Source organism: Pseudomonas neustonica, from assembly GCF_003797945.1.
Lineage (GTDB): Bacteria > Pseudomonadota > Gammaproteobacteria > Pseudomonadales > Pseudomonadaceae > Halopseudomonas > Halopseudomonas neustonica.
Window position 1 is genome coordinate 57,672 of record NZ_RKKU01000001.1, and the last position, 115,343, is coordinate 173,014.

General features: G+C 55.4%; 101 protein-coding genes, 1 tRNA gene, 1 pseudogene and 1 riboswitch (2 of these 104 cut by a window edge). Of the genes and pseudogenes, 69 read left to right on the top strand and 34 right to left on the bottom strand.

Annotation, left to right across the window (positions count from 1 at the left end; all coding sequences use genetic code 11):
- From EF096_RS00205 to pseI, 19 genes are all read left to right on the top strand, one after another.
- Positions 1 to 261: the end of a lipopolysaccharide kinase InaA family protein gene (locus tag EF096_RS00205; protein ID WP_123887590.1), read on the top strand. The gene continues 516 nt to the left of window position 1, outside the view; the window shows 261 of its 777 coding nt (coding positions 517-777); its start codon lies beyond the left edge, outside the window; its stop codon occupies positions 259 to 261.
- Entirely contained in the window at positions 258 to 1,691 is a 1,434-nt protein-coding gene (locus EF096_RS00210; protein ID WP_123887591.1) for a lipopolysaccharide kinase InaA family protein, read from the top strand. Before EF096_RS00205 ends, EF096_RS00210 begins: the two co-directional genes overlap by 4 nt.
- 38 nt (positions 1,692 to 1,729) lie before the next feature.
- Positions 1,730 to 2,485: a class I SAM-dependent methyltransferase gene (locus EF096_RS00215; RefSeq protein WP_123887592.1), complete on the top strand. Its 756-nt coding sequence runs from the start codon at positions 1,730 to 1,732 to the stop codon at positions 2,483 to 2,485.
- The gene (locus EF096_RS00220) at positions 2,478 to 3,650 is read left to right on the top strand and encodes a hypothetical protein (protein WP_123887593.1); all 1,173 of its coding nucleotides are present in this window, start codon (positions 2,478 to 2,480) and stop codon (positions 3,648 to 3,650) included. The genes EF096_RS00215 and EF096_RS00220 overlap by 8 nt, the downstream gene beginning before the upstream one ends.
- Entirely contained in the window at positions 3,643 to 4,599 is a 957-nt protein-coding gene (locus EF096_RS00225) for a glycosyltransferase family 2 protein (RefSeq protein WP_123887594.1), read from the top strand. Before EF096_RS00220 ends, EF096_RS00225 begins: the two co-directional genes overlap by 8 nt.
- Positions 4,600 to 5,766, top strand: coding sequence for a hypothetical protein (locus EF096_RS00230; protein ID WP_123887595.1), 1,167 nt, complete (start codon positions 4,600 to 4,602; stop codon positions 5,764 to 5,766).
- A 27-nt stretch (positions 5,767 to 5,793) separates the two neighbouring features.
- Positions 5,794 to 6,699 (top strand): polysaccharide pyruvyl transferase family protein, encoded by a 906-nt coding sequence (locus EF096_RS00235; protein ID WP_235869604.1) that lies wholly within the window; start codon positions 5,794 to 5,796, stop codon positions 6,697 to 6,699.
- On the top strand, positions 6,686 to 7,996 hold the full coding sequence (locus tag EF096_RS00240; protein WP_158611211.1) for a Mur ligase family protein: 1,311 nt from the start codon (positions 6,686 to 6,688) through the stop codon (positions 7,994 to 7,996). The genes EF096_RS00235 and EF096_RS00240 overlap by 14 nt, the downstream gene beginning before the upstream one ends.
- A 92-nt stretch (positions 7,997 to 8,088) precedes the next feature.
- Positions 8,089 to 9,843: a carbamoyltransferase family protein gene (locus EF096_RS00245; RefSeq protein WP_123887598.1), complete on the top strand. Its 1,755-nt coding sequence runs from the start codon at positions 8,089 to 8,091 to the stop codon at positions 9,841 to 9,843.
- 25 nt (positions 9,844 to 9,868) lie between these two features.
- Positions 9,869 to 10,936 carry a hypothetical protein gene (locus EF096_RS00250; RefSeq protein WP_235869584.1) on the top strand — a complete coding sequence of 356 codons (1,068 nt, stop codon included), beginning with the start codon at positions 9,869 to 9,871 and terminating at the stop codon, positions 10,934 to 10,936.
- Positions 10,937 to 10,952: 16 nt separating this feature from the next.
- On the top strand, positions 10,953 to 11,951 hold the full coding sequence (gene pseB / locus EF096_RS00255; RefSeq protein ID WP_123887600.1) for a UDP-N-acetylglucosamine 4,6-dehydratase (inverting): 999 nt from the start codon (positions 10,953 to 10,955) through the stop codon (positions 11,949 to 11,951).
- Between the two features lie 2 nt (positions 11,952 to 11,953).
- Entirely contained in the window at positions 11,954 to 13,114 is a 1,161-nt protein-coding gene (pseC, locus tag EF096_RS00260; RefSeq protein ID WP_123887601.1) for a UDP-4-amino-4,6-dideoxy-N-acetyl-beta-L-altrosamine transaminase, read from the top strand.
- A gap of 3 nt (positions 13,115 to 13,117) precedes the next feature.
- A complete protein-coding gene (locus EF096_RS00265; protein ID WP_123887602.1) occupies positions 13,118 to 13,750 on the top strand; it encodes an LbetaH domain-containing protein in 633 nt (210 codons plus the stop codon).
- 6 nt (positions 13,751 to 13,756) lie between these two features.
- The gene (pseF, locus tag EF096_RS00270) at positions 13,757 to 14,458 is read left to right on the top strand and encodes a pseudaminic acid cytidylyltransferase (protein ID WP_123887603.1); all 702 of its coding nucleotides are present in this window, start codon (positions 13,757 to 13,759) and stop codon (positions 14,456 to 14,458) included.
- Positions 14,455 to 15,570, top strand: a complete 1,116-nt coding sequence (pseG, locus tag EF096_RS00275) for a UDP-2,4-diacetamido-2,4,6-trideoxy-beta-L-altropyranose hydrolase (protein WP_123887604.1) — start codon at positions 14,455 to 14,457, stop codon at positions 15,568 to 15,570. The genes pseF and pseG overlap by 4 nt, the downstream gene beginning before the upstream one ends.
- Complete coding sequence (locus tag EF096_RS00280) at positions 15,567 to 16,244, top strand: SDR family NAD(P)-dependent oxidoreductase (protein WP_123887605.1); 678 nt, start codon at positions 15,567 to 15,569, stop codon at positions 16,242 to 16,244. Before pseG ends, EF096_RS00280 begins: the two co-directional genes overlap by 4 nt.
- The gene (locus tag EF096_RS00285) at positions 16,241 to 16,936 is read left to right on the top strand and encodes a metallophosphoesterase family protein (protein ID WP_123887606.1); all 696 of its coding nucleotides are present in this window, start codon (positions 16,241 to 16,243) and stop codon (positions 16,934 to 16,936) included. The genes EF096_RS00280 and EF096_RS00285 overlap by 4 nt, the downstream gene beginning before the upstream one ends.
- A gap of 8 nt (positions 16,937 to 16,944) precedes the next feature.
- The gene (locus tag EF096_RS00290) at positions 16,945 to 17,871 is read left to right on the top strand and encodes an ATP-grasp domain-containing protein (RefSeq protein WP_123887607.1); all 927 of its coding nucleotides are present in this window, start codon (positions 16,945 to 16,947) and stop codon (positions 17,869 to 17,871) included.
- A 15-nt stretch (positions 17,872 to 17,886) separates the two neighbouring features.
- The gene (gene pseI, locus EF096_RS00295) at positions 17,887 to 18,939 is read left to right on the top strand and encodes a pseudaminic acid synthase (RefSeq protein ID WP_123887608.1); all 1,053 of its coding nucleotides are present in this window, start codon (positions 17,887 to 17,889) and stop codon (positions 18,937 to 18,939) included.
- 13 nt (positions 18,940 to 18,952) lie between these two features.
- Here the strand turns inward: pseI and EF096_RS00300 are convergent, their stop codons facing one another.
- A complete protein-coding gene (locus tag EF096_RS00300) occupies positions 18,953 to 19,495 on the bottom strand; it encodes a serine acetyltransferase (RefSeq protein ID WP_123887609.1) in 543 nt (180 codons plus the stop codon).
- Between the two features lie 712 nt (positions 19,496 to 20,207).
- On the opposite strand from EF096_RS00300, the gene EF096_RS00305 reads away from it, so the two are divergent.
- From EF096_RS00305 to EF096_RS00325, 5 genes are all read left to right on the top strand, one after another.
- Complete coding sequence (locus EF096_RS00305) at positions 20,208 to 21,332, top strand: glycosyltransferase (protein ID WP_123887610.1); 1,125 nt, start codon at positions 20,208 to 20,210, stop codon at positions 21,330 to 21,332.
- 215 nt (positions 21,333 to 21,547) lie between these two features.
- Positions 21,548 to 21,913, top strand: a complete 366-nt coding sequence (gene tnpA / locus EF096_RS00310; RefSeq protein ID WP_123887611.1) for an IS66-like element accessory protein TnpA — start codon at positions 21,548 to 21,550, stop codon at positions 21,911 to 21,913.
- Positions 21,880 to 22,245, top strand: coding sequence for an IS66 family insertion sequence element accessory protein TnpB (gene tnpB / locus EF096_RS00315; RefSeq protein WP_123887612.1), 366 nt, complete (start codon positions 21,880 to 21,882; stop codon positions 22,243 to 22,245). The genes tnpA and tnpB overlap by 34 nt, the downstream gene beginning before the upstream one ends.
- Positions 22,246 to 22,319: 74 nt before the next feature.
- The gene (tnpC, locus tag EF096_RS00320) at positions 22,320 to 23,858 is read left to right on the top strand and encodes an IS66 family transposase (RefSeq protein WP_123887613.1); all 1,539 of its coding nucleotides are present in this window, start codon (positions 22,320 to 22,322) and stop codon (positions 23,856 to 23,858) included.
- 272 nt (positions 23,859 to 24,130) lie between these two features.
- Positions 24,131 to 25,054, top strand: a complete 924-nt coding sequence (locus tag EF096_RS00325) for a glycosyltransferase family 2 protein (protein WP_123887614.1) — start codon at positions 24,131 to 24,133, stop codon at positions 25,052 to 25,054.
- Between the two features lie 411 nt (positions 25,055 to 25,465).
- Here EF096_RS00325 and EF096_RS00330 read toward each other — a convergent pair whose 3' ends face one another.
- The gene (locus tag EF096_RS00330; RefSeq protein ID WP_123887615.1) at positions 25,466 to 26,056 is read right to left on the bottom strand and encodes a lipopolysaccharide kinase InaA family protein; all 591 of its coding nucleotides are present in this window, start codon (positions 26,054 to 26,056) and stop codon (positions 25,466 to 25,468) included.
- A gap of 108 nt (positions 26,057 to 26,164) precedes the next feature.
- Here EF096_RS00330 and msbA point away from each other — a divergent pair, with 108 nt between their 5' ends.
- A complete protein-coding gene (gene msbA / locus EF096_RS00335) occupies positions 26,165 to 27,946 on the top strand; it encodes a lipid A export permease/ATP-binding protein MsbA (RefSeq protein ID WP_123887616.1) in 1,782 nt (593 codons plus the stop codon).
- Between the two features lie 49 nt (positions 27,947 to 27,995).
- Complete coding sequence (gene hldE / locus EF096_RS00340; protein WP_123887617.1) at positions 27,996 to 29,426, top strand: bifunctional D-glycero-beta-D-manno-heptose-7-phosphate kinase/D-glycero-beta-D-manno-heptose 1-phosphate adenylyltransferase HldE; 1,431 nt, start codon at positions 27,996 to 27,998, stop codon at positions 29,424 to 29,426.
- A 19-nt stretch (positions 29,427 to 29,445) separates the two neighbouring features.
- On the opposite strand, the gene EF096_RS00345 is transcribed toward hldE, so the two are convergent.
- Genes EF096_RS00345 through EF096_RS00355 form a run of 3 tightly spaced genes read right to left on the bottom strand, consistent with a single transcriptional unit; the run spans position 29,446 to position 32,300 of the window.
- Entirely contained in the window at positions 29,446 to 30,321 is an 876-nt protein-coding gene (locus tag EF096_RS00345) for a metal ABC transporter ATPase (protein WP_123887618.1), read from the bottom strand.
- A 3-nt stretch (positions 30,322 to 30,324) separates the two neighbouring features.
- Positions 30,325 to 31,125 (bottom strand): aldo/keto reductase, encoded by an 801-nt coding sequence (locus tag EF096_RS00350; protein ID WP_123887619.1) that lies wholly within the window; start codon positions 31,123 to 31,125, stop codon positions 30,325 to 30,327.
- Positions 31,122 to 32,300 carry an NAD(P)/FAD-dependent oxidoreductase gene (locus EF096_RS00355; protein WP_123887620.1) on the bottom strand — a complete coding sequence of 393 codons (1,179 nt, stop codon included), beginning with the start codon at positions 32,298 to 32,300 and terminating at the stop codon, positions 31,122 to 31,124. The genes EF096_RS00350 and EF096_RS00355 overlap by 4 nt, the downstream gene beginning before the upstream one ends.
- Before the next feature lie 164 nt (positions 32,301 to 32,464).
- Here EF096_RS00355 and waaA point away from each other — a divergent pair, with 164 nt between their 5' ends.
- Complete coding sequence (gene waaA / locus EF096_RS00360) at positions 32,465 to 33,721, top strand: lipid IV(A) 3-deoxy-D-manno-octulosonic acid transferase (protein ID WP_123887621.1); 1,257 nt, start codon at positions 32,465 to 32,467, stop codon at positions 33,719 to 33,721.
- A gap of 80 nt (positions 33,722 to 33,801) precedes the next feature.
- On the opposite strand, the gene EF096_RS00365 is transcribed toward waaA, so the two are convergent.
- On the bottom strand, positions 33,802 to 35,238 hold the full coding sequence (locus EF096_RS00365; RefSeq protein WP_123887622.1) for a TolC family outer membrane protein: 1,437 nt from the start codon (positions 35,236 to 35,238) through the stop codon (positions 33,802 to 33,804).
- 218 nt (positions 35,239 to 35,456) lie between these two features.
- A riboswitch (TPP riboswitch) is annotated at positions 35,457 to 35,556 on the top strand.
- A gap of 75 nt (positions 35,557 to 35,631) precedes the next feature.
- On the opposite strand from EF096_RS00365, the gene thiC reads away from it, so the two are divergent.
- The 8 genes from thiC to parC all read left to right on the top strand — a co-directional run bounded on the left by thiC (position 35,632) and on the right by parC (position 45,650).
- Positions 35,632 to 37,515, top strand: coding sequence for a phosphomethylpyrimidine synthase ThiC (gene thiC, locus EF096_RS00370; protein WP_123887623.1), 1,884 nt, complete (start codon positions 35,632 to 35,634; stop codon positions 37,513 to 37,515).
- Positions 37,516 to 37,695: 180 nt separating this feature from the next.
- Complete coding sequence (locus EF096_RS00375) at positions 37,696 to 38,313, top strand: NUDIX domain-containing protein (protein WP_372237833.1); 618 nt, start codon at positions 37,696 to 37,698, stop codon at positions 38,311 to 38,313.
- The gene (locus tag EF096_RS00380; protein ID WP_123887625.1) at positions 38,310 to 38,765 is read left to right on the top strand and encodes a DUF1249 domain-containing protein; all 456 of its coding nucleotides are present in this window, start codon (positions 38,310 to 38,312) and stop codon (positions 38,763 to 38,765) included. Before EF096_RS00375 ends, EF096_RS00380 begins: the two co-directional genes overlap by 4 nt.
- A 78-nt stretch (positions 38,766 to 38,843) precedes the next feature.
- Positions 38,844 to 39,656, top strand: coding sequence for a 3',5'-cyclic-AMP phosphodiesterase (gene cpdA / locus EF096_RS00385; protein WP_123887626.1), 813 nt, complete (start codon positions 38,844 to 38,846; stop codon positions 39,654 to 39,656).
- 214 nt (positions 39,657 to 39,870) lie between these two features.
- Complete coding sequence (gene parE, locus EF096_RS00390; protein ID WP_123887627.1) at positions 39,871 to 41,766, top strand: DNA topoisomerase IV subunit B; 1,896 nt, start codon at positions 39,871 to 39,873, stop codon at positions 41,764 to 41,766.
- Entirely contained in the window at positions 41,763 to 42,791 is a 1,029-nt protein-coding gene (locus tag EF096_RS00395; protein WP_123887628.1) for an esterase-like activity of phytase family protein, read from the top strand. Before parE ends, EF096_RS00395 begins: the two co-directional genes overlap by 4 nt.
- 37 nt (positions 42,792 to 42,828) lie before the next feature.
- A complete protein-coding gene (locus EF096_RS00400) occupies positions 42,829 to 43,308 on the top strand; it encodes a retropepsin-like aspartic protease family protein (protein ID WP_123887975.1) in 480 nt (159 codons plus the stop codon).
- 53 nt (positions 43,309 to 43,361) lie between these two features.
- A complete protein-coding gene (parC, locus tag EF096_RS00405) occupies positions 43,362 to 45,650 on the top strand; it encodes a DNA topoisomerase IV subunit A (RefSeq protein WP_123887629.1) in 2,289 nt (762 codons plus the stop codon).
- A gap of 59 nt (positions 45,651 to 45,709) precedes the next feature.
- Here the strand turns inward: parC and EF096_RS00410 are convergent, their stop codons facing one another.
- Positions 45,710 to 47,254, bottom strand: coding sequence for a hypothetical protein (locus EF096_RS00410; RefSeq protein ID WP_123887630.1), 1,545 nt, complete (start codon positions 47,252 to 47,254; stop codon positions 45,710 to 45,712).
- 158 nt (positions 47,255 to 47,412) lie between these two features.
- Between EF096_RS00410 and serB the strand changes: the two genes are divergently transcribed.
- On the top strand, positions 47,413 to 48,624 hold the full coding sequence (gene serB / locus EF096_RS00415; protein ID WP_123887631.1) for a phosphoserine phosphatase SerB: 1,212 nt from the start codon (positions 47,413 to 47,415) through the stop codon (positions 48,622 to 48,624).
- A 77-nt stretch (positions 48,625 to 48,701) separates the two neighbouring features.
- On the opposite strand, the gene EF096_RS00420 is transcribed toward serB, so the two are convergent.
- The 3 genes from EF096_RS00420 to epmB form a co-directional block, all read right to left on the bottom strand.
- A complete protein-coding gene (locus EF096_RS00420; protein ID WP_123887632.1) occupies positions 48,702 to 50,771 on the bottom strand; it encodes an EAL domain-containing protein in 2,070 nt (689 codons plus the stop codon).
- 60 nt (positions 50,772 to 50,831) lie between these two features.
- A complete protein-coding gene (locus tag EF096_RS00425; RefSeq protein WP_123887633.1) occupies positions 50,832 to 52,628 on the bottom strand; it encodes a molecular chaperone in 1,797 nt (598 codons plus the stop codon).
- A 188-nt stretch (positions 52,629 to 52,816) separates the two neighbouring features.
- Complete coding sequence (gene epmB, locus EF096_RS00430) at positions 52,817 to 53,842, bottom strand: EF-P beta-lysylation protein EpmB (RefSeq protein ID WP_123887634.1); 1,026 nt, start codon at positions 53,840 to 53,842, stop codon at positions 52,817 to 52,819.
- 108 nt (positions 53,843 to 53,950) lie between these two features.
- Here epmB and efp point away from each other — a divergent pair, with 108 nt between their 5' ends.
- Together efp and epmA are read left to right on the top strand one after the other, a co-directional pair.
- A complete protein-coding gene (efp, locus tag EF096_RS00435; RefSeq protein ID WP_123887635.1) occupies positions 53,951 to 54,517 on the top strand; it encodes an elongation factor P in 567 nt (188 codons plus the stop codon).
- A 65-nt stretch (positions 54,518 to 54,582) separates the two neighbouring features.
- The gene (gene epmA / locus EF096_RS00440) at positions 54,583 to 55,545 is read left to right on the top strand and encodes an elongation factor P--(R)-beta-lysine ligase (RefSeq protein ID WP_123887636.1); all 963 of its coding nucleotides are present in this window, start codon (positions 54,583 to 54,585) and stop codon (positions 55,543 to 55,545) included.
- On the opposite strand, the gene asd is transcribed toward epmA, so the two are convergent.
- The 3 genes from asd to EF096_RS00455 all read right to left on the bottom strand — a co-directional run bounded on the left by asd (position 55,546) and on the right by EF096_RS00455 (position 58,907).
- The gene (gene asd / locus EF096_RS00445; protein ID WP_123887637.1) at positions 55,546 to 56,397 is read right to left on the bottom strand and encodes an archaetidylserine decarboxylase; all 852 of its coding nucleotides are present in this window, start codon (positions 56,395 to 56,397) and stop codon (positions 55,546 to 55,548) included.
- A gap of 9 nt (positions 56,398 to 56,406) precedes the next feature.
- Positions 56,407 to 57,216, bottom strand: coding sequence for a rhodanese-like domain-containing protein (locus tag EF096_RS00450; RefSeq protein WP_123887638.1), 810 nt, complete (start codon positions 57,214 to 57,216; stop codon positions 56,407 to 56,409).
- 77 nt (positions 57,217 to 57,293) lie between these two features.
- Positions 57,294 to 58,907 (bottom strand): hypothetical protein, encoded by a 1,614-nt coding sequence (locus tag EF096_RS00455; RefSeq protein ID WP_123887639.1) that lies wholly within the window; start codon positions 58,905 to 58,907, stop codon positions 57,294 to 57,296.
- Positions 58,908 to 59,018: 111 nt separating this feature from the next.
- Here EF096_RS00455 and motA point away from each other — a divergent pair, with 111 nt between their 5' ends.
- The gene (motA, locus tag EF096_RS00460; protein ID WP_123887640.1) at positions 59,019 to 59,873 is read left to right on the top strand and encodes a flagellar motor stator protein MotA; all 855 of its coding nucleotides are present in this window, start codon (positions 59,019 to 59,021) and stop codon (positions 59,871 to 59,873) included.
- A 3-nt stretch (positions 59,874 to 59,876) separates the two neighbouring features.
- Positions 59,877 to 60,974, top strand: a complete 1,098-nt coding sequence (gene motB, locus EF096_RS00465; protein ID WP_123887641.1) for a flagellar motor protein MotB — start codon at positions 59,877 to 59,879, stop codon at positions 60,972 to 60,974.
- Here the strand turns inward: motB and rsgA are convergent.
- Positions 60,966 to 61,991 (bottom strand): small ribosomal subunit biogenesis GTPase RsgA, encoded by a 1,026-nt coding sequence (gene rsgA / locus EF096_RS00470; RefSeq protein WP_123887642.1) that lies wholly within the window; start codon positions 61,989 to 61,991, stop codon positions 60,966 to 60,968. The two genes, motB and rsgA, sit on opposite strands and share 9 nt — an antisense overlap.
- Before the next feature lie 129 nt (positions 61,992 to 62,120).
- Between rsgA and orn the strand changes: the two genes are divergently transcribed.
- Entirely contained in the window at positions 62,121 to 62,663 is a 543-nt protein-coding gene (gene orn / locus EF096_RS00475; protein WP_123887643.1) for an oligoribonuclease, read from the top strand.
- Positions 62,664 to 62,714: 51 nt separating this feature from the next.
- Here the strand turns inward: orn and queG are convergent, their stop codons facing one another.
- Positions 62,715 to 63,773: a tRNA epoxyqueuosine(34) reductase QueG gene (gene queG, locus EF096_RS00480; protein WP_123887644.1), complete on the bottom strand. Its 1,059-nt coding sequence runs from the start codon at positions 63,771 to 63,773 to the stop codon at positions 62,715 to 62,717.
- 78 nt (positions 63,774 to 63,851) lie between these two features.
- Between queG and EF096_RS00485 the strand changes: the two genes are divergently transcribed.
- From EF096_RS00485 to EF096_RS00535, 11 genes are all read left to right on the top strand, one after another.
- The gene (locus tag EF096_RS00485) at positions 63,852 to 65,342 is read left to right on the top strand and encodes an NAD(P)H-hydrate dehydratase (protein ID WP_123887645.1); all 1,491 of its coding nucleotides are present in this window, start codon (positions 63,852 to 63,854) and stop codon (positions 65,340 to 65,342) included.
- Positions 65,342 to 65,824, top strand: coding sequence for a tRNA (adenosine(37)-N6)-threonylcarbamoyltransferase complex ATPase subunit type 1 TsaE (gene tsaE / locus EF096_RS00490; protein WP_123887646.1), 483 nt, complete (start codon positions 65,342 to 65,344; stop codon positions 65,822 to 65,824). The genes EF096_RS00485 and tsaE overlap by 1 nt, the downstream gene beginning before the upstream one ends.
- Position 65,825: 1 nt before the next feature.
- Positions 65,826 to 67,238: an N-acetylmuramoyl-L-alanine amidase gene (locus EF096_RS00495; protein WP_218565688.1), complete on the top strand. Its 1,413-nt coding sequence runs from the start codon at positions 65,826 to 65,828 to the stop codon at positions 67,236 to 67,238.
- A gap of 1 nt (position 67,239) precedes the next feature.
- Positions 67,240 to 69,111, top strand: a complete 1,872-nt coding sequence (gene mutL / locus EF096_RS00500) for a DNA mismatch repair endonuclease MutL (RefSeq protein WP_123887648.1) — start codon at positions 67,240 to 67,242, stop codon at positions 69,109 to 69,111.
- 61 nt (positions 69,112 to 69,172) lie between these two features.
- A complete protein-coding gene (gene miaA, locus EF096_RS00505) occupies positions 69,173 to 70,111 on the top strand; it encodes a tRNA (adenosine(37)-N6)-dimethylallyltransferase MiaA (protein WP_218565687.1) in 939 nt (312 codons plus the stop codon).
- A gap of 131 nt (positions 70,112 to 70,242) precedes the next feature.
- A complete protein-coding gene (gene hfq / locus EF096_RS00510) occupies positions 70,243 to 70,500 on the top strand; it encodes an RNA chaperone Hfq (protein ID WP_123887649.1) in 258 nt (85 codons plus the stop codon).
- A gap of 17 nt (positions 70,501 to 70,517) precedes the next feature.
- Complete coding sequence (gene hflX / locus EF096_RS00515; protein WP_123887650.1) at positions 70,518 to 71,819, top strand: ribosome rescue GTPase HflX; 1,302 nt, start codon at positions 70,518 to 70,520, stop codon at positions 71,817 to 71,819.
- 114 nt (positions 71,820 to 71,933) lie between these two features.
- The gene (gene hflK, locus EF096_RS00520; protein WP_123887651.1) at positions 71,934 to 73,118 is read left to right on the top strand and encodes an FtsH protease activity modulator HflK; all 1,185 of its coding nucleotides are present in this window, start codon (positions 71,934 to 71,936) and stop codon (positions 73,116 to 73,118) included.
- Entirely contained in the window at positions 73,118 to 73,993 is an 876-nt protein-coding gene (gene hflC / locus EF096_RS00525; RefSeq protein ID WP_123887652.1) for a protease modulator HflC, read from the top strand. The genes hflK and hflC overlap by 1 nt, the downstream gene beginning before the upstream one ends.
- A gap of 279 nt (positions 73,994 to 74,272) precedes the next feature.
- A complete protein-coding gene (locus EF096_RS00530; protein WP_123887653.1) occupies positions 74,273 to 75,463 on the top strand; it encodes an ATP phosphoribosyltransferase regulatory subunit in 1,191 nt (396 codons plus the stop codon).
- Positions 75,464 to 75,511: 48 nt separating this feature from the next.
- Positions 75,512 to 76,807, top strand: coding sequence for an adenylosuccinate synthase (locus tag EF096_RS00535; protein WP_123887654.1), 1,296 nt, complete (start codon positions 75,512 to 75,514; stop codon positions 76,805 to 76,807).
- Between the two features lie 135 nt (positions 76,808 to 76,942).
- Here EF096_RS00535 and EF096_RS00540 read toward each other — a convergent pair.
- Positions 76,943 to 77,029, bottom strand: a tRNA-Leu gene (locus tag EF096_RS00540).
- A gap of 259 nt (positions 77,030 to 77,288) precedes the next feature.
- Here EF096_RS00540 and rnr point away from each other — a divergent pair.
- The 8 genes and pseudogenes from rnr to EF096_RS00580 all read left to right on the top strand — a co-directional run.
- Positions 77,289 to 79,793 carry a ribonuclease R gene (rnr, locus tag EF096_RS00545; RefSeq protein ID WP_123887655.1) on the top strand — a complete coding sequence of 835 codons (2,505 nt, stop codon included), beginning with the start codon at positions 77,289 to 77,291 and terminating at the stop codon, positions 79,791 to 79,793.
- A 13-nt stretch (positions 79,794 to 79,806) separates the two neighbouring features.
- Complete coding sequence (rlmB, locus tag EF096_RS00550) at positions 79,807 to 80,550, top strand: 23S rRNA (guanosine(2251)-2'-O)-methyltransferase RlmB (protein ID WP_123887656.1); 744 nt, start codon at positions 79,807 to 79,809, stop codon at positions 80,548 to 80,550.
- A 161-nt stretch (positions 80,551 to 80,711) separates the two neighbouring features.
- Positions 80,712 to 81,149 (top strand): 30S ribosomal protein S6, encoded by a 438-nt coding sequence (rpsF, locus tag EF096_RS00555; protein ID WP_123887657.1) that lies wholly within the window; start codon positions 80,712 to 80,714, stop codon positions 81,147 to 81,149.
- Between the two features lie 40 nt (positions 81,150 to 81,189).
- The gene (gene rpsR, locus EF096_RS00560) at positions 81,190 to 81,420 is read left to right on the top strand and encodes a 30S ribosomal protein S18 (RefSeq protein WP_083723771.1); all 231 of its coding nucleotides are present in this window, start codon (positions 81,190 to 81,192) and stop codon (positions 81,418 to 81,420) included.
- Positions 81,421 to 81,483: 63 nt separating this feature from the next.
- Entirely contained in the window at positions 81,484 to 82,359 is an 876-nt protein-coding gene (locus tag EF096_RS00565) for a YybS family protein (RefSeq protein ID WP_123887658.1), read from the top strand.
- An 18-nt stretch (positions 82,360 to 82,377) separates the two neighbouring features.
- Positions 82,378 to 82,824 (top strand): 50S ribosomal protein L9, encoded by a 447-nt coding sequence (gene rplI, locus EF096_RS00570; RefSeq protein ID WP_123887659.1) that lies wholly within the window; start codon positions 82,378 to 82,380, stop codon positions 82,822 to 82,824.
- 140 nt (positions 82,825 to 82,964) lie between these two features.
- Positions 82,965 to 84,371: a replicative DNA helicase gene (gene dnaB, locus EF096_RS00575; protein ID WP_123887660.1), complete on the top strand. Its 1,407-nt coding sequence runs from the start codon at positions 82,965 to 82,967 to the stop codon at positions 84,369 to 84,371.
- Positions 84,372 to 84,373: 2 nt separating this feature from the next.
- A pseudogene (locus EF096_RS00580) lies at positions 84,374 to 86,554 on the top strand (YgiQ family radical SAM protein); the annotation flags it as partial.
- Positions 86,555 to 86,806: 252 nt separating this feature from the next.
- On the opposite strand, the gene EF096_RS00585 reads toward EF096_RS00580, so the two are convergent.
- The 12 genes from EF096_RS00585 to EF096_RS20240 form a co-directional block, all read right to left on the bottom strand.
- Positions 86,807 to 89,566, bottom strand: coding sequence for a response regulator (locus EF096_RS00585; RefSeq protein WP_123887662.1), 2,760 nt, complete (start codon positions 89,564 to 89,566; stop codon positions 86,807 to 86,809).
- Positions 89,567 to 89,709: 143 nt separating this feature from the next.
- Positions 89,710 to 90,987, bottom strand: coding sequence for a phosphoribosylamine--glycine ligase (gene purD, locus EF096_RS00590; RefSeq protein WP_123887663.1), 1,278 nt, complete (start codon positions 90,985 to 90,987; stop codon positions 89,710 to 89,712).
- A gap of 105 nt (positions 90,988 to 91,092) precedes the next feature.
- Positions 91,093 to 92,700: a bifunctional phosphoribosylaminoimidazolecarboxamide formyltransferase/IMP cyclohydrolase gene (gene purH, locus EF096_RS00595; protein ID WP_123887664.1), complete on the bottom strand. Its 1,608-nt coding sequence runs from the start codon at positions 92,698 to 92,700 to the stop codon at positions 91,093 to 91,095.
- A gap of 82 nt (positions 92,701 to 92,782) precedes the next feature.
- Entirely contained in the window at positions 92,783 to 93,109 is a 327-nt protein-coding gene (fis, locus tag EF096_RS00600) for a DNA-binding transcriptional regulator Fis (protein ID WP_123887665.1), read from the bottom strand.
- Positions 93,106 to 94,041, bottom strand: a complete 936-nt coding sequence (gene dusB, locus EF096_RS00605; protein ID WP_235869606.1) for a tRNA dihydrouridine synthase DusB — start codon at positions 94,039 to 94,041, stop codon at positions 93,106 to 93,108. The genes fis and dusB overlap by 4 nt, the downstream gene beginning before the upstream one ends.
- A 268-nt stretch (positions 94,042 to 94,309) precedes the next feature.
- Positions 94,310 to 95,644, bottom strand: a complete 1,335-nt coding sequence (locus tag EF096_RS00610) for a zinc-ribbon and DUF3426 domain-containing protein (protein ID WP_123887666.1) — start codon at positions 95,642 to 95,644, stop codon at positions 94,310 to 94,312.
- A 68-nt stretch (positions 95,645 to 95,712) separates the two neighbouring features.
- Positions 95,713 to 96,594 (bottom strand): 50S ribosomal protein L11 methyltransferase, encoded by an 882-nt coding sequence (gene prmA / locus EF096_RS00615; protein WP_123887667.1) that lies wholly within the window; start codon positions 96,592 to 96,594, stop codon positions 95,713 to 95,715.
- 105 nt (positions 96,595 to 96,699) lie between these two features.
- Complete coding sequence (gene accC / locus EF096_RS00620; RefSeq protein WP_123887668.1) at positions 96,700 to 98,043, bottom strand: acetyl-CoA carboxylase biotin carboxylase subunit; 1,344 nt, start codon at positions 98,041 to 98,043, stop codon at positions 96,700 to 96,702.
- 19 nt (positions 98,044 to 98,062) lie between these two features.
- Positions 98,063 to 98,521, bottom strand: coding sequence for an acetyl-CoA carboxylase biotin carboxyl carrier protein (gene accB / locus EF096_RS00625; RefSeq protein ID WP_123887669.1), 459 nt, complete (start codon positions 98,519 to 98,521; stop codon positions 98,063 to 98,065).
- Positions 98,522 to 98,555: 34 nt separating this feature from the next.
- Positions 98,556 to 98,999 (bottom strand): type II 3-dehydroquinate dehydratase, encoded by a 444-nt coding sequence (gene aroQ, locus EF096_RS00630; protein WP_123887670.1) that lies wholly within the window; start codon positions 98,997 to 98,999, stop codon positions 98,556 to 98,558.
- 126 nt (positions 99,000 to 99,125) lie between these two features.
- A complete protein-coding gene (gene dsbD / locus EF096_RS00635; protein WP_372237832.1) occupies positions 99,126 to 100,922 on the bottom strand; it encodes a protein-disulfide reductase DsbD in 1,797 nt (598 codons plus the stop codon).
- 113 nt (positions 100,923 to 101,035) lie between these two features.
- Entirely contained in the window at positions 101,036 to 103,003 is a 1,968-nt protein-coding gene (locus EF096_RS20240; protein ID WP_123887672.1) for a methyl-accepting chemotaxis protein, read from the bottom strand.
- Between the two features lie 171 nt (positions 103,004 to 103,174).
- Here EF096_RS20240 and EF096_RS00645 point away from each other — a divergent pair, with 171 nt between their 5' ends.
- The 5 genes from EF096_RS00645 to EF096_RS00665 are packed head-to-tail and all read left to right on the top strand — an operon-like array spanning position 103,175 to position 107,491.
- Positions 103,175 to 104,140 carry a DUF2333 family protein gene (locus tag EF096_RS00645; protein ID WP_123887673.1) on the top strand — a complete coding sequence of 322 codons (966 nt, stop codon included), beginning with the start codon at positions 103,175 to 103,177 and terminating at the stop codon, positions 104,138 to 104,140.
- 3 nt (positions 104,141 to 104,143) lie between these two features.
- Entirely contained in the window at positions 104,144 to 104,680 is a 537-nt protein-coding gene (locus EF096_RS00650) for an NUDIX hydrolase (RefSeq protein ID WP_123887674.1), read from the top strand.
- Between the two features lies 1 nt (position 104,681).
- Complete coding sequence (locus tag EF096_RS00655) at positions 104,682 to 105,050, top strand: translation initiation factor Sui1 (RefSeq protein WP_123887675.1); 369 nt, start codon at positions 104,682 to 104,684, stop codon at positions 105,048 to 105,050.
- Between the two features lie 42 nt (positions 105,051 to 105,092).
- Positions 105,093 to 106,400, top strand: a complete 1,308-nt coding sequence (locus tag EF096_RS00660) for an MATE family efflux transporter (protein ID WP_123887676.1) — start codon at positions 105,093 to 105,095, stop codon at positions 106,398 to 106,400.
- Between the two features lie 32 nt (positions 106,401 to 106,432).
- Complete coding sequence (locus EF096_RS00665) at positions 106,433 to 107,491, top strand: GGDEF domain-containing protein (protein WP_123887677.1); 1,059 nt, start codon at positions 106,433 to 106,435, stop codon at positions 107,489 to 107,491.
- Here the strand turns inward: EF096_RS00665 and EF096_RS00670 are convergent.
- The 4 genes from EF096_RS00670 to EF096_RS00685 all read right to left on the bottom strand — a co-directional run bounded on the left by EF096_RS00670 (position 107,488) and on the right by EF096_RS00685 (position 110,896).
- On the bottom strand, positions 107,488 to 108,267 hold the full coding sequence (locus tag EF096_RS00670; protein ID WP_123887678.1) for a methyltransferase domain-containing protein: 780 nt from the start codon (positions 108,265 to 108,267) through the stop codon (positions 107,488 to 107,490). The genes EF096_RS00665 and EF096_RS00670 overlap by 4 nt on opposite strands.
- 89 nt (positions 108,268 to 108,356) lie before the next feature.
- Positions 108,357 to 108,884: an inorganic diphosphatase gene (gene ppa, locus EF096_RS00675; RefSeq protein ID WP_123887679.1), complete on the bottom strand. Its 528-nt coding sequence runs from the start codon at positions 108,882 to 108,884 to the stop codon at positions 108,357 to 108,359.
- 152 nt (positions 108,885 to 109,036) lie between these two features.
- The gene (locus tag EF096_RS00680) at positions 109,037 to 109,486 is read right to left on the bottom strand and encodes a GNAT family N-acetyltransferase (RefSeq protein WP_123887680.1); all 450 of its coding nucleotides are present in this window, start codon (positions 109,484 to 109,486) and stop codon (positions 109,037 to 109,039) included.
- Between the two features lie 150 nt (positions 109,487 to 109,636).
- A complete protein-coding gene (locus EF096_RS00685; protein WP_123887681.1) occupies positions 109,637 to 110,896 on the bottom strand; it encodes a 6-phosphofructokinase in 1,260 nt (419 codons plus the stop codon).
- A gap of 287 nt (positions 110,897 to 111,183) precedes the next feature.
- Between EF096_RS00685 and mpl the strand changes: the two genes are divergently transcribed.
- From mpl to EF096_RS00700, 3 genes are read left to right on the top strand one after another with little or no spacing between them, the layout of a single operon-like run.
- Positions 111,184 to 112,545, top strand: a complete 1,362-nt coding sequence (mpl, locus tag EF096_RS00690; protein WP_123887682.1) for a UDP-N-acetylmuramate:L-alanyl-gamma-D-glutamyl-meso-diaminopimelate ligase — start codon at positions 111,184 to 111,186, stop codon at positions 112,543 to 112,545.
- Positions 112,538 to 113,140, top strand: a complete 603-nt coding sequence (locus EF096_RS00695; protein ID WP_123887683.1) for a flavin prenyltransferase UbiX — start codon at positions 112,538 to 112,540, stop codon at positions 113,138 to 113,140. Before mpl ends, EF096_RS00695 begins: the two co-directional genes overlap by 8 nt.
- Before the next feature lie 13 nt (positions 113,141 to 113,153).
- Complete coding sequence (locus EF096_RS00700; RefSeq protein WP_123887684.1) at positions 113,154 to 113,645, top strand: sn-glycerol-3-phosphate transporter; 492 nt, start codon at positions 113,154 to 113,156, stop codon at positions 113,643 to 113,645.
- Between the two features lie 54 nt (positions 113,646 to 113,699).
- Here EF096_RS00700 and EF096_RS00705 read toward each other — a convergent pair whose 3' ends face one another.
- A complete protein-coding gene (locus EF096_RS00705) occupies positions 113,700 to 114,155 on the bottom strand; it encodes a MaoC family dehydratase (RefSeq protein WP_123887685.1) in 456 nt (151 codons plus the stop codon).
- Between the two features lie 209 nt (positions 114,156 to 114,364).
- Here EF096_RS00705 and EF096_RS00710 point away from each other — a divergent pair, with 209 nt between their 5' ends.
- Positions 114,365 to 114,949, top strand: a complete 585-nt coding sequence (locus tag EF096_RS00710; protein ID WP_123887686.1) for an LON peptidase substrate-binding domain-containing protein — start codon at positions 114,365 to 114,367, stop codon at positions 114,947 to 114,949.
- A gap of 19 nt (positions 114,950 to 114,968) precedes the next feature.
- On the opposite strand, the gene EF096_RS00715 is transcribed toward EF096_RS00710, so the two are convergent.
- Positions 114,969 to 115,343, bottom strand: the 3' end of a protein-coding gene (locus tag EF096_RS00715) for a DedA family protein (protein ID WP_158611214.1). The gene runs 828 nt beyond the window's last position; 375 of the gene's 1,203 nt are visible here — the last part of the coding sequence; its start codon lies beyond the right edge, outside the window; the stop codon is at positions 114,969 to 114,971.

Genomic DNA, 115,343 nt, shown 5'->3' on the forward strand with positions numbered 1-115,343 from the left:
AAGCATATTTTCTTGAAGTTGCATGGCGATGGCGCGGGGGCTCGATTGATCGACCTGGAGAAAACCCGTGGTGCCTGGTTTGGCCAGCGTGACTTTGTGCGTGATCTTGAAACCTTGAATCGCCGCAGCACAACGCCCAGTCGAACCCAGCGCATGCGCTTTATGCTCGCTTACTTCGGTTTGCGCCGACTGGACGCTGATAGCAAGGCGCTGGTCCGTCGCTTGTTGGCTAGACAGGCCGGCAAGGTAGCGAAGCGATGACATTGACCGCTGAGTTGCAACAATCCGGGCGTGAGCCAGCACTTCCTCTGCGGCTACCGCTAGGCGAGGGCACAGAGCTCTGTGTTGAACAATGGCTACGGGTATTGCCGGGCAAGCGTTTAGTCGCCCGTGCCCGTCAGGGTGAGCGCACCGTTTTGCTCAAGTTGTTTGTCGCGGCGGGCGCGGCGCGACACAGCCAGCGCGAACTTGCTGGTGTCGAAGTCTTGCGTGAGCAAGGCGTACGAACTCCGGTGTTGTTGGCAGAGGGTGAGATTGAGGGCGGTGGTCGCTATTTGATTAGCGAGTTTTTAGTGGACGCCAACTCATTGCAGCAGCGCTGGGATGCTCTGGCCAGTCGGCAGCCCGGTGACCCGCAAGCTATGGCGCTGCTTGGCCAAGCGCTCGCGTTGATCGGTGATATGCATAGCAAAGGTTTGGTGCAGACGGACCTTCACCTGGGTAATTTTCTGCTCCAGGCTGATCAGTTGTACGTTATTGATGGCGATGCGGTTGAAGCGCAAACCCCGGGTCAGCCGCTAACGGCGGAAGCTGCTCAGCAAAATCTCGCTATTTTCTTTGCGCAGCTGCCAAGCGAGTGGGATGAGCTGACCGAGCTGCTGTTAATCGACTATCTTCAGCACAACCCGATTGCGCTTAACCCCGATACCTTGGCGGCAAGCATTGAAAAAGTGCGCCATAGACGTCAGGAGGACTATCTCGGCAAGAGCCTGCGTGATTGCACGCTGTTCTCGGTCAAGCGCACCTGGTGGCGTTTTGCCGCGTCAGTACGCACCCAAACTCAGCGTCTGAGCGCACTGCTCTCCGATCCCAATCAGTGCTTTATTGGCCAGTCGTTGCTCAAGGACGGTGGGAGCAGCACGGTAGTAAAGGTTGAATCTGAGCAAGGCGATCTCGTCGTCAAACGCTACAATATCAAGAGTCTTGGTCACTGGTTGAGCCGTTTCTGGCGTCCCAGCAGGGCCTGGCATTCCTGGTTGGCTGCCCACCGCTTGCAATTCCTCGGCATCTCCACACCAGCCCCACTGGCTATGATTGAACGCCGTTTTGGCCCTTTGCGTAGGCAGGCCTGGTTGATCACCGAGTTTTGCGCAGGTGAGAACCTGCTTGAGTACTTTGGCGAAGAGGGCGGGCGTGAGCCAAACGAAGAAGAGGCGGCTGCGCTACTTGGCTTATTTGAACGGCTAAGGCGCTCGCGTATCAGTCACGGCGATTGCAAGGCGACCAATCTGTTGTGGCACGCGGGTAATGTGGTGTTGATCGATCTGGATGCCATGCAGCAGCATGATAGCAACGGCTCAACATGGATCAAAGCGTGGGAAACTGACCGGGCTCGCTTTATTCGTAATTGGCCAACAGACAGTCTTTTGGCACAGTGGCTTGAAGATAGATTGCCGGGATCCGCTGTATAGTGACGAGTTACGGTTAAAAATCAGGATGTGAGTCGGAAATGGATTATTCCGCTGTATTTGGAAATCGCGCTACAAGCTATCTTGGCGCCTCCGAGCGTTACCCTGCTATTCGGGAGCAGGAAATCGCGCGTTTTGTTGACCTTCTTTGTCTTAAACCGGGTGAGACATTCCTTGATATTCCTTGTGGGAATGGCCTTGTGTCAGAAAGAATAGCGCCTACAGTGCGCTATCTCGGCCTGGATCCTGCCGCGACTTTTGTAGATCATTGCCGAAACCGCAATAAACCCGTAGTTCAAGCTTCTATGCGGTGTACAGGGCTGCCCTCAGGTAGCGTTGATGTTATTGGCAGCCTCACTGGTATTCACCATGAGGCCGATCGATTAACACTCTATGCCGAGTGGTTTCGTTTGCTTAGACCTGGCGGCCGCCTTGTTATCGCTGATGTTGCATGCGGCGGCGAAGTGGATCGATTTCTTAACGAGTTTGTAAATGAGTGGAACAGTGAAGGTCATGACGGCAACTTTCTCTGCGAGCAAGATGTGCAGCTGGTCAAACAGAGCGGCTTTGCAAACGTACTCTTCAGCCAGCTGAATCATGACTGGCAAGCCCCAACTGAGATTGAGATGTACGATTTCATGCTTGCATTGTTTGGTTTGGACAAACAGCCTTCGCTCGCTGCTACTCAAGAGGCATGGCGACATTTGGGATGGTCGAAGGATCGGGAAGTTTGTCGCCTGCCATGGTCACTGAGCGTTATCAGCGCTCAAAAACCAGAGGTGGCCACGTTTGAATGAGATCGTATTGCGTAAAGTCGGTTGGCAGCCCGCTGGGCAGGACAGTTTTGCCCGAGTTGACTTTGAGATCGACACCCCCTCGCGGCGCTACCATACCTACATAGCGGGTGCAGGTATACAGCAGCAGCCCGGTATTGAGGCCGGCGTGGCGTTGGCAATACTGGCTGCAATGCGCACAGGCAGAGATCTCAGGGTTGAAGGAGCTTTGTCCAATACCTTTTTGCAGGGATTAGGGCTCTATATAGAGCGTTTTGTAAAAAGCTTTCCCGATTTCAAGCCGATCAAGGTTATTCCTGCCAGCGTTTATGATGCGTCCTCACCTGAACTGCCATCCACTCGTTGTGGCAGTTTTTTTTCCGGTGGCGTTGACTCCTTTTTTACGCTGATTAAAGGCGCTGCGGATATAACAGATATTATTTATATCCACGGTTTTGATGTCCGCCTGGATGACTTTTCTCGACGCGAAGCAGTTGACTCGATGGGCGCGGCAGTCGCTGCTGAGTTTGGGGTGAGATATTGCTCAGTAGAGAGCAATATGGGCAAAGTTCTGCAAGCCTTTGGTAGCTGGCCGCAGCACGCCCATGGTTTGGCTATGATTGCGGTTGCTCGTATGTTCGCCGGAGCTATCGCGCAAATTCGCATCCCAGGGACTTTCTCTATCGGTGAGCAAAAGCCGTGGGGATCCTGGTTGTTGACCGACCCTTTGTTTTCCGATGAGCGCTTGCGCATTGTGCATGATGCTTGCGATGCGAGGCGCATGGACAAGATTAGGCGGTTGGCACAGTCCCCGCTTGCCTTGCGTCATCTGCGGGTGTGCTGGGAGAGCGTGGATGGCATGTATAACTGCTGTCGATGTGAAAAGTGTTTGCGCACAATGACCTCGTTAGACATTCTCGGCGTATTGGACCAGTCAACTGCATTCGCATTACCCCTTGAATACGAGCAAGTCGCTGCCGTGTGTTTACCTCGTAACGGTTTGCGAATATTTCCTCGGGAAAATCTATCCATGTTGAAAGAGACTGGAAAATGTATGCCAGAGCTTGAGGCTGCACTCTATAGGCAACTGCACAGGCCGATCTGGTTTTCGCGCTTACGTTTAAAGTGGCGCAAAAGGTTGGTGCGTTGGGGCCGTCTGGTCCATTTGCAGGATAAGCGGGATGCGTGAGCATCGCAGCGTCTTATCTTCACCCCCGTTAACCGATTGTATTCTTTCGGTTGTGATACCTGCACACAACTATGCGGCTTTTCTGGTCGCGACGCTGGATTCTGTTGTGTCGCAGTTGACTGGCGAAATGGAGCTGATTGTGGTCGATGATGGCTCGACCGATACAACAGCACTGATCTTGGCAGATTACGTTGTTCCCAATGAAATCTGTGCCGCATATGTTCATCAGGAAAATAGCGGCGCAGGCGCGGCGCGCAACCGAGCGGTGGCCTTGGCCAGGGGACGCTGGATTTTGCCATTGGATGCTGATGATGCTCTATATCCTGGGGCTTTGGCATCGATTTTGTTGGCTTTGAAGCAGTCTCCCGAGACAGAGCTCTTAGTCGGTGGCTATGTAGTCTCTGATCTGAAGGGTAACAAAAAAATGCGCAAAGCCTCCCGCCTTCCAGAGCTACCTCACACGAGGGTGAAGGGGTTTTTGCTAGGTAAGCGTATCTCTGTAGTGCATGGAGCTGTCGTTTTTGCTCGGACGTTATTACTGAACTGCCCTTACCCTGAAATGTTGCGGCAAGGGGAGGATATATCTGTTTTTGCTCATGCCTTGGCCCGCCCCCATGTTTATCGTCTGGCTCGGCCTTTAGCTATCATTAGTAAACACCCTGATAGTTTGCGCCATGATTTCAACTTGCCTCTGTCACACGGTAATCAGTTAATTGAACAGGTTTTTTCCTCGCTACCGACCGAATACGCTATTTATCGCACCCGCTTTGAAGGCCAGCGGACGTTGTCTGTTTTCAGGCGTTGTTATCGTGCCGGCGAACTTAATAACGCAGATCTTCTGTTCAGAAAGGCATGGCGTTTATCTTGGCAGCAAGCATGTCGCTGGAGCTACCTTTCCAAGTGGCTCCGGTTGCGCCTCTCCTTGGCATATACAGGCGAGCGGAGTTGAATGATGCAGCAAAACATTGCAACTGAGCCGTTTGTTAAATGCACGGTAGCAACAGAGGCGGGTATTGGCAGAGTTGAGTACCAAATTGAAATTGCCGATAAAGTTTATCGAGTCTTTTTTGATTCACCTCGCGCACCATTGAGTGGGAGTGTTGAGGCGGCGGTCTGTATGTCTGTTTTGGGCGCTATGCGTCAAGGCTTGCAGATCGTGATTGACGATCCTGTTTCACGTACATTTCTGATTAATCAGCAGCAACTGGTTAGTATTTTTACTGGTTGGTTTACGCAGTACAAGCGGCCGGAATGGAACGCAAAATTAATCCGCAAAGCTCACGCAAGCGGAGCTACTCGTGTAGGTAGCTTTTTCACTGGAGGCGTAGATTCCTTCTACACCTTTTTGAAAAACAAGTCTGACATTACCGATCTGATCTATGTTCACGGCTACGATGTGCGTCTAGAAGATACGCAGAAGCGACTTGCCATATCGGCCATGGGTGCAGCGGTAGAGCGCGAAACAGGTGTGCGCTTCATTGAAATTGAAACCAATGCAGTAAGGTTGTTTAAAGATTACGGCAAGTGGGGTTTGCACGGGCACGGATACGGGCTCGGCACTATTGTGCGGTTACTTGAAGGCTATCTTGAACGAATCTATATCCCGTCCTCGTTTGCCGAAGCAGAATTGATGCCTTGGGCGTCCCACCCCGCCACTGACGTTCTTTTTTCGGATGAGGCAATCACGGTTATTCATGATGGGTGCGAAGCTGCGCGCACGCAGAAACTTCAGTCAATTGCCAATAGTGCGATGGCACTGCAGCATCTAAGGGTCTGTTGGGAAAAGCTTGAAGGGGCATATAACTGCGGTCGATGTGAGAAATGCTTACGAACTATGACGACGCTTTACGGGCTGGGGCTTTTATCCAAGGCTACTACCTTCCCGGAAGTCCTTTCTGTCTCTGCCATTCGTGGCTTACTTTTAGATAGTGAATCTGCTCGCACCTTTGCTGCTGAGAATATTCGTTTTTTGGATGATATGGGGTTTCGCGAAGATCCAGTTCGTGCAGCCTGGATACATGCTGCCAATCGACCCGCCTGGAAGCTCGCACTTATCCGTCGCTCACGCCGTACTTGGAAAAAGTTCTTGAGGCAGTGGAAAAAAATAACAACCTAATTTGATCTTGAGAGGTTTTTTGTGGATATGCGAGTTCTGGAGTTTACCAGTCCGGTATTTCAGCGTTTTTTCAACCTAGGGGATGATATTCAAACGCTCGCCATGAGCCGCTTGCTCCCGCATGTTGATGGTCACGTTTGTCGCGAAGCCTTGAGTTTAGTGGATTCTGAATGCGTGGTTCCGATCAACGGGTTTTTCATGAATACTGAAAACTGGCCGCCTTCGCCCAAAGTGAAACCGGTTTTTTTTGCTTTTCATGTGCGTCCTGAGTCTGTTGGTATAATTTTCTCGACTGAAGGCGTTGCTTATCTTAAACGCTGGCAGCCTATTGGTTGCAGGGATTTGGGTACGCTTGAACTGATGCGTAATCATGGTATAGAGGCATACTATAGTCGGTGCGTTACCTTGACTCTGCCGCGTCGTCAGAGTGCTCCTGCAAAGGGAGAGGTTTTTCTGGTAGGAATTAGTGCTACTGCTCGGCAAGCGATTCCTGCCGACCTCAGGAAGCAGGCCGTTACTGTCGATCAAGCTAAAGTCAGGCTGCCTATCAATAATACCGCTATTAAGCTTGCGCTCGCAGAAGAGTTGCTGGTGCAGTATCGAGACCGTGCCCGCCTGGTCATTACCTCAAAAATACACTGCGCCTTACCCTGCATCGCGATGGGTATACCTGTTGTTTTTCTATATGACAACGCAAAGCAGCAGGACTACCGCGTTAGTCTTATTAAGGATCTGGTTGGCATCAACTATATTTATGAGCGGGGTTTATTTGCTCGCTTTTTGAATCGCTGGCGCTCACGCAGTATTGACTGGTCGCCCGCCAGTCTAGACATTGAGCAGATGAAAATCAGCATACGCGAGCAGTTCTCTAGTGCGCTGCAGCGCGTGGTGTCACTCAGCAAAAATGCAGTTAATGCCAATGAAATTCATTAAAGAGCGCGTGATTGGCAAGCTGGGGTTTATGCTTTGTCAGAGACGAAAACCCTCCCGCGAAGAGCTGGATTTCTGGCTTGGTTCGCGTGCTCGTCGACGCCTTGGCAACAGTCGCTTTATAGGTGTGACTGGTAGCGCGGGCAAGTCGACCTGCAGTTCATTACTGCACCACCTGCTCAGTGAGCGTTATATCGTTGCCGCTTCCTTGATCGAGAATACGCCACGAGTGCTCGCGAGGCGACTGTGCCAAGTTGAGCGTAAAGATGCATTTGTGGTCATGGAAATGAGTGGTCATGAGGCGGGGGTGCTGGATCGCTCATGTGCTCTGGTGCAGCCGGAAATGGGTATTGTCATCTCTGTGAGCAATGACCATTACGCTAACTTTAGGGGCATAGATAACGTAATTAAAGAAAAAAGCACCCTGGTTAGCACAGTGGCGGCGAGCGGCCGCGTATTTATCAATTCTGATGACCCTGCGGTGCTTGGTATGGCGCCATTGGCGCAGGCGAAAGTAATTACATTTGGCTGCAGTCAGGGCAGTGATTATCAGGCGCAGCGGGTACGCCTTGATGATGACGGAAATCTCTGCTTCGATTGTTGTTACAAGTCAGAATTGGTTAGTTTCAAGCTGGCTTTGTTTGGTCTACATTTTTTGCCAAGTGCGCTGGCGGCGATAGCTTGCGCAAATCAATGCGGTATCCCTCTTGAGGTTTTGAAGTCCCAAGCAGAAAGTTATACGTCGTTGCCCGGTCGGTGTGATTTATATCAGCTAATGGATGGTCGCACGGTCATCTGTGACACGGTAAAGGCGCCTTATAGCACTCTTGGTCTTGCTATAGGTGCTTTGGACGCATTTCCTCGCAGTCGTCCGCGTCGCATAGTGTTAGGTAACATATCTGATTACCCAGGCGCGTTCGGGCCCAAGTTGCGGCGTATAGCCGTCCAGGCTTTGGCTGTTGCTGATCAGCTGATTTTGCATCGACCACCGGGGGATGTAGACCGGCTTATCGCAAAGCACGGAAGCGACAAAGTCAAAGTGTTTGATCGAGTCAGCGACATTCAAGAATTTCTTGGAGAAAACGGTACCCCTAATGACGTGCTGTTATTGAAAGGCTCATCAGTTAACCACCTCGAAAGCCTACTTCTGCCCTGGCTGGGCAGAGCGCCTTGTGATCGCGAGCCCTGTGGTTTCAAGCACAGCTGCTTCAGTTGCCAATATGGATTCCTGATGCCCGGGGGCAGAGATTTTCTGAAATACCACGAGTATAAAAACGGCTTAGTCAGAAAGGTTATTTAGCTCAAGGCAAATTGAGGGGCATGATCTGCTTCATTTGAGTGCGGCAGAGTGTAAAATCAATCCTTTCGCATACTGACTCAAGAGGCAACCCTGTGGCATTGACGATCCTTGGACTTTCCGGCGCGCTGAGTCATGACCCCTCCGCTGCGCTATACATAGACGGCAAACTGATCGCAGCGGTTGAGGAGGAGCGCTTTGTTCGCGATAAGCACGCGAAAAATCGCATGCCTTACGAGTCGGCAAAATTTTGTCTGGAGCAGGCGGGTATCAAGCCGGCTGATGTTGATATTGTCACCATTCCGTTTGCCCCCATCAGTTTATTTGGCAGCAAGGCGCGCTGGCATTACGCCAAGCGTTACTGGTACGCGCCGGACCGCTCTCTGGATGCGTTACTGACGGGTAACCGCCGCTTCAAACGTTATCGCAACAAGATTCTGTGGTGCCTGGAGCAGCTGGGGTTTGATGCCAAGAAAGTACGTTTGGAGCCGGTTGAGCACCATCTGGCTCACGCCTCCAGCGCCTACCACTGCTCGGGCTTTACCGAGAAGACCGCGATCATGGGCATCGACGGCAAGGGTGAGTACGCGACTACCTTTTTTGGTTATGGGGAGAACGGCAAGATCCACAAGATCAAAGAGTTTTATGATCCGGATTCCTTGGGCGGTCTCTACGGTGCGTTAACCGAGTTTCTTGGTTTTGAAATGCTCGATGGTGAGTTCAAGGTCATGGGCATGGCGCCCTATGGCGATGCCAGCAAATACGACTTTTCACGCCTAGCCAAGTTTGAAAATGGTGAGCTGATCATCAACACCGACTACGCCAACGTGATTGGCTTTCGTCGCTACAAGGACAAAGGTAAGGGATACTACTTCTCGCCCAAGTTGATCGAGTGGTTGGGGCCCAAGCGTGAGGGTGATATCGCCGATGATCCTTACGTTCACTATGCCGCCAGCATGCAAGCTCTGTTCGAGAAGCTGGCGCTGGAAATGATGGACTACTATCTCGGCGACATTCTGCGTGAAACCGGGCGCCTGGCGTTCGCGGGCGGCTGCGCACTAAACGTTAAACTGAATCAGCGGATTATTGCTCGCCCCGAGGTCAAGGAGCTGTTTGTGCAGCCTGCCTCTGGTGATGCGGGCACCGCGGTTGGTGCTGCTTCCTATATCTCGGTGAAGAATGGCGTGCCGGTGGAAAAGATGGAGCACGTCTATCTCGGCCCTGCATACAGCAACGAAGACATCATCGCTGCCTGCGCGCGGCATCCCAACTCGCCGCAGTGGGAAAAAATCGATGACGTTCCGCAGGAAATCGCCAAAGTGCTGGTGGAGGGTAATCCCGTCGCTTGGTTCCAGGGGCGTATGGAGTTTGGTCCGCGTGCACTGGGTGGCCGCTCAATCATCGGTTGCCCAAGCGTTAAAGGCGTTGCCGACCGCATCAATGAGCAGATCAAGTTCCGTGAGCGCTGGCGCCCATTTTGCCCGTCTATGCTCGATACCGTCGCTGACAAGATGCTCGGGGTGGATCACCCGTCACCTTTCATGACTTTCACCTTTGACGTTAACGATGAGTGGAAGAACAGAGTTCATGAAGTGGTACACGAGGACGGAACGGCACGAGCACAGGTACTCAAGCGCGAATACAATCCGCGCTACTACGACCTAATGAAAGAACTGGAAGTCATGACCGGTAACGGTGTGGTGCTGAATACGTCGCTTAATCGTCGCGGGGAGCCTATGGTGTGCTCGCCGACTGATGCACTGGATATGTTCTACGGATCGGATCTGCAGTTCTTGATCATGGAAGATATTCTGGTGGTCAAGAAAGAGCCCAAACAAAACGATGTCTGATCCAAGTATTGTCTATTTTTCCAAGATGTTTCAGGCGGTGCCGCCGCTTGCGCAAGTAGCTCGGCAGCTGCCGGGTGCGTTTGTCAGCAGCCGGCGCAGTACTCTGCGGGCGGCACGTGCTCACTACCCTGAGCTATTAACCGCGCGTTACTCTCGCTACTTTGGTGCTCTTTCCAAGGGGAATCGACTGCTGGACGGTGCCGATGTCATAGTTACAGGTTCGCCCTACAAAAACTTTTTGCAGCCTTATAGCGCAAAAAAATGCACAGTTTTTCACGGCACTTACATGATGCTCAGCCAGCACGCGCTAGAACAAAATGCGCATTTCGACTTGCTTTGCGTTACAGGGCCGCGGATGAAAACTATGATCGAGCGCTTTTCGCTCGGCATGAACCTGCGCACTGTTGATACCGGTTTTCTGCCTTTTTGTGAATACCCCGAACGGAGCGCTATTCAGCGCGGACAGGTGTTGAGAGGACTGGGCCTAGGTGTCGACAAGCAGACTGTGCTTTACACATCCAGCCGTCGCGGATTTGGTTCGTGGCAGCGTGCAGCGGAGCAGTTATTGAAATCGGCTCCGGCTCACTTCAATGTCATTTTGCGCCCACATCCAAGCCAAGCGCTTACCTCCAGGCGGCGTGATCGCGAGAGTTTTCGGCATATCCAGCAACTGATGACGCGGCGTGGCAATGCTTTCCTTGACCTCAGCTCGAGGGCCTTGTCTGAGGTTCTGTCGGTGGCGGACCTGGTGGTTTCAGACGCCAACTCTCCCAGTGAGGAGGCGCTTTTTTATGATATTCCGCAGCTATTTATTGAAACGCCAGAGTGCTCCAGAAACATTATCCAGGAAATCGGGACTAAGGAAGCTATGCATCCGGACGATCTGGGGCAGCTACTGACTCTATATGACTGTGGGCTGAACCTGACGATCAAAGATGCACCAGTAGCTTTTTCATCCATATTGGATAAGGCGATAGCGGACGCCCCTGTCTATGCACAACAGCGGCAGGCCTATTTTTCCTGGGTATTTGGCAGTCGTGACCGTACGGCTCACCAGCGTGTTGCCGAAGCCATAAAAACGTATCTGCTTTGAAATAGAGGGCTGTCCTATGCTCAGTAATAAAACGATTCTAATCACCGGTGGTACTGGTTCCTTCGGTAATACCTTCGTCCCGATGACGTTGGCCAAATATAACCCAAAGAAAATCATCATCTTCTCGCGCGATGAGATGAAGCAGTGGGATATGGCGAAAAAGTTTGAAAGTGATCCTCGGATCCGCTTCTTTATTGGTGATGTGCGTGATAAGGAACGTCTGTACCGAGCCTTGGATGGTGTCGATTACGTTGTGCATGCCGCCGCGACCAAGATTGTACCAACTGCTGAGTACAACCCTTTCGAATGCATCAAGACCAATGTGCTGGGCGCGATGAACCTGATCGATGCTTGTATCGATAAAGGAGTGAAAGGTGTGGTGGCACTGTCTACCGATAAGGCTAGCAGCCCGATCAATCTGTACGGTGCCACTAAGCTGACCTCCGACAAGCTGTTTGTCTCTGGTAATGCCTACTCCGGCGAACACGGTACGTGCTTTTCAGTGGTTCGCTACGGCAATGTGATGGGCTCGCGCGGCTCGGTAATTCCTTTCTTCATGTCGATAAAGGACAAGGGCGTGCTGCCGATCACTGATGAGCGGATGACTCGCTTTATGATCTCCTTGGAGGAGGGCGTGGATCTGGTTTGGCACGCGTTTGAAGATATGGTTGGCGGCGAGATCTATGTGAAGAAGATTCCTTCCATGAAGGTGACCGATCTTGCGACTGTTGTCGCGCCTGAAGCCAAGCAAGAAATTATTGGTATTCGTCCTGGCGAGAAGTTACATGAGCAGATGATCAGCGCCGAAGACGCCTATTACACTTACGAGTACCCAGAGCATTTCAAGATTCTGCCGGTCATCAATGATTGGAGCAATTCGCCAGAACGCATCAAGAACGGCAAGAGGGTTGCTGAAGGCTTTGTCTATTCAAGCGACAATAACAGCGAATGGATGAGCGGTGAGCAGCTGCAAAGCTGGATTGATGCCAATCGGGAAAAGATAGGGAGTATTTGAGCATGATTCCCTACGGCAGACAGGATATTACTGAGGCGGATATCGAGGCGGTTGTGGCGGTACTGAAGTCTGACTTTCTGACTCAGGGGCCTGTGGTACCGCGTTTTGAGCAGAGTGTAGCAATGCATGTCGGTGCTCGGCATGCATTGGCCGTGAATAGTGCAACCTCCGCATTGCATATAGCTTGTTTGGCGTTGGGTCTTGGAGCAGGTGATTGGTTGTGGACTACACCAGTTACTTTCGTTGCCTCGGCTAACTGCGGTTTGTATTGCGGCGCTCAAGTTGATTTCGTCGATATTGATCCTGAGACATACAACCTCTGTCCCAAAGCGCTGCAGGCCAGACTTGAACTGGCTGAACAGCAGGGGTGTTTGCCCAAGGTGCTGGTAGCTGTTCACCTGTGTGGCCAGCCTTGTGATATGGCTTCTATTCATACGCTTGCTCAGCGCTATGGTTTTAAAATCATAGAAGATGCTTCCCATGCGATTGGTGGTAAATACCGGGGCGAATTCATTGGTAGTGGACGTTATAGTGATATCACGGTGTTCAGCTTTCACCCGGTCAAGATCATTACCACTGGCGAAGGTGGCATGGCACTAACCAATGATGGCGAGCTAGCCAACCGTATGGCCTTGCTGCGAAGTCATGGTATTACCCGCGATCAAGACTTGATGACTCATGAACCGGACGGCCCGTGGTACTACCAGCAGGTTGATCTGGGTTTTAACTATCGGATGACCGAGCTACAGGCGGCCTTGGGCGTTAGCCAGATGGAACGATTGGATCAGTTCGTTTCAAGGCGCCACCAGTTGGCCCGCCGCTATGACGAGCTACTGACTGAGTTGCCAGTTGTTACGCCTTCGCAGCACGCAGACAGCTACTCTGGTCTGCACCTGTATGTGATTCGTCTGCAATTGGATAAAATTGGCAAGAGCCACGGGGAGGTCTTTGAAGCACTGCGCGAGTTAGGCATCGGTGTGAACTTGCACTACATCCCGGTGCATACTCAGCCTTACTATCAAAAAATGGGCTTCAAGGTCGGCGACTACCCGCAGGCAGAGCAGTACTATGCTGAAGCCATCAGTCTGCCGATCTTCCAAACCATGACGGATATGCAGCAAGATGCTGTGTTTCAAGCTCTAAAAGTAGCGATAGGAGTATGATAGATGCTAGTTTCGCCTTCAGTTGAGATGTTGGGAAAGCTGGTTAAACATCAAATACATAATCTTTTTTTTATTGATGAATATGAAGCTGATGCGGTTTTAGCTTCGCTTAGTGCTGCGTTGGAAAATACTGAGTACTGTTTTTCGTTTTCAAAAAACAAATATTATAAAAAAAATGGATGTGTGTTTTTTTCTATATATCACTCTGGGCAGTACTGTATATTTTTGTATTTCCTTGCGCGACAAGTGATTTCAGACTTTCCGGCGCTGCGTGATCTCGCAGACAAGATCTATTTTTTGAATAAGGCGCTTAATGGTCTGGATCTTTACTATGAAGTGGTGATGCCGAAAGTATTTAATTTAGACCATCCTGTAGGAAGTGTTATGGGGCGTGCCGACTATGGTGAGAATTTTACCTTTTCGCAGCTATGTACTGTTGGGAATAATAAAGGGGTGTTTCCTGAGATTGGGGAAAACGTACAGATGTTCTCGGGAGCAAAAATTCTAGGCCGATGCAAGATTGGTGATGACGTGATAATATCCGCTAATAGTTATATTAAAGATGAGAATGTTCCGAGTAACTCTCTTGTTTTTGGTAGCTCGCCATCACTTGTCATTAAGCCTAGAAAGGGTTAGGCAAAGATGAAAATTGCGATAATCCCCGCTCGCGGCGGTAGCAAGCGTATTCCACGTAAAAATATCAAGACGTTCTGTGGTAGGCCGATGATCGCTTGGTCCATCGAGGCTGCGTTGGAAAGCGGCTGTTTTGACCGGATTATAGTTTCTACCGACGATGCGGAAATTGCTGAAGTCGCGCTTCAAAACGGTGCTGAAGTTCCGTTCATGCGTCCCGCGGAGTTATCCGACGATCATACTGGAACCATCCCTGTTATCCGACATGCCATTGACTGGATGGAGGCGCACATAAGGGCGCCCGTGCAAGAGGTGTGTTGCTTGTACGCGACTGCACCTTTTGTCATGCCGGAAGATTTGCGCAAAGGCCTATCAATTTTGGCTGAAACCGGTTGTGACTATGCCTTTTCCGTCACCAGCTATGCCTTTCCAGTCCAACGCGCTATCCGCCTTACACCGCAGGGGCGGGTGGAAATGTGCAACCCTGAACACTTCAATACCCGCTCTCAGGATCTGGATGAGGCATATCACGATGCCGGACAGTTCTATTGGGGGCGTGCCGAAGCTTGGAAGGAAGGTCGCATCATCTTTGCGTCAGGATCTCTCCCTGTACTTTTGCCTCGCCACCGGGTTCAGGATATCGATACCGCGGAGGACTGGGAGCGTGCGCAATTTATGTTCCAGGCATTGCAAGCGGAATCAGTGCAATGACCTCCAAGCAGGTGGTGTTTCGGGCCGATGCTTCGCTGGATATGGGCACTGGGCATGTCATGCGGTGTTTGACGCTGGCCAATGCGCTGCGTGAGAAGGGATACGAGTGCCACTTCATCTGCCGCGAGCACAAAGGTAACCTAATTGATTTTATTTTAGGGCAGGGGTTTCACGCCCACCCTTTGGTCTGCTCGCCAACAACTGCTAGCAACGGTTGGGAGCATGAGGGCGAGGAGCTTGCGCATGCAGCCTGGCTGGGCGCCTCCCAGCGTGACGATGCGGGAGCCTGCCAAAAGGTACTCGAAAAGATAAAGCCGCAGTGGCTGGTGGTTGATCACTATGCCTTGGACTGCCAATGGGAGCAGGCGCTGAAACCTTATTATGAGCGGCTGATGGTTATTGATGATCTGGCCGACCGCTCACATCAATGTGAGCTTCTGCTGGATCAAAACCTCGGTCGAATGGAAAAAGACTACAATGGACTGGTATCAGAAAAATGCAATCGTCTTATTGGCCCTAACTATGCACTGCTCAGGCCGGAATTTGTAGAACTCAGGGAGCGAAGCCTCGAACGCCGGCATAACTCTAAAATCAGCCGTATTTTGATAACATTGGGTGGTGTAGACCTCAACAATGTAACCGCCCAAGTATTGGAAGCGCTTGGTCACAGCCAGTTGCCGCTAGAAACGGAGTTGGATATTGTGATGGGGGCATCGGCTCCTAGCCTGTTAGCGGTTCGTCGACAAGCCAAAGAACTGCCTTTTAAAGCCACTGTAAGTGTGAATGTTAGAGACATGGCGGAGCGCATGTGTCTGGCAGATCTTTGCATAGGGGCTGCGGGAAGCACTTCTTGGGAGCGTTGTTGTTTGGGGTTGCCAGCAATACAGTTCGTTCTAGCCGATAACCAAAAAATGGTAAATCAGTCGTTGATCGAAAAAGGTGCAGCTATTGCACTGGATACGAGGAACGTACAAGCGTCTGACGATAAAGTGCTTGAGGATGTTTTAACGCAAATTTGGTCCAATATTTCGAGAATGATAAATAGTTCGGCTGCGATAGTCGATGGCCTTGGGTCCAAAAGAGTGGTAGACCATCTCATGAGTATGAAATGAATTCGATTATTTTGACTGGAGCTAACAGGGGGCTTGGACGAGAAATTCACGACATTTTAACTGCGAGAAAGTCTGTGTTGGCGAAATATACGTTTATTTCCCGCAAATTATTTTGCGAGCCTGCGTTGGGGTGTGAATACATCCAGTCAGACTTCGGTACTGAGGAAGGGCTTAACCTACAAATAAATGTTGAGCCAGGAACCGAAAATGTTGTCTTGATCAGTAATGCTGGCACCATCGACCCCATAGGCAGAGCAGAGAAAATTACTACGGTTGAGATGGAACTTTCCCTGCGTATCAATTGCATAGCGCCTTTAGCTCTTGTTCAACAATTGACACTTAAAACTAAGCAGGTGGGCGCTCGATTGTATGTTGTCAATGTCAGTTCTGGTGCCGCGCAAGCGCCCATTAAGGGCTGGATGCCATATTGTACTAGCAAAGCGGCAGCAGTTATGGCTCTCAATGTGCTGGCTTTTGAAAACGATAATGTCTTGGTACACCATTTTGACCCGGGCGTTATGGATACCGATATGCAAAGCCATATCCGTTGCCAGTTGGCAGAAATAATGCCAGATGTTGGTCTATTCCAGGATTTTAAAAATGAGCATGCGTTGAAAAGCCCGGATGAGGTGGCTGAAGTTGTTATCAAGATGGTAGGAGATTTGCTCCAATGAAGGTCGCTGTTATTTCAGACTTGCACGCGAATATTCATGCCCTTCGAGTGGTGCTAGAAGATCTCGATAAAGAAAATGTTAGCGCTATCCTTGTTGCAGGCGATTTGATCGGTTACTACTATTGGCCTGCTGAAGTTGTCAATTTGTTGATGGCGGATGAACGCTTTATTTGCATTCGGGGCAACCACGAGAACATACTCCACCAGGTTCTTGGCAGTGAAGAAGCAGCCCATAGATATTATGCAAAATACGGCTCTGGGTACGAAGTATGTCGTCGTCAGCTTTCTGAAACGCAGTTACAGTGGCTTTTTTCCCTGCCAGAAAAGATAAACGTGACGCTTGACGGTATTACGTTTCATGTAGGCCACGGAGCTTTAGGCAGTACCGATGAGTACCTCTATCCGAATGCGCCAATTGAAAGATTGCTGGGCAATTACTCAGAAGCCACGTACACCATATTTGGTCATACCCATTATCCTTTTTTTCATGAGCATGGGGGACGTTATCTTTTGAACCCAGGATCTGTCGGGCAGCCCCGAGATACTGGTGGTTTGGCCAGTTACCTTGTTGTCAATACCACTAACAAGGTTGTGCGGTTCAAGAGAAGAGCTTTTGATAAGGATGCAATCATCGCCGCTGCTCTTGAAAAAGATCCCTCGCTAGGTTATCTAGCCGACATCATGAATAGGTGAGTAAATATATGAAGGTTTTAGTGAGCGGCGTGGCAGGTGATATTGGCTTCGGTATTGCGAGGGTTTTACGGGACTGGGGTTACTTTTCCGGCCTGTATGGAATCGATATTCACTCGGATCACCCCGGGTGCTTCGTTTTTGATGAGTGTGCCGTTGCACCCCGAGCCACTGAGGCGCACTATATTTCTTGGCTATCTGATTACATTCGCAAGAATAAAATCGAAGTCTTTATTCCGACCAGCGAAGCAGAGATTGGAGTGTTGGCTGCCGCGAAAATACATGAAATTTGTGGTGCCATAGTCATACGAAACAACGACTTTACTATTGATAAATCACTCGATAAATACGAGTGCCTTTCTTACCTCGCCTCTCGTGGTATTCCAGTTCCGGAACACGGGTTAGTGGGTAATGACCTACCTTCTGGCTACCCCGTAATTGTGAAACCAAGATCCGGACAGGGAAGCAAGGGAGTCGTTTTGATATATACAGCTGAGGAATTGGCAAGCTGTCCGACTGGTCTCGTTTGGCAGAGTTACTTGCTCCCGGATGACGAAGAATATACCTGTCCGGTGTACAGTTCTTCAAAGACCGGTCCTTATGTTCTATTGATGAAGCGTAAATTGGTAGGCGGTTTAACTGGAAGTGGTGCTGTGGTTGAGTGTCCAGAAATCGATAAGTATGTTCGTAAAATATTAGAGTGTATGCGTCTTGATGGGGGGATCAATATTCAACTTCGCCTCACGGAGATGGGCCCACTATTATTCGAAATTAATCCCCGTCTATCGAGCACTGTGGTATTCCGTAACAAAATGGGGTTCACAGATGTTCGGTGGTGGCTTGCAGATAAACTCGGTCTTGAAAATCCGCCTTACAGCGCGCCGAAAGCGGGAACGCGATTTTATCGTGGTTCTCACGAATACATTCATACTCCCTAGACCTTGAGGTTATAAATGGCGAACCCATATATCGAGATTGCCGGGCGCAAAATTTCCGGAGATTATAAGCCTTATGTCATTGCTGAGATATCAGCCAATCATAATGGCAGCCTGGACACTGCGCAGAAAATTATTGAAGAAGCTAATAAAGCTGGCGCCGATGCGGTGAAACTGCAAACTTATACGGCAGACACTATTACTCTGGATTGCGACGCTGAAGAGTTTCAAATTCACGGTGGGTTGTGGGACGGTAAAACGTTGTATCAGCTGTATCAGGAAGCTCACATGCCATGGGTTTGGCATAAGCCTCTTTTTGAGTACGCCCGTAATTTAGGTATCACCATCTTCAGCTCACCGTTCGATAATACAGCCGTGGATCTGCTAGAAGATCTCAACGCACCAGCTTACAAGATAGCTTCATTTGAAGCTGTCGATCTGCCGTTGATTAAGTATGTGGCCAGTACCGGCAAGCCGATGATTATCTCTACAGGTATGGCCGATGCTGACGAAATCTCAGAGGCGATTGAGGCGGCGCGATCGGGTGGCTGCAAGGAGTTGGCGATACTCCATTGCGTGAGTGGTTATCCTGCTCCGGCGGAAGACTACAATCTTCGTACCATCCAGGACATGATGCAGCGCTATGGGCTTGTCACTGGTCTGTCGGACCACACGCTGGACAACACAACGGCGATTGCCAGTGTTGTTCTGGGGGCGTCCATCATAGAGAAACACTTCACTCTGGATCGCAGTGGCGGCGGGCCGGATGACAGCTTCTCTCTTGAACCCCCTGAGCTAATGGCGTTGTGCAGAGATAGCAAGACAGCCTGGAGGGCGCAGGGCAAAGTTGATTATGGACGCAAATCCAGTGAGCAGGGTAATGCACGGTTTCGCCGCTCTCTCTACATCACTAGCGCGCTGCGCAAAGGCGATGTGCTGACCCGTGACAACGTCCGCAGTGTGCGCCCGGGATTTGGGCTGCCGCCAAAAAAACTGGAAGAGATTCTAGGGCGGCGGGTCAATCGCGATGTCGAGTTCGGTACTGCGTTAACGCAGGATCTCATTGAATAGGAGTGACCCTGGGTCACTCCTTGGGGCTGATCTGGTTCTGCTTGCGTGTAATGTAGGTAACGTTTCCCGGTACATCCTTGTTGATGAAGCTCATGGCGCCAATGGTGACGTTGTCACCAATGCTTAGACCGCTACCAATGATGCAGCTGTGAGCGCCTATATCCACATTGTTACCCAGCGTGATCGACTTGTTGTTGGCTTCGACTGAACCGATCGTTGTGCACTGTCGTATATTACAGTTCTTGCCGATGATGACGCCTGAGTAAATCACGATTGCGATGGGGTGGCCCAACCATAGACCTTTGTCGATGCGCGCGCCCAACATGATTTCAACGCCAAATTTGCGCGCAAGCGATTTATTGATTTGCTTGGCAATGGATTGTGTCCCGCGTCGGGGCGACGTGTGCAGGTATTGCGAAAGGCGCAACCAGAAAAGGCAATGGTAGGAGTTGTTACGGCGCATCCGGCGCAACAGCTTTAGCCGGGAGAAAGGCTTGTCCTCGCCAAGGATTTCGTAATGCCAGAAGCTTTTCAGTTCTTTATAAGTGGTCAGCATAGGCTGCTTCGTCGAGGCGTCCCATGCTCTAGGGAAGAAGGATCGTACTTCGAGGTAATCATAGTTCAGTTACTCCCGTGGCGCAGCAAGTGCTGTTAAGTTTGCTTGCGCATGCCTTCAAACCGGGTGTTTAAGGCCGTGTATTTTAGTTGTGCCGATCAGACCCTATTCTCTGGCAAATATCAAGGCTATATCATAGTGGTGGGCCGTACTATTATGCTTGAGCTCAGGCTAATGCTGCTGACGTTTCAGTTCAAATGACGGCTGATGGAGCGCAGGCTCAATCCTTGACCTTGCATCAGCATCAATGCGACCCGTTCGTTGGTGGTTAAATGCGTATAGGTATTCATGGCAACACTCTATCTCAAGTGTTGCACTTGAGCCTTGAGAACGCCGGGTAACGTCGCATTTTTCTGGCAGCTTAGCTGAGGTTCTTTAGAACACGAGAATGTTGCCGGCTAGGTCGATTAGTCTCAGGTTCCGATAGTGTGTTGTGCAGCGCTTTGCTAGGGCGGGTGCTTCAGGGCGAGTGCGGCCCGTGGATATGATCTGATTGATAGGCTGGAAGTCATGACGGGCATCGGTCTAGTGTTGAGCAGGGCGTTTAATCGTCTTTGCGAGCCTATGGCGTGCTCGCCGACTGACGCGCTGGATAGGTTTCACGAATCGGGTCCGCAGTTTTTATTATGGAAGATATTTTGGTGCTTAAAAAATGAGTGTGGTTGGCAAGGCCCGGCACGTGCTCCAGGTCTGTCATGGGTATGACGGACCTTTTCTCGATTGCGCCCGCCAATATGCTGCGCTTTTTGACGGAACCGACTATCAGGTTACCACGGTCTTTCTGACCGGCAAGGCAGATCCGCAGGTGGCAGAGCAATGCCACAGCGCTGAAGTGATATTCATGGGGTATGGGTCTGCAGACATTCGTCGCTTGAAACTGAAGGCCATTCGCGAGCTTCGTCAGATCGCCCTTAATCACAATTTTAGTTTCTGCATTGCCCACCGCTCCAAGCCTACCTACATCGCGCGCTTGGCAACTGACTTGGCGGTTATCGGTGTGTACCATGCCTTTGGTGACTTTCAGCGCCCTAGTCGACGACTTTTTGCGCGCGCGTTCCATAAGCGTCTGCATTTATTGGCTGTTTCTGATGCGGTGCGTGAAGATATCCGCCGTTGCCTGCCTGGTTGGCCTGTCGAGCGTATTCAGACGCTGCATAACCGGATCAATGTTGCTGCTGTCTGCAGCGATCAAATCGAGCGCAGCGAGGCGCGCGCAGCTTTGAATCTGGCAGAAGATGCCTGGGTCGTCGGCAATGTTGGAAGGCTGCATCCCGACAAGGATCAGGCTACGCTACTCAAAGGCTTCGCAAGAGCGCTGCCAGACCTGCCTGCTGAGGCGCTGCTAGTGATCCTGGGTACCGGTCGGCTGGAAGCAAAGCTTAAGAGCTTGTCAGAGACATTGGGCATCGCTGATCGAGTGCTGTTTAAAGGCCAAGTGCCGCATGCTCGTCGTTACTTCAAGGCATTCGATGTGTTTGCGCTAACCTCTGACCATGAGCCCTTTGGCATGGTTTTGCTGGAAGCGATGGCGGCAGGTAACAAGCTGATTTGCAGTGATTGTGGGGGCGGCCCTGAGGTGGTTGGTAGTACTGGTCATTTTTTTCCTCTGGGTGACGAGGCTGCGCTTTCACAGGTTTTGCTGCAGTGCTACAGCGCCAGTGATGATCAGGCCAGTCGCTTGGTTGAGCAAACCCGCGAGCGTCTTGCCGCGCTGTTTTCTGATGTGTCTGCGCAACAGCAGTTCTGGGCGCTGCCCATGATGGCCGCCTATAAATAGAGTGTTTAAGCATATGGCGACTACCAAAAGCGCTGGAGCAACCAGTATTCGCTTCGTCATACCTAACGTTGGCTACGGGCCGTTCTGGATGGTTTTATCCTGCAAAACCTGCCATACAACGTAACCTTTATTAGTAAGCGTCCGGCCATCCCGTCTTGAGCTCGTCGCCGCTGACGTCAGGATAGTGTCCACTTATTTTCTAGTGGACACTTATCATGAATACCCTAAGCGTACCCAAGCCCTATCAGAAACGCCGTCGCCACTCCCCAGAATTCAAAGCCCGCATTATCGCCACCTGCCACGAACCAGGTGCCTCCGTCTCACGCATTGCGCTGGATAACGGCCTAAACGCCAATCTGGTGCGGCGCTGGATCAATGAATCGCGACGAACAGATACTGCGCTCACTACAGTGCCAGCCTTCGTTCCGATTGAACTGCCAGCCCGGCCGACTACTGCAAGCAGTGACCTGCCCAGAAGTATCCGTATCGAGATACCCCACGCCGGTGGCGCTGTCGTCGTGGAGTGGCCTGCCGACCAGGCTAATCAATGCGCCGCCTTGTTGCGCGACCTGCTGCGATGATCCGAATCGACCAGATCTGGCTGGCGACCGAGCCGCTGGATATGCGCGCTGGCGCTGATAAGGCACTAGCTCGTGTCATTCAGGTCTTCGGTTCTGCCAGACCCCACTGTGCGTATTTGTTTGCCAACAAACGGGGCAACCGGATGAAGGTCCTGGTGCACGACGGCCTAGGCATCTGGTTATGCTCCAGGCGGCTCAATCGAGGCAAGTTCCACTGGGCTGAAGTCTGGCGAGGGGACAGCGTTAATCTCTCGGACGAGCAATTGATCGCACTCGCGCAGGGGCTGCCCTGGCAGCGTCTGGGCGAGGCCGGAGTCATCTCGGTGCTGTAATCATATTCTGCGGCTGCGGGCCATAACCCGAAGGGCGGATCCACAACTGGGCACGGCGTTGGCATACTAACGCTATGACTCAGCAGCCCGACATCAACCAGCTCTCCGCCACCCAGCTCCGCGTCCTGGCCGCTGAGCTGATGGCCTCGCTGGAAGTTAAAGACCGGGCGCTGGTGCACAGCAATGCCCTGAACGACAAGCTGACCCAAGAACTGGCCATCCTCAAGCGTCACAAGTTTGCCCGGCGTAGCGAACAGCTCAATACGGCGCAGGGCTTGCTGCTTGACGAGCTGGTCGATAGTGATCTGGCCGCCATTGAGGCTGAGTTGGAGCAGGCCATGTCTGCTACCGAGCAAACAGCCAAGCCCAAGCAAAAACCCAAAAGAAGCCCGTTGCCGCGTGAGTTGCCACGCACCCTGATCCACCATGAGCCGGATAATACGCAGTGCCGCTGTGGCTGCCAGCTCAAGCGCATCGACGAAGACGTCAGTGAAAAACTGGATTACGTACCCGGCGAGTTCACCGTAGAGCGCCATATCCGTGGCAAGTGGGCCTGCGATCACTGCGAGACCTTGATCCAGGCGCCTGTTCCGGCGCAGATCATCGACAAGGGCATCCCCACGACAGGCCTGCTGGCTCAGGTACTGGTCGCCAAGTACGCCGATCATCTGCCGCTTTACCGCCAGGAACGTATCTTCGGTCGTGCCGGTCTCGAAATCCCGCGTTCCACCCTGGCTGAATGGGTAGGTGCCTGCGGCGTCCAGCTGCAACCGCTAGTGGATGCGCTACGCCGTGAGTTGCTGACACATCCGGTGCTGCATGCCGATGAAACCCCGGTCAGCATGTTGGCCCCAGGCAAGAAGAAGACGCATAAGGCCTACGTCTGGGCCTACTGCTCCACACCGTTCTCGGAATTGAAAGCCACCGTTTATGACTTCGCTCCGAGCCGCGCCGGCGAACACGCTCGGGCCTTCCTGGCTGACTGGCAAGGCAAGCTGGTCTGTGATGATTACTCTGGCTACAAAGCCGGGTTCGGCAAGGGTATCGTAGAAATCGGCTGCATGGCGCATGCCCGCCGTAAGTTCTATGACCTGCACAAGGCCAACCAGAGCACCCTGGCTGCTCAGGCTCTAGAGTACATCGGCAAACTCTACGAGGTAGAGCGACAAGCCAAGGATTTACCACCAGACAAACGTCAGGCCATCCGGGAGGCCAAAAGCCGCCCCCTATCTGATGCCTTGCATCACTGGATGATCGCACATCGAACCAAAGTGCCGGATGGCTCCGGCACCGCCAGAGCATTGGATTACAGCCTGGAACGTTGGGAAGCGCTGACGCGCTACCTCGATGACGGCAGCGTTCCAATCGACAACAACCGGGTGGAAAACCAGATCCGTCCCTGGGCGTTAGGTCGCGCCAACTGGCTGTTCGCTGGATCGCTGCGCAGTGGTCAACGTGCTGCTGCCATCATGAGCTTGATCCAGTCAGCCAAGCTCAATGACCATGATCCCTATGCCTACCTGAAAGATGTGCTGACCCGACTGCCAACGCAGAAGAACAACGCCATCGACGAGCTACTGCCGCACAATTGGAAGCCTGCTATCAAGGTGTGATCGCCGGACGCTTACCTTTATTAAGATTTCCTATTTAGAGTATTGCGTCCTGGTGTTAGAGCGCTTGGGTGTCGATTTTTCGCTGGTCAACTCATATAAGCTTTGTGACATAAAGCCAGCCTCTGGATATATCCATGCTGATAACCTAGGCGGTCATGAAGTCCCGGCGTCTAGCCAGCAGTCAGTTGGGCGATATCGAGCTACCCTATCTGTATTTTCCGGTTTGGAAAATTAACACTGGCAAGGCGTCCCTGCTGGAGTAAGCACACCGAATGATAACCAAGTCTTTAAGCGAATATCCGTTAGTCTCTGTCATTGTGCCTTGCTACAACTATGCGGGGTATGTTGATGAAACATTGCGCAGCGTGCTGTCGCAGGACTACCCGAATTTTGAATTGATCGTGGTGGATGACGGCTCTACCGATAACAGCGTTCAGGTTATCGAGCGCACACTGGCCGCTAACCAAGATGGGCTTGCACAGCGTGTGGAGTTTATACGCCAGGAAAATGCAGGTGTTAGTGCGGCCCTGAATACGGGGCTGGCCCAGGCGAGAGGAGATTTCATAGCGACATTCGATGCAGACGACATCATGCCGCCACATCGCCTCTCAGTGCAGATGGCCTATCTACGTGAGCACCCGGAAGTCGGGTGCCTGGGTGGTGTCGCGGTGCGTATCGATGAGCAGGGTGAGCTACTCCCTAAAAAGGACAAGAAGCGATCTGTGCGTCGCTATGACTTTTCACAGGCTCTTTCGGCTGCCTTAGTGGTAGGCGGCAACATCGCAGTCTACCGGCGAGATGCAGTTGACATGGCAGGACGTTATGATGCAGCAATCAAGATTCAAGACTTTCAAATGACCCTGAAAGTCGCCAAGGCCGGATTCTTTGTCGATATTTTGCCGGACACTGTGACGCTGTACCGCAAGCACGAAGGCAGTTTGTCAAAAAATTATAAAGCGGAGTACCGTTACGGCTTGGACGTAATAGCGCCTTACGCCGAGCACCCCCAGTACGAATCTGCTAAAGCGCGACTTGTCACCAAGGCGTTGCGCATGGCTGTTATCTACGATAAATCATATGGCTGGAAGCTGCTCAGGCAGGTGCCGCTGCGACAGTGGGATAAGCAGCTTCTCAAGCGGCTTAGGCATTTGATTTTAAAAAAAGAAATATCCGCACCGCCAGAGACACTTAAGTAGCATGTTGTTTTAAAGTCGAACTATTAAAAACAGGTCGTTCAGCTTGGAAAACGGTTCTTCCTAGCCACGGTTGGCGTGAGGGCGAGGTTTACTGTGAGCGCTGGCTGATCAATATGGTGGGTCGACCTGTGACAAACCAGGTGCTGCCTGTCTCTGGATACTGGTAAGCGAGTTTCGTGACAAGCACGATCGTTTTCGCTGGGGCCTATTCCACTCGGGAGCACATACCGGCAGTTGGTATTGCTTTGCTCAGCGATATTGTCGCGCTCGCCCTGCGCCCCGGCCTGCACTCTTGACGCTGGACTGCGAAAAACGTCAGGCGCTACTGTGCAATTGAGCAGCCTGATTGGAGTAAGTATTTGCTGGCTATTTTGCAACCTGGCTTCGCTTTAGAGCTCAACTTGACGTGCGTTAATGCGCAGAAAATAGCTGCTTCATCTCAAAACTGACGTTTTTCCAATCTTGCTCATAACGCAGCAGGTGATGATAGTTTCTTGCGCGGAGCCTTTTTGATAATGGGCGGTTGAGGCAGCGCATGTCGGAGATATCAATCAGGCCAAGTTCGCCTTGCGGCGTCAAGATGATGTTGCCCAGGTGCAAAGAGCGGAAATACACTCCCTTGTCGTGCAGCGTATTGATGAAGGTGGCAAGCTCTCTAAGCAGCTCGATCGCACGCGCCTCCTCGCTGTTGCCTAACAGGTGTCGCAGGGTGTCACCTGGTAAAGGGGCGTAGTGGACAACCGAGCGATACGGGCTGCGCATCTGAAACAAGTCGATGACTTGCGGGCAGGGTATGTTTCGTTCACTGAGTGCGGTGGCATTTTGCGCAAACCGCTGAGCGGGCGTAAAGAACACCGTTTTGGAAAACCAGCTTTTCCGTCTGAATAGCTTCAGAAAGCTACCATCGGCCAGCCGCAGAACCTTGACACCATGGGCATCTTGTTCCAGTACGGTGGCACCCAGCCGCATCGCTTCAAATTGGTCCCTGCTGAGTGGCCGCATACTTTTTCCTGATTAAAAACGCCAGTTTATCGCAGATTGCCTTCGGGTGCTGTGTCGCCTTTGAGCTGTGATAGACTCGCCGCTTGATCCTTCACCCGTGAAAATTTCATGTCGAACGCTCAGAAAGAATCATTCATGCGCTCCAGCATACGCATTTACCTGCGGCTGCTCGGTTACGTGAAACCCTATTGGGTACCTTTTGCCATCAGCATCTTTGGTTTTGTGATTTTTGCCTCCAGTCAGCCTGCGATGGCCTGGGTGCTTAAGTATTTTGTTGACGGCCTCAATAGTGGTGGTGACGCCCTGTTTTTCGGTGTGCCAATGATTTGGGGGTTTCCGCTATTTATTATTGCGGTGGCTACCTACCAAGGTATTGGCTCCTTTTTAGGTAATTACTATATCGCCAAGGTATCGCTCGGTGTGGTGCATGATCTGCGTACTGCGCTGTTCAATAACTTTCTGACATTGCCCAACCGGTACTTTGATAACCACAGCTCAGGGCACTTGGTCTCTCGTGTCACCTTTAATGTGACCATGGTGACCGGCGCCGCGACTGACGCGATCAAAGTGATTTTTCGCGAAGGTATGACCGTCATTTTCCTGTTCGGCTACCTGCTCTGGATGAACTGGCGGTTGACGCTGGTGCTGATTGCCATCCTGCCGGTGATTGCCGTTATGGTGAACAGTACCAGCAAGAAATTCCGTAGCCAAAGCAGAAAAATTCAGACGGCGATGGGTGATGTAACCCATGTGACATCAGAGACTATTCAGGGCTACCGCGTCGTGCGCAGCTTTGGTGGCGAACAGTATGAAACCGAGCGTTTTAACAAGGCCAGCGAGAACAATCGTCAGCGCGGGCTGAAGATGACCCGCACGGGCGCTGTTTATACACCCACCCTGCAGTTGGTAACCTATTCAGCCATGGCTGTGGTGATGTTTCTGGTGCTGTTTTTGCGCGGCGATGCCTCGGTGGGCGACCTCGTTTCCTATATCACCGCAGCGGGCCTGCTACCCAAGCCGATTCGGCAGCTGTCCGAGGTGAGCGCCAATATTCAAAAGGGTATTGCTGCAGCTGAGAGTGTTTTTGAGCAGCTTGATGAAGAACCAGAGCTTGATCAGGGCACGCTGGAGCGCGATCGAGTCAGCGGCCAACTTGATATCAAGGGGTTGAGTTTCAGGTATCCGGATACTGAGAAGCAGGTTCTTGAGGATATTAATTTTTCCATTGCGCCAGGGCAGATGGTGGCGCTGGTTGGTCGGTCCGGCAGTGGTAAGTCGACGCTGGCCAATCTGATTCCGCGTTTCTATCATCACGACCAGGGCGAAATACTGCTCGACGGCGTGCCTATTGAACAGTATCGCCTGCGTAACCTGCGACACCATATGGCATTGGTCAGCCAACATGTGACGTTATTTAACGACACTATCACCAGCAATATTGCCTATGGTGATCTGGCTGGTGCGCCGATGGAGGCCGTCAAAGCGGCGGCCGAAGCAGCTTACGCCAAGGAGTTTATCGATCAGTTACCGCAAGGGTTCGATACCCTGGTAGGTGAGAACGGCGTGTTGTTATCGGGCGGGCAACGCCAGCGTCTGGCCATTGCACGAGCGCTGCTGAAGGATGCGCCGGTATTGATCCTTGATGAGGCTACCTCGGCGCTGGATACCGAGTCAGAGCGGCACATTCAGGCCGCGCTGGATCGTGTGATGCAGGGGCGTACGACGCTGGTGATCGCTCACCGCCTATCGACCATCGAGAAAGCCGATATTATTCTGGTGATGGATCAGGGCAAGATTGTTGAGCGCGGCTCGCATGCCGAGTTGATGGCTCAGAATGGGTACTATGCCCGCTTGCACAGTATGCAGTTTGAAGAAGAAAGCCACGGCTAATATGCAACCTTCCGGCGCGCTGTCGGACCAGAAACAGGTATCAGACAAGATGAAATTGACCATGCCCCGCTTCGACTCCGCCCCGGTACTCGTGGTCGGGGATGTGATGTTGGATCGTTATTGGCATGGGCCTACCCACCGGATCTCACCTGAAGCGCCGGTGCCGGTGGTTAAGGTCGAGCAGATAGAAGATCGCCCCGGTGGCGCGGGCAACGTTGCCTTGAATATCTCAGCGCTTGGCGCTCCTGCCTGGCTAGTCGGTGTAACCGGCAAGGATGAAGCTGCCGAGAGCCTGCAGCAGCGGTTGAACGCCGCAGGCGTTTACTGCGATTTTCAGCAGTGTGAAGGTCAGCCAACCATTACCAAGTTGCGCGTCATGAGTCGCCATCAACAGCTTATTCGGCTGGATTTTGAAGAGCGCTTTGCTACGGACGCAGATGCGTTGCTGGCGTCGGTTTCAGGCTTGCTGGATAAGGCAAAGGTGCTGGTGCTGTCAGACTATGGCAAGGGTGCCCTGGTCAATCATCAGGCGCTGATAAAACTTGCTCGTGAGCGCGGCGTGCCGGTATTAGCTGATCCTAAAGGCAGTGATTTTTCCATCTATCGTGGTGCCAGCCTGATTACGCCCAACCTGGCCGAATTTGAAGCGGTTGTAGGCCGCTGTGGTAGCGAGCAGGAACTGGTCGAGAAGGGTATGGCGCTGATCGCCGAGCTACAGCTGGATGCCTTGCTGGTGACTCGTAGTGAACAGGGGATGACGCTATTACGCAGCGGCGAGCCCGCATTGCACCTCCCGGCGCGTGCGCTTGAAGTGTTTGATGTGACGGGCGCTGGTGATACCGTTATTTCCACCTTGGCTGCGGCACTAGCGGCTGGTGAGAGCTTGCCAAATGCGGTTGGGCTGTCAAACATTGCTGCCGGTATCGTTATAGGCAAGCTGGGTACGGCGGCTATTAGCGCGCCTGAGTTGCGTCGTGCGGTTCAGCGCGAGCAGGGCAGCGAGCGCGGTGTGGTTGGTGTAGAGCAGCTGCTGCAGGCGCTGGAAGATGCTCGTGCCCATGGTGAACGCATCGTGTTTACCAACGGCTGCTTTGATATTATTCACGCCGGTCACGTTGGTTACCTGGAAGAAGCGCGCAGTCAGGGCGATAGACTCATAGTCGCGATCAACGATGATGCCTCCGTTACGCGTTTGAAAGGTCCGGGGCGTCCCATCAATAGCGTCGAGCGACGTATGACGGTGTTGGCTGGCTTGGGCGCTGTCGACTGGGTTATCAGTTTTGCGGAAGATACACCAGAGCGTTTGCTGGAGCAGGTCAAGCCGGATGTGCTGGTGAAGGGCGGCGACTATAGTGTGGGTCAGGTCGTGGGTGCGCCTATTGTTCAGGCATACGGCGGGGAAGTTAAGGTGCTTAACTTTGTCGACAGCTGCTCAACGACAGCAATAGTGGAAAAAATCCGCGAGCGTGATCAGCACTGAATATGCCTGGGGGAGGGGGTCAGCGCTCGCCGAGACCCTCCTGCCAGCTGCAATTCTGGGCGTTCACTATCCATCCGTGCTGAGGTGCAAAGGCCTCACTCAGTAGCATTTCTTGACTGTCCTGCTCGATTAACTTTCCGCGTAACAGAATGAACAGTTTGCCTGTTGCCTTGCCGTCCCGGTGTTCGGCCAGAAACAGCTCTGGGCGTTCGTAGTCCATTTGCGCGACCAGCTCGCCACTGTCTTCATCAAGAAACTCATCGGTATGCAGCAGCGACAGTCGTTTGGCCGACTGCGGCAGTGCCAGGCGCATCTGGTAGACCAGCTGCAGCGAGTTGCTGGGGAGGTGCACGTAGGCTCGCGGACGCTCCAACAGGTTGAGCTCACGGCACAGTACGGGACGACTGGAACCACCGAGTGAACTGAGGCGAAATACCTGCTCCTCGTCCAACGCCAGGCTGTCGGCGTAAGGCGTGGGCAGCCAGGTATCCTGATAGCGGCCTTGTAGCCAACCCGACTCGGTTTCTACCAACAACTCTTCAGCTATTTCGGTCATGGCCGTCAGTAGAGGCACGCGTAACTCATGCGCGGGCACGTAGCCTGACAGTAGTTTGAGTACGTTATCGCCGCGGTCAGGCCGGTCTTGTCGCACTAATAGCTGAAATTGCCGCCCTTGCCATTCCATCTGAATATCGACAGAAACCCCCAGGTTGGCCACTGTCAGCTCAAAGTGCTCTGGGTTCTGCACGGTTATTGGTTGCCTGCGTTCCTGCATCTCAAAAAAGCTCAGGGGATTCCCGGTAGGCGCGTAACGCAGCACTTCTTTGCTGGCCTGTATGTGAATAGCCTGGGTTTTGAATATCACCGGGTTCTTGCGGGCAACGATTAAGGTCATGCGTTACTCCTGTGAGCCAAGTACAGCCAGTGCAGCCTGCACATTCTGTGACAGATGCGCCGGGGTGATGGTGCCGATGATGGCGCTGGTAACTGCATCATGGCCGAGTACTAACTCCAGGCCCTTGCGCACGGGATCTTCACCCGCAACGCAGAGATGGCCGCTAGCTAGCGCCTTTTTGATCAGAATGCCCTTGTTGTGTGACAGGGCAAAGTCCAGTACCGGGCGCTCTGCTTGCTCATTCAGGTTGTAGGTGACCATGGCGCAATCACCCAACTCCAGTGCCCGGATACCGCCCTCAATGGTCTTGCCGGACAGACCAAACGCACGGATGAGACCTTGTTGTTTGAGCTGCTGCAGCGTGGGATAGACTTCACCATCCAGAACTTGCAGGTCATTGCCATCGGAGTGCACCAGAACCAGGTCAAGATAGTCCGTACCTAGCCGCTGCAGAGAGCGCTCAACAGAGCGCTTGGTATGCTGCGCGCTGAAGTCAAAGCTGGACTCGCCGTTGCTGAACTCTTCGCCCACTTTAGTGCAGATCAGCCAGTCCGCTCGCTGACCCGCCAGCAGCGGACCGAGGCGCTCCTCGCTGATGCCGTAGGCTGGCGCGGTATCCAGCAAGTTGATGCCCAAGTCCTGTGCTTGTGCCAGCAGGTTGCGTATTTGCTGATCAGAGGGTAGATCGAAATGACTAGGATATTTCACCCCCTGATTCCGGCCAAACTTGACGGTGCCTAACCCTAGCGGTGAGAGACTCATCCCGGTACTGCCCAGGGTGCGGTAATGCTTGTGCAGACTCATGGGAAGCAGATATCCCACACCGGTGCCGATACTTTTGGTTTGGGTAGCTCGCTAGTGACCGCTGCGGGCTTTTCAGGCTTGATCTGTTGCGCTGCAAGCTGTGCGATGACCTGATCTGCAAGGTTCGGCGCCAAGGCAAGCTTCGTCGGCCAGCTGACCAGTGCATTTGCCACGGGCTGCACGAAGGCCGTGTCCGGGCGCACCAGCCCGCTTTGCGCTGGCTCTGCGCGATTGACCGGCAGTGTGGTCCAGCGAGTGCCTTCCAGCGATACCCAAGGCAATAGCTCACGCAGCTCGCGCTTGGCCTTGTTGATCAGGTCATCTGGCGTCTGGCCAGCGCCTTGTTCGGCCAGCTCGCCACCAAGGTACCAACACCATTGCCCGTCTGCACACGGGTGCGTAGTGACGGTCATGCGTGGCTTTGGGCTGCTGCCCAGGCAGTGCGCATACAGCGGTGGTAGGTCTGGACCTTTTACCAGCACCATTTGCAACGGTCTGCGTTGCATCACAGGTTCTGGGTGTTGCCAGTCGTTTAGCAGGCCTTCAGTCCCTTCTCCGGCACTGAGCACATAGCGTTGAGCTTTGATTGTCTGATGCTGCAGACGCACGCCTTCGATACTGCCGTCGCTGGCACGCTGCAGATGCGGCGCGCTATCGGCTATCAGACTGTCACCCGCTAGATCGGCAAGACGCTGAATGGCGGTCGGCACGTCAATGACCAGCTCAGCCAACTGGTAAACCTTGCCTTTGAAGGCTGCGTTGGAAAATACCTTGGGCAGTTGCTTGCCCTTGACCTGCTCGACGCGGCCACGCAGCGCCTTGCTGGCGAAAAAACCGGCAAGGTTGCTGATGAGGCTGCCCGGCGACCAGAGATAATGGTGCTCGGAGAGCACGCGTACGCCCTGCAGATCCAGCTCGCCGGTTCCCTGCAGGCTCGCTCGCCAGCGCTCAGGCATGCCGGCGATTGCTTCGGCTGCGCTGCTGAGTTTTCCATTCAGAGCGTACTTGGTGCCGCCATGGATGATGCCCTGGGATTTAACGCTCTGGCCACCGCCCAACGCGCCCCGTTCAACCAGCAGTGTGCTGTAGCCTAGTTGGCGTAGACGCGCGTTTAGCCATAGCCCGGCGATACCGCCGCCGAGGATGCAAATATCGGTTTCAAGGGTTGTACTCATGAGCTCCCGGTGCTTTAGTCAAGAAGGCTGGCGGGCCGACAAAAGCGCCTGACAATAAATGTTTGGCGGATTCGGCCCGGCGCGGCAAAGCACTAGTATAGACACTGCCGGGCCCGCGGGTCACATCTGCTACTCTATGTCGCGCTTGATCACAGGAAGAAGCCATGACCCGTACCCTTTACAGTATCTTTTTTACCCTTTGCATCCCGCTGATACTGCTGCGTCTGATTTATCGGGCTTGGCGGGCGCCAGCGTACGCCAGACGCTGGTCCGAGCGGTTTGCTTTAGGCGGTGATGTGCGCCAGGGCGGTATATGGGTGCATGCCGTTTCGGTGGGGGAGAGTATTGCGGCGGCACCTATGGTGCGCGAATTGATGCAGCGTCATCCCGATCTGCCTATCACCATTACGTGTATGACGCCGACCGGTTCAGAGCAGATTCGCAAACTCTTTGGTGGGCAGGTGGGGCATGCTTATCTGCCCTATGACTTGCCCTGGCTGCAGCGTCGGTTGTTGCGCAAACTGAAGCCACGCGTCGGTATTATTATGGAAACTGAGTTGTGGCCTAATCTGGTTGCCGAGTGCGAGCGAGCCCAGGTACCCCTGGTGTTGGCCAACGCGCGACTGTCGGAGCGCTCGGCGAGGGGGTATCAGCGGGTTAGCTGGCTGGTAAAACCGATGTTTGCCGCGCTCGACTGGGTTGCCGTCCAGAGCCAGGCAGAGGCATTGCGTTTCTCATCGCTGGGGGTAGATAAGTCGGCGATGATGGTTACGGGTAGCATCAAGTTCGATTTTCGTCCGTCCGCCGCATTGCTGGCTCAGGCACATGCGCTGCGCAAAAACTGGGGCGAGCGTCCTGTCTGGATTGCCGCCAGTACCCATGCAGGGGAAGACGAACAGGTTCTGCGCGCTCACCAAGTGCTTTTGCAGACGTTGCCAGATGCGCTTTTGATACTGGTGCCGCGCCATCCTGAGCGCTTCGACAGCGTTGCTCGCCAGGTTTCGGACGCAGGCCTGTTGCAGGTTCGGCGTAGTCAGGGCGGTTCGCCGGCGCCAACGGATCAGGTATTGCTCGGCGACACCATGGGGGAGCTGGTCATGCTTTATGCCTGTGCCGATGTCGCCTTTGTTGGCGGTTCTCTAGTGCCCAATGGCGGGCATAATTATCTGGAGCCCGCAGCACTGGGTTTGCCGGTATTGTCTGGCCCGCACCGCTTTAATTTCACCGAAATAAATGACCTGCTACAGGGCGCTGGTGCGCTGCAATTGGTTAATGATTCGCAGGGCATCTCAGAAGCCTTGCTGACGTTGCTGCAGGACTCTAAAGCGCGAAAGCAGGCGGGCGATGCGGGTCTGGCTGTGGTTGCGGCAAACCAGGGTGCGCTTGAGCTGTTGCTGCAGGGGATTGAGCAACGACTCTAAACGGCGGCGTTAGAAGTATCCAACAAAAAAGGCGCCCTCATAACGGCGCCTTTTTTGTTGGATACTGTGTTGCTTTAGGTTCAGAAGGTGGAGCCTGTGCTGCTGTTATCAGTTGACCGACTAGGTGTCTGACGCCCCATGGACATCCGCTCGATTTCTTCTTCGGTTGGTTCGGGGATAAAATCGCGGTCGGGATCGTAGTCCGCAATTAGCCACTTCGACAGCTCTTCAAGATCCTGCGGGCTTAGGGTGCCAGCAGATTGCTTGAGGCTCAAATTGTCGATGATGTAGTTGTAACGCGAGGTATTGTAGTCACGCACGGTACGGAACAGATTACGCTGGGACTCCAGTACGTCGACGACGTTGCGGGTACCGACTTCGTATCCTGTCTGCGTCGCGTCCAGTGCGGCCTTGGCAGAGACAATGGCTTGGCGTCGGGCGTCGATTTCATCAACGCTGGAGGTGACGGTACGGTAAAGGTTGCGGGTGCTTTCTACCACGCGGCGTTTCTGGGCCTCGCTCAATTGTTCAGCCTGAGTCAGGCGGTAGGTCGACTCGCGCACCTGCGAGGTGGTCAGGCCACCGGTAAATAACGGCATCGTCAGTTCTACGCCAAAGCTGGTCAGCGCCGTGTCATTCGCCGACTGGCCCGCACGGGCGATTTCAGCGCCGCCATTGGTGTCGTTGTAACGCACGAAGGCATCGACTACCGGTGCATAACCAGCCTTGCTGCTACGCAGACCATCCTCAGCACTATCAATGGCATAACGTGATGCCAGCAGGTTGAGATTCTGTGTCGATGCGGTCTCGACCCATTGCTGCAGGTTTGCAGGTGAGGGCGGCAATACCGGCAGCTCATGGCTGATGCCATACAGGCTGTCGTAGTCCTGGTTGGTCAGCCGCGTCAGTGCCTGATAGCTGACATCGAGATTGGTCTTCGCGGTCAGTCGTGCTGCCCGCGCAGTATCGTATCCTGCCCGCGCTTCGAGTACGTCGGTGCGCGCCGACAGACCTACATCAAAGCGCTCCTGTGCCTGCTGCATTTGCCGCTCGAAGGCATCCTCTTCAGCCTTGGCAGTCGCGAGGTTGTCGGACGCACGTAATACGTTGAAGTAGGCTTGGGAGACTTCCAGTATGAGATTTTGCTGGGTCGCAGAAAACTCTAGTTCTGCCTGCTGACTCAGGGACTTCGCGGACTGATAGTCGAACCAGCGGTTGGCGCGAAACAGGGGCTGCGTCAGGCTGGCCTGATAGTAGTGAGTGTTATATCTATCGCCGCCGACGCCATCGATATCAATATCTTCTCGCGACGCGCCTGCGCCGATACCGATATTGGGTAGTAGCTGAGATCGCGCCTGTGGCAGGGCCTCCTGACGGGCCCTGGTATCAGCCTGTGCGGCGGCCAGATCGGCGCTATTTAGCAGCGCCTCCTGATAGATGGTCATGAGGTCTGTATTGGCGGCAACATGGCCGGATACGCCAGCGAGCAACAAGGCGGCAAACAAGGGGCGCAGCATGCATGAATCCTTCGCATGGTTGGAATTGTCAACCAAGGCTAAAGAGCTGGTGCCCCACGGTCAAGCAATGCATTGGTAGCCTTTGGGAACAAAGTGTTTTTACTGCACTAACTGGCCGACTTGGCGCTTTTTTTAACCTGTTAGATGAGTTTTGGCTGATTCCGAAAATACTGGAGGGTGTGGCTTGAAGGCGTGCTGACAAGCTTCTAGACTGTGGACAAATCTTGACGGGGTGCTGCCGCCATTGTGGCAGCTGAGATGATACCCGTTGAACCTGAACCGGTTAGTACCGGCGTAGGAATCGAGATATGTGCCTACCGTTCTGCCGTTAATGCGGACGGGCGCGCACGCCTTTTCGGTTCCCTGCACATATCAACGCAGTGGAGCATAACCATGAGCAGTAAGCCTTCTGATACCGCTATCGCCACCTCTGGCTCCGATAGCGCGGCCACCCAGCCTTTTCCCAACTCGCGCAAGATTTACGTTCAAGGCTCGCGCCCCGACATCCGCGTACCGATGCGCGAAATCAGCCTGGCTGATACCCAGACTGATAAGGGTGTTGAGCCAAACGCGCCGGTGCTGGTGTATGACACTTCCGGCCCCTACACCGATCCAAGGGTACAGATTGATTTGCGCGCAGGACTGGCGGACGTGCGCGGCGCCTGGATTGATGCCCGCGGCGACACCGAAGTGCTACCAAGTCTGAGTTCCGAGTTCGGCAGTGCCCGTCTGTCCAATCCAGCATTGGATCACATGCGTTTTGCCCATGTGCGCACCCCGCGCCGCGCGCTGGCAGGACGCAACGTTAGCCAGATGCACTATGCGCGCAAGGGTATTATCACACCCGAGATGGAATACATCGCCATCCGCGAGAATATGAAGTTGGCGCAGGCTCGTGCCGATGGTCTGCTGGCCGATCAGCATCCAGGCCACGGGTTTGGTGCCGCCGTGCCCAAGGAGATAACGCCCGAGTTTGTGCGCGATGAGGTGGCGCGTGGACGCGCCATTATTCCTGCCAATATCAACCACACTGAACTGGAGCCGATGATCATCGGCCGTAATTTTCTGGTGAAGATCAACGGTAATATCGGCAACTCGGCACTAGGCTCCTCCATCGAAGAAGAGGTGGAGAAGATGACCTGGGGTATTCGCTGGGGCTCGGATACGGTGATGGATTTGTCCACGGGTAAAAATATTCACGAGACCCGTGAGTGGATCATCCGCAACTCCCCGGTGCCCATCGGTACGGTCCCCATCTATCAGGCGCTGGAGAAAGTAGATGGAATCGCCGAGAACCTGACGTGGGAAATTTTTCGCGATACCTTGATTGAGCAAGCCGAGCAAGGCGTGGACTACTTCACCATTCATGCTGGAGTGCTGCTGCGTTATGTGCCGATGACGGCTAAAAGGGTGACCGGAATAGTGTCGCGTGGCGGCTCCATTATGGCCAAATGGTGCCTGGCACATCATCAGGAAAACTTCCTTTATACCCACTTCGACGATATCTGCGAGATCATGAAGGCCTATGATGTGTCCTTTTCGCTGGGTGATGGCCTGCGTCCCGGTTCGATCGCCGACGCCAACGATGCAGCGCAATTCGGTGAGCTGGAAACCCTTGGTGAGTTGACCAAAATCGCCTGGAAGCATGACGTGCAATGCATGATCGAAGGTCCAGGGCATGTGCCTATGCAGCTCATCAAGGAAAATATGGACAAGCAACTGGAGTGCTGCGATGAAGCACCTTTTTATACGCTGGGGCCGCTGACCACCGACATCGCTCCCGGTTACGACCATATTACGTCCGGTATTGGCGCGGCGATGATCGGCTGGTTTGGTTGCGCGATGCTCTGTTATGTCACGCCCAAAGAGCATTTGGGGCTACCCAATCGGGATGACGTAAAGACCGGCATCATTACCTATAAAATCGCTGCACACGCAGCCGACTTGGCTAAAGGGCATCCGGGGGCGCAGATTCGTGACAACGCCTTGAGCAAGGCACGCTTCGAATTCCGCTGGGACGATCAGTTTAACCTCGGCCTTGATCCCGATACCGCACGTGCCTTTCATGATGAAACGCTGCCCAAGGACTCGGCTAAGGTGGCGCACTTTTGCTCCATGTGTGGCCCTAAGTTCTGCTCCATGAAAATCACCCAGGAAGTACGCGACTACGCGGCGGCGCAGCGCATTGAAGCAGTTGACCTAGCGGTTGAAGAGGGCATGCAGGCAAAGTCGCAGGAGTTCCGCTCAACCGGTTCACAGCTTTACCAGAAAGTCTGATGCCTTCGCTGCCCAACTAAAAGCGGGCGGCGAAAGCTTGCCGTTACCCCCGCAGGTATGCGAGTTTAGAGGCTTGTTTGCAGGTCAGGGCGGTCTTTGCCCGGCCGACAGCGACAAGATTTCTTTTGTTTACGCATGTTGTGTGTCGGCCAGGCGCTGACCACAACCCTTGGGGGCAACGTGACCGACTTTACCCGTGCCGATGTCGAAGTGCTGGATCGGCAGACCGGTTTCAAGGGCTTTTATCGGCTAGATGTGCTGACCCTGCGCCATCGTTTGTTTAATGGTGGCTGGGGCCCTTCGCTGCGGCGCGAGCTATTTGTGCGCCACGACGCCGTTTGTGTGCTGCCCTATGACCCATGGCTGGATCAGTTGGTACTGATTGAGCAGGTACGGGTGGGCGCTATCGACAAGAGCGAACGACCCTGGATGCTGGAACTGGTTGCTGGCCTTATTGACAAGGATGAAGCGCCCGAACAGGTAGCGCATCGTGAAGCTGAAGAAGAAGCTGGCCTTGCGCTGCTCGATTTGACCCCTATCTGCCGCTATTTCCCTTCCCCCGGGGGGAGCGATGAGCAGGTACACCTTTATCTAGCGAGAGTCGACAGCCGCGGTGCAGGTGGGATTCATGGTCTGGAGGAGGAAGGCGAAGATATTCGCGTTAGTCTCTGGTCACGATCCGACGCCATGCAGGCGCTTGCGGACGGCAGGATCGACAATGCCGCTACTATTATCGCCTTGCAATGGCTGGAGATGAATCTTGCACAGGTACGTGACAACCTGGGGCCTCGTCCATGAACGCCCTGCGCAAACCCCGCTACCGTGTTGACCTGATTGGCTTACAGGCTTTGTGTGAGACCAATTACTGGCGATTGCTCAAGTTAATGCCAGCGATGGCTGAGCAGGATGATCATCGCATCGCGCTTGATGCCGGGGACGGTAGTCAGCAAGCACTTCATATGCGGGTGTTGGAACGCTGTCGTTACACCACAACACTGCTGTTGTCACATGAGCGGCAGCACGATTGGGTAACCCCCCCGAGTATGGAGGTACGTCTGTATCACGATGCGGGGATGGCCGAAGTGGTAGCTGCCTACAACAGCCGTCGTTTTCGAGGGGTCTATCCTTATCCGAATGAACAGATGCTGCAACCCGATGAAAAATATCAGTTAAATCAGTTTCTCGGCGAGTGGTTGGGTTATTGCCAGCGACATGGACAAAGTGCGCAGTCGTTCACTTTTGTGCATTGAGGGGTAGCCAAGTGCTGGAATCTCTGCGCGGCAGACTGCATGATTGAAACTGGGAAGAAAATCAGGAGTAGTGCTTCCATGTCGTTAGCGGAATTGGCGGGAACGGATTATGTCTGCATAGTTCAGTTGACCGACAGCCATCTTTTCGCGGCAGACAGCGACGATCTGCTGGGCCTTGATACGCTTGATAGTTTGAACTCTGTGGTTGATCTCGTGCTGTCGGAGATTGCCCGTATGGATCTGGTCCTGGCTACCGGCGATATAGCCCAAGATGCCAGTGAGCTCGCCTATCGGCGTTTTATCGAGGCCAGCTTGCAGCTGCCTGCGCCATGTCACTGGATACCGGGCAACCACGATGACGCCGCCATGATGCAGCGTCTGGGTGCTGCCTCCGGTATGAGCCAGGATTGGGTAGATATCGGCAGCTGGCGTATCGTGCTGCTGGACTCGAGTGTGTCCGGATCGGTTGCCGGATACCTGGCTGATAGCCAGTTGCAGCGCTTTGATGATGCCTTGGCAACCGCCGGCGATCGTCATCTGCTGGTCTGTCTGCATCACCATCCGGTCGACATCGGCTGTAGCTGGATGCAGCCTATTGGTTTGCGCAATGCGGACACTTTTTTTGCTCGTCTAGCGGGCCAGTCAGCGGTCAAAGCGGTGCTCTGGGGGCATGTACATCAAGCATTCGATGGGGAGCGTAGTGGAGTGCGGCTGATGGCTACGCCCTCTACCTGTGTGCAGTTTGCTACCGATAGCGAGGATTTTGCCACTGATACCCTGGCGCCCGGTTACCGCTGGCTTCGCTTGTACGATGATGGTCGAATCGAAACCGAGGTGTCACGACTGCCTCCCGGCAGCTATCTTCCCGATCCTGGCGCGACCGGTTACTGAGTTTATTGAACTCCGCACCACGACCGGGTTTTCGCTGGTACCCCCCTTCCATCTGCTGCCTGTTTTGGCCCCTGTTTGCATCAATGGACCGGGCCATTGGCAGTGGTGGTGCCAGACGGATACTATGTGTCGCAGATTCCCTGTTTCGCACGGCATTCAGCGCGGCTGGAGCACTACCGGCAGCCCATGAATAATAAGGAAAACCGCTCAGATCATGTCTCAATCGACCTACAACGCTGATGCGCTGGAAGTACTCAGCGGCCTGGACCCGGTACGTCGTCGTCCCGGTATGTACACCGACACCACTCGCCCGAACCATCTTGCCCAAGAGGTAATTGATAACAGTGTCGATGAGGCTCTGGCCGGGCATGCCCGTACCATTACCGTCGTTTTGCATCCGGACAATGCGCTCGAGGTCAGCGACGATGGTCGGGGTATGCCAGTGGATATTCACCCGGAAGAGGGTGTGTCGGGGGTCGAACTCATCTTTACCCGTTTGCATGCGGGGGGTAAGTTCTCGAACAAAAATTATCAGTTCTCCGGTGGCTTGCACGGGGTCGGTATTTCGGTCGTTAACGCGCTCTCGCTGCGGGTCGATGTGCGCGTCAAGCGTGATGGCCAGGAATACGCCATGGCGTTTGAAAGCGGCGAAAAAGTGCAAGAGCTGGAGGTGGTTGGCACCGTAGGCAAACGCAACACGGGAACCACTGTCAAATTCTGGCCCGACGCGAGCTATTTCGACTCAGCCAAGTTCAGCATCGCTCGACTCAAGCATCTGTTGAAGGCGAAAGCAGTACTCTGTCCTGGCTTGAAGGTTGAGTTTGAAGACCGCCAGAATGGTGAAAGCAACAGCTGGTATTACGAAGATGGTCTGCGTGATTACCTGATAGATTCCTGTGCCGAATGGCCAAAACTACCAGATGAGCCCTTTACCGGTAGCCTTTCGTCGAGCAAGGAGGCAGTCGATTGGGCTGTTTTCTGGCTGCCGGAAGGCGGCGAACTGGTGCAGGAAAGCTACGTTAACCTGATCCCAACAGCGCAAGGCGGCACTCACGTCAACGGTCTGCGCGCCGGCCTGTTGGAGGCTATTCGCGAGTTCTGCGAGTTTCGCAATCTGCTGCCACGCGGCGTCAAGCTGGCTCCTGAGGATATTTGGGAACGGGTCAGCTATGTCTTGTCGCTGAAAATGGCCGAAGCGCAGTTTTCCGGGCAGACGAAAGAGCGCCTGTCCTCGCGTGAGTCGGCTGCGTTTGTCTCGGGTGTGGTCAAGGATGCCTTCAGCCTTTGGCTCAATCAGCATGCTGATATCGGCTTGCAACTGGCTGAACTGGCGATTAGTCACGCTGGTCGTCGTCTCAAGGCCGGCAAGAAAATTGAGCGCAAGCGTATTACTCAGGGGCCTGCGTTGCCGGGTAAGCTGGCTGATTGTGTGGGGCAGGATACGCGCCGTTCAGAGCTGTTTCTGGTAGAGGGTGACTCCGCAGGGGGTAGCGCCAAGCAGGCGCGCAACAAAGAATTTCAAGCCATCATGCCGTTGCGCGGCAAAATCCTTAACACCTGGGAAGTGGAATCGAGCGAGGTTCTGGGCTCGCAGGAGGTTCACGATATTGCCGTGGCCATTGGTGTCGATCCGGGTGTTGGCAGTCTTGAGCAGCTGCGCTATGGCAAGATTTGTATCCTCGCTGATGCCGACTCGGACGGTTTGCACATTGCGACGCTGCTGTGCGCCTTGTTTGTACGTCACTTCCGCCCACTGGTAGAGGCTGGTCACGTTTTTGTCGCCATGCCGCCCTTGTATCGCGTGGATATCGGCAAAGACATTTATTACGCGCTGGATGATGCGGAAAAACAGGGCATCCTTGATCGTATAGAAGCCGAGGGTAAGCGTGGCAAGATTCAGGTCACTCGCTTCAAGGGTCTCGGTGAGATGAACCCGCTGCAGTTACGTGAAACAACCATGGCACCGGATACCCGCCGTCTGGTGCAACTGACCGTGGACGATACGCAGGACACGGAGCAACTGATGGATATGCTGCTGGCGAAAAAGCGGTCTGGTGACCGCAAAATATGGCTGGAAAGCAAGGGTAACCTGGCCGAGGTGCTGCTTTGAGCCAGTTTGTCAGACAGCTTGCGCTGGCCTCTTTGTTGTTTGTTGCGCTACCCGTCAATGCCTTTGAAAGAGCGCCTGAGCTGGCTCTGGTGCAGGCGCTGCCGGTTGATGGCATGGAGCGCGGTAATCTTTCGGCGCTGCAGTATTGTGGTAGTCAGTTGTTGGCGTTGTCAGACCGTGAAGATCAAACTCTGTTTGTATTGCAGACCATTGGTGCTAGCTGGCAAGCCAGCGCTGAACACTTTGAATTACCCAAGGACTCGCCCAGCATGTTGCCTGTGCAGCTGCTGGCTGGCGCCTGGCTGCGGGGATTGAGCGGTCGCGCGCTGGATTTTGAAGGCCTGGCTTGCGATGCGCAGGCCAATCGTTATCTGGTTAGTGAAAGTCAGTTGGGTGTGCTGAAGCTGCCGCCAGCAGGCGAAACCGCGGTCAAAGGCCAGTGGCTGGATCTTGACCCTGCGGTCTACAGCGAGGGAGAGAGCCGAGGCTTATGGCAACAGGTCAATGCCCTGGCTGAGGGCGTGGCTATTGACGCCGAAGCGGAAACACTCTGGTTGGCAGCAGAGCGCCAAGGGCGCGGTTTGCTGAAGTTGCAACGTCAGGATGACCAATGGCGCTGCCCACTGGCGGGCTGTGTTCTGCTGGCTGAGCGTCGATTCCTGCCTACAGACACTTTTGCGCCGGGCGTGTTGAATAAAGAAGTGTTGCCCGCCGACTTCTCTGATCTGGTGTTATGGCAGGGTAAGTTATGGACACTGGAGCGCAATGCGCATCAGGTCTGTCGGCGTAGTTCGGTTTCGGGCAAGCGCGAGCGTTGCTGGTCTTTTGCTCAGACGGTATTGGCGGAACCTTACTTCTACCCTGACGCCCCCTTTGGCTTGGCCGAAGCACTATTGATCAATGAAGACGGCATCATGATTGGTCTGGATAACAACGATCGCGTGCGACCGGATGGTGATAGCCGACCGTGGATTTTTCAATTTGAACTACCGAGCGACTGGCAGGAGGAAACCAAACGTGACTGACGCCCCGCCCCCCAGTCAACGTCGGTTAGGCACAGGTATGTTGATACTCGCCTGGGCAGCCGGTTTGTTGCTGGCTGCCTACTGGTTTAGCGGGGTAGAGGAGCGTCAGCAAAATCCCAATCAAAAGCCTGACTCGGTTCACTTGGATAATGCCGTGGAGGTGCTGCTTGAGCCAAATCGCCAAGGGCATTTTCTGGTCGATGGCCAGATCAACCAGCATGGCGTGACCTTTTTGGTTGATACCGGCGCTTCCTTTGTGGCGGTCCCGGCTGAACTTGCCGAGCAGATGGGGCTAAAGCAAGGGCGGAGATTTATGGTAGAAACCGCTAATGGTACTGCGCCGGGTTTTAGCACCCGGCTAGACAGGCTGCGCATTGGTGACATCGTGCTGCACGACGTGGAAGCGGGGATCGTGCCGGGTATGGGTGGCGAAGAGGTGTTGCTGGGCATGAGTGCGCTGCGGCAATTGGATTTCAGCTCGCGCGGCGGTGAATTGCTGCTGCGACAGTATCAGTGAACAAGTAGTGCGGCGGCCGGCATCAGCACGGCAAGCCATAACGGAGATTGTGTATGAGTGATGGCCTGGATCTGAGTCTCGAGGGAGTAGAGCGTCGTACGCTGGCGTCTTTTACTGAAGAGGCTTATCTCAACTACTCCATGTACGTCATCATGGATCGAGCGCTGCCGCATATTGGTGATGGTCTCAAGCCGGTGCAGCGCCGCATTATCTATGCGATGAGTGAGCTGGGCCTCTCGGCCACCTCAAAGCACAAAAAGTCGGCGCGTACCGTCGGTGACGTTCTCGGTAAGTATCATCCGCACGGTGATTCGGCCTGCTACGAAGCTATGGTATTGATGGCGCAGCCTTTTTCCTACCGTTACCCACTGGTCGACGGGCAGGGTAACTGGGGTGCACCAGATGATCCTAAATCCTTTGCCGCCATGCGTTATACCGAGGCGCGACTGGCGCGCTACAGTGAAACGCTGCTGACCGAGCTGGGGCAGGGCACGGTCGACTGGCAGCCTAACTTTGACGGCACTATGGATGAACCCATGGTGCTACCGGCCCGCTTGCCGAACCTGCTGCTCAACGGCACCACGGGTATCGCTGTGGGTATGGCGACCGATGTGCCGCCGCATAACCTGCGTGAAGTGGCGGCCGCCTGTGTTCGTTTGTTGGATGACCCGGGCGCGGGGCTGGACGAGATTCTGGAGCATATCCAGGGGCCGGATTTCCCAACCGAAGCGGAGATCATTACGCCGCGCAACGAGCTGCTGAAAATCTATGCCACAGGTCGGGGGTCGGTGCGCACTCGCGCTGTCTGGAACCGCGAAGATGGCGAGATAGTGATCACTGCGCTGCCGCATCAGGTGTCCGGTGCCAAGGTGTTGGAGCAAATTGCTGGCCAGATGCAGAATAAAAAGCTACCCATGGTGGCTGATCTGCGTGACGAATCCGATCACGAGAACCCAACCCGCATTGTTATAGTGCCGCGCTCAAACCGGATCGATTTGGACGAGTTGATGCAGCACCTGTTTGCGACTACGGATCTGGAGCACAGTTATCGCGTCAATATGAACGTGATAGGCACCGATGGCAGACCAGCGGTGAAGGATCTGTGGACCATGCTCACAGAGTGGCTGGGCTTTCGCGTTGCCACTGTGCGCCGTCGCCTGCAATACCGACTGGACAAGATACTGGCTCGTTTGCATCTGTTGGAAGGTTTGTTGGTTGCCTTCCTTAATCTGGATGAAGTTATCCATATCATTCGCACCGAAGAGCAGCCTAAAGCTGAGCTGATTGCACGCTTTGAGCTCAGCGATCTGCAAGCCGATTACATTCTTGATACCCGCCTGCGTCAATTGGCGCGGCTGGAAGAGATGAAGATTCGCGGTGAACAGGATGCATTAGCCGCCGAGCGTGATGGTCTGGAGAAAATTCTGGGCAGCGAGCGTTTGTTGCGTAACAAGGTTCGTGATGAGTTGATTGCCGATGCCGAAACCTACGGTGATGACCGTCGCTCACCCTTGGTTGAGCGCAAGGAAGCACGCGCCTTGTCGGAAACCGAGTTGGTGCCCTCTGAGCCCGTCACTGTTGTACTGTCGGAAAAAGGCTGGGTACGCTGTGCCAAAGGGCATGACGTCGATGGCGCCGGTTTGAGCTACAAGGCTGGCGACGCCTTCCTTGACCAGGCTAGCGGCCGCACTAATCAGCAGGCGGTATTTATTGACAGTAGTGGCCGCAGTTATTCGTTGCCAGCGCACACCCTGCCTTCTGCCAGAGGGCAGGGCGAACCGCTGACCGGGCGTTTTAATCCACCGTCAGGTGCCAGCTTTGAAACCGTCTTGATGCCTGAGGATGATGCTTTGTACTTGCTGGCGTCGGATGCAGGTTATGGTTTTGTTGCTCAGGGCTCTGATTTGCTGGCCAAAAACAAGAACGGCAAAGCGCTGCTTAGTGTGCCTGAGGGTGGGCGGGTACTAAGACCTCAGCGGGTGCAAGATCTGAAGAGTTGCCAGTTGGCAGCGGTGTCCAATGAGGGTCGCTTGCTGGTATTCAGCCTGTCTGAACTGCCTCAGCTGTCCAAGGGCAAGGGTAACAAGATTTTGTCATTACCATCGGCGCGGGTTAAGTCGCGTGAAGAGTTTGTTGCCGGCTTGGCCGTACTTCCGCCGGGCGCTTGCCTGGTGTTGACGGCTGGCAAGCGCACCTTGACCCTCAAGTCGTCAGATCTTGAGCACTATTGCGGTGAGCGCGGACGTCGTGGCAACAAGTTGCCACGCGGATTCCAGAAGGTTGATGCTGTCGCGGTTGAACGCTCCAATGTTGCTCCTGAGTCGCCAGTTGCTGGCGACTAGGTTGCACTGACTCTAGGCCATCATGTGCAGGAGCCTGGCGCTGAGTCAGGCTAGGCTCCTCAGCCCTGGCGTTGGTTGTAGAGCTTGTTCAATTGGCTCTCTACCATCGATTGATAGGGTTCGAGCAGGCGCTCAATGCAGTAAATACCATTCTGGCTGGCCAGGCGGCGTGCTACAGCGCTATCAGCCAGGGTGCCTGCGCCTGCCAGCTCAGCGTCTACCAGCAGAAGATTACGGCTGTGCTGCAGTTGATCCAGCGTACGCTGACAGAGTTCATGTTCGCTCAATGCTTCGTCACTGATGTTATCGAGTCCGGGGGCGTGGCACAGCGCGAGCTGAAGGTGAAGAGCAATGCCGGTATCGGCAATCTCAATCTGCAGATCATGCCCGAGCACGCGCAACAGCTCTCCACAGCAAAGACCGTGATTCAGCTCATCGCGAGTATCCTCAGCGCCAGGGCTGAACATCAACACGCTGGTGCCGTCGAACAAGGTATGTTGTTGACCACCATAGAGTTGCGCGGCACGTTGCACGTGCTCACGATACCGATCGAGTAGCGTCAGTAACCGTTCACGAGGTAGTCGGCGCAGTGCTTCCTGATTGCCCAGTCGTACCGCTAGCATCGCGTGGCGTGGTAGCGGGGTATCCGCAGCATCTTCATCTTCTACTTGAGGATTGGCGTTGTCGTCCAGCTCTTCGTCGTTGTCGGCTGGCTCGTGTTCTGAATCAATAGCTGTGTCTGTTGGTGGCGTTTCAGTCAACGAGGCTTCGCTATGGATTGTTTCTTCAGGCGCTGCTGCGTCTGCAACCTCGCCGGTTTCAACGACCACGGGGGCTTTTTGAACCTCGTCGACGGCGGGTGCGGCGGCTATTTCTGTGACCACCGGTATTTCCGGCTCTGGCTCTGGCTCTGGATAAAGCCCACGTTGTTGCGTCAGGGTGCGGGCAAAGTCACCCAGCTCATCATGACGGGCGCTCGCTGGTGCAGGATAACTGGGGCTTCTGTCCCACTGGGCGATAGCGATCAGGTCCCGTCTCAGCCGCGTTGTCCATAACCAGACTGTGAAGCCAGCGACCAGCGAAACAGCGAGTAAGCTCCAGATTATATGCAGCATCAGGTTGGTCGCCGGCTGACGGAATGGTTGTGCAGCCAACATCAACTGAATCTGGCCTGCCACCTGTTCTTGTTGCAGAACAGCTGACATGTAGCGCCCCTGACCGGGAGCGCGGTTGCGGGTGGCCGGCTTGTTACCCGCTTCAGCGATAATTCGATTATCTGTCGAATAAAGGCTTACATGAGCGATTAAGGGGTTCTGGTTCCACTCAGCGAGCAAAATGTTCAGGCTCAGGTTGTCACCCGCGGCCAGCGGTTCAGCCGCGGTTGACGCGATCTGACGAGCCAGTGCTGCACCTACGCGATCTGCCTGGGTACCAATATCACGCTGGAGCTGGTTGTTGCCAAACCAGAGTGTCAGCAGCAATATTCCAAGCAGCGGTATTAGTACCAGTAGTGGCACCGCGTAGCGGAATTTACTGCAGCTTTGCCTGATTTGTGTATAGCTGCGCAGAAATAGATTGTCTTGGGGCGGGCTTGAGCGGCTCAAAATAGGACTCGGAATTGGCTTGGGGTGGGCAAGAACTGGCCGCTGGCGGCTTGAACCGCGAGTATAGCCATTACCACGGCATGGAAAAAGGGTTCATCTGTGAGGTCGTTGCCAATTCCGGTTAGAATACGGTTTTTAGCTTGGCGTAAGAGGTTACCTTGAAGGAAATAGTCCTGATCAATATTACCGGCCCGGATCGTCCGGGTCTGACGGCGGCTATTACCGGCCTGCTGGCGAAGGCCGAGGTCAACATCCTGGATATTGGCCAAGCCGTTATTCATGATACGCTTTCCTTTGGAATCCTGGTCGAGATGACGGGCGAAGAAGGGTTGTCAGACGTGCTGAAGGATGTGCTTTTTCGTGGCTATGAACTGGATCAGCAGGTGCGGTTTACCCCGGTCAGCGCGGAAGAGTACGGGCGCTGGGTGACCGGGCAGGGCAAGCCCAGACACATAGTTACGCTGCTGGCACGCCGCGTTACGGCAGAACATATCGCCAGAGTCAGCGAAATTACCGCACGCTATGATTTGAACATAGATCATATTGATCGTCTGTCAGGCCGAATTCCTGAAGGCTTACCTGCCGACCAGGGTAAGGGATGTATCGAATTTTCGGTGCGCGGCGAGCCAGCTGATCCTGCTGCGCTGCGTGCCGAGTTCCTCGCTATTGCACAAGAGTTGAGCGTCGATATCGCTTTCCAGCAGGATAGTATCTTTCGGCGTAATCGCCGCCTGGTCGTTTTTGACATGGACTCAACCCTGATTGACGCAGAGGTCATTGACGAGTTGGCCAAGGCCGCCGGTGTTGGTGATGCCGTAGCAGAGATCACTGAACGGGCTATGCGCGGTGAATTGGATTTTAAAGCGAGCTTTCGTGAGCGCATGGCGTTATTGAAAGGCTTGCCTATCTCGACCTTGCAGCAGGTAGGCGAGTCTTTGCGGCTGACCGAAGGTGCAGAGACCTTGATCGCACAGTTACGCCGGCTGGGTTATAAAACCGCTATTTTGTCCGGTGGATTTACTTATTTTGCTGAGCAGTTACAGCAGCGGCTGGGCATTGATTATGTCTATGCCAATGCGCTGCCTGTGGTCGATGGCCTGGTTACTGGTGAAGTGCAGGAGCCTATTGTCGACGGCCAGCGCAAGGCAGAGTTACTGCGCCAACTGGCTCAGCAGGAAGGTATCAGTCTTGAGCAAACGATTGCCGTTGGCGACGGTGCCAATGATCTGCCGATGCTGTCAATCGCCGGGCTTGGAGTCGCGTTTCGCGCCAAGCCTTTGGTCAAACAATCCGCCAAGCAGGCTATATCGACCCTGGGGTTGGATGGCATTTTATACTTGTTGGGCTTTCGTGACCGTGAAGGTGGTTAACGTGGGAGCTCGATTGCAAAAACGCCCGGATTAATCCGGGCGTTTTCGTTCTATTGCGAGGGCTGCTTGTTGCTGCTCTATTCGGCAGAAAAGTCGTAACTCATGCTGTCGCTCGGCGGTTGCAAATAGTGGCCCTGAATATAGTTGACCCCTGCTTGCCACAACGTTGGCATCATGGCCGCACTGTCGACGTAGGGTACGATAGTCAGTTTGCCCTGCGCGTGCAGCGTTGAGACCATGTTTTTCAAGGCTTCTACTGCCGCAGGATCGGATAGATCTCGGGCGAAAGACCCGTCTATCTTTATGTAGTCGGCGTGCACATGTTTAAGCGAGGCGTACGGGTGCAGTGCACCGCCAAAGTGGCTGAGTGATACCTTGCAGTGCAGTGCGCGCAATGCTTCGGTATGCACCTTGGCCTGCTTCAGGTAGGTATTCACGTCAGCTTCGTTGAACTGGAAGATAATACTGTCCGGTGGTAGCCGAGCCTCTTTCAGTTTGCCGGCAATCCACTCGACCATTTCCGGATTTTGCAGGCTAGCGCCACTGAGGTTGATCAATAGGTGAGTACTGGCCCCCTTGCTGCGATGACTGCTGAGCAGGCGGGTGGCCTGAGTCACTACCCAACGGTCTATTTCTTCCGCCAACCCCGCTTCCTGCGCGGCAGGCAGAAAGTCTGCTGCCGGCACTTCTTCGCCTTCATGATTTAACAGGCGCAGAAAAGTCTCATAGTTCTCCGCGTCATCCCCGCGCAGGCTGATCACCGGCTGGAATAGCAGCCGGAAGCCATTGGTCTCAAGAGTGTGCTTTATCAGCGCAATCAGATTGCCGCGATTTGCCTGGTGCGCAAGCTCTTCCAGTGGGTTAAATATCTTGACGGCGTTGCCGCCCGCGGTATTGAGCTGATCTGCAAGGCGGTGCGCTCGGTTTATCGCCTCATCCGGATCGGCGCTGGTCTCACTGATGGCGGAGACACCGATACTGAGCGTAATTTGTACGGTACGCCCGCCTGCTTCAAACAGATTCGCCTCGACCTTGCGCCGCAGACTTTCCAGGGATTCCAATGCTGCTTCTGGCTCAATGCCGTTGATGAGCACAGTGCAGGCATCATCACTGAAACGCGCAATCAACGTGCCTTCAGGGAAGTGTTCAAGCAGCAGCTGAGCAATATCGGTTAGCACCAGGTCCGCACCACCAAGCCCGATGTCAGACTGCAGGCTATTGAAGTCATCAATGCTGATATAAGCCAGGCTGCTTGGCTGGCCCAGCCGCACTGCGTTATCCCGCACGGCTTCAAGTTGATCTTGAAAATAGGAGCGGTTAAACAGACCGGTAACCAGGTCTCTACTGGCCATGACCTTGAGCTTTTCTTCAAACTCGGCGCTGGCGGTTTCTGCTCGGATAACGACCTGAGTACAGGGCTCGCTATCGTAGCTCGCGGGAGAAAAGCTGAGGGAGATCGGGAACTGTTTTCCGCTGCTGTCCAAGCCCTTGAGACGCATCTCATTCTCGCCGCCTTGTTGTATATAGCTACGTAGAAAATCTTTGAAACGGCCTTGGTCCTCGCTGGCTATCAAGCCAACCATGGGTTCTGCCGCCAGATCATCCGGATCTTCATAGCCAAATAGCTGGATATACGAGCGGTTGGCGTAGATATGCATGCCTTCATGTACATAGGCAATGGCATCAACTGAACTATCGAGCAGCAGCTGGCAACGCTTTTCAGCCTCACGCAGGCTTTGCTCGGCGATGCGTCTTTGTCTGCGGGCGGCCAGGTTGGCAAGCTCGCGGCTGACTATGAGCGTCAGCAGTGCATCACTGTCGTCACTGAGTGCGTCCTGCATACCGGCCCTCAGTGCCTCGACGCGCAGCTCTGTACTGGGTGATGGTGCGAGCAGAATAAAAGGTATATCGCGAGCCTGACGAGCAATTAAGCTTGCCGCCTCATGTGCTGTCATGAAGCTGGTTTCGGGTCTGGCCAGGCAGAGATCCCAGGTTTGTTGCAGCGACTCCTGCAAGTCTTCTACTGAGGTGATGCGGTGAGCTCGGGTCGCGTGTCCGGCGTTACGTAACAGGCTTACCAGACGCTCTGCGTTGTTCTGCGAGTCATCCAGAATAAGAAGTTTAATGGCTTGGTTTTCTTTGCCCATAGTAGTCCGCACAGAGCGGGTTGCGCTGATGCGCAGCCCTTGGTGATGAGGCGTTTAAATCTACAGAGACTTCCAAAGCGAGTCAAAGTCATCCTCAGTGCTAACCGTCAAGGATGAGGCTTTAGTCTCAGATTGAGACATCTCATCTTTTGTCTTCTCGATTAACTGATATTCAAACTGGCTATAGCTGCCGGTTGCCGTCATGCGCTCAGTGAGGTGCGCACGTTGAGAGTAGCCTGGACGGTGAATGATGATTTTGCTGTTGATCTGGAACGGCATTCGCGGCGTGATAATGGTTGCCGGTCTGTCAATGGCTGGAACTTCGGGCAGCAGCAGGGCGCGCAAGAACTGACTGGGCTCCCCGGTTTTGCGCAGCAGCTTGGCTGCACAGGGTGTGCAATGCGGTGCAACCAGCTCAATCCCCATTTGCGTACCACCACCACGTACTTGGCGAATCCAGCGCACGACGGCCAGAGTCCAGTCTTTGTCATTGGTCTCTTGTATGCCTAGCAACTCGCCAGCCTGCAGCTGTTTTGGCACTTCTTTAGGCCAGGTGAGACAGAATCCACCGGGGCTATGATTGACGATGGGCAGCGTGTGAATCGGATAGTTCTCTGCTTCCTCGTCTTCGTCAATGCCGCTCCCTGTGCCGTTATAGTCGATCTGCTCTACACCAGCGCCGTGCCAGTCTACTGACTGGGAGCCGCCGTCAAATGCAGTAGCCCAGCCTGTCTGTTTTTCGCGTTGAGCCGCATCGGAGAAGGGGTTGGTCTCCATATCCTCCTCAGCATCGACAAAACGGGTAAAGGCTTTGCCGGCGATACGGTAGTGCGTTGCACTCATACCGATGCTGACCTTGAGCTGGCCTCCGCTCGGTATGCGGTTGAAGGTGCGTTCCGCCAAGTCGCCCCATGATTGACTCACATGTTGCAGTAGCTCGACACCCATATTGTCTGGGATGCGCAGATCTCCGCGGTAGTCGTTACCTTGCAGCATGTAGTCTTTGATGCTGTTCACCAGCTCGCTGGTATCTAACCCAAGGCTATTGTCCAGGTTTTCGTCACGAATCAATGATTTGTAGCGCGCTGGGCAGTCCATATCAGGGTTGATGATGAATAGGGCTTTGGCGTCAGTTGGCTGCACAATGCGTGCGGTTCGGCTCCAGTCTTCCAGGGTCGAAAACAGCTTCCCCATGGCGCTCTGGCGCATCTGGTTCGGTCTTGCCGATCCCATCAGCAGCGCAATGATGTAGCTTTGTTCTATGCTCAGCGGTTTTGTGCTGGCGCTTTCCTTGTCCGGAACGGCGGTCAGGTGAAGCTTGCGCCGACGGGCGAGCTGGTATAGCTGGTGTAGCTCTAGCCAGACTCCGTCTGCCACGGGACAGTAGAGCTGAAAGGCGCGCAACAGTGGACCGCATAGGCTGCGAATGGAGCGTTGTAGCGCTAGCGTCATTTGGCTGGCATGATCTCGCGACTTTATGCTGCGCTCTTGCGCCACAACTATCTTGTAGCCATTGGCGAGGTGGTTTTGCAGCGATTGCGAGAGGTTGGCGACCTTACGCGGTTTGTCTTCGAGAACGATGGACTGGCCAAGGTAATATTTGGATAGCGCTGTGCAAACATAGTGCACTTCAGGCCTGATCAGCTCGAGGATGGCCAGACGCCGATCAGCAGCCAACTCAAGCTGGTTCAGCTCGATGAGCCCTTGATATAACTGACGTGCTGTCTCACCAATGTTGGCTTTCGGCAGATTGGCCAGCCATTGGCTAATCCCCTTTTCCGTGCCTTCAGCAAAGCTCAAGCTGCTGAGTGTTTGCTGGGGAATACGCAAATTCAGTTTTTGCGATGTGCTATCCATAACAGTCATATCCAGTGCAAGCAGTTCTGACCAAAGCCAAGCAGCCATCGAGCTTTGGCATTCCTGGCGCCTTGAGTTTCAAGTCTTCTAGTGAAGACACTGTAGCAGTTTAGCCTTTAAGTCGCTAAATCGTTTATGCATCGTTGGCACTGCTTCAACCGAGCTCTTTTTCACTATTATTGGTTGATTCAGGAAGTGATCAGATCTACGTGAATAGGGACTTTCCCGGCTTCCCCTGCAATCTCTCTGACTAAGCGTGGTACGAGATAGCCCGGCAGTCGGGTCAGTAATTGTCCAACCAGGTGTTTGGCCTCTGCGTCGCTACAGTGAAAGTGGCTAGCGCCTCGCACATGGTCAAGAAGGTGGAGATAATAAGGTAATACGCCATTGTCGCCTAGTACCTCACTCAGCGCCATCTGGTCTTCAAGTCGGTTGTTTACCCCGCGCAGCAATACTGCCTGATTGAGTAGGGTGATGTTTGCGCTTTTCAGCTTCTGCGTTGCTGCCAGCATCTGCGCATCAACTTCGTTTGCATGGTTACAGTGCAGCACCATGGTTACCGGTAATCGCGTAGCGCTGAGCGCCTCTATCAGTCCGTCAGTAACGCGCTGAGGGATGACGACTGGCAGTCTGGTGTGCACCCGTAGTCGCTTTATATGCGGGATATCCGCGATCTGACGGGTTAGCCAGGCGATGCGTCGATCATTGGCGGCCAGCGGATCTCCACCACTGTAAATTACCTCATTAATGGAGGAGTCCTGGCGAATATAGTCCAGTGCCTGCTCCCACTCGGCGGTGCTCAGGTTGTTTTCGGCGTAAGGAAAGTGGCGGCGAAAACAATAACGGCAGTTGATCGCACAGCCAGCAGTGACCACCAGTAAAAGGCGGCCATGATATTTGTGGATGATGCCGGGTTGCGCATTACTATGCTGTTCGCCCAGTGGGTCCGTTACATAGCCGGGTTGATCTTCCAGTTCCTCGCCCAGCGGCAGTACCTGACGCAATAGCGGGTCGTTTGGATTGCCTGGTTGCATCCGCAGCAGATACGGCTCAGGGACGCGCAGTGCAAACTCTCGGCCTGCTGCCAGGGCGCCTGCCAGCAGGCCAGGGTCAAGCTTTAGACGTGCGAGCAATACCCTTGGGTCGGTAATGCTGCCAGCTAGCAGATTTTGCCAGCTGGCGGACTCAACACGAACTGAAGAACCATGTATCATTGGTGTTTTTCCGCGCAAGGGTGTCAGGGTATCCGACTGGCTGCCTCCATCTGTTGTCAGAAGGCGCGTTGTCGGATTATCCGTTTAATTGAAAGTGGGAATGTGTGTATGGCCAATTATTCTACCAATGAATTCAAGCCGGGTCTTAAGGTGATGCTCGACGGCGATCCTTGTTCCATCCTGGAAAACGAATACGTGAAGCCCGGCAAAGGTCAGGCATTTAACCGCGTCAAGGTACGTAACCTGAAGACGGGTCGCGTGAACGAGCGTACCTTCAAGTCGGGCGAGTCGCTCGAAGGTGCTGACGTGATGGATCGTGAGATGGAATATCTCTATGCCGACGGTGAGTTCTGGCACTTCATGGCCACTGATGGTTCTTTTGAGCAGTATGGTGCTGATGAGAAGGCAGTTGGTGATTGCAGCAACTGGATGAAAGAGCAGGTTGTATATACGGTAACGCTATTCAATGGCGCGCCTATCGCTGTTTCTCCGCCCAATTTTGTTGAGTTGGAAGTAGTTGAAACCGACCCGGGTGTGCGCGGCGATACCTCGGGTGGCGGCACCAAGCCAGCCAAGCTGGCGACGGGTGCGGTAGTAAAAGTACCCCTGTTTATTAATACCGGCGATGTGCTCAAGGTTGATACGCGTTCTAACGAGTATGTTGGCCGCGCCTAAGCTGCTATCTGTATCGAGAAACCGGAGCCTGGCTCCGGTTTTTTGTGCCTGATTGGAGAGTGTCCATGACAGTTGACTGGAGGCCGAGCGCTTCACTTGAGGCGCTCCATCGGCGCGCCGCTATTATCAATCAGATTCGTCGCTTCTTTGCTGAGCGCGATGTACTTGAGGTAGATACCCCCTGCTTGTCAGCGGCAGCAGTCAGCGATCCGCATCTGTTTCCTTTTTCGACTGACTTTGTGCCGGAAGGGGCTGCCATAGCTCAGCGTTTTTATCTGCACACCTCTCCGGAATACCCCATGAAGCGACTACTGGCTGCCGGTAGTGGTGCCATCTGGCAGCTTTGCAAGGTGTATCGAAATGGTGAGGTGGGCAGCAGGCACAACCCTGAGTTCAGCATGCTGGAATGGTATCGCCCCGGCTTTGATCATCATCGGCTGATGGATGAGGTGGACGATCTGGTTATGCAGGTGCTCGATTGTAAGCCAGCCAGAAGGGTTAGCTATTCAGCTATTTTTGCCGAGCATACTGGGCTGGATATTTACCGCTGCTCAGATCAGCAGTTGCAACAAGTGGCGCTGGAACGCACTGGCTTTAGTGGCGAGCTGTCGCGTGATGGCTGGTTGAATCTGCTGTTCTCACATTGCGTGGAAGTCGAGCTGCTGGAACCGACTATGGTGTATGCCTTTCCCGCTTCTCAGGCGGCATTGGCGAAAGTCGTGGAGGGCGATGACCGGGTGCCGAGCGCGGCGCGCTTCGAGCTCTTTGTTGCCGGCATGGAGTTGGCCAACGGCTACTTTGAATTGACTGATGCACAGGAGCAGGCAAGACGATTTGAGGCGGACCGTCAACAGCGGCTGGCACTTGGTTATCCCGATTTGCCCTTGGATCAGCCGTTATTGTCGGCTCTAAAGTCAGGCTTGCCAGACTGTGCGGGAGTTGCCCTTGGCGTGGACCGCTTGATCATGCTGGCGCTGGGCGCCAGCCGTATTGATCAGGTCCTTGCTTTTGATTTTTCGCGTGCCTGATTACTGTTGAGCGGTGCCCATCAGTTGCCCCATGCTTACTGCACTGCCAGCTTTTAGGTCGGCATGCCAATGGGCTGCTTCGGGTCCAAACAGTACAATGGCGGTAGAGCCAAGCTTGAAACGCCCCATTTCTTCACCCTTGGCCAGGCTCGGCGCGGCCTGACCATATTCAGTAGATCGCAGTTGCCGACTGGGCGGCGCAACCAGGCCAGCCCATACGGTTTCTACCGAGGCAACAATCATGGCGCCAACGAGGACCACTGCCATGGGGCCGGCCTCTGTATCAAACAGGCAGACGACGCGTTCGTTGCGGGCAAACAGCTCAGGTACATTCTCGGCGGTCGTTTGATTGACCGAAAACAGGCGCCCGGGTACGTAAATCATCTCGGTCAGTGTGCCGGAAAAAGGCATATGTACGCGGTGATAATCGCGTGGTGACAGGTAAACAGTAGCGAACTCGCCACCCTGAAAAGCGCTGGCATGATCGGGGTTGCCGCCGAGTAGCTCGGTCACGCTGAAGCTGTGTCCCTTAGCTTGGAAAATGCGGCCGTGTTCAATCTTGCCCAGCTGGCTGATAGTGCCGTCTGCAGGGCAGAGAATACCCTTTTCAGCTGGGTCCAAGGGGCGCGCATCTGCTTTCAGGGCGCGGGTGAAGAAATCGTTGAAGCTACTGTACGCCGTAGGATTTTCCTCCTCGGCCTGGCTCATATCGACTTCATAGCGGCCGACAAACCAGTTGATAAAAGGGTTTTTTACCCAAGGCCACGTGCAGTTTGCCAGGCAACCTGCGAGGCGAGATAGCAAGTGGTGTGGCAGCAGATACTGCATCAGGATGAATAGGCGTGCGGGCATGAAGAGTCCTCAGAGTTCGATAGGGGTTTCTGGATGATTTCCCCATTCAGCCCACGACCCTGCGTAGGCTTTGACATTGGGGTAGCCGAGCAATTTTGCGGCCAGGTAGGTGAAGCCGGAACGGTGATGAGTTTGGCAATGGGTGACAATTTCCTTGTCAGCGCTGATGCCCAACGTCTGCAGGTGCTGAGCAAGATCCTCGCGCAGACGAAGGCCGCGCTCAGGGTCCATGCCGGCCGTCCACTCAAAGTTGATAGCTCCGGGAATGTGCCCGCCTTTGGCCGCAACCACTTTCTCGCCGCGGTATTCCTGCGCAGATCTTGCATCCCAAATGATCCGATCCGGATTCTGCAGATTGTTTTTAACGTTTTGTATATCTACCGTATGGTCACTATTGAGCGTGATGTCCGGTTGGCTGGGGGAGGCATGATTTGCTTGCTGCTCCAGCGCAAGCCCAGATTGCTGCCAGGCTTTCAGGCCACCATTGATATAGCTGTAGTGCGTGTGTCCTATGCTGTCCAATAGCCAGATAAAGCGCCCTGCCCATCCACCACCCTCATCGTCGTAAACGATGTAATGCAGCTGGTCATGGTGACCCAATTCGGCGAACAGTCCCTGCAATACGTCCCGTGTCGGTAATAGGCCAGGTACTGGAGCAGGTGAGGCGATTCTTGTCGGTGCTAAGTGCACTGCTCCCGGGATGTGTCCTTGCTGATATTGCTCGGTACTACACAAGTCGACCAGGCGGCAATGTCGCTGATCCTTTGGTAATTCCAGGTCCGTCGGCTCCAGCAAAAGTGGCAAGGTATTCATCGTCATATTTGGCGCCTCTGCAGACAAAGGGATGGCAAGGTTGCTGCTCAATGCGCGCATTGTAGCGGATTACTGTTGCCGGTCTATTGATCAGGCCTGGAAGGGGTCGATACGTCCTGGCCGCGTTGCTTGAAATTGAGCAAGCCCGTGACAGCGCAGGACGCGGTTTTTATCAGGGCTTTTTGCCGCTGCTGATCCATCAATCGCTGGTTTCCGGGGTTGCAAGCGAACATAAGGCCCAATACCTGGTTTTTGTGGATCATGGGTATTAACTCGAAAGCGCTATCTGGCGCCATCACCTTGAGTGCGCCCGGGAGCAGTGGTCCCAGGCTGGACAAACGTTCTTTGTCGAGGTGATGGCACGGCTCACTGCTAAGCCAGTTGCCCCAAGCTGAGCCACGCGGGTTGCCTAGTTTGGTGCCTACGGCCGTTTGGCCTGCTTCAAAGCCCAAGGCGGCGCCTACAACCAGCTGTTGCGATTTACCGTTGAATAGGGCGATCCAGCACTGCTGCAGCCCTAAGCCGTCGTGCATTGCCTTTAGCGCGCAGTCCAATAGCTGCGGCAGCGTAGTGAAAGGGCTGGGTTGCGTGTTGAGTGTGACGCACAAGTGACGCCACCGCTCCGGACGTATCGGCGCCGGTGGTGTTGGTGTCGACGGCGTGCTGGCGGGCTTGGCGGCTGGCTCTACCGCGGGAGCGTAGTCCGCTGGCCAGGGTAGCGACATTGCGGGTAGCCATGGTTGCCCTGGGCTCCTGTTGTGTTGGGCCCGCGCGCTGTTGGCGGCGCTTTCATGGCTGGTATGTTGTGCCTGAGCGACGCTGCAGCCCAGGAACAGAGCGCTGAGTTGTTGCCAGCGCAGGGTGTGGACGGCGTACCAGTTATGGTGTGATCCCAAGGCAATACCGCTAGCCATCAACAGGCTGTTGGCAGGCTGGGTTAGCCAGCGATACAGTTCGCGATCGGCATCCAGTTGCGCTTGCTGCTCCTGCGGGTTGTTGGCGTTTCGCGCAATATGCAGGGCTTTGACCATGATACGACGACTGGCATTCAGTGAGCGATAGCCTTGCAGTATCCATGGCGGTAGCCACCAATCCTGGGCGACTTGTTGCACTAACAGGAAGCCCAGTGCCGTATTTTCCGCGACCTTGCGTTTGCTCAAGTGCTTAGGCAGTAGGCCGCGATTGAGCTCGTCCCACTGGTCAAAAATATGCGGCTTGATGTAGGCCAATGCCCATAGTGGGGAAAGGAAGAGCAGCGTTGCCAGCGACATTTCATGCCACAAGCGCGCAATGCGCTGTGAGAACAGGCCTTGCGCCTGGCTAACCGCATGTTCGCTTATGCTCAATAGTTGGGTATAGGCCTTCGGCAGCTGCTCCTCTTCTAGCACCGGTATATTGCCCAGGAGGGTGCCAAGGCGCTGTGTGCCAAGCAGGCCGCAGGCCTGTTCCAGCGTAAGTATGTCAATATCTCGATTACGCGCGGCATCGCCCGCGGCACGGCAAATATGTAGCGCTGCTACCGGTACACTGAGAATTTCCTGGGTCAGTTCGCCCATGCTCAGCATCTCGCTGTTAAGCTGATCCAGTAGTCGCTTGCGCTGCGCTGGCGTGATCGGTAGCACGGTGGCATTCAGCTTCTGGCGCAGGCTGCCGATAATGTCGGTATTGCCGGTATGTGTGGGCTGGGCTGTGCTCATTAGACTCGCGGCTTTATACTTGTGGTCTACGCGACTATAACTCGAACAGCGGCTGTTTGCCGCTCCTGCATGCTACGGCATGCCTCCTGCTGCATCGGGGCACTCTGATTTATGCTGAAAATTGCTGGCTTTCTGGTTGTCATTGGCTCCGTGCTTGGTGGCTTTATGGCGTCTGGCGGTCATATAGCTGCACTTTGGCATCCCTTTGAAATTATTATTATTGGTGGCGCCGCGTTCGGTGCGTTCATGGTCGCCAACAGCGGTACCGTGGTTAAAAAGACACTCGCCGCCGGCCCCGCGATTATGTTCGGTCATAGGTTTAATAAGGCCTATTACCTCGATGTATTGGGGGTGCTTTACGAGGTGCTGAACAAGAGTCGACGCGAAGGCATGATGTCGATTGAAGCGGATATTGAAGAGCCTGCGGAAAGCCCGATTTTTAGCAAGTACCCGGCGATTCTCAAAGACAAGCAGATGACGGAGTTCATTTGCGACTACCTGCGCATCATGTCGACCGGCAATATGGCCCCGCACGAGCTGGAGGCCTTGTTCGATGTGGAGATATCCAGTCTAACTGAAGAGCTGCTTGAGCCTGCACACGCGGCCACCCGCGTTTCTGATGCTTTACCCGGTTTTGGTATTGTCGCTGCGGTACTGGGTATTGTTATTACCATGAGTATTCTTGGGGAGGCAGATAACACCGAAATTGGCGAGAAGGTCGGCACCGCGCTGGTCGGTACTTTTCTGGGTATTCTCGCTGCCTACGGGTTTGTTGGGCCTTTCTCCAGCGCGATGGAGCATGACGCTCACGAAGAAGCCAACACCTATGAAGCCATCAAGATGACGCTGGTAGCCAGTGCGCAGGGCTTGCCGCCCGCTCTGGCCGTGGAGTTTGGTCGTAAGTCTCTGCTGCCAGGGCATCGCCCCAGCTTTATGGAGCTGGAAGAGTCGGTTAAAGGCCGCTGATGCATGGATAACAATCAGCCGATTATAGTCAAGCGCATCACGCGTAAGGCTGCAGGCCATCACGGTGGCGCCTGGAAAATTGCCTTTGCCGATTTCGCCGTAGCGATGATGGCGTTCTTTCTGGTCATGTGGCTGGTTACCGTGGCAACGCCGGAGCAATTACGTGATATCTCGGGTTATTTTAATGACCCAATAGGTTTTTCTGAGGGTGGTAGTCCCTATCCGATTGATTTGGGTGGCTCACCTCAGGTCTCGCCTGAGCGCACCCTGAGCAAGGAGCAGGACCCGGAAGATCAAGACATGGTGGATGAGGCGTCGGCCAAGGAGCTGGCGGCGAAACTTGAACAGCTCGAGCTCGATATGCTGCTTCAGGAGCTGCAGAACCAGATAGACGAAGATCCTGTGTTGCAGCGCTTCAAGGACCAGATTCTGATCGAGATTACCCAGGATGGTCTGCGCATCCAGATAGTGGATGCAGAAAACCGCCCGATGTTCGCCAGTGGTAGTGCTCAGTTGCAGCCGTATTTTGAAGAGATCCTGCTGACCTTAAGCGATACCATCGCCAAGGTGCCAAAGAAAATCAGCATCAGCGGTCACACCGATGCCGAGCCTTTTCGTGGGCGTAATGGCTACGGCAATTGGGAGCTGTCATCCGACCGGGCCAACGCCGCTCGGCGGACGTTGCTGGTCGCTGGCTACCCCGAGAGTCAGGTGGCCAGGGTCGTGGGCTATGCCGACTCGGCGTTGTTTGATCGCAGTGAGCCCTTTAGTCCAACTAATCGCCGGATCGATATCATCGTGCTGAACCACCAGGCGGAGGAGCAGATGCGTGAATCGGCCGATGCGGGGTCGGATGAGACGGTGCAGGAAGGTGATAGTAATGCCTCGGCAGGGGGCAGGCTTGAGGGCGAGCCTGAGCAGGCTGCGCCAGCCGGCGCTGCCCCTGTCGATACCGATGCTGCGCCAGTCGATACTGCGCCAGCCGATGCTGCCCCCGCAAGCTCGACAGAGCGCCAACAGCAACGCAGCCTGAACTTGTTTGAGGACGCGGCTAACGCTGAATCCCGGCTGAGGCAGCAAGTCCTGCCAGAGTCACGCTGATTCCAGAGTGGAAAGGATGTACTTGTAGCTGGCCATGCGGGTTTTGGTGATTTTGCCGTCCTCAACTGCGCCAAGCAGCGCGCAGCCTGGTTCCTGTTTATGCCGGCAGTCACGAAAGCGGCACATGCCGAGGAAGGGGCGGAATTCAATGAAGCCTTCCAGCAACTCATCATGGCTGATATGCATCAAGCCAAACTCGCGAATGCCGGGGGAGTCGATCAGGTCACCACCCGCTGGAAAGTGGAAGAGCTTGGCTGTGGTGGTGGTATGCGTACCCTTGCCCGTATGCTCCGAGAGTGCGCCGACGCGCAGGTCCTCTTCTGGCAGCAAGACGTTGATCAGCGACGATTTGCCGACGCCAGACTGGCCGACGAATACGCTGATACGGTTTTTAAGGGTGGCTTTCAACTCGTCCATGCCACTGCCGTCGCCGGCTGACAGGCTGAGCACGCGATAGCCCAGAGCGGCGTAGTCGCGCAACCACTGTTGCAGCTCAAGGTGACTGTGGTCGTTGAGCAAGTCTGACTTGTTCATCACCAGCAAGGGTTCCAGTCCAGCCTGCTCGGCGGCGACCAAGTAGCGATCGATCAGGTTGGCGTAAGGCGTGGGCAGTGGCGCGAAGACAATTACTAGGTAGTCGACGTTGGCTGCTACCGGTTTCAGCTGGCCGCGATGGTCCGGCCGGCACAGCTCGGTCTGCCTGGGGCTCTGTGCCACAATAACGCCTGAACCCTGATTGTCAGCGCGCCAGGTGACCCGGTCGCCGGTGACCAGCGCGGGTAGATTGGCGCGCCTGTAACAGCGACGTATCTCGCCGGCGTTTGCACCGTCGGTCGCTTCTACGTCCATTTGCACGCCAAAGTGGGCGATCACAAGGCCGCTTTGCTCTGGCCCCAGGTCGCCACCGAGCAAGCTTTCTTCTGCTTTGTCGGCGCGCTTGTCGGCGCGTGCAGAGCGCTCGTCCTGGATTTTCTGGATGCGCCAGTTTTGGCGTCGGGTAAGGTGTCGCTTGGCCATGTAGTCGGTATCTGAAGAAACAGCCGCAGTGTAGCACGCGGCGGTTATACTAGCGGCAGTTGATCCAGCGCATGTGTTTTAGTCACGCTGGTTCTGATTTTTTTCCATCAGGCAGGCACAGGAGTCAGCATGCAGAGCCCCGATAATCTTATCTGGATTGACCTGGAAATGACCGGGCTGGACCCGGACAACGACGTCATCATCGAGATCGCCACCATAGTGACCGACTCCAATCTCAATGTGCTGGCCGAGGGGCCGTCCATTGTGGTCAAGCAGCCTGATGCGATGCTCGATGGTATGGATGAATGGAATACTCGCCAGCATGGCCAATCAGGCCTGACTCAGCGTGTACGTGACAGTCAGATCAGTATTGCCGAGGCTGAGCGCCAGACGCTGACCTTTCTTAAAGAGTGGGTGCCGGCCGGTCGTTCACCCATGTGTGGCAACAGCATCTGCCAGGATCGGCGCTTTTTGTACCGCGGCATGCGCGAACTGGAGGAGTTTTTCCACTATCGCAATCTGGATGTGTCGACCCTGAAGGAGTTGGCTGCACGCTGGGCGCCGGAAGTGAAGAAGGGCGTCAAGAAGCAGGGTAGCCATCTGGCAATGGATGATATTCGTGACTCTATTGCCGAGCTGCAGCATTACCGCGAGCATTTCATCAAGTTCTAGCCGTTTTCGGCGTTAGCGCGTCTACAGGAAGAGGGCTTTCGCTTGCGCGGTCTATGCGCCGTGTTGCGCCAACGCCCACTCCACATGCTCGCGCACCAGCTCTGAGGGGTGCGCGCGGCGTGCTTTTAGCGCCTCGATGACAGGGATGCTGGTGGTGGCGTTGCCCAGTCCTACGGCCAGGTTGCGCAGCCAGCGTTCATGGCCGATGCGGCGAATCGGTGAGCCCTCGGTATTGGCCAGAAAGGTAGGTTCGTCCCAACTGAACAGCTCGGCGAGGCTGGCTTGGTCGAGCCGGTGACGCGGGCTGAAGTCACTTTCGGTGGTTGGCTTGGCAAAGCGGTTCCACGGGCAGACCAGTTGGCAGTCGTCGCAGCCGAAAACACGGTTGCCCATGGGCTGGCGCAGGTCTTCCGGGATCGCGCCTTTCAGTTCTATGGTCAGATAGGATATGCAGCGCCGCGCATCCAGTATCTTGTCGCCGACAAAGGCTTGTGTTGGGCAGCGTTCCAGGCAGGCGGTACAGCTGCCGCAGTGTTCTTGCTCATAAGGCTTATCCACCGGCAGTGGCAGGTCGGTGTAGAGCTCGCCGAGAAAGAAGTAGCTGCCAGCCTTGCGATTGATCAGCATGCTGTTCTTGCCGACCCAGCCGAGTCCAGCGGCATTGGCCAATGCGCGCTCCATCACTGGAGCGCTGTCGACGAAAGCGCGGTAGCCAAAGGGGCCGATCAATGCCTGAATGGCATCGGCCAGTTTCTGCAGGCGGCGGCGGATCAGCTTGTGATAGTCACGCCCCAGGGCGTAGCGGGAAACATAGGCTGCATCGGGTTGACTCAGGCGCTGGGCCATTGCGCTGTCGCCGGGTAAATAGTCCATTCGAACCGAAATGACGCGCTCAGTGCCAGGTACTAGCTCGGCGGGCCGCGTTCGCTTGCTGCCATGACTGGACATCCATTCCATTTCACCGTGGTAGCCCGCTTCCAGCCATTGTCCCAGCCATTGTTCATGCTGACCGATATCAGGCGCACTGATGCCCAGCTGCTGGAAGCCGAGTTGGCTCGCTAGACTGCGGATCTGCTCTGCGAGGGCTTGATAGTCGGTTGCTTCAGGCATGGCATTGTTCGTTGTGTTTAGGTGTAAGGCGGCGGTTCTCGTATAATTGTGCCAGACATCATTGCTGGGAGCCCATTTATGCCGCATGTTTTGCCCGACAAGGTCTATACCGCAGCTCAGGTTAGAGAGCTTGATGCGCTGCTGATTGCGGCTGGCACGCCGGGTATCGCTTTGATGCAGTCTGCGGCCGAAGCATTGTGGTTGGCCATTAGTTGTCGCTGGCCAGATGATCGGCGTATGACAGTGCTCTGTGGTGGTGGCAATAATGCCGGAGATGGTTACTTGCTGGCGCTGCAGGCTTGTCTGGCTGGCTGGGAAGTTCAGGTGCTGGCGGTGGCTGACCCGACCACGCTGCAGGGTGATGCGGCCACCGCGTTCAGGCGCGCTCGCGAGCAGGGCGTCAGTGTGGGGTCTTGGCGTGATGGGGTTGAGTTGTCGGGGGTGGTGGTCGATGCCCTGCTCGGAACAGGCTTGCGCGGCGAGGTTCGTGCTCAATACAGGTCTGCGATTGACGCTATTAACGCGGCGCAGGGTCCCGTCGTCGCAGTTGATATTCCCAGTGGGCTCGATGCGGATCGCGGCGTGACGCTTGGTTGCGCGGTAACTGCGCAGCTGACGGTTACCTTTATCGGGCTGAAGCTAGGGCTATTGACCGCTAACGGCCCCGATTATGTTGGTGAGCTGGTGTTTGCTCCGCTGGCTGACAGCTCCCCTCAAGCACCGGCTGCGGCTTATGAGCGTCTTAGTATGCAAGGCTGGGCTGGAACCTTGCCGCCGCGCAAGAAGGCTGCTCACAAAGGGAGCTTCGGCCATCTGGTGGTTATTGGGGGCGGCCGAGGTATGGGCGGTGCGGTCATGCTGGCGGCCGAGGCAGCGCTGCACAGCGGAGCAGGAAAAATCAGTGTAGTTACCCGCAGTGAGCATGTTGCCCCCTTGTTGGCGCGCTGTCCGGAGTTGATGGTGCATGGCATGGATGACGCTGCTCAGTTAGAGGCTTTATTGGCTCAGGCGGATGCAGTGGTCATTGGCCCCGGCCTGGGTCGCGATGCATGGGCGCGTTTGTTATTGGAGGCTGTGATGGCGTGGCAAGGCCCCCGCGTGCTGGATGCCGACGCGCTGAACCTGCTGAGCGAGGAAAAGACGTTACCCAGCCTGGGGCGGGATACGATCATCTCGCCGCACCCGGCGGAAGCCGCTCGGCTATTATCGCTGTCCACCACCGAGGTGCAGTCTGATCGGCCTGATGCGTTGCGTGAAATGCTGGCCAGGCTGGGGTGCGCGGTTATTCTCAAGGGGGCCGGAAGTCTGGTCGACAGCGACGATCTAGAGCCACCTTCGGTGTGTAGTGATGGCAATCCGGGTATGGCGGTAGGGGGCATGGGCGACGTGCTTTCCGGCTTGCTCGGTGCTTTGCTGGCCCAGCGTGTTCCTGCCGCCCGTGCTGCGCGTTATGCTGTGCTGGTGCACGCCTTGGCCGGTGACGCCGCGGCAGCTAAAGGCGAGGTGGGTATGCGTGCGACGGACATGTTTGCCGTCATCAGAAAATGCCTGAATCAACAGGAAGGGTAATGAGCTACGTAGTAGAGGTTGAAGGCGAAGCTGCGATGCACCAGCTGGGTGGTGATCTTGCTCGGGCACTTGTTGGCCATGGAGTGGTCTACCTCGAAGGTAATCTGGGTATGGGCAAAACCACACTCAGTCGCGGTATGATCCGCGGGCTGGGGCATGAAGGCGCGGTGAAGAGCCCGACTTTTACTCTGGTTGAGCCCTACGAGTTAGCTGGCGCCACGGTCTACCACTTTGATCTTTATCGTCTTGCCGATCCGGAGGAGCTCGAGTTTCTGGGTGTGCGCGATTATTTTTCCGCTGACAGTCTCTGTCTCGTGGAGTGGCCGGAAAAAGGCGCAGGTGTTTTGCCAAGACCCGACCTGACGATTACCATTAGTATTGAAGGTGAGGGTAGACGCCTTCTGCTGGCTGGCCAGACCGAACACGGTCGCGCCAGTTGCCAACGATTGCAACAAAAACGGAGTATGGCCGAGCGTGACTAGCATGACCGGGGGGAAATGCCAGATGCTGCTGCGTTGTTGCGCTGTCAGTTTATTGTGCCTTGTTACCGAGCTGGCCTTTGCGGCCGATATTCAGAGCGTTCGCCTGTGGCGTGCGCCAGATAACACGCGCTTGGTTTTTGATCTCAGTGGTCCGGCGGAGCACACGCTCTTTACGCTCTCAAACCCTGAACGCATCGTTATTGATATCAGTAATGCAAATTTCAACGCCGACACCTCAGCCCTTGCGTTGGCTAACACGCCCCTGACCGGGATGCGCTCTGCGCCGCGCAATGGTAAGGACCTGCGGGTGGTACTGGATCTGTCTTCGCAGGTTAATCCCAAGAGTTTTGTCCTGCCGCCCAACCAGCAGTATGGCAACCGCCTGGTCATTGACCTGTTTGATCAGGATGCCAGGCCGACTGCTGTTGCACCACCGCAAGCTCCTCAGGCTTCACCTCTGCCGCAGACGCCAACGCGCTCTGCGTCGGAAGCGGGTGAGCGCGATATTATTGTGGCGATTGATGCTGGCCACGGCGGCGAAGACCCGGGCGCCATTGGTTATGGTGGTGCACGTGAGAAGGAGGTGGTGCTAGCCATCGCCCGCGATCTCAAAGGCATGATTGATGCTGAACCGGGGTTTAGGGCTGAGTTGGTGAGGACGGGAGACTATTTTATTCCGTTGCGCAGACGTACCGAGATAGCCCGTCAGCATAACGCTGATCTGTTTATTTCCATTCACGCCGACGCCTTCACCCGTGCCAGCGCGAACGGTGCCTCCGTGTTCGCACTCTCGGATCGTGGTGCTACGTCCGAGACCGCTCGACTCTTGGCCGACCGAGAAAACCGCTCTGACTTGATCGGTGGTGTGGGCGGTGTCAGCCTTGATAACAAGGACCAGGTGCTTGCCAGTGTCTTGCTCGACCTGTCCATGACGGCGACGTTGTCGGCGAGTCTGGATGTGGGGCAGCAAGTGCTTTCGTCCGTAGGCCGGGTTAACTCGCTACACAAATCGCGGGTCGAGCAGGCTGGCTTTATGGTGCTTAAATCACCGGATATCCCATCTATCCTGGTTGAAACCGGTTTCATTTCCAATCCGGGTGAGGCGCGCAAGCTGGTTACGCGTAGCCATCAGCAGGCATTGGCACGCTCAATTCATTCTGGCGTAAAGAGTTTCTTTCATCGTAACCCGCCGCCCGGCACCCGTATTGCCGCACTCAAAGCCGGTGGCAAGCTTGCTCAGGGGCCTCGTGAGCATGTCGTGCGTCGTGGCGATAGCCTGTCCATGATTGCCAGTCTGTATCAGGTATCACTCAGCGGTCTGCGTAACGCCAATAATCTTTCCGACGACAATATACGAGTAGGGCAGGTACTTAAGGTGCCCGCCAGCAGCTTGCTCGTACAGAATCAAAACTGATATGACCCGAATTCAATTATTAAGCCCGCGACTGGCTAACCAGATCGCGGCGGGCGAGGTTGTGGAGCGTCCAGCCTCGGTCATCAAGGAATTGCTGGAGAATAGTCTGGATGCCGGTGCCAAGCGTATCGACATCGATATCGAGCAGGCTGGGGTCAAGCTGCTGCGGGTGCGTGACGATGGCAGCGGGATTGCTCAGGATGACTTGCCTCTTGCCCTGTCCCGCCATGCAACCAGCAAAATTCGTGATCTGGATGACCTGGAGCGAGTTGCCACTCTGGGCTTTCGGGGTGAGGCCTTGGCCTCGGTTAGTTCGGTCTCGCGGCTGACGCTAACCTCCTGTCCTGCGGGTAGCGATCAAGCCTGGCAGGTCGAGACCGAAGGGCGCGATATGGCGCCAAGCCTGCAGCCGGCTGCGCACCCGCAAGGCACCACCGTCGAGGTGCGTGATCTGTTTTTCAACACGCCAGCCCGGCGCAAGTTTCTGCGTACCGAGAAAACCGAATTCTCGCACCTTGAAGAGGTCGTCAAGCGCCTGGCGTTGTCACGTTTTGATGTGGCGTTTAGCCTCCGGCATAACGGCCGCAGTGTGTTCAGTTTACGGCCTGCGCATACCGAGCAAGAGGCGCGGCGACGCGTGGCTACCGTCTGCGGGCCGGCCTTCGTTGAGCAGTCGCGCTCTATCGATAACGAGCGCGCTGGGCTGCGGCTTTGGGGCTGGGTTGGGCTGCCTACCTTTTCTCGCAGTCAGGCGGATTTGCAATATTTCTTTGTCAACGGACGCATGATCAAGGACAAGCTGGTCGCGCATGCTGTGCGTCAGGCCTATCGTGACGTGCTATTCAATGGCCGTCATCCCACCTTTGTGCTGTTTATGGAGCTTGATCCCGGGGTGGTCGACGTCAACGTTCATCCGACCAAGCACGAAGTGCGTTTCCGTGATGGCCGCATGGTCCACGATTTTTTGTTTAGTACGCTGTATCGCGCACTGGCAGATCAGCGGCCCGGTGACGAGCCTGAGCAGGCAGATGCGTCATCCTCTGTCTCAGGGTTGACGTCACCGCCGGCTGCGCCTGCGACGAGCGGGCTGGACGCGGGCGTGTTTTCCGGGCAGCAATATATGTCGCTGAATGAGCCCTCTGCCGGCTGGCAGGCTGACAAGGGGGCAGTGCAGGGCGTTGGTTATGCCGCGCCTGCGCCGCCGCCCGCTGGCGCTGTTGCCGCCTACGCCAGCTTATATGGCGCTCAGCCGGGCGGCGAAAAAATGCCGGAACAAGCAGAGGGCGATATTCCGCCTCTGGGGTATGCCGTTGCTCAGCTGCATGGGGTTTATATTCTGGCGGAAAACAGTGCCGGTATGGTGGTAGTTGATATGCACGCCGCGCACGAACGTATCACTTATGAACGGCTCAAGCTGGCGATGGATCAGGAAGGTCTGCGTAGTCAGCCGCTGCTGGTGCCTGAAAGTCTGGCCGTCAGTCAGCGTGAAGCGGATTGTGCAGAAGAGCACGCAGACTGGTTTACCCGTCTGGGCATGTCGCTGCAGCGCGTGGGGCCGGAGTCGCTGGCGATTCGCGAAGTGCCGGCGCTGCTGCGGCAGGCACATGCAGAGCAGCTGGTGCGTGATGTTCTGAGTGATCTCCTGGAGTACGGCACCAGTGATCGTATTCAGGCACATTTGAACGAGTTGCTGGGCACTATGGCCTGTCATGGCTCAGTGCGGGCTAATCGGCGTCTGACGCTGGCCGAAATGAATGGGTTGCTGCGTGATATGGAGCAGACCGAGCGCAGCGGTCAGTGCAACCATGGGCGTCCCACCTGGACCCAAATGAGTATGGTGGAGCTGGATAAACTCTTCCTGCGCGGTCGGTGAAAAAAGTTGATGAGAGGAGGGCTCTGTGGCGTCCGCTAAGTTGCCGCCGGTCATGTGTCTGATGGGGCCTACGGCTTCTGGCAAGACCGAGTTGGCCATGCATTTGTATGACCATTTCCCCTGTGAGCTGGTAAGTGTGGATTCGGTATTGGTTTATCGTGGCATGGATATCGGCTCGGCTAAGCCCGATGCGCAGACCCTTGAGCGTTATCCACACCACCTGATCAATATTCTTGACCCTGCAGAAGCCTATTCAGCGGCCCGTTTTCGTGATGAGGTCACGCCGTTGCTGGCCGATATCACCTCACGTGGTCGTATCCCTTTGCTGGTTGGCGGCACCATGCTGTATTTCAAGGCGCTCGCCGGCGGCTTGGCGCAAATGCCGTCGGCTGATGCCGAGGTGCGAGCGCGGATTGCAGCGATGGCGCAGTCCGGTGGCTGGGAGTCTGTACACGCCGAGCTGGCGCGGGTTGACCCGGTGGCCGCAGAGCGCATACACCCGAATGACCCGCAGCGGATACAGCGTGCCTATGAGGTGTTTCTGCTAACTGGTATTACACTGTCACAAATGCATGCGGGCCAAGCAGCAGAAAAAGGCGGTGGTGACCGGTCGAACACGGCGGTTTTGCCTTATACTATGCACTATATGGCCGTTGCTCCGCAGGATCGATCTGTGCTGCACGAGCGAATTGCCGAACGTTTTGTCTTGATGATGAAACAAGGGCTGATTCCCGAGGTCGAATCTTTGCGAAATCGGGGAGACCTGAATTCCTCCATGCCGTCTATCAGAGCCGTTGGTTACCGACAGGTCTGGGACTTTCTGGATGGCAAGCTGGACGAAGCAGAGATGGTTGAACGGGGCATTATTGCGACGCGGCAATTGGCTAAGCGTCAGTTCACCTGGCTGCGTGGCTGGCACGCTGAAATCGATTGGCTTGATAGTTTGGATCCGAAAAGATTCGAGCTGGCCTTGAAAGCACTGAAAGAGGCCGCAATATAGAGTTCATCGGTGCTGATGCCCTGGATTTTGCAGTTAACTTGCCTGCTCGTCTTTTGGATAATGGACAAGCCGGCCAAATCGCATTATTACAATGCTTACAATTATTCGGTTTCCATTAAAGGAGTGAGGCAATGTCAAAAGGGCATTCACTACAAGACCCTTACCTGAACGTTCTGCGCAAGGAACGTGTCCCGGTATCCATCTATCTCGTTAACGGCATCAAGTTGCAGGGCCAGATCGAGTCATTCGACCAGTTTGTTATTCTGTTGAAAAATACAGTTAGCCAAATGGTGTATAAGCACGCGATCTCTACTGTTGTCCCCGGTCGTCCGGTACGTTTGCCGGTTGCTGCCGGTGGTGACGAAGAGGCTGAGGCCAGCAATCCCTGATGCTACAGGAGTTCTGATTGTTTTTTGAGCGGCATGAAGGGGGTGAACGAGCCGTTCTCGTTCACCTCGAAGGCCTGGATGACCAGCGCCGTGAAGACCCGCAGGAATTTTTAGAGCTGGTGCGTTCAGCCGGCGCTGAAAATGCGGCATTTATGACTATCCCTCGGCATCAACCGACACCCCGTTTCCTGATAGGTAGCGGCAAGGTGGAAGAGTTGCGGGCGCTGGTCAAGGCCAACGAAGGTGACGTGGTCATCTTCAATCATACCCTGACACCAAGTCAGGAGCGCAATCTTGAGCGTGAGCTGGAGTGTCGAGTAATCGACCGTACCGGCCTGATTCTGGATATTTTTGCGCAGCGCGCACGAACCCACGAAGGCAAGTTGCAGGTTGAGCTGGCACAGCTCGATCACCTAAGCACGCGTCTGGTTCGGGGTTGGACTCACCTTGAGCGTCAGAAAGGGGGTATCGGCCTGCGTGGTCCTGGTGAAACCCAGCTTGAGACGGATCGTCGTCTGTTACGGGTGCGTATCAAGCAGATTACCAAGCGGCTGGAGAAGGTGCGCAGCCAGCGCGACCAGGCGCGCCGCGCCAGGCGTCGGGCGGAAATTCCGGTGGTATCACTGGTTGGTTACACCAACGCGGGTAAATCGACGCTGTTCAATAAGCTCACCACGTCTGATGTTTATGCGGCGGATCAGTTGTTCGCGACGCTTGATCCTACGCTGCGGCGCGTTGAGTTGCCGGATATCGGGCCGGTCATTCTGGCTGATACCGTAGGCTTCATTCGCCATCTTCCGCACAAGCTGGTGGAGGCGTTCAGGGCCACGCTGGAGGAGTCCGCGCAGGCTGATCTGTTGATGCATGTCATTGATGCTGCAGATGACGATCGGCAGGAGAATATTCAGCAAGTGCATTCTGTGCTGGGTGAGATCGGCGCGATCGAGCTGCCCATGCTGGAGGTGTACAACAAAATCGATCTGATTGATGGTTTTGAGCCACAGTTGCAGCGCGATGAAGGCGGCAATATTGTCAGGGTCTGGATTTCAGCGCAGAAAGGGCTGGGGCTGGATCTGCTTGAGCAGGCGATTGCTGAACGTTTGGGTAACGATTTGGTGCAGGAGCGTGTCGTACTTGAGCATGCCGAAGCGCGATTGCGTGCCCAGTTCTACGCGGCGGGTGCGGTGCTCGGTGAGCAGACAGCAGACGATGGTCGTCAGCAGCTAGATCTGCGTCTGCAGCGTAGCGACTTCAATCGCTTGCTCAAACGTGAGGGTTGGTTACCAGAAGCATTTCTTCAGCAACATACTTTGCAATGAAAGCTTCCAGCTATGGTTCGCGCATGGCTGCTGGTTTACGGTAGGATTGCATCCTGATCTGGTTGTCCTTTAGGCAGCTGGAGCTTCGAACGGTTACAGACAACGGAGAACGCTATGGCCTGGAATGAGCCTGGTGGCGGAAATAATTCAAACGACCAGGATCCCTGGGGTAGCGGCGGCGGCAAGCGCGGCGGCAAGCAAGGTCCGCCGGATCTTGACGATGCGCTGCGCAAGTTGCAGGACAGCCTGAATAGTCTTTTCGGCTCCAGCAAGCGAGGCAGCGGCGGTAATGGTGGCGATCGCATTGGCGGTGGTGGCGGTATTCCCAAGGGGCTTTGGGCTATTGCTGGGCTGGTTGTGCTGGGCGTCTGGCTGTTTAACGCCGTATATATGGTCGATGAGCAGGAACAGGCGGTCATTCTGCGTTTCGGCGAATATGATCGTACGGTAGGTTCGGGTCTACACCTTTACTTCCCGCCCGTTGAACGCAAGTTTCAGCGCAACGTGACCCAGGTTCGCTCCTATCGACAGCAGGGGCAGATGCTGACTGAAGACGAGAATATCGTTGAGGTCCCGGTTGCCATTCAGTACCGCATCTCCAATCTGGAGAACTTCGTACTAATGGTTGAAGATCCTGAGACCAGCTTGCGTCATGCGACCGAAAGCGCGGTTCGTCACGTAGTGGGTTCTACGCCGATGCACCAGGTGCTGACCGAAGGGCGTGAGCAAATGGCGGTGGAAGTCACCGAGCGTTTGCAGCGTTACCTGGACAGTTACAACACCGGTATCGCGGTGACTCAGGTCAATATCGAAAATGCTCAGGCGCCAGCTGAGGTGCAGGACGCGTTTGATGACGTGATTCGCGCCAAAGAAGACGAGGTTCGCGAGCGCAATCAGGCAGAGGCTTACGCCAATGGCGTGATTCCTGAGGCGCGAGGCAAGGCTCAGCGGATGCTGGAAGAGGCCAATGGTTATCACGATGAAGTGATTGCCCGTGCAGAGGGTGAGGCTAAGCGCTTTGATCTGCTGGTTGAGCAATACCGCATCGCGCCGGAGGTACTGCGTGAGCGCATGTATCTCGATACGATGCAGGATGTGATGAGTAATAGCAGCAAGATTCTGGTTTCTGGCGGGGAGGGTAATAATAATCTGCTTTATCTGCCCTTGGATAAGCTGATGCAGCAATCGTCTGCTACTAGCTCCGCGTCTGGCGCTAGCGCGCCGACGATGAGCCAGAATGACTCGTCTCGTTCCAATTCTTCACAGCAGCGCGATCTGCGTTCCAGGGAGTCCCGCTGATGAGTAATAAATCCTTACTTGGCATCATTGTGCTGTTGGCTGCGCTGATTGTTGGTTGGAACAGCTTCTTTGTGGTGAATCAGACTGAGCGCGCCATAGTGCTGCAGTTTGGGCGAGTGGTAGACAGTGATGTGGCGCCCGGCCTGCACTTCAAGTTGCCCTTTGTGCAGGAAGCGCACCAATTTGATGGTCGCCTGTTGACGCTCGATACAGCTACCCAGCGTTATCTGACGCTGGAGAAGAAAGCGCTGATGGTGGATTCTTACGCCAAGTGGCGCATTGCCGATGTGCAGCGTTTTTACACGGCAACTTCTGGGTTGCGGGCGATTGCGGAAGAGCGCCTGTCCCGACAGCTCGAATCAGGTTTGCGTAACGAAGTCGCGCGCCGCACCTTGCATGAGGTGGTGTCCGGTGAGCGTGATCAGCTGATGGCCGATATTACTGCGACATTGGATGAGAGTGCGCGTCGTGAATTGGGCATCGAAGTGGTTGATGTGCGGGTTAAGGCGATTGATTTGCCTAACGAAGTTAACCGCAGCGTATTTGACCGCATGAGCACCGAGCGTGAGCGTGAGGCGCGCGAGCATCGCGCCAAAGGTCGGGAGCTGGGTGAAGGTATTCGTGCTGATGCTGACCGTCAGAAACGGGTAATCATTGCCGAAGCCTTCCGTGAATCGGAGAAAATACGCGGTGATGGTGATGCCAAGGCGGCAAAGATCTATGCCGAAGCCTACACCAAAGATCCTGAGTTCTACGCGTTTTCTCGCAGTCTGCAAGCCTATCGCGAAAGCTTTGCCAGCAAGTCTGATGTGCTGGTGCTTGATCCCGAAAGTGATTTCTTCAAGTACCTGCAAGGTAAGTCTCGCCAGCCCTGAGGCGAGACTTAAGCAAAGGGGCGTCCACTGAGTGGATCGCCCCTTTTTTCTTGTCTGGATGGTGAGGTTGGGCAAGTAAAGCCACGGGTGTCGTGACTATAAAACGTGTTACACTTGCGCAGCCGGGAATTCCCGGCTTTTTTGTGACCGGCCTATTCTGTTTGGTGCTGCCGATCGTCTATGCGAACGGCGGCTTTTATATCGCTGGTCACGGGGCTTGAGCTACAGACTCAAGTCAGACCGCAAGCCTAGTTCACTGTGTATGAAAAGGTTGTCAAAATGCCGACTGTAGATCGCTGGCTGTTGCCGGATGGTATTGACGAGGTGCTGCCCGCGGAGGCCGCCCGTATCGAAGCTGCCCGCCGACAGTTGCTTGATCTGTTCTCCTGCTGGGGTTATGACCTGGTCATTACACCGCACATCGAATATCTGGAATCCCTGTTGACCGGTGCCGGTCACGACCTCGAACTGCAAACCTTCAAGATGACCGACCAGCTGTCCGGTCGGATGCTTGGGCTGCGTGCCGATATTACACCGCAGGTTGCGCGCATTGACGCGCATACCCTGGGCGCAGAAGGTCCGTCGCGCCTGTGTTATTGCGGTAGCGTGCTACATACCTTGCCGCGGCCGTTATCGACCGCGCGTAGCCTGATTCAACTGGGTGCAGAGCTGTATGGTGATGCCTCCAGCACCAGCGATATAGAAGTGATTTCGCTGATGCTGGAAACTCTTTCCAGTTGTCAGGTAGAAGGAGTGCATCTGGATATCGGTCATGTCGGTATCTATCGCGGCCTGGTTCAGGCCGCAGGTGTTGGCGAGGCTACCGAGCGTGCCTTGTTTGATGCGCTGCAACGCAAGGCGGTAGATGAGGTTAATCAGCTGGCTGCGGGTATTGAGCAGTCTTCGCTGGCGGCCATGCTTTGCAGCCTGGTTGAGTTGTCCGGTGGTGTTGAGGTGCTGGATCGTGCGCACGCTCTGCTGGATGGTGCGCCGGAGTCGGTCATGGCTGCGCTGGATGATCTGGCTGAAATTGCCCAGGTATTGGCGCGTCGTTACCCGCATATTCCACTGTACTTCGACCTGGGTGAGTTGCGTGGCTATCATTACCACACGGGTGTGGTGTTTGCCGCGTTTGTGCCGGGTGTTGGCCAGAGTGTCGCCCAGGGTGGTCGTTACGACGATATCGGCAGCGATTTTGGGCGCGCGCGCCCGGCTACTGGTTTTTCTACCGATCTGCGTTGCCTGGTGCAGCGCGGCAGTATCGGGCTGGCTCAAAAAGGCTCGGCCATCTGGGCTCCTCACAGTAACGAAGCTGGGCTGCATGACAAGATCGCAGTGCTCCGTCAGCAGGGTGAGCGAGTGATAGTGGCGCTGCCGGGCCAATCAAGTATCGAAGCGGCTGATTATGGCTGTGATCGCGTGCTCGCCTTTCAGGTGGGTTCGTGGTCAGTAACTGAATTGAATTCGTGATTCCCTGGCCGCAAGGCCAATTAATTTCTAGCGAGGCATGGGCTGAACATGGGTAAGAATGTTGTCATCCTGGGTACCCAGTGGGGCGATGAGGGCAAGGGCAAGATTGTTGACTTGCTGACTGATCAGGTTGCTGCGGTAGTGCGTTATCAGGGAGGTCACAATGCTGGCCATACCCTGGTTATTGATGGTGAGAAGACCGTACTCCACCTGATCCCCTCCGGCATTCTGCGCGAGAACGTTCGCTGTTTTATCGGTAACGGCGTTGTGCTTTCGCCTGAGGCATTGCTGAAAGAGTTGAAAGAGCTCGAGGCCAAGGGTGTTCCTGTGCGTGAGCGCCTGCGTATCAGCCCTGCTTGTCCGCTGATTCTGCCTTATCACGTTGCACTGGATCAGGCGCGTGAGAAGGCGCGTGGTGAGGCCAAGATCGGGACCACTGGTCGCGGTATCGGGCCAGCCTATGAGGATAAGGTGTCTCGCCGTGGCCTGCGTGTAGCGGATCTTTTTCATCGCGAACGCTTTGCTGCCAAGTTGGGTGAGGTTCTGGATTACCATAACTTTGCGCTCCAGCATTATTACAAGGTTGAGCCGGTCGACTTCCAGAAGACGCTGGATGAGGCTCTTGGGTATGCGGACTGGCTTGCGCCACTGATGACTGATGTGACGGCTCGTCTGCATGAGTTGCGTCGCGAAGGCGCGAATATCATGTTTGAAGGCGCGCAAGGTTCGTTGCTGGATATCGACCATGGTACCTACCCCTTTGTAACCAGTTCCAACACTACCGCTGGTGGTACGGCTACCGGCTCTGGCTTTGGTCCGCTCTATCTCGACTATGTGTTGGGTATTACCAAGGCGTATACCACTCGTGTGGGTTCGGGTCCTTTCCCTACCGAGCTCTTTGATGCTGTGGGTGCGCGTCTGGCTGAGCGTGGTCACGAGTTCGGTTCGACTACCGGGCGGGCGCGGCGCTGTGGTTGGTTTGATGCGGTTATCTTGCGTCGGGCAATGGAGATCAACAGTATCAGTGGTCTGTGTCTGACCAAGCTGGATGTGCTGGATGGTTTGGATGTTATTCGCATCTGTGTTGGTTACCGTAATGAGCATGGCGATGTGATCGAAGCGCCTACCGATGCTGATAGCTATATCGGGCTTGAGCCGGTCTACGAGGATATGCCGGGCTGGGAAGACTCTACCCTGGGTGTCAGGACGCTTGAGGGTTTGCCGGCTAATGCGCGCGCTTACATCACGCGTATTGAGGAGTTGGTAGGGGCGCCGATCGATCTTATTTCGACTGGGCCCGACCGCAATGAGACTGTTATTTTGCGTCAGGTCTTTGCTGACTGATGAAAATGCGGTAAAGAAAAGGCGCCTGAGGGCGCCTTTTTTTGTGTCGCCTGTTTATGAGTGAGGCGGCGAGGTAGGGTTAAATCATTTATTTCAGGCATAAAAAAACCGAGAATAATCTCGGTTTTTTTGAATTGGTGCCCAGGAGAAGACTCGAACTTCCACGGCCGTAAGGCCACTAGCACCTGAAGCTAGCGTGTCTACCAATTTCACCACCTGGGCATGTCTTGCGAATCTGCTGCTATGCTGAACCTGTGGTTCTTGCTGCTGCCGTTTCGTGCTGCTGCCGTTTCGTGCTGACGGCGCGAATATTACGTAGGCAGAATGATCTTGTAAACCCCTGGCGAGAAAAAAATTTATTGGAGGAAACAGGTGCATATAGACTTGATTCGCGGTTCAATAGGCGTCTATGACGAAAAAAGATCAATCCAAAGCCTCGGCCAAGCCGTCGAGCAAATCTACACCTTCCCAGGCCACTTCCATGAATAATGAGTGGATCCAGCAGGATCCGGAAGCTCGGCGCGAAGCGGAAAAATACGACAACCCCATCCCTAGTCGTGAGCTTATCCTGCAATTGCTGGAGACCCGTGGCGCGCCCGCCACGCGAGCTCAGTTGCAGCAGGAGTTCGCTCTGCAGGATGAGGATAGCATCGAAGCGCTGCGCCGCCGCCTACGTGCCATGGAGCGCGATGGGCAGCTTATTTACACCCGCCGGGGCGCGTATGCGCCAGTCGATAAACTCGACCTGATCCGCGGTCGCGTGCAAGGGCATCGCGACGGGTTTGGTTTTCTGGTGCCTGATGAGGGGACTGAAGACCTGTTTCTTGGGCCCTCGCAGATGCGACTGGTATTCGATGGTGACCGGGTTCTGGGTCGCGTTACCGGCGTTGACCGTCGCGGTCGCAGCGAAGGCGCGGTCGTTGAGGTGTTGGAACGTGCTCATGAAATTCTCGTGGGTCGCTATTACGAAGAAAACGGCATCAGCTTCGTTGTTGCCGATAATGCAAAAATAAATCAGGACGTGCTGATTCCGCCGGGCGCCAATATGGGTGCCAAGCACGGTCAGTATGCGGAAGTGCGTATCACCCAATGGCCTACGATGAGTCGGCAGGCGCAGGGCGAGGTAATTGAGGTGGTGGGCGACTACATGGCGCCCGGTATGGAGATCGAGGTCGCGCTGCGTAGCTACGATATTCCTAGCGAATGGCCGCAGGCGGTTATTGACGAGGCTAGCAAGCTCAAAGACTTCGTCGAAGAGAAAGACAAGCAAAAACGTGTTGATCTGCGCCATTTGCCGCTGGTTACTATCGACGGCGAAGATGCGCGTGATTTTGATGATGCGCTCTATTGCGAGCCGCATAAGCCCAGTGGCTGGCGTTTGTTTTCTGGTGGCTGGAAGCTCTATGTCGCCATCGCGGACGTCTCACACTATGTCCCGCTTGGGTCGGCGCTGGACGAGGAGGCGGAGTTGCGCGGTACCTCTGTCTACTTCCCAAGCCAGGTTATTCCCATGCTGCCAGAGGCCATCTCCAATGGTCTTTGCTCGCTTAATCCGCATGTGGATCGCTTGGCGATGGTCTGTGAGATGACGCTGTCCAAGGCCGGTGAGCTCACTGATTATCAGTTTTATGAGGCGGTAATCCACTCGCATGCACGGCTGACCTATAACAAGGTGTCTTCCATGCTGGAGCATGGCCGTAGTCGTGAAGGCAAGGCTTTGCGTGAAGAGTATTGTGAAGTAGTGCCGCATCTTGAGAGTCTGTACGAGCTTTATAAAGCTTTGGCTAAGGCGCGCCAGGGGCGTGGTGCCATCGACTTTGAGACCACTGAAACGCGCATGATCTTTGGTGATGATCGCAAACTGGTCGATATCAAGCCGACTACTCGCAACGATGCTCACAAGATCGTTGAGGAGTGCATGCTGAGCGCCAACGTGGCGACTGCGCGCTTCCTGCAGGATCTTGAGTTGCCGGGCTTGTATCGTGTGCACGATGCGCCGCAAGCGGAGAAGGTCGAGCGTTTGCGCCAGTTTTTGAATGCGCAAGGTCTGAGTTTGACGCGCAAGAAAGGTGATCCCACACCGGAAGACTACAGTGCGGTTCTGGCCAAGGTGCAAGGTCGGCCTGATGCGCAGTTGATTCAGACAGTGATGCTGCGCTCGCTTAGTCAGGCGGTTTATAGTCCGGATAATGCAGGGCACTTCGGCTTGAATTACGAGGCCTATACGCACTTTACGTCACCCATCCGACGCTATCCCGATCTCCTGGCGCACCGCGCCATTCGCAGTGTCGTGCGTTCACGGCGCACCACCGATCTGGTCAAGCGCTGCGGCGCGCCGGTTGTGCCCAAGGCAAAAGTCTATCCTTATGATCACGCGCGCCTGACGGAGCTTGGCGAGCAGTGCTCTAAGCACGAGCGCCGGGCGGACGAGGCTTCGCGCGATGTTGTCAGCTGGCTCAAATGTGAGTTCATGCAGGACCGAGTCGGTGAGTCATTCGATGGTCTGGTGACAGCTGCTACCAGCTTTGGTCTGTTCATCGAGCTGACCGATATTTACGTTGAGGGCTTGCTGCACATCACGGCACTGCCGGCAGACTATTACAACTTTGATGCTGTGCATCACTGTTTGACTGGTGAGCGTTCTGGTCGCAAGTTCCGGCTTGGCGATCCTGTGCGGGTGCAAGTGGCTCGTGTCGACCTGGATGAGCGCAAGATTGACTTCGAAATGGCGGCGGATCAGTCGCAGCCTGAGCCTGATCGCAAGGTCTCTGCCAGTCGCGCTGTGCGCGAGAAGCTGCTTGCTGAGGCGCGTCAGGCCTCGGGCGAGGGCAAGAAGAAGGCCAAGTCCGCTGGGCGTGGCCCGTCCAGCAAGCCTGCTGGAGGTGCTCCTCGGAAATCAGCCAAGCCGGCCGGAGACGTTAAGGCGCCCAGCGGTAAGACTGAGTCTGCTTCGCGCGGTCCGCGCAAGCGTAAGCCGAAGCAGTGAGTGAGAGTGTGGTATGAGCGATCTTGAGCAGGTTTTTGGTGTTCATGCGGTGCAGGCTTTGCTGGAGCGCAGCCCAAAAAGGGTGAGGCGGCTATTGTTGCCGTCTGGGCGTCTCAATGAGCGGCAGCAGGCGCTGCTGGAGCAAGCAGGTTCCGCGAGTATTGCTGTCCAGCGCGTCGCCGCTGATGAGCTGGGTAAGCTGTCTGAAGGCGTGCATCAAGGTGTGATAGCCGAGGTGACCGCCAGTCAGGTGTGGTCAGAGGAGATGCTGACGCACTTGCTCGACCGGTTGGACGGTGTACCTTTGTTGTTGGTGTTGGACGGTGTGACCGACCCGCACAACCTGGGTGCCTGTTTGCGCAGTGCCGATGCGGCGGGCGTGCAGGCGGTGATTGTGCCGCGTGACCGCTCTGCCAGTTTGACCCCGGTGGTGCGTAAGGTTGCCTGTGGTGCTGCCGAGACCGTACCTCTGGTCGCGGTCACCAATCTGGCGCGCACGCTCAAGCAGCTGCAGCAGCGTGGTCTCTGGGTTGTTGGTACCGCTGGCGAGGCGCAGCAGTTTATCTATCAGGTTGATCTCAAGGTGCCCTCGGTGATTGTGATGGGTGCAGAGGGCGCAGGCATGCGCCGTCTGACCCGCGAGAACTGTGACTATCTTGCGCGTCTGCCCATGGCTGGTGCCGTGAGCAGTCTCAATGTGTCTGTTGCTGCGGGAGTCTGTTTGTTTGAGGCGGTCCGTCAACGCTTGCCAGCCTAGTATCTGCACCCGGATTGCATGCTCTGGTCCGGGTTTTGCAATTAATTCCCTTTTAGCTTGCCTCTGACAGGCGCCTTCACTAGAATGGCCGCCCCAAACCTATGTTCCACTCCTTGCCAGACCATATTTGGATGGCTGGCTATAACCCGTAAGGAGCTTTTATGCGTCATTACGAAATCGTTTTTCTGGTTCATCCAGACCAGAGTGAGCAGGTTAACGCGATGGTTGAGCGTTACACCAAGCTGATCGAAGAAGACGGCGGCAAAATGCACCGTCTGGAAGATTGGGGCCGCCGTCAACTGGCTTACCCTATCGACAAGATCCACAAAGCACACTACATCCTCATGAATGTTGAGTGCAGCGCTAAAGCGTTGGAAGAACTGACTGAAAACTTCCGTTATAACGATGCCGTTATCCGTAACATGGTAATGCGTCGCGATGAAGCGGTTACTGAACAGTCCGACATGCTCAAGTCTGAAGAGAGTGGTCGTGGTGAGCGTCGTGAGCGTCGTGAGCGCAGCGATGACAACGACGACAACAGCTCCAACGATGACGCTGATAACAGCGACGACACCGATGATAACGGTGACGACGAGTAAGTTTTCCCAGTTCACATTCCAGAATTAAGGAGACGCTGCCATGGCACGTTTTTTCCGTCGCAGAAAGTTCTGCCGTTTTACCGCTGAAGGCGTTAAAGAGATTGATTACAAAGATCTCAACACTCTGAAAGCCTATGTCACCGAGACCGGCAAGATCGTTCCTAGCCGTATTACCGGTACCAAGGCCAAGTATCAGCGTCAGCTGGCTGTTGCTATCAAGCGCGCCCGCTACCTGGCACTGCTGCCTTACACCGACGGCCACGGTCGTTGATTGGTAGTCAAAAGTAAGTAATCAGGAAGCGCGATCCAAATGCAGGGCTTGGCGGAATACATAATGCGCGGCCGTCGGCAGGCAACCCTAGTGGTTGGTCTGTCGGTCGCAATTCCCCTGTTGTTCTGGTTTGGTGCAGTGGTGCTGGCGCTGGTCATCCTGCGCCGCGGCCTGTCGGAAGGTGCCCCGGTTGTAATCTGGGGTGGTTTACCGGCTTTGGCTTGGGCGATGTTGGGCGATCCTACACCCTTGTTGTTGGTGTTAGGTACAGCGCTGCTGGCCAGTCTGTTGCGCGAGCGCAATGATTGGTCGCTGGTCGTATTGGCCGCCGCACCCTTGGGGTTGATATACGCGCTGATATTGTTGGCGATGTTGCATGAGCCCATGGTGGTTCTGGCTAACGAGCTGCAAGGTATGATGCCTAAGGTACTTGGCGAGCTGGGTAAGGATTTGAGCGAGGCCGATATGGCCCGTCTGCAGAGTCTGATGTTGCCCATACTTGCAGGTTTGACTGGCGCTGTTCATGCTTTGTTGACGTTGGCTAGTTTGATTCTGGCTCGTGCATGGCAGGCAAGACTGTTTAATCCGGGTGGATTTCGCGAGGAATTTCATCAGTTGCGGTTGAAGCCCTGGATGGCGGTCAGTCTGTTGTTGCTGGTCTTTGTCGCACCGCAGTTTGGCGACATGGCGGTAGTGGCGCCGGTTTCGACCGTGCCTTTGCTACTGGCTGGACTGGCCTTGATACACGGCATTGTCGGTATCAAGCAATTGAGCCTGGCCTGGTTGATAGCGATGTATGTCGCACTGCTGTTTGCCTCGCAAGCAGCAGTGCCCCTGATTATGCTTTTGGCGTTTATTGATAGTCTGTTTGATTTCCGCTCTCGCCTGAAACCGGAAAACGGTTTAGGTGGCGACGACGAATCAAACGGTCAAGGTTGAATTTAAGAGGTCATCGCAATGGAAGTTATCCTGCTCGAAAAGATCGCGAATCTGGGTAACCTGGGCGACAAGGTCGCTGTTAAGGCTGGTTACGCTCGCAATTTCCTGCTGCCTTTTGGCAAGGCTACTCCGGCTACTGCAGCCAACGTAGAAGCCTTTGAAGCGCGCCGCGCTGAGCTGGAAAAAATCGCTGCCGAGAAGAAAGCTGGAGCCGACGCGCGCGCCGCCAAGCTGGCTGATCTGTCAGTTACCATCACTGCCAATGCTGGCGAAGAAGGTAAGCTGTTCGGTTCTATCGGTACTCGTGATATTGCTGACGCAGTGACTGCGGCTGGCGTTGAAATCGAGAAGAGCGAAGTTCGTCTGCCTGAAGGTCCGCTTCGTAATGTCGGTGAGTTTGATGTTGTTGTGCAACTGCACAGCGATGTTGAAACCACCGTCAAGCTGATCGTCGTCGCTGGCTAACAGCGGCTGCAGCGCGTGTTCGAGGCTTTACGGTCTCGGATGCTTTAACCGCGCTTTGCAGTTAGACTTGTCAACACGGCGCTTGTCTCCGACAGGCGCCGTGTTGTTGTTTTTGTCTATGCCGTCCTGAGCCCAAGTCCATGACCGAATCGCAATACTCCGCACGTCCCGAGCTGGATCTACAGACCTCCGCGTTGAAGATTCCGCCGCACTCCATTGAGGCTGAACAGGCCGTATTGGGTGGCGTGATGCTGGAGAACACAGCCTGGGAGCGCGTGGCTGAGCTGCTTACCGAAAGTGACTTTTATCGCCATGATCACCGGTTGATCTTCAAGGCCTTGAAACGTCTGGCAGACCGTAATCAGCCGTTCGATGTGGTTACCCTAGCAGAGGATCTGGACAAGGAAGGGCTAAACGACCAAGTCGGTGGTTTGGCGTATCTCGGGCAGCTGGCGAAGAACACGCCCTCAGTTGCCAATATCAGTGCTTATGCGCAGATCATTCGTGAGCGTTCCACGCTACGACAGTTGATCAGCGTGAGTAGTGATATTGCCGACACGGCATTCAACCCCAAGGGAATGCAGTCCAGCGAAGTGCTGGATGAAGCCGAGCGCAAGATTTTTTCGATCGCTGAAAGCCGTCCAAAAACGGGTGGCCCAGAGGGCGTTAACGCGCTGCTGGCCAAGGCGATCGATCGTATTGATACGCTGTTTAACAGTGAAGGCTCTATTACCGGGCTATCGACCGGGTTCACTGATCTCGACAACATGACCTCAGGCTTGCAGCCCTCCGATCTGATTATCGTCGCCGGTCGTCCCTCTATGGGCAAAACCACCTTCGCGATGAATCTGGTCGAGAACGCGGTCATGCGTAGTGAAAAAGCGGTGCTGGTATTCTCGCTAGAGATGCCAGGTGACTCGCTGATCATGCGTATGTTGTCGTCTCTGGGTCGTATTGATCAGACCAAAGTGCGGTCCGGTCGTTTGGATGATGAGGATTGGCCTCGGCTCACGTCTGCGGTCAATATGTTGAATGATCGCAAGCTCTTCATCGACGATACCGCGGGCCTTTCGCCGATGGAAATGCGCGCTCGGGCTCGTCGTGTTGTGCGTGAACACGGCGATCTCGGGTTGATCATGATCGATTATCTTCAGTTGATGCGCATCGGTGGCGCGTCTTCTGAGAACCGTACTAACGAGATTTCGGAAATCTCGCGCTCGCTGAAGGCTCTGGCCAAGGAATTCAACGTCCCTGTGGTCGCGCTTTCGCAGCTTAACCGCTCGCTTGAGCAGCGCCCAAATAAGCGTCCTATCAACTCTGACCTGCGTGAGTCTGGTGCAATCGAGCAGGACGCCGACGTCATCATGTTTGTTTATCGGGATGAGGTTTATCACCCTGATACGCAGGACAAAGGTATTGCCGAGTTGATTATCGGTAAGCAGCGTAACGGTCCTATCGGTACCGCACGCATGGCGTTTCTGGGCAAATACACCCGTTTTGAAAACCTGGCGCCCGGCTCATATTCCGGCTACGGGGATCTGGAGTAATCATGTCGATCACCATTCCGGTGGCCAAGCAGCAACTGTTCGATCACCCGCGATACTGGGCCGAGTGTTTTGGTCCGGCGCCTTTTCTGCCGATGTGCCGGGAGGAAATGGATCAACTGGGTTGGGATAGCTGCGACATCATCATTGTGACCGGTGATGCCTATGTCGACCATCCGTCTTTTGGTATGGCTATCATTGGCCGATTGCTGGAAGCGCAAGGCTTTCGCGTTGGTATCATCAGCCAGCCAGATTGGCAGAGCAAAGATGATTTCATGAAGCTGGGCAAGCCGAACCTGTTCTTTGGTGTGGCTGCTGGCAACATGGATTCAATGATCAATCGCTACACGGCGGATCGTAAGGTGCGCTCTGATGACGCTTACACGCCAGGTGGCAAGGGTGGTAGCCGACCTGATCGTGCCAGTCTGGTTTACAGTCAGCGCTGCCGTGAGGCATTCAAGGATGTGCCACTGGTGCTCGGTGGTATCGAGGCATCGTTGCGCCGGATTGCACATTACGATTACTGGCAGGACAAAGTTAGACATTCGCTGCTGATTGACTCCAAAGCCGATATTCTTCTTTACGGTAACGCTGAGCGTGCTGTGGTTGAGGTTGCGCATCGCCTTAGCCGCGGTGAGCTGATTCAGGATATTACCGATATCCGTGGCACGGCCTTCGTACGTCGTGACACGCCGGAGAACTGGTTTGAGCTGGATTCGACGCGTATTGATCGTCCCGGCAAAGTCGACAAGATCATCAACCCTTACGTGAACACCCAAGACACCAGTGCGTGTGCGGTTGAGCAGGCCAAGGGCCCCAGTGAGGATGAAGGCGACGAGGGTGTGCAGGTTGTACAGCTGTTGCCGCACCCACGTCTGGAGCGTGATCATACGGTGATCCGCTTGCCGTCGTTTGAAAAGGTCAAGAGTGATCCGGTGCTATATGCCCACGCCAACCGTGTGCTGCACCTGGAGACCAATCCTGGCAACGCCCGCGCGCTGGTTCAGCGTCATGGTGATCGCGACGTATGGTTCACGCCGCCGCCGATTCCGCTGTCGACTGAAGAAATGGACTATATCTTTGGCCTGCCTTATGCGCGCATTCCGCATCCGGCTTATGGTGATGCCAAAATTCCGGCTTACGACATGATCCGTTTTTCGGTCAATATCATGCGTGGCTGTTTCGGTGGTTGTACCTTCTGTTCGATTACCGAGCATGAAGGGCGAATTATTCAGAATCGCTCGCACGACTCTATCATCCGCGAGATAGAAGAGATTCGCGACAAGGTGCCCGGTTTCACCGGTGTCATTTCCGACCTGGGTGGCCCTACGGCCAACATGTATCGCATTGCCTGTAAGAGCCCGGAGATCGAAGCGGCATGTCGTAAGCCGTCTTGCGTGTTTCCCGGTATTTGCGAGAACCTGAATACTGATCACTCATCCTTGATTGGTCTGTATCGCAAGGCGCGCGAGCTACCTGGCGTTAAAAAGATTCTTATCGCCTCCGGGTTGCGCTATGACCTGGCCGTGGAGTCTCCCGAGTATGTGAAGGAACTGGTCACCCACCACGTCGGCGGTTACCTCAAAATTGCTCCCGAGCACACCGAGGATGGTCCACTGACCAAAATGATGAAGCCGGGCATCGGCTCTTATGACCGCTTCAAGCAGATGTTCGAGAAGTATTCCAAGGAAGCAGGCAAGGAGCAGTACCTGATTCCTTATTTCATCGCAGCTCATCCGGGCACCACCGATGAAGATATGATGAATCTGGCGCTTTGGCTCAAGCGCAACGGCTTCCGCGCAGATCAGGTCCAGGCGTTCTATCCTTCGCCGATGGCTACCGCGACGGCCATGTACCATTCCGGCAAGAATCCGCTACGCAAAGTGACCTACAAGAGTGATGGCGTGAATATCGTCAAGGGCGAGCGTCAGCGCCGCCTGCATAAGGCCTTTTTGCGTTATCACGACCCCAAGAACTGGCCGTTGTTGCGCGAGGCGCTAAAGGAAATGGGGCGCAGTGATTTGGTGGGTAACGGTAAGCAGCAGTTGATTCCGACCTTCCAGCCTGCTGTAGAAGGCTATCAGAGCGCCCGGCGCAAGAACTCTACCCCTACAGGTAGCAAGAAAGCGGGCAGGGTGCTTACCCAGCACACCGGGCTGCCGCCGCGTGAAACGGGGGCTGCGCGTAAAGGTGCTCGCAAGGGCAGCCGCACGACGCGCTGAAGCTAATCGCTATCAGGCTTATACAGCTTATCTAATGGCCTGTCTGCGTGGCCTCAACTAGTCTTTACAGATACCCGGTTCGCGCCGCGCGAACCGTGTCTAAGACGAGGGGTCTCCCATGCGCACATACACATATATTCTTTACTGCTGGCTGAGTGATTACGCTGCCGCTGCTGGAGGTTATCCTAAGCCGGCGTTTGCATCAGTCAGGACAGATTAACTGCCTGCTGCCTGATTGGCTTTTTGATCGCGCCAGTGCTGTATCTGTTCGCGCAACTGGTTTAACTCAACGGGTTTAGCCATGTGCCCGTTCATACCGGCCTTACGCGCTCGCTCACGATGTTCCGGCAATATGTGGGCGGTGAGAGCAATGATGGGTACCGGGTGGCTCCCTTGCCTGGCTTCCCAGGCGCGGATCTGCTGTGCAGCCGTGAAGCCGTCCATTTCGGGCATCTCACAATCCATCAGAATTAGATCAAACTGCTCTTGTTGCGTGGCTTCGAGCGCACGTTTGCCGTTGTCAACGCTGCTGACTCCTACGTTCAGCTTTGCCAGCATACCCTGAATGACTTTAGTGGAAATGGCGTTATCCTCCGCTACCAGTACGCGGAAATCACCTGCCACGATCGTTTTTGCCGCAGTCGGCTCTGCTGCGTTGTGATGTTCTGTGTCTACTGCCGAGGTATTGCGTAGCTGACTCCACTCATCAATTAGCGTAGTGCGCAGTGTGTAACCTGCTACGGGCTTGCTGAGGATGCGACGAATGCCCGCGTTACGCGCAATGACGCGACTGGGTACCTGGTTGATGCCGGTCAGCATGATAACCAGCAGGTCGTTGTGCAGCACAGGATCATCCTTTATGCGAGTGGCTAGCTCGACGCCGCTCATCCCGGGCATGGATTGATCCAGTAGCAGTATTTCGAACGGAGCGCCCAGGTTGGCTTGAGTTCGCAGCATAGCCAGAGCCTCCCGTCCGCCTGCTGCGCATTGGCTACGCATGCCCCAAGCGGCAGCTTGCTGCTGCAGTACCTTGCGGCAGGTTGCATTATCGTCGACGATCAATACATTGCGGTCCTGCAGGCAGAGTCCGTTAGGGTCTGCGGTAAGACTGTTATCAAGCTTGGCTGCGGGCAGGCTGAACCAGACGGTAGTGCCAGTGCCTTGCTCGCTGCCGTATTTCATCCCCAGGGTGCCTTGCATCATGGCGATAAGTTGCCGAGCGATCACCAGCTGTAGGTAGCCATCATTATCTGAGTGCTCCAGCAGTCTGGCGGTACTGAGATCCTTGCTCAGCAGGTTTTCACGGGCATCGTCCGGCATGCCAACGCCGGTATCTTGAATCGCAAAGCGCAACCTTTGATCACGCTCTTTGCGTTCCAGGCCCACTACCAGGACGACTTCACCCTCCTCGGTGTATTGCAGGGCATTGGCCAGCAAATTCATCAGGATCTGTCTTAGCCGTGTGGGGTCGCCTTGCATAGTGCGGGCAACGTCGGGATGAACGAATCCAATCAGTTCTATGCCTTGGTTCTCTGCTCTATTGCGGTAGATGTCCAGACAGTCGTTGACCAGTGCATGCAGGTCAAATTGGACCTCTTCTAGCAGCAGTTGGCCTGATTCAAGGCGTGAGACATCCAGAATTTCATTGATCAGGTTCAGCAGATCATTACCCGAGCCATGGATGGTTTGCACGTAGTCGCGCTGTTTGGCCGAGAGCGCTGTATCCAGCAGTAGCTCGCTCATGCCCAGCACGCCGTTCATGGGCGTGCGTATTTCATGGCTGATACGGGCAAGAAACTCGGCTTTGGCACGCTGTTCCGCCTGTGCCGTGGCGGTATCCTGGCGCTGGCGGATACGCTGGCTCAGTTTCCCCTGCAGGCGCTTGTACAGGCTCCAGGTATAAGCGACAAGCCCGCTCCAGAGCAAGATGTCAGCCAGGTAGGCGTAGGATGGAAGGTCGTCCAGATAATGTTCTACCAGGGCGTTGCTCAGCAACAGTAAATGGCCGATGCAGAAGGGCAGGTTGAAGTGAGTCCCCTGCATTCGCAGATGAATGGCCAGTGCCAGCCCAAACAAGGGTAAGCCAAAACGCAGTAGATCAGACGCCAGATGGAATTGGGCCGGGAAACTTGCAGCGATGGCCAGCAGCACAGTTGCAACCACGCTAAAGCCTACAACGACCCTACGCTCGCTGTTGCAGTGCTCAGTAGGTAGGCGACTTAGTAGTAGTAGCGCGAGCAAGGGATAGGCGCATAGTGACAACACTTGAGCGAGGTAACCGTGCACTGTAAAGGGACTTTTTGCGGCCCAGCTGAGGCTGTCCAGGCCGCTGAGCGCAAGAATCAGGCTGATGCCAGCCAACACCAGGTGATAAGGGTCGCGCCCGAGTGAGCCCTGTAGCGCGCCGTGCAGGAACAGCGCCAATAGCAGGCCGATCAGGATCCCCTGAATACTCTGCTGGAACGCGTGCTCGGAAGCCGCGCTGCGGGCGTCGATGACGCCAATACGAGTGGTGACAGGATAATCGTTACTTAAGCGCACGAGCAGCTTTACGCTTTCGGGCGGCAATTGCACGAGCGGCAAAGCCAGGCCTTTATAAGGCAGTGGTCGCGCAGCCGGAGAACCAAGTTGTCCGGTTTGGTACAGAGGAGTAGCGCCCTGTATGGTCAAACGATACACAGCTACATCCGCGATGGCTGGATTGCTAACGGTGAGGAGCTTGTCTTGAGACTGGCTTAACGTGAGTTCGACCCAAAGCACTGCGCCTTTGCCTGGCAGCGTTAGCGGTGCATCGAGAGCGGGTATAAAGCGGTTGGCGTAACGATTTGACAGTATGTCGTCCAGCTCGAGTTGGCCGGTGGGGTCGACGAAGGTTTTATAGTCAGGCGTTATGGCGTCAGCGGAGGCAACCCAGCTCGAGAGTGTGAAAGCTAGGCCCGTGAAAAGAGCGAGCAGTAGCGAGCTAATGTGCTTCACAATCGATTATGTCCTGTCCTTGGGCGATGATGCTAACGTGCTTGCTGTCTCAATAAATCACCGATGCAGTATAGACCAAGGTCTTTGTCGCTGAAACGGTCCATGCGGGACAGCAAGGTGTCCCGCATGGACTGATTGGCTTATTACTTCCGCCCGATGGCGCGATAGCCGATGTCTGAGCGGTAAAAGCTACCTTCCCATTGTATTTGCTCTGCCAGGCGATAGGCTGCCTGCTGTGCGGCCAGCACGTCATCACCGAGCGCGGTTGCGCAGAGCACGCGACCGCCACTGGTGACTACCTGGTTGCCTTCCAGCGCTGTGCCAGCGTGGAACACTTTGCCATCGCTGGCCTTTGCCTGATCGAGACCGGTGATTGGCAGACCTTTGGCGTAGTTACCGGGATACCCCCCGGCGGCCAATACGACTCCCAGACTCGGACGCGGGTCCCAGCGTGCTTCAATCTGATCCAGTGTTCCTGCTTCGGCAGCTTCAACCAACTCAACCAGACTGGATTGCAGGCGCAGCATGATGGGCTGGGTTTCCGGATCGCCGAAGCGGCAGTTGAATTCGATTACCTTTGGGTTGCCGGCGGTATCTATCATCAGGCCCGCATAGAGAAAGCCTGTATATCGGTTACCTTCGGCAGCCATGCCTTTAACGGTAGGCCAGATCACTTCATCCATGACCCGCTGGTTTACAGCGTTGGTTACGACCGGTGCCGGTGAGTAAGCGCCCATACCACCGGTGTTAGGGCCAGTATCGGCATCACCGACGCGTTTGTGATCCTGGCTGGTAGCCATGGGGAGTACATGTTCGCCATCGACCATGACGATGAAGCTGGCTTCCTCACCATCAAGAAACTCTTCGATCACGACACGAGATCCGGCTTCGCCGAAAGCATTGCCAGCCAGCATGTCGCGTACGGCATCCTCTGCTTCCTGCAGCGTCATGGCGACTATCACACCCTTGCCCGCTGCCAGGCCGTCGGCTTTGATAACGATAGGTGCGCCGGTTTGCTGCAGGTACGCCAGTGCTGGTTCGATTTCAGTGAAGTTCTGGTAGTTAGCCGTCGGGATCTGATGGCGAGCCAGAAAGTCTTTGGTGAAGGCCTTGGATCCCTCCAGCTGTGCGGCACCCGCGGTAGGGCCGAAGCAGGGCAGCTGATGTTCACGGAAGCGGTCGACCACCCCTGCGACCAGCGGGGCCTCGGGGCCAACGATAGTAAGGCTGACATTGTCGCGGGCAAATGCCACCAACTTGTCGATCGCCAATACGTCGATATCGACGTTCTCGCACTTTGCCTCGATGGCGGTGCCGGCGTTACCGGGTGCAACAAAGACTTTTTCGACGCGGCTGTCCTGTGCGACTTTCCAAGCCAGCGCGTGTTCGCGTCCGCCACTGCCAATAATCAGTACGTTCATTTTTCTCTCCTTGGGAGAGAGCGGCAAGCTTCAAGCTTCAAGCTGCAAGCGGCGCTGTTGGGGCGTTTCGCTTGCGGCTACGGCTTACGGCTTGCGGCTCAGAGTTTAGTGACGGAAATGGCGCATGCCGGTGAAAACCATTGCCATACCCGCTTCATCCGCTGCTGCAATAACTTCTGCATCACGCATGGAGCCGCCTGGCTGGATGACCGCACTGATGCCATTTTTTGCTGCGTTATCGATGCCGTCACGGAACGGGAAGAACGCGTCTGAAGCCATTACCGCGCCTGGCACCTGCAGCCCTGCGTGCTCAGCCTTGATGGCGGCGATGCGGGCTGAATTCACGCGGCTCATCTGTCCTGCGCCAATGCCCACTGTTTGCCGTTTGCTGGCATAAACGATGGCGTTGGACTTGACGTATTTGGCCACTTTCCAGGCAAAGACCAAGTCGTTGATTTCCTGTTCGGTGGGCGCGCGTTGAGTGACTACCTTGAGATCTTCTGCGGTGATCATGCCAATGTCGCGGCTCTGTACCAAAAGACCGCCATTAACGCGTTTAAAGTCCCAGTCAGCCAAACGTTCGCTGGCCCAGTCGCCACATTCCAGCAGGCGTACGTTAGCTTTGGCAGCAACCACTTCGCGGGCAGCGACACTGATGCGCGGCGCGATAATGACTTCGACGAACTGACGATCAACAATGGCTTTGGCGGTATCGCCATCAAGCTCGCGGTTGAAGGCAATAATGCCGCCAAATGCGGATTCGCTATCGGTGGCGTAGGCCAGCTCATAGGCTTGTCTGATACCGCCTTCGGCGTCAGGCACCACGGCAACACCGCATGGGTTGGCGTGCTTGACGATCACGCAGGCAGGCTTGGTGAAACTCTTGACGCACTCCAGTGCCGCATCGGTATCGGCCACATTGTTGTAGGACAGTTCTTTGCCTTGTAACTGGGTGGCGGTGGCAATACTGGCCTCGGCGGGCGTGGCTTCTTTGTAAAAAGCCGCCGCCTGATGCGGGTTTTCACCGTAGCGCATGTCCTGCGCCTTGATGAACTGGCTGTTGAAGGTACGCGGGAAAGTACTGCGCTCTTCGGTGCTCAGGGTGTCCCGGGTCTGCTCGATAGTGCCAAGATAGTTGGCAATCATGCCGTCATAGGCAGCGGTATGTTCAAAGGCTTTAAGCGCCAGGTCGAAGCGCTGTGCATACGTCAGACCGCCTTGCTTGAGGCTGTCGAGGATGCTGCTGTAATCATCGGCGTTGACCACGATAGCTACGTCTTTATGATTCTTGGCTGCGCTGCGCACCATGGTTGGGCCGCCGATATCGATGTTCTCGATGGCATCGGGCAGGCTACAGTCTGGCTTGGCTACCGTTGCGGCGAAGGGGTATAAGTTGACCACAACCATATCGATCGGCTGAATGCCATGCTGCTGCATGACGTCACCGTCCAGGTCACGACGACCCAGAATGCCGCCGTGAATTTTGGGGTGTAGGGTCTTTACTCGACCGTCCATCATTTCCGGGAAGCCGGTGTAGTCGGCTACTTCCACCGCAGCAATGCCCTGTTCGCGCAGTAGCTTGAAGGTGCCACCGGTTGACAGGATTTCAGCACCCAGAGCGCTAAGTTCGCGGGCGAATTCTACAACGCCTGTTTTATCGGACACGCTGATCAAGGCTCGACGTACGGGCAGACGAGTGGTTTGGTCGGTCATCTTGGATCCAGTTTCAAGGTGGTGGGTATTTGGTTGAGTCTGCCGGCTCTGCAGTGTCGAGCCGGCACAGTCGGACATCGCGTTAGAGAAGTCCGTACTGCTTGAGTTTCTTGCGCAAGGTGCCACGATTCAGCCCCAGCACTTCGGAGGCGCGGGTCTGGTTACCTTTGACGTAGTTCATGACGCTTTCCAACAGCGGCGCCTCTACCTCGGACAGCACCATGTTATAGACATCGGTGACGTCCTGGCCTTCAAGGTGCTGAAAGTAACTGCGTAACGCCTCGTCTACGCTGTCGCGCAGAGGGCGTGGGTGTCGCGCTTCGTCGCTGCCGGTGGCAGGAAGGGGGGATGGACTGCTGTTGCTCACGGTGGGATTTCCGTCAAAAAAGGTAGAGGTTTCGAGGTTCATGCTGCTAGATCTCCTTCCAGCAGGCGGCTGAAATACTGATTTATTGCGTGGTGTTGCTGATCTGCACAGGTCAGTGCGTTAAAGCTGCGGCGAAATTCGCTCGCGCCGGGCAGTGTTTGCAGATACCAGCCGACGTGTTTGCGCGCGATACGGGCGCCATGCTCGGCACCATAGAACTGGTGCAGTGCTGCCAAGTGTTCACTGAGAATCGATTGCTGAAGCGCGAGGTCTGGAGCCGGCAAGTGGGTACCGGTGCGCAGGAAGTGATCAATCTCTCGAAAGATCCAGGGGCGACCTTGCGCGGCACGGCCAATCATGACGGCGTCAGCCCCGGTTTGCTGCAGCACATCCCGCGCTTTCTGCGGGGTTGTGATATCGCCATTGGCAATGACCGGAATAGAAATGGCCTGTTTGATGGCTGCTATGGTGTCGTATTCGGCGTGACCGGTGTACAACTCTGAGCGAGTTCGGCCGTGCACTGCCAGGGCTTGAATGCCGCTAGCCTCGGCGATTCTGGCGATATTGACGCCGTTGCGATTGGTCTGATCCCAGCCGGTCCGAATCTTCAAGGTGACAGGTACCTGGACGGCGGCTACCACGGCTTCGAGGATCTCGGCGACCAGAGCTTCATCGCGCAGCAAAGCTGAGCCGGCGGCCTTGTTGCAGACCTTCTTTGCCGGGCAGCCCATGTTGATATCAATGATTTGTGCGCCAAAATCCTGATTCATCCGGGCTGCGTCAGCCATCATCTGTGCATCGCCACCGGCGATTTGTACCGAGCGTGGTTCTGGCTCACCGGTATGGTTGAGGCGTAACTGTGATTTGCGAGTGCCCCACAGGCGACTGTCGCTGGTGACCATCTCGGACACCACCATGCCCGCACCGAGCTTGCGGCACAGCTGCCGAAAGGGCTGGTCGGTCACTCCGGCCATGGGGGCGAGAATGACAGGGTTAGGTAATTGGTAAGGTCCAATGCTGAGCACTTACAGGTCCATCCCTGTGCTGTCCGGTCACTTGTCCGGCTGTCTGTTCTGCGGAGTCACTTCACCCGCGCCGAGCCATTGGCTCAGTCGCAGATAAGAAGTGTGAAAAGGGCGAACATAATACCTGCAAAGCATGACTGGTTAAAGACTGATCTGGCTGTTTTTTGTACAGTTTCGCATTGACTAATTAGCCAAGAACAACTATGGCCGCGGGCGATCAGGGGCTGAGAAAATCCAGGTTGTAGCTAGTTGCTTTGGGGCCGGGAGCAACCATGCTGAGCGCAATGTGGATAGGGGTTTGTGGTGGCATCAGGTTACGCCCGGCCAGTTCTCCACCCAGGTATTCTTCTGGCCGAAAGCGTTTCTCGCTGACGCTATCACCACGATTGTCGCTGAAGGTCATGCGCACAACAGGAAAAGGTTGTGGGTAATCAGCGCGGTTATAAATGATGACGTCAATAGCTACTGCATTGGGGAATTCGGGATGTGGCCGAACCAGCAAATTACTACTACGAACCAGGCTAATATCGACGCGAACCGGAAGTTCACAACCAGCCAACAGGCAGATGCTTTCCAGCATGGGGCGCAAGCGGGCATCGCGGGCCCAGGCATCAAAGTTGTAGGTGACAGCCTGAGCCACCAGGGCGACTACTGCGAGCAGGCACAAGGGTGTCCAGATCCAGCTTTGGCGGCGGCGGGGCGGGTATCCGACTTCATCCAGCAGTAGTGGCTCGTCCTCCAGTTCGGGGAGGGTTAGGTTACCATCGAGGCTTGGTTCGCTGCGGGTTTTACTGCTCTTGCTCTGATGTTGCTCTTCAGTATCACTGGGTTCTGCTGGCGCGGGCTCAGCCGAGAGACCTGTTTCTAGTGTTGCCTGGTCGTCTTTTTCAACCGGTGTGCCAGCAGGCTTGCCGCGCATAAAGATTCCGCCGGGCACTGTTTCATCTTGCAGAGGCAGCAGGCGTGCCTTGGCTGGAGTCGTATCTTGCGCGGCTTTATGTGTCTGGCTTTCGGGTTCTGCGGGGGGGGGGCTGGTTTTCTGTGCTTGCAGCGCTGGTGCTGGCGCAATGGCCAGAAAATCGTCGTGCAGATCCAGCCCGCTGTCATCGCTGCTGTGGGGTTCGCCAACAGTGGTGTCATGTTCAGGGAGTGGTGATTGATCCGGCACTATTGGTGAGATCTGCTGTTCGGGTTCTCTTTGTTCTGGCGCTTGCGGCTGCTGCGTGCCCATGGTGGCCCGCGACTGCTCCGGCTCGCGGCTGGCTGATAGTGGCGGGTTGACCTCCTCGACAATGGACTCGTCCAGCCCCAGAGCTTCCAGGTCGAGGTCGTCCAGCTCGAGGTCATCGTGAATCAGCAGCTCGCCTGCGGCGTTGTGACGCTCGGCTGGCGTTGATGTTGCAGGCGCTTTGGTATCGCTGTTATCCAGTGCATTGAATACCTTGAGGCAGGCACCACAGCGAACATTCCCGGCGGCTGCGCTCAGTTGTTCCTGAGACAGGCGGAAGTGAGTTTTGCAGTAAGGGCATTGCGTTACCTGCAGTTCGCTCATGGTGTGCCAGACATCCTGTACGTGTGACGGACTCGAGTGGGTATTTTGCCTATAAGCGGGTCAGGCTGTCACTGCCTGCGACGACCACTAACACGTATCCAGCCATCCTGCTCGGCGACCGGGTCCAGTTCAAAGAAACCTTGATAAGCCGTTAGGATCTCATCGGTTTGTTCGGCCAAAATACCGGATAGAGCAATCAGTCCGCCGGGCTGCACCAGGCTGGCGAGTTGCGGCGCCAGGCTTACCAGTGGACCCGCTAGAATATTTGCAACGACCACGTCGGCTGGTTGCTGGGGCATATCTTCTGGCAGGTAAAGGCTGAAGTGCTGGTCGGCGATCTGGTTGCGCTGCGCATTGTCCCGGGAAGCTTCCAATGCTTGCACGTCAATATCGGTTCCGACGGCGTGACTTGCGCCAAGCAACAGGGCTGCGATGGCCAGGATGCCTGAGCCGCAACCAAAATCGATAATCTGCTTGTCGGCTAGTTGCTGGCCGTCGAGCCAGGCGAGGCAGAGTGCGGTTGTCGGGTGAGTGCCGGTACCAAAAGCCAGGCCTGGGTCCAGCAACAAGTTAACCGCTTCCGGCTCGGGCGCAGCGTGCCAGCTTGGCACAATCCACAGGCGCTGACCAAAGCGCATGGGATGGAAATTATCCATCCAGCTACGTTCCCAGTCCTGATCCTCGATTTGCTCTAGCTCATGGGCAGGTAGCTCGCCCTGATGCAGCAGCTTGAGGTGCTGAATTAGTGTGTCAGAGTCAGTGTCTGCTTCAAATAGCGCGAGCAGATGGGTATTGGACCAGAGCGGGGTTGTACCCAGGTCTGGCTCGAAAATGGGTTGGTCCTCGGCATCCATGAAGGTTACCGATACCGCACCAAGTTCCAGTAATTCGTCCTCCAGACGTTCGGCCTGCTCTGGGGTAATGGCGAGACGCAGTTGCAACCAGGACATGATTTACCTCAAAAGCTGGAAGCTTATAGCTTGAAGCTGAAAGAAAAACCGGGATGCGATACTTCGCATCCCGGTGTGGGGCAGTACTGCTTGCCTCTGACTGGGCTATTTCAAACCCAGCTTATGCTCCAGGTAGTGAATGTTAACGCCACCTTCACAGAAACCAGGATCACGAACCAGCTCACGGTGCAGCGGTGCGTTGGTCTTGATGCCATCAACTACCAGTTCATCGATTGCGTTGCGCATGCGCGCCAGTGCTTCATCGCGGGTAGCACCGTAAGTGATCAACTTGCCGACCAGAGAATCGTAGTAGGGCGGTACTTTGTAGCCACTGTACAGGTGCGAGTCAACGCGCACGCCGTTGCCACCGGGGGCATGGTAAAAGGTAACCGTGCCAGGGCTTGGCATAAAGGTTTTGGGGTCTTCTGCGTTGATCCGGCATTCGATGGCGTGGCCACGAATGACGACGTCGTCCTGGGTGAAGCTCAGTGGTTGGCCAGAGGCCACCAGGATCTGCTCCTTGACGATGTCGATACCTGTGACCATCTCGGACACCGGGTGCTCGACCTGTACGCGGGTGTTCATCTCAATGAAATAGAACTCACCATTCTCGTACAAGAACTCGAAGGTACCTGCGCCGCGGTAACCCAGATCGATACATGCCTGCACGCAACGGGCCTGCACTTCAGCGCGGGCCTTTTCGTCGATACCGGGTGCCGGTGCTTCTTCAATGATTTTCTGGTGACGACGCTGCAAAGAGCAGTCGCGGTCGCCCAGATGAATGGCATGCCCCTGGCCATCAGACAACACCTGCACTTCGACGTGGCGAGGGTTGGTGAGGAATTTTTCCAGGTAGACCATCGGGTTGCCGAAGGCAGCCCCTGCTTCGGTGCGGGTGAGCTTGATTGACTTGATCAACTCGGCTTCATCGTGCACTACACGCATGCCGCGCCCACCGCCACCGCCAGCCGCTTTGATGATGACCGGGTAGCCGACGCGTTGACCGATGCGCAGGCACTCTTCATCGTCATTTTCCGGTAGCGGGCCGTCTGAGCCAGGCACAGTTGGTACACCGGTCGCCTTCATGGAAGCAATGGCCGATACTTTATCGCCCATCAGGCGAATAACCTCAGCACTGGGGCCGATGAAGGTAAAGCCGGAATTCTCGATCTGCTCGGCGAAGTCGGCATTCTCAGCCAGGAAGCCATAGCCGGGATGAATGCCATCGGCTCCGGTGACTTCGGCCGCGCTGATGATTGCGGGAATGTTCAGGTAGGAGTCAGTTGCACTGGGTGGGCCGATACAGACGGTTTCGTCCGCCATTGCCAGGTGCATCAGCTCGCGGTCAGCGGTGGAATGCACCGCTACGGTCTTCAACCCCAGCTCCTTGCATGCGCGAATAACGCGCAATGCAATTTCACCACGGTTGGCTATTAGTACTTTATGCATCGAAGGCTCCGGGCCGGGCTCAGGCGATGCTGAACAGGGGTTGATCGAATTCCACCGGCTGGCCGTCATCTGCCAGGATGGACTGAACCACGCCGCTCTTGTCGGCTTCAATGTGGTTCATCATTTTCATGGCTTCGACAATGCACAGCACGTCGCCAGCTTTGACGCTCTGGCCTACTTCAACGAAAGAGGCAGCGGCCGGTGAGGGCGAGCGATAGAAAGTGCCGACCATGAGCGAACGTACCAGATGACCGGATGGCTCTGCCGGTGCTGCTTCTACAGCAGGTGCAGCTGGCGCGGCGGCAGCTGCTGGAGCAGGTGCGGCTGCAACCGGCGGTGCGGCGTAATACTGTGGTGCAGCGGGTTGCTGGCTGTGGCGGCTAATGCGAACGGATTCTTCACCTTCGTGAATTTCCAGCTCGTCGATGCCGGACTCTTCCAGAAGCTCGATTAGTTTTTTGACTTTGCGAATATCCATTGATGCTTGCACTCCAGAGCAGGGTTAATCGTATTCAGGATTGTTCTATTTTGTGTATTGCTGCCTGCAGGGCCAATTCGTAGCCCTGGGCGCCCAACCCGCAAATCACGCCTTCGGCAACGTCCGAAAAATAGGAGTGATGACGGAAAGGTTCGCGTTTATACACGTTGGATAAGTGAACTTCGATAAATGGGATGCTCACTGCGAGCAATGCGTCACGTATTGCGACACTTGTGTGTGTAAACGCGGCTGGATTGATCAGGATGAAGTCGATGGCCTCATCGCCGGCGGCGTGAATACGCTCGATCAATTCATGCTCGGCGTTGCTTTGCAGGCTCAGCAGATGGTGGCCGCGTTGGCTGGCAAATTCGCGCAGATGCTGGTTGATCTGCTCCAGCGTAGTGGCGCCATAGACGCCGGGCTCGCGGCTGCCGAGGCGATTGAGGTTGGGTCCATGCAGGACCAGTATGCTGGCCATTAACGTTTATTCCGTTGCTGAGTCCGTGTGACTAGGCAGTCAGTGAGTTAGTCGGCAGTTTGCCGGAAACAGATTGCACTGTCCATAACCTGAAGGTTAGCACCAAATGCCAGCATGATGCCCGCATTAAGGCGTAATGTTGCCGGAGGCGGCCTGTTGCAGTACACCCATGAATTCAGCTTTGTTTACTTCACCCTGAATTCGCAGGTCAGTCAGTTCGCTGCCAGAAGGGCTGAAAAACAGGTAGGCCGGAGGGCCAAAGAGCTGATGGTCAGTGAGCCAGGTGCGCTGCGCTGTTGTGTTCTCAGTCAGGTCGAGCTTGATTCGGGCGTAGCCTTTCAACGCTTCGCGTACGTCAGGCTGGCTCAATATCTCGCGCTCCATGATTTTGCAGCTGATGCACCAGTCAGCATAAACGTCGATGATGGCCGGCTGTTGTTGCGCGGCCGCAGTGCGCAACGCTTGGTCGAGCTGCGCAGGGTCGTCGACAGTGACGAACCAGTCAGTACTGACTTTATTGTCTGAGGCTCCGCTGAAGGGCTGTAACGGGCGCAGTGGGTCTTCACCGCCGGCGAGCGCGCCGAATAGCGCGGCGCTGGCATAGAGTGCTACCAGTAGGGCGAGCGTGCGTCGCAGGTGGTTGCCATGGTCGGCGCTGAATAAGCCGATACGTACGGCCAGCCCGGCAGCTAGCGCCGCCCAGAGCGCCAAACTCAGGGTGCCTGGCAGTAAGCGTTCCAGCAGCCAGATAGCGACTGCGAGCAAACCAAAGCCAAACAGATGTTTCACCGTGTTCAGCCACGGGCCGGAGCGTGGCAATAAGGCGCTGCCAAACAGGGCGACCAGTAGCAATGGAACGCCCATGCCCAAGCCGAGAGCGAAGAGTTTGAAGCCACCGCCCAGCGCATCGCCGGTAGTGCTGATGTAGACGAGTGCGCCAGCCAGCGGTGCCGAGATACAGGGTGATACCACCAAGGTGGATAGCACGCCCATGCTTGCCGCTCCGGCCAGCGAGCCACCCTGGGTACGGTGATGCATACGCTCAAGGGGCTCGCGCAGAAAACGCGGAAGGTTGAGATCAAAGTGACCGAACATGGCCAGGGCAAAGAGGGCAAAGAAGGCGGCGAAAGCGCCGAGAACCCAAGGCGACTGCAGGCGGGCTTGTATATTCAGCGCTGCACCGAAGCTGCCAATCAGGGCACCAACAATGGCTAGCGTGACTGCCATGCCGAGCACATAGGCCAGCGCCAGGGTAAGTGCGCGGCCACGGCTGATGCTTGCGCGTCCCAACACGAGGCTCGACAAAATGGGCAGCATGGGTAGTACGCAGGGAGTGAATGTCAGCCCCAGACCCGCGACAAAAAACAGCAGCAAGGCCAGTCCGCCGGATTCCTGGTCCAGGAGTTGGCTAAAGCCGATTGTTGTCACCCTTGAGTCAGAGGTACTGGCGGCGCCAGAGTCCGGCAGCTCCAGGGTAACGACTTCGGGTGGGTAGCAGAGTCCGGCGTCTGCGCAGCCCTGAAAGCCCACAGTGAGTTGATTGGCGCCTGCTGCCAGCGCACTGACGTCGAGCACTACATCAAGCTGGTTGTAATACACCTCTACGTCGCCAAAGAACTCGTCAGTTTTGTGCTTTCCCTCGGGTAGCTGGGGCGTCAGCTCCGCGCCGTGCAGGGTAAAATGCAGACGGTGGCGATAGAGGTAGTAGCCGGGGGCTATATCGAATATGACGCGAATCTGCTGGTTGTTGGCATCCAGCAAACCGGGTCGAAAGGCTTCATGTACTGGCAGGAAGTCGGCCTGGTTGCTGCTGCCTTGAAAGGAGCTGGTCAGCGAGCCAGAGGCGTTGCTGGATGTGTTCGGGAACGCTGCCTGCGCGTTGCCCGCTACTAGCAGACACAGCAGGATGAAAAAACGGAACAGTCGCATCGTGCACCCGGCCAAATAAGGGACAGCCATCATAATGGCTGGTTGGTCCGGGGGAAAGGGCGGGTGGCCGCGCGCGCTGAAGGATTCGTTGCTGAATCCTTCAGCGCTCAGATTTTAAACCCGGATACGGCAGATACCAGGGCATCACTGCGCAGGCCGATCTGCTGAGTGTGCTTTTGGGTCTCGCCCACCATGCTCAGGTTTTGCTCGGTTAGCTGGCGAATTTGCTGGCTGTTTTCACGGATGGTGCGCACCTGGTCTGACTGGGTATCAGTGTGGTTTGCGATGTGCTCGGCTAGTTCGCTGATGCGCAGTATTACGCGCACGATGTTATTCAGGGCGGCTTCTGCACGCTGGCCCTGTTGGGCAGTATGTTGGGCGTGTTGTACCTGCGCGGTCATTTGCCTGGCTGATTGCCGGGCGACGTTTTGCAGGCTCTCAATCAACTGTTGGATTTCCTGGGTGGAGCCGGCTGTGCGTCTGGCCAGTTGCCTGACCTCGTCGGCAACCACGGCAAAGCCACGGCCCGCTTCACCGGCACGCGCGGCCTCAATGGCAGCATTCAGCGCCAATAGATTGGTTTGCTCTGCGATTCCCTGAATGACCTGCAGCACGCTGCCTATGGTCTCGGATTCGCTGACCATACGATCAATCGTACTCGCAGTGGCTTCCACGTCACCGACCAGCTGCTGCATTTGTACTATGGTGCCGCCAATAACTTCTTGGCCATCATGCACCTCCTGGTTGGCGGAGCGGGCCAGTTCGGCACTCTCGGCAGCGCTAGTCGCTACCAAGCGTACAGCGTCCTCCATGCTGCCAATATCCTGCGTTATCTCCTGAGTGTCCCGTTGTTGCTGAGCCGCGCGGTCATGGGTTGCGGCAGAGAGCTGCTGCAAATGCAAGCTGGTGCCGCTCAACGCCTCAGCCTGCTGATTGATTGTGGTGACCAAGTTGATCAGGTAGCTGCGTAGTTGGTTGGCCGAGAGCTCCAGCTGCACCAGTTCGCTGGTTTTGCTCTGGGTTTGTACCGGTTCGCGCAAGTCGCCGCTGGCGAAGGTAGTCAGCGCTGGTGCGAAATGGTTTATGGCGCGAGCGACAGAGCGCTGGATGTGGTCGATGATGAGTGCAATGACAATAATAAGAGCGATGATGGCAAGCTGCACATTACGTATCTGATGAGTAATGCTGTCGCGTTCGGCCGTCAGCGCCGGACGGATAAGGTCGGCGCCTTCCTGCAGCTTGGTGATTTGCTGGCGGGTTATGTCCTGTAGTCTGGCGCGCTGTGCAATCAACTCGCCGGTGCGCTCAAGCTCAGTGGGATATCGTGCCAGCAGGGAGGTCAACGCCCTTTTGTAGTCTTCTCCGGGGTCGCTCTGGGTGCTTTTGACGCTACTGTCTATGCCCAGCAGGGAGGCGAAGGGGTCTTGGTTGTCATCGCTTTCGCTAACGACGCCCAGCAGTGGCAAGGTCTGAAGCTCTTGCACCTCTTTCTGTGCTCCGGCTATTAGGCGCTTCAGGTTCTCAAGCAGCGATGGGTCGTCCTGACTGAACAGGCGTGCGCGGGCCAGGCTGATGCGCAGCAGGTCGTGCTGCAGATTATCCAGTATTCTGATGTAGTTCAGCGCCTGTCGGTTGTTTTCCAGCGCGCTAGCATTGGCGTAAAGGGTCAGGTTGTGTAGTTCGCCCAGTATTTCCCGTTCGGCCTGCACCAGCAAGGCTTGTGGGTCGCCGGCCAGCTTGCCCACGGCGAGCAGGTCGCCACCGACAAATGTGGTGAAATCGGCAAGCGGTTGTTCCAGTGGCTGGCGGATGCGGGCAGGCAACTGCAGGAGGCTGTTTGCCAGTTCGGTCGCGGTGTTTTGCGCCTGCTGATGACGCAATGCATCACCGCTGCGGCGGTAAGCTTCGGTGTCGCGCTGCAGGCTTTGTACTTGAGCGACTATATTCAAGTAGGTGTCCATCAGCCCGTAGGGTGCTTTCAGCGCGTTTTGTGACCACCAGAGGCTTGCGCCTAGGGCTATACCTACAGCGACTAGCAATCCGGTGTTAAGAAAGGTGAGTGTTTTTAGGCGCATGGCAGACCCGCTGATGCTGGAGTGGGGATGGGCGAGCCTGCGAGCATAATGTCATTTGTGTTGCAGATTGATGAATGATGGCTATATGCCTTGCTTGTTCGGCGGTCGTACTGGCCTCGCCCGCATCCGCCCGTGATATGCTGGGTGCAGATTTGAAACAGGAGTGCAGACATGAGATTCGGAAAGCGCACGGAGCTGAGTGGCGATAGCAGCATGACCGGTTCGATGGTCGGTAAGATCGTTTTGGTGGTCCTGCTGGTATATCTGCTGATATGCCTGGTGGTAGGTTGGTATTGGAGTCGTGAACCTGATCTCGGCCCCTTGGTTGCCAGTCCCGAGCAAAACCAGATGGTGACCGGGGAGTACACCGCGCGCACGCTGGACTCGCTCATGGTTGAATTGTTGAATAAACCCGGCGGCTATCTCAGTAATGATCGTTTTCCACCCGGACTATGGCTCGACAATATGCCGAGCTGGGAGTTTGGGGTGCTGGTTCAGGTGCGTGATATGAGTCGTGCGCTGCGCCGAGATATGGCGCGCTCGCAGTCGCAGTCGACTGAGGATGCCAATCTGGCCAAGGCAGAGCCTCTGTTCAGCACCAATAACAACCGCTGGATGTTTCCCTCCAGCGAGAGTGAATACCGCAAGGGCATGAAGCAGCTGGAAAGCTATATCACCCGTCTGCACCAGGGCGATGCTCAGTTTTATGCTCGTGCCGATAATTTGGCGAGCTGGGTAGGTGATGTCAGCACGCGGCTGGGATCTCTGTCGCAGCGTCTGTCCGCTAGTGTCGGACGTGCACCTTTGATCGAAGGCGGCAAGCTGGGTAACACGACTCCTTGGCTGGAAATCGACGATGTGTTCTATGAGGCGCGCGGTACCTCTTGGGCGCTGGTCTATTTGCTGCGTGCGGTCGAGCATGATTTTCACGACGTGCTGGCGAAAAAGAATGCGTTGATCAGCCTGCAACAGATTATTCGTGACCTGGAAGCAACTCAGGAAACGCTGTGGAGTCCCATGGTGCTGAACGGTGGCGGCTTCGGTGTACTGGCAAACCATTCACTGGTAATGGCTAATTACTTGTCACGCGCAAACGCAGCGATGATCGACCTGCGTCGGTTGCTTGAACAGGGCTAGTCAGTGAATAAATCGGCAATAGAGGCGTATCTCGCGGCATCTGCGGCGGAGCTCGTAACCTATGTTGACGAGAACGACCGGCCGCTAGGTGCAGTGAGTCGTGGTGACGCGCAGGTGCGCGGGCTAATTACCCGCTGCACCTTTATTTTTGTATTCAATTCCAGCGGCCAGCTCTGCCTGCATCAACGTACCAACCACAAGCGTTTGTATCCGGGCTTTTGGGATGTTGCGGCAGGTGGTGTGGTGGCAGCGGGTGAGAGTTATGCGCAAGGCGCTGAACGGGAGTTGGCTGAAGAATTGGGCGTGTTTGGTGTCGAGTTGACCGAGCACCTGCGCTTTTATTTCGAATCCTCCGACAGCCGGCTTTGGGCGGGTGTGTTCAGCTGTTGCTGGGACGGTCCTTTGGTTTTGCAGCCTGAAGAAGTGCAGGATGTGCGCTGGATAGATCCGCATAGTCAATGGCAGCGTGACGGCGAACAGTATGCGCCAGACTCGCTGGATGCCCTGCAGCGGTTGCTGAAACAAATTTCTGTGGAATAGCATGATGAAAAAGAATGGCCTGCAGGCCTTGGGTGGCCTGGTCTACTCAACCGAGACCGGACGTATGTGCCCGGATTGCAGTCAGCCCCAGGCTGAGTGCCGTTGCGCCGAGCCAGCCGTGCCGGAGGGCGATGGTGTTGTGCGTGTGCGGCGCGAGACCAAGGGGCGTGGTGGTAAGACCGTTACCAGTGTGTCGGGTGTGCTGCTCGCTGCTGATGAGCTGAAAACACTGGCAAAGAAACTAAAGAATCGCTGTGGCTGTGGTGGTTCGGTCAAGGATGGTGTGATCGAAATTCAGGGAGACAAGGCCGAGTTACTGGTTGAGTTGCTTACGCTCGAGGGTTTCAGGGTTAAGCGAGCCGGTGGCTAGCGCGTGGTGCAGCGCGGTAACCTATTGACGCTATGGCGCGATATGCCTACCCACAAACGGGTCTGGGCTATCGCGCTGCCGATGATACTGTCCAATATCAGCGTGCCCCTGGTTGGTCTGGTCGATACGGCGGTTGTCGGCCACCTTGACGGTGCCCACTTTCTTGGCGGTGTGGCCGTTGGTAGTACTCTTTTTACGTTCGTTCTATGGGCTGCCGGCTTTCTTCGTATGGGCACTACCGGCTTCGCCGCGCAGGCCTGTGGTGCGGAAGATGGCACGACGCTGCGCCGCGTGCTGCTTCAGCCGCTCTGGTTGGGGTTGCTGATCTCTCTGGCTGTTTGGCTGTTGCAACAGCCATTGATTGATATGGGGCTGTATTTTCTGGATAGCAGCCAGGCGCTGCTCGATCAAGCGCGGCTTTACGTCGGCATCCGGCTTTACAGTCTACCCGCTGCTCTGGCCAACTTTGTTTTGATTGGCTGGTTTATTGGCGCTCAGAATAGTCGCTTCCCGTTTTTACTTCTGCTTGCGGTCAACCTGAGTAACGTGCTGCTGGATCTGCTGCTGGTAGTCGTTTTGCAATGGGGTGTGGCTGGCGCGGCTTGGGCTACGGTGTTTAGCGACTGTCTCGGCCTGCTGCTGGGGCTTTTTCTGTTGCGTCCAGTCCTGTTGCGTTACCCGGGCCGGTTTGCCTGGCTGCAGGCGCTGCGTCTACAAGGTGCTGCGCCGTTGATTCGCGTAAATCGCGATATTCTCATTCGCACCCTGGCGCTGGAGTCGGTTTTCTATCTGTTGGTTGTACAGGGCGCGCGGTTGGGTGACGAAGTGGTTGCCGCCAACGCGGTGCTGCTCAATTTTCTTTTGCTGACCTCGCATGGCCTTGACGGTTTAGCACACGCGCTGGAAGCCTTGGGTGGACATGCGCTTGGTCGGCGAGATCCACAAGCACTGCGCAAGGTGTTGGTGGTGGCGACGTTATGGTCGCTAGTGCTCAGTTGCATTTTTGTGCTGCTGTTTCTACTGTTGGGTCAGCCGATCATCAGCTTGCTTACCGATTTGCCTGACGTCAGACGTCAAGCGTCGATATACCTCCCCTGGATGGCGGTTATGCCGCTAGCTGCTGTGTGGAGCTATTTGTTGGATGGCTTGTTTATCGGAGCTTCTCGCGCACGCGCCATGCGTAACGCTATGCTGGCAGCTCTGCTGCTGTATCTGCCATTGGCCTGGAGTCTTCAAGGACTGGGCAACCATGGCGTATGGCTAGGCTTTTTCTGTTTCATGTGGCTGCGTTCGATACTGCTGGGGGGCTGGTTTGTGTATCTGTGGCGGCGCGACCGCTGGATAGTCTGATACTCACAGCGGTGATTCGCTGATGAGAGGCTATGCTATGGGTACTAGAGGAGCTATTGATGATTGAGCCTGATCTACCTGCTGATGAAGTGTCGCGGCTGGCCGCGCTGCACGAACTCTTCTTGCTGGACACGCCGCCGGATCCTTATGTGGACGCCTTGTTGCGTATTGCCAAAAGTGCGTTTGGGGTAAGGGGCGTGTTGGTCAGCCTGATAGACTCTGAACGGCAATGGTACAAGTCTCGTATCGGTATTCTTTCTCTGGAAGGTCCCAGGTCTACCTCTTTTTGCGGGCACGTTATCCTCAGCGATGAGCTCATGGTGGTTAACGATGCGCTGCAGGATGTTCGCTTTGCCGACAACCCGATGGTCGTCGGACCGCCTGAAGTGCGTTTCTATGCCGGTATGCCCTTGCATGCGCCGGATGGTAGTCGTATTGGCACCTTTTGCCTGAATGACCCCCAGCCGCATACGCTGACGGATGAGCAGATGCAGCTAATGAAAGACTTTGCGAAGCTGATAGAGGGGCTTTTTGCCGCACATCAGCTCAGGTTCGAAAAGCAGGGATTGCTGGAGGCTTTGGGTCATGCGGAAAGACGAGCCTTGATTGATCCCCTGACACAGCTGTGGAATCGTCAGGCGCTGCAGCAGATTTCGCCTTCATGGCACCGACGGGCTGTTCGTGACTCTTTGCAGGTGGGCTTTATTTACGGCGACCTGGATTTTTTCAAGCGGATAAACGATGAGCATGGCCATGGTATCGGCGATGACGTTTTAGTGCAGGTGGGGCAGCGCTTGACTGCGGCGATAAGGCCCGACGACGTTGCATTTCGCTTGGGTGGTGAGGAGCTTGGGGTATTGGCGCTGGTCGAGAGTCAAACGGAACTGGTTGCCATTGCTGAGCGCGTTCGGAAGGCTTTTTGCGACAGTGAGTTTGTCGTGGACGGGCAGCGTCTTGCGGTCACCATCAGCCTGGGAACGGCGATTGGTAGCGATCCGCTTGCGGATGATATTGACGACCTGGTCGAGCGCGCTGACGCGGCACTCTATGCTGCTAAAGGTAATGGACGCAACCGTGTGGAGAACGGCTAACGGGGTGCTGGTTGTAGCCACCAATGCAGATAGCGGCCAAGGTGACTATAGGCCGGGTGTTGGCTGTAATGCAGCTCCTGATCTATCAGGTCTTCGAGACTGGACTGGCTCTTGAATGGCTCGGGCATGTAGTCATAAAAAACGCGCACACCGCTACTGGCATTGATCGAGAGTTGTGCTGCAGAACTCCATAGCGCCATCTCACGTGGGTCCAGTGGTTGCTGCGGCGTTAGGCTGCGCTTTCCCTGTCCGGCCAACTGGTTGGCTCTCAACTTATGGAATTGGCCCTTGATCAGGTTCTTGTAGGCCAGCGCGTCACGGTTGTAGAAAGCCAGTGAAATAGCGCCTGATGGTGCGACTAGCTGCGAAAGCAGCTGCAGAGCGGCGGCGGGGTCGGCTAACCATTCCAGTACCGCATGGCAGATTACCAAGTCGTACTGCTCTGAACGTTGCGGTAGTGCCTGCAGTGGCAATTGCAGATAAGTAACATTGGACGCGGCTGTTATCGACTCGAGCCTTTCGCGGGTAGCCTCGAGCATTTCCTGTGAGGGCTCGCTGACCGTTAGGTGATGTCCGCGCAACAGCAACCATTCGCTGACATGGCCCAGGCCTGCGCCTACATCCAGGATGCGCAGCGGCCGGTCATTGCTGCTCAACCCCTGCATCCATTGCTCAAGGTCGCGGGTCAGCACCGCAAGGCGAATAGCGCCTTTGGGGCTGGCGTAGATTTTGCGCGCAAAGTGAGCGCCAATCTGATCGAAGTAACGGTCGGTCATGCAGGTAATCCGGGCAGAGGGGATACAAGGCTGATGCACGGGCATAAAAAAAGCCAGCTTGTGGCCGGCTTTTTAACAGGGCGAAACGCTTATTTTTGGTAAGCGTTTACAGCCTTAACAATTTCCGCACGGGCTTCGTCGGCGTTGCCCCAGCGGTCAATCTTGACCCACTTGCCTGCTTCCAGATCTTTGTAGTGTTCAAAGAAGTGCTTGATCTGTTGGATCAGCAGCTCAGGCAGATCAGTGTATTCTTTAATATCACGGTACTGAGTGCTCAGTTTGTCGTGAGGTACCGCGATTACCTTGGCATCGCCACCACCATCATCGGTCATGTGCAGCACGCCAACCGGGCGCGCGCGAATGACAGCGCCTGGCGCAACGGGATGCGGAGTAACCACTAGCACGTCGAGCGGGTCGCCGTCGTCGGCCAGAGTATTGGGGATGTAGCCATAGTTCGCCGGGTAGAACATCGGCGTCGCCATGAAACGGTCAACGAACAGTGTGCTGCTGTCCTTGTCGATCTCATATTTGATCGGCGCGTGATTGGCTGGAATTTCAATGGCGACGTAAATGTCGTTGGGAATGTCTTTGCCTGCGGGGATCTGGTCGTAGCTCATGGTTTACCTGATTCGGCCATAGTTGAAAACTGGCCGGCATTATAGGCGCTTAGGCCGACGATACCAAGCAAAACCCAGTGTACCTTGGTCTTAGACGAGCAAATGCTCGCGCGAGACATCGGCCGGCCATGATTGCCTCCGGCCGACGGTTCTCAGCTGAGTTTGAGCGCGAAATACATAAAGTCGTGATCATTACTAAAGCCGAGGGAGCGATACAGACTTTGCGCCGCCATATTATCTTCGCCGGTCATGACCGTCATGCGATCAACGCCCGCCGCTTTGGCCAATTCCTTGGCATGGTTGATCAGTCGGTCAGCAACCAGCTGCCGGCGCGCCTCTTCGGTGACATAGATGCCTTTGAGGACCCAGGCTGCCGAGAGCGTAAGCGCCGAGAAGCTGGGAATGAACTGGCAGAACCCCATGGCTTTGCCGGTGTCCTCGTCTTCTGCTATCAGGATGATCGCCTGCTCGTGTATCAACCTGGCTTCTAAAAAACGGCGTGAGGCCTCGGGCTTGGGCAGTTGCCCGTAATATTCGCGGTACTTGATGAACAGGGGCGTTATTTCATCTAGGCGGTCTACATCTGCCTGAATTATGCGCATACGGTTACCCACAATTGGTCATTAAATGGCTATGAGGTTTTCTTTGGTCGATCACTTCATCCTGCATCAGCATGAGACAATCTGCAATCAGGCACCCAAAAAAAACCGCCGCACCCAAAGCGGGTTGCGGCGGTTTTTTACGCAAAGACGTTAAACCGTGAAGGGGGGCAGCTTTTTAGCGACCGTTTGGCGCTTGAGCGTAACGTAATGCGGCATACCGTTTTTGAATGGCGGGAAGTCTTCACCCTGAATTAATGGTGAGAGATAGTCGCGGCAGGCCTGGGTAATATGGAAGCCGTCTTCGGTGATGAAGTCCCGGGGCATGAATTTCTCGACGTTGGCCACATCTTTCAGTGGTGCTTCGATGATATCCCATTCGTAAGGCGCGTCCTGCAAGCGTCGAATCGCCGGCATGATCGAATTTTTGCCTTCCAGCGCGATCTTCACTGCGGCCTGACCCAATGCGTAAGCCTGGTCCACATCTACCTTGGAAGCGATATGGCGTGCTGAGCGCTGCAAGTAGTCTGCTACCGCCCAGTGATATTTATAGCCCAGTTCTTCTTGTACCAGTTTGGCGATGGTGGGGGCTACGCCGCCCAATTGAGCATGACCGAAAGCATCGGTCAGGCCGGACTCGGAGAGGAACTTGCCAGCACTATTCTTGATACCTTCAGATACGCCGATAACGCAGTAGCCGTGATTTTTTACGCACTCGTCGACGCGAGCAAGAAACGCGGCCTGGTCGAATTCGATTTCCGGGAACAGCAAAATGTGCGGTGGCTGACCTTCGCCTTCATTAGCCAGGCCGCAGGCGGCGGTAATCCAGCCGGCATGGCGGCCCATGACTTCAAGGATGAACACCTTGGTCGAGGTGGCGGCCATTGACGCAACGTCAAAGCCTGCTTCGCGAATAGAGGTGGCTACGTACTTGGCAACGGAGCCAAAACCGGGGCAGCAGTCGGTAATTGGCAGATCGTTGTCGACGGTCTTGGGTACGTGGATGGCCTGGATTGGGTAGCCCAGGGTTTCCGCTAACTGGGAAACTTTGAGGCAGGTGTCGGCTGAGTCGCCACCGCCGTTATAAAAGAAGTAGCCGATATTGTGGGCTTTGAATACCTCGATCAGACGTTCGTACTCGGCACGATTGGCTTCCAGGCTTTTCAGTTTGTAACGGCAAGAGCCAAAGGCGCCAGACGGGGTGTGACGCAGGGCGGCGATATCGTCTACCGACTCCAGGCTGGTATCAATGAGCTCTTCGGTCAAGGCGCCGATGATGCCATTGCGACCGGCGTAGACCGTGCCAATCTGGTCGGGGTGTTGGCGGGCTGTTTCGATCACGCCAGCGGCAGATGCATTGATAACAGCGGTAACACCGCCCGACTGGGCATAAAAAGCGTTCTTGACGGTCATGCGTACTCCATGTGTAGAGACTAAAAAGATGTTTGCCGCAGGTCCGTTGCTTCGACGCGCCTCTGGGCGCGGCGTAGTAACTGCGTAAAGCGGTGCGGACAGATGGGCGAATGATAGCCCAAAGCCGTCCCGGTTGCATGACAATCAGGCTGTAACCCCTGCCACTTGGCCGGTCGTGATAGTATCGGCCAATAAACAGTGTGGCGCTCAAAGGCGCAACTTTCTCGGCCCTGCGACTGTCTGTGTTGCGGGTTGTCGATCGATCAAAAGGGTACAAGGCCTAATCAATGCATCTGCACATTCTGGGTATTTGCGGTACGTTTATGGGCTCGCTGGCGCTGCTGGCGCGCGAGCTGGGGCATCAGGTGAGTGGCTCGGATGCCAATGTGTATCCGCCGATGAGTACCCAGTTGGAGGCGCAGGGTATTGCCTTGCAGGAAGGTTATGATCCTGCCCACCTGCAGCCGGCGCCAGACCTGGTGATTGTCGGCAATGCCATGAGTCGGGGTAATCCGGCAGTCGAGTACATGCTGGATAAAGGTATGCCCTACGTCTCGGGGCCTGAGTGGCTGGCGCGTTATGTGCTGCAGGAGCGCTGGGTATTGGCGGTCGCCGGCACTCATGGCAAGACGTCTACTTCGAGCTTGCTGGCCTGGTTGCTGGAAGATGCGGGCATGGCGCCGGGCTTTCTGATTGGGGGAGTGCCGCAAAATTTTGGTCTCTCGGCACGGCTGGGCGATACGCCGTTTTTCGTGGTGGAGGCTGATGAATATGACAGCGCCTTCTTTGATAAGCGCTCCAAGTTCGTCCATTACCGCCCGCGTACCGCGATCCTGAATAATCTTGAGTTCGATCATGCGGATATCTTTCCTGATTTGGCAGCGATTGAGCGCCAGTTCCATCATCTGGTCAGAACGGTACCGGCTTGCGGGCTGATTATTCGCCCGCAAGGGGTGGCGGCGCTGGATCGAGTGATTGCAATGGGTTGTTGGACACCGTGCCAAACAACCGGCGATGACGGCAATTGGCAGGCGAAGTTATTAAAAGCGGATGGCTCGCAGTTTGAGGTTTGGCTGGACGGTGAGCTGCAGGGCGTCGCTGAATGGCAGCAAACCGGCCAACACAGCGTAGCCAACGCGCTTTCTGCGCTGGCGGCCGCGCGGCACGTGGGCGTTACGCCGGCGCAGGGTATTGCATCACTGGCCGGTTTTCGTAACGCCAAGCGACGCATGGAAAAACTGGCGGAAATCAACGAAATCACCGTTTACGATGACTTCGCGCACCATCCTACGGCCATCGCGACGACACTCGCTGGCTTGCGTGCGCAGATCGGTGATCAGCGCCTGATCGCGATTATCGAGCCGCGCTCCAACACCATGCGCCTGGGCAGCCACATGCAGGCGCTGCCGGCCAGTGTAAGTGATGCCAGCGAGGTGATCTGGTATCAGCCTGCTGGCCTGGATTGGTCGCTCGAGCCGGTGGTGCAGGCTAGTCCGGTGCCGGCGCAGGTGATGACCGATCTGGATGCCATCGTGCAGCAGGTAGTCGATAGCGCTACGCCGCAGACACGCATCGTCATCATGAGTAATGGCGGCTTTGGTGGTATTCATCAGAAACTGGTACAAGCCCTGGAGGTTCGTCATGGTTGAGCGGGTAACGCTGGCGGTGACGGGCGCTTCTGGTGCTCAGTACGCAATGCGATTACTGGAGTGCCTGGTACAAGCAGGTGTGGAGGTTTCGTTTCTTATATCGCAGGCCGCGCAACTGGTTGTGGCTACCGAGACAGAGTGGCAGTTGCCCGCCAAGCCACAGGCCCTGCAAGCTTTCTTAGTTGAGCGCTTTGCCGCCAAGCCGGGACAGATCAGGGTATATGGCAAGCAGGACTGGATGGCTCCGGTTGCCTCTGGGTCGGGCGCGCCGAGCGCCATGGTGGTATGCCCTTGTTCCACCGGGTCGTTGTCGGCGATCGCGACCGGCGCGAGCAATAATCTGATCGAACGCGCGGCAGACGTGGCTTTGAAAGAGCGGCGTAAGTTGATTCTGGTGCCGCGTGAAGCGCCGTTCTCAACTATTCACCTTGAGCACATGCTCAAGCTTAGCCAGATGGGTGCGGTCATTCTTCCGGCCAGTCCGGGCTTCTACCATAACCCGGCTTCGGTGGCTGATTTGGTCGATTTCGTGGTTGCGCGCATTCTCAATCAACTGGATATCCCCCAGCAGTTGCTTGCTCGGTGGGGTGAATGATGCGGGATATAATGTGAGCGAGCTAAAGATTGCGCTAAATGGTGTCGTTGTTCTTTTGGCGGCAGGGTTGCCACTGACGACATGGGCGGCGGATAGCCGGGATGTGCAGGACGCTTTCTGGAGCGTGCAAACCAGTGTTTACACGGTGCATTATTCGCCCGATCCGGACCATAATAACCATCAGCAGTTGATCTGCTTGGAGCGACATCTGCCTGACGCCACTTTGTGGGGAGCGGCAACCTTTAAACATTCTTTTGGTGAGCGCGCCAACTATGTTTATTACGGTAAGCGTTTCGCACTGGGGCAGTCAGCATTTCACCTGAAACTGACGGGGGGACTGCTGGAAGGTTACAAGGGCGAGTACAGAGACAAGATTCCACTCAACCGTTTTGGTGTTGCGCCGGTGATTATCCCTTCCCTGGAGGCTACTTATGGCCGAGTTTCGAGTGACGTGGTGTTGCTAGGTGCGGCTGCCGCCATGGTGACGGTTAGCTTCAAGCTTTGAATGTGGGCCGGAGCCGCTTCGCTAGATAGGCGGGTCCGGCCACAATGGCGGGGGTTAGACGAAATACAGCGACAACCCTTCAGAAATGAAGGCTGGCTTGTCCACGCCTTCAATCTCCAGTGTGTTGCGTGCTTTCATCAGCCACTGCCCTGGATTCTTCTCGGTGACATCGATAATGGTCGTGTGCAGGCGAACGCGCGAGCCAACACGTACCGGCTGGATAAAACGCAGGCTATCCATGCCGTAGTTGACGGCCATTTTTAGACCCTCGGGACGAGGCATCAGGCCTGCTGACAGGGCTGGCAACAATGATAGAGACAGAAAGCCGTGGGCGATGGTGCCGCCAAACGGGGTTTGTTTGGCCTTTTCTTCATCGATGTGGATGAACTGATGGTCGCCGGTGCATTCGGCAAACTGGTTTACCCGCTCCTGATCGATTTGCAGCCATTCCGAATGACCCATGTCCTTGCCGATCAATGAAGTAAGTTCGCTAACTGGTATTGCTGTCATGGCGTTCTCCGTGACTCTTATTGTGGCCCACGTGGGGTGTGCGTACCTGCCCGCTGCAATGCTAATCTGCGGTTGCGAGCGTTTCCGGGTGAATGGTTGCAAGCCCCGGGGTAGGGGTCAATCTACTGCGGCCTTATATTGGTTTGCTGAATGATTCGACCTTCCTTCGGCAGGCTATGCCCGTATAGGCAAGATGACAAGAGGATTGCATGAGCGATAAAACTGCATTATTCCCGTTAAAAACCGTGTTATTGCCTGGTTGTACTCTCGACCTGCAATTGTTCGAGGCGCGCTATCTGGATATGGTCAGTCGCTGCTTTAAGGCTGGCGAAGGGTTTGTTGTGGTTGCCCTGGAGAAAGGCCCTGAGTCGGGGACGGGTGACCTGCGCTTCAGTGCTTTGGGGTGTGAGGCGCAGATAGTGGATTTTCAGCAGCGTGATAACGGTCTGTTGGGTATACGTGTAGTGGGCGGTCGGCGGGCGCAGGTTAGCCAGGTCGAAGTAGCTGCTGATGGTCTGGTTCAGGCCCAGGTGGACTGGCGTGAAGAGGCAGCAGATCAGCCGCTGAGTCACGCGCACGAAGAGCTGGAGAGTCTGCATGCCACGCTACTGGAGCATCCTGTGGCGACGGATCTTGGGTTGCCACCGATTGGTAGTAGCCTGCAAGCGCTGGCCTATCAATTGGCCTACTTGCTGCCTTTCAGTCTGGACCAGAAAACGCACCTGCTGGCGGTGGATTATCCGCAAGAGCGCCTCGAACAGATCAGTGAATGGCTCGAGGTGCTGCAGGCTTAGCCGGATTGAGTGCGCGCGGTTACCAGAGAACCCAGGCGGCGGCGATAAAAGGCCAACTGGCGATCAGCCAGCGCTGAATTGGAACCAGTCGTGTCATCGGGCTGACGCGCTCCACCAGCCAGCAGGCTAGCAAGCTGGCGCTGATTCCTACTAGCAGGCTGCGCAGCATGTCGAGTGGCAGAAACTGTTGGTGCTCCAGCACATTGCTGGCAATCAGTAGCACCAGCGGCAGCAGGTAGAGCAACCAGGCACTGCGCACCCAAAAACGCTGATTACGGCTACAGTTCACCACCAGAGCGCAGAGTATGGCGGTCAGTAGGGCATTGATGCTGGCCCCGCCGGTGAGGTTGATCAGCCAGGACATTGATAGTGCCAATGCCAATGAGCAGACCTG

Coding starts and splice junctions, on each gene's coding strand:
- EF096_RS00330 (WP_123887615.1), bottom strand. CDS start 26,056: ATGCGGCCACTCAGCAGGGACCAATTTGAAGCGATGCGGCTGGGTGCC.
- asd (WP_123887637.1), bottom strand. CDS start 56,397: ATGCCCGCACGCCTATTCATCCTGATGCAGTATCTGCTGCCACACCAC.
- EF096_RS00450 (WP_123887638.1), bottom strand. CDS start 57,216: ATGACGATGAATACCTTGCCACTTTTGCTGGAGCCGACGGACCTGGAA.
- EF096_RS00680 (WP_123887680.1), bottom strand. CDS start 109,486: ATGCGCATAATTCAGGCAGATGTAGACCGCCTAGATGAAATAACGCCC.
- hflK (WP_123887651.1), top strand. CDS start 71,934: ATGGCCTGGAATGAGCCTGGTGGCGGAAATAATTCAAACGACCAGGAT.
- EF096_RS00665 (WP_123887677.1), top strand. CDS start 106,433: ATGCTATGGGTACTAGAGGAGCTATTGATGATTGAGCCTGATCTACCT.
- epmA (WP_123887636.1), top strand. CDS start 54,583: ATGACAGTTGACTGGAGGCCGAGCGCTTCACTTGAGGCGCTCCATCGG.
- tnpC (WP_123887613.1), top strand. CDS start 22,320: ATGACTCAGCAGCCCGACATCAACCAGCTCTCCGCCACCCAGCTCCGC.
- pseF (WP_123887603.1), top strand. CDS start 13,757: ATGAAAATTGCGATAATCCCCGCTCGCGGCGGTAGCAAGCGTATTCCA.
- EF096_RS00610 (WP_123887666.1), bottom strand. CDS start 95,644: ATGAGCGAACTGCAGGTAACGCAATGCCCTTACTGCAAAACTCACTTC.
- EF096_RS00535 (WP_123887654.1), top strand. CDS start 75,512: ATGGGTAAGAATGTTGTCATCCTGGGTACCCAGTGGGGCGATGAGGGC.
- EF096_RS00670 (WP_123887678.1), bottom strand. CDS start 108,267: ATGACCGACCGTTACTTCGATCAGATTGGCGCTCACTTTGCGCGCAAA.
- queG (WP_123887644.1), bottom strand. CDS start 63,773: ATGCCTGAAGCAACCGACTATCAAGCCCTCGCAGAGCAGATCCGCAGT.
- fis (WP_123887665.1), bottom strand. CDS start 93,109: ATGAACCTCGAAACCTCTACCTTTTTTGACGGAAATCCCACCGTGAGC.
- rpsR (WP_083723771.1), top strand. CDS start 81,190: ATGGCACGTTTTTTCCGTCGCAGAAAGTTCTGCCGTTTTACCGCTGAA.
- EF096_RS00265 (WP_123887602.1), top strand. CDS start 13,118: ATGCTAGTTTCGCCTTCAGTTGAGATGTTGGGAAAGCTGGTTAAACAT.
- mutL (WP_123887648.1), top strand. CDS start 67,240: ATGACCCGAATTCAATTATTAAGCCCGCGACTGGCTAACCAGATCGCG.
- EF096_RS00380 (WP_123887625.1), top strand. CDS start 38,310: ATGAACGCCCTGCGCAAACCCCGCTACCGTGTTGACCTGATTGGCTTA.
- ppa (WP_123887679.1), bottom strand. CDS start 108,884: ATGAGCTACGACCAGATCCCCGCAGGCAAAGACATTCCCAACGACATT.
- EF096_RS00485 (WP_123887645.1), top strand. CDS start 63,852: ATGCCGCATGTTTTGCCCGACAAGGTCTATACCGCAGCTCAGGTTAGA.
- EF096_RS00365 (WP_123887622.1), bottom strand. CDS start 35,238: ATGCTGCGCCCCTTGTTTGCCGCCTTGTTGCTCGCTGGCGTATCCGGC.
- waaA (WP_123887621.1), top strand. CDS start 32,465: ATGACCCGTACCCTTTACAGTATCTTTTTTACCCTTTGCATCCCGCTG.
- purH (WP_123887664.1), bottom strand. CDS start 92,700: ATGACCGACCAAACCACTCGTCTGCCCGTACGTCGAGCCTTGATCAGC.
- hflC (WP_123887652.1), top strand. CDS start 73,118: ATGAGTAATAAATCCTTACTTGGCATCATTGTGCTGTTGGCTGCGCTG.
- EF096_RS00645 (WP_123887673.1), top strand. CDS start 103,175: ATGAGATTCGGAAAGCGCACGGAGCTGAGTGGCGATAGCAGCATGACC.
- efp (WP_123887635.1), top strand. CDS start 53,951: ATGGCCAATTATTCTACCAATGAATTCAAGCCGGGTCTTAAGGTGATG.
- EF096_RS20240 (WP_123887672.1), bottom strand. CDS start 103,003: ATGCGCCTAAAAACACTCACCTTTCTTAACACCGGATTGCTAGTCGCT.
- miaA (WP_218565687.1), top strand. CDS start 69,173: ATGGGGCCTACGGCTTCTGGCAAGACCGAGTTGGCCATGCATTTGTAT.
- EF096_RS00695 (WP_123887683.1), top strand. CDS start 112,538: ATGGTTGAGCGGGTAACGCTGGCGGTGACGGGCGCTTCTGGTGCTCAG.
- mpl (WP_123887682.1), top strand. CDS start 111,184: ATGCATCTGCACATTCTGGGTATTTGCGGTACGTTTATGGGCTCGCTG.
- hldE (WP_123887617.1), top strand. CDS start 27,996: ATGAAATTGACCATGCCCCGCTTCGACTCCGCCCCGGTACTCGTGGTC.
- rsgA (WP_123887642.1), bottom strand. CDS start 61,991: ATGGCCAAGCGACACCTTACCCGACGCCAAAACTGGCGCATCCAGAAA.
- tnpA (WP_123887611.1), top strand. CDS start 21,548: ATGAATACCCTAAGCGTACCCAAGCCCTATCAGAAACGCCGTCGCCAC.
- motB (WP_123887641.1), top strand. CDS start 59,877: ATGGATAACAATCAGCCGATTATAGTCAAGCGCATCACGCGTAAGGCT.
- epmB (WP_123887634.1), bottom strand. CDS start 53,842: ATGATACATGGTTCTTCAGTTCGTGTTGAGTCCGCCAGCTGGCAAAAT.
- rnr (WP_123887655.1), top strand. CDS start 77,289: ATGAATAATGAGTGGATCCAGCAGGATCCGGAAGCTCGGCGCGAAGCG.
- EF096_RS00215 (WP_123887592.1), top strand. CDS start 1,730: ATGGATTATTCCGCTGTATTTGGAAATCGCGCTACAAGCTATCTTGGC.
- EF096_RS00290 (WP_123887607.1), top strand. CDS start 16,945: ATGAAGGTTTTAGTGAGCGGCGTGGCAGGTGATATTGGCTTCGGTATT.
- EF096_RS00285 (WP_123887606.1), top strand. CDS start 16,241: ATGAAGGTCGCTGTTATTTCAGACTTGCACGCGAATATTCATGCCCTT.
- purD (WP_123887663.1), bottom strand. CDS start 90,987: ATGAACGTACTGATTATTGGCAGTGGCGGACGCGAACACGCGCTGGCT.
- EF096_RS00425 (WP_123887633.1), bottom strand. CDS start 52,628: ATGGATAGCACATCGCAAAAACTGAATTTGCGTATTCCCCAGCAAACA.
- EF096_RS00210 (WP_123887591.1), top strand. CDS start 258: ATGACATTGACCGCTGAGTTGCAACAATCCGGGCGTGAGCCAGCACTT.
- pseC (WP_123887601.1), top strand. CDS start 11,954: ATGATTCCCTACGGCAGACAGGATATTACTGAGGCGGATATCGAGGCG.
- msbA (WP_123887616.1), top strand. CDS start 26,165: ATGTCGAACGCTCAGAAAGAATCATTCATGCGCTCCAGCATACGCATT.
- aroQ (WP_123887670.1), bottom strand. CDS start 98,999: ATGGCCAGCATACTGGTCCTGCATGGACCCAACCTCAATCGCCTCGGC.
- EF096_RS00345 (WP_123887618.1), bottom strand. CDS start 30,321: ATGACCTTAATCGTTGCCCGCAAGAACCCGGTGATATTCAAAACCCAG.
- pseB (WP_123887600.1), top strand. CDS start 10,953: ATGCTCAGTAATAAAACGATTCTAATCACCGGTGGTACTGGTTCCTTC.
- EF096_RS00305 (WP_123887610.1), top strand. CDS start 20,208: ATGAGTGTGGTTGGCAAGGCCCGGCACGTGCTCCAGGTCTGTCATGGG.
- EF096_RS00705 (WP_123887685.1), bottom strand. CDS start 114,155: ATGACAGCAATACCAGTTAGCGAACTTACTTCATTGATCGGCAAGGAC.
- dnaB (WP_123887660.1), top strand. CDS start 82,965: ATGACCGAATCGCAATACTCCGCACGTCCCGAGCTGGATCTACAGACC.
- dusB (WP_235869606.1), bottom strand. CDS start 94,041: ATGGCCGGAGTGACCGACCAGCCCTTTCGGCAGCTGTGCCGCAAGCTC.
- thiC (WP_123887623.1), top strand. CDS start 35,632: ATGAGCAGTAAGCCTTCTGATACCGCTATCGCCACCTCTGGCTCCGAT.
- EF096_RS00660 (WP_123887676.1), top strand. CDS start 105,093: ATGCCTACCCACAAACGGGTCTGGGCTATCGCGCTGCCGATGATACTG.
- orn (WP_123887643.1), top strand. CDS start 62,121: ATGCAGAGCCCCGATAATCTTATCTGGATTGACCTGGAAATGACCGGG.
- rplI (WP_123887659.1), top strand. CDS start 82,378: ATGGAAGTTATCCTGCTCGAAAAGATCGCGAATCTGGGTAACCTGGGC.
- parC (WP_123887629.1), top strand. CDS start 43,362: ATGAGTGATGGCCTGGATCTGAGTCTCGAGGGAGTAGAGCGTCGTACG.
- rlmB (WP_123887656.1), top strand. CDS start 79,807: ATGAGCGATCTTGAGCAGGTTTTTGGTGTTCATGCGGTGCAGGCTTTG.
- tnpB (WP_123887612.1), top strand. CDS start 21,880: ATGCGCCGCCTTGTTGCGCGACCTGCTGCGATGATCCGAATCGACCAG.
- EF096_RS00655 (WP_123887675.1), top strand. CDS start 104,682: ATGATGAAAAAGAATGGCCTGCAGGCCTTGGGTGGCCTGGTCTACTCA.
- EF096_RS00495 (WP_218565688.1), top strand. CDS start 65,826: ATGACCGGGGGGAAATGCCAGATGCTGCTGCGTTGTTGCGCTGTCAGT.
- EF096_RS00530 (WP_123887653.1), top strand. CDS start 74,273: ATGCCGACTGTAGATCGCTGGCTGTTGCCGGATGGTATTGACGAGGTG.
- pseI (WP_123887608.1), top strand. CDS start 17,887: ATGGCGAACCCATATATCGAGATTGCCGGGCGCAAAATTTCCGGAGAT.
- pseG (WP_123887604.1), top strand. CDS start 14,455: ATGACCTCCAAGCAGGTGGTGTTTCGGGCCGATGCTTCGCTGGATATG.
- EF096_RS00420 (WP_123887632.1), bottom strand. CDS start 50,771: ATGGGCAAAGAAAACCAAGCCATTAAACTTCTTATTCTGGATGACTCG.
- EF096_RS00350 (WP_123887619.1), bottom strand. CDS start 31,125: ATGAGTCTGCACAAGCATTACCGCACCCTGGGCAGTACCGGGATGAGT.
- prmA (WP_123887667.1), bottom strand. CDS start 96,594: ATGTCCTGGTTGCAACTGCGTCTCGCCATTACCCCAGAGCAGGCCGAA.
- EF096_RS00300 (WP_123887609.1), bottom strand. CDS start 19,495: ATGCTGACCACTTATAAAGAACTGAAAAGCTTCTGGCATTACGAAATC.
- EF096_RS00225 (WP_123887594.1), top strand. CDS start 3,643: ATGCGTGAGCATCGCAGCGTCTTATCTTCACCCCCGTTAACCGATTGT.
- EF096_RS00455 (WP_123887639.1), bottom strand. CDS start 58,907: ATGAGCACAGCCCAGCCCACACATACCGGCAATACCGACATTATCGGC.
- EF096_RS00250 (WP_235869584.1), top strand. CDS start 9,869: ATGTTTCAGGCGGTGCCGCCGCTTGCGCAAGTAGCTCGGCAGCTGCCG.
- EF096_RS00325 (WP_123887614.1), top strand. CDS start 24,131: ATGATAACCAAGTCTTTAAGCGAATATCCGTTAGTCTCTGTCATTGTG.
- EF096_RS00230 (WP_123887595.1), top strand. CDS start 4,600: ATGATGCAGCAAAACATTGCAACTGAGCCGTTTGTTAAATGCACGGTA.
- EF096_RS00565 (WP_123887658.1), top strand. CDS start 81,484: ATGCGCGGCCGTCGGCAGGCAACCCTAGTGGTTGGTCTGTCGGTCGCA.
- motA (WP_123887640.1), top strand. CDS start 59,019: ATGCTGAAAATTGCTGGCTTTCTGGTTGTCATTGGCTCCGTGCTTGGT.
- EF096_RS00240 (WP_158611211.1), top strand. CDS start 6,686: ATGAAATTCATTAAAGAGCGCGTGATTGGCAAGCTGGGGTTTATGCTT.
- EF096_RS00235 (WP_235869604.1), top strand. CDS start 5,794: ATGCGAGTTCTGGAGTTTACCAGTCCGGTATTTCAGCGTTTTTTCAAC.
- tsaE (WP_123887646.1), top strand. CDS start 65,342: ATGAGCTACGTAGTAGAGGTTGAAGGCGAAGCTGCGATGCACCAGCTG.
- hfq (WP_123887649.1), top strand. CDS start 70,243: ATGTCAAAAGGGCATTCACTACAAGACCCTTACCTGAACGTTCTGCGC.
- accC (WP_123887668.1), bottom strand. CDS start 98,043: ATGCATAAAGTACTAATAGCCAACCGTGGTGAAATTGCATTGCGCGTT.
- EF096_RS00355 (WP_123887620.1), bottom strand. CDS start 32,300: ATGAGTACAACCCTTGAAACCGATATTTGCATCCTCGGCGGCGGTATC.
- parE (WP_123887627.1), top strand. CDS start 39,871: ATGTCTCAATCGACCTACAACGCTGATGCGCTGGAAGTACTCAGCGGC.
- EF096_RS00710 (WP_123887686.1), top strand. CDS start 114,365: ATGAGCGATAAAACTGCATTATTCCCGTTAAAAACCGTGTTATTGCCT.
- cpdA (WP_123887626.1), top strand. CDS start 38,844: ATGTCGTTAGCGGAATTGGCGGGAACGGATTATGTCTGCATAGTTCAG.
- EF096_RS00280 (WP_123887605.1), top strand. CDS start 15,567: ATGAATTCGATTATTTTGACTGGAGCTAACAGGGGGCTTGGACGAGAA.
- accB (WP_123887669.1), bottom strand. CDS start 98,521: ATGGATATTCGCAAAGTCAAAAAACTAATCGAGCTTCTGGAAGAGTCC.
- EF096_RS00685 (WP_123887681.1), bottom strand. CDS start 110,896: ATGACCGTCAAGAACGCTTTTTATGCCCAGTCGGGCGGTGTTACCGCT.
- EF096_RS00400 (WP_123887975.1), top strand. CDS start 42,829: ATGTTGATACTCGCCTGGGCAGCCGGTTTGTTGCTGGCTGCCTACTGG.
- rpsF (WP_123887657.1), top strand. CDS start 80,712: ATGCGTCATTACGAAATCGTTTTTCTGGTTCATCCAGACCAGAGTGAG.